The sequence below is a fragment of the Kitasatospora cheerisanensis KCTC 2395 genome, assembly GCF_000696185.1.
GTDB lineage: Bacteria > Actinomycetota > Actinomycetes > Streptomycetales > Streptomycetaceae > Kitasatospora > Kitasatospora cheerisanensis.
Map to the genome: position 1 here is coordinate 4872207 of NZ_KK853997.1, position 113009 is coordinate 4985215.

General features: G+C 72.5%; 106 protein-coding genes and 4 pseudogenes (1 of these 110 only partly in view). 60 read left to right on the forward strand and 50 right to left on the reverse strand.

Annotated features, from left to right (window positions below):
- Positions 1-3: 3 nt before the first annotated feature.
- Complete coding sequence (locus KCH_RS22190; protein WP_035865475.1) at positions 4-951, forward strand: NADP-dependent oxidoreductase; 948 nt, start codon at positions 4-6, stop codon at positions 949-951.
- Positions 952-957: 6 nt separating this feature from the next.
- Here the strand turns inward: KCH_RS22190 and KCH_RS22195 are convergent, their stop codons facing one another.
- Positions 958-1614: a TetR family transcriptional regulator gene (locus KCH_RS22195; protein WP_084223847.1), complete on the reverse strand. Its 657-nt coding sequence runs from the start codon at positions 1612-1614 to the stop codon at positions 958-960.
- The gene (locus KCH_RS22200; protein ID WP_051653342.1) at positions 1611-3155 is read right to left on the reverse strand and encodes an MFS transporter; all 1545 of its coding nucleotides are present in this window, start codon (positions 3153-3155) and stop codon (positions 1611-1613) included. Before KCH_RS22200 ends, KCH_RS22195 begins: the two co-directional genes overlap by 4 nt.
- A 216-nt stretch (positions 3156-3371) precedes the next feature.
- On the opposite strand from KCH_RS22200, the gene KCH_RS22205 reads away from it, so the two are divergent.
- Positions 3372-3644, forward strand: coding sequence for a hypothetical protein (locus KCH_RS22205; RefSeq protein ID WP_035865477.1), 273 nt, complete (start codon positions 3372-3374; stop codon positions 3642-3644).
- Between the two features lie 41 nt (positions 3645-3685).
- Here KCH_RS22205 and trhA read toward each other — a convergent pair whose 3' ends face one another.
- On the reverse strand, positions 3686-4354 hold the full coding sequence (gene trhA / locus KCH_RS22210; RefSeq protein ID WP_425268799.1) for a PAQR family membrane homeostasis protein TrhA: 669 nt from the start codon (positions 4352-4354) through the stop codon (positions 3686-3688).
- Between the two features lie 264 nt (positions 4355-4618).
- On the opposite strand from trhA, the gene KCH_RS22215 reads away from it, so the two are divergent.
- Positions 4619-6445: a phosphoenolpyruvate carboxykinase (GTP) gene (locus KCH_RS22215; RefSeq protein ID WP_035865480.1), complete on the forward strand. Its 1827-nt coding sequence runs from the start codon at positions 4619-4621 to the stop codon at positions 6443-6445.
- 109 nt (positions 6446-6554) lie between these two features.
- On the opposite strand, the gene KCH_RS22220 is transcribed toward KCH_RS22215, so the two are convergent.
- Positions 6555-7769 (reverse strand): pyridoxal phosphate-dependent aminotransferase, encoded by a 1215-nt coding sequence (locus KCH_RS22220; RefSeq protein ID WP_035865483.1) that lies wholly within the window; start codon positions 7767-7769, stop codon positions 6555-6557.
- Between the two features lie 119 nt (positions 7770-7888).
- Between KCH_RS22220 and KCH_RS22225 the strand changes: the two genes are divergently transcribed.
- Entirely contained in the window at positions 7889-8554 is a 666-nt protein-coding gene (locus tag KCH_RS22225; protein ID WP_035865484.1) for a prepilin peptidase, read from the forward strand.
- 110 nt (positions 8555-8664) lie between these two features.
- On the opposite strand, the gene KCH_RS22230 is transcribed toward KCH_RS22225, so the two are convergent.
- Complete coding sequence (locus KCH_RS22230; protein WP_035865486.1) at positions 8665-10275, reverse strand: chitinase; 1611 nt, start codon at positions 10273-10275, stop codon at positions 8665-8667.
- A 336-nt stretch (positions 10276-10611) separates the two neighbouring features.
- Here KCH_RS22230 and KCH_RS22235 point away from each other — a divergent pair, with 336 nt between their 5' ends.
- The 4 genes from KCH_RS22235 (at position 10612) to KCH_RS22250 (ending at position 15882) form a co-directional block, all read left to right on the forward strand.
- The gene (locus KCH_RS22235; RefSeq protein ID WP_051653343.1) at positions 10612-11406 is read left to right on the forward strand and encodes an isoprenyl transferase; all 795 of its coding nucleotides are present in this window, start codon (positions 10612-10614) and stop codon (positions 11404-11406) included.
- A gap of 214 nt (positions 11407-11620) precedes the next feature.
- Positions 11621-12952, forward strand: coding sequence for an RNA 5'-3' helicase PhoH2 (phoH2, locus tag KCH_RS22240; protein ID WP_035865489.1), 1332 nt, complete (start codon positions 11621-11623; stop codon positions 12950-12952).
- A 407-nt stretch (positions 12953-13359) separates the two neighbouring features.
- Positions 13360-14034: an aggregation-promoting factor C-terminal-like domain-containing protein gene (locus KCH_RS22245; protein ID WP_035865491.1), complete on the forward strand. Its 675-nt coding sequence runs from the start codon at positions 13360-13362 to the stop codon at positions 14032-14034.
- 402 nt (positions 14035-14436) lie between these two features.
- Complete coding sequence (locus tag KCH_RS22250) at positions 14437-15882, forward strand: AI-2E family transporter (protein WP_051653344.1); 1446 nt, start codon at positions 14437-14439, stop codon at positions 15880-15882.
- A 164-nt stretch (positions 15883-16046) separates the two neighbouring features.
- Here KCH_RS22250 and KCH_RS22255 read toward each other — a convergent pair whose 3' ends face one another.
- Both KCH_RS22255 and KCH_RS22260 read right to left on the reverse strand, forming a co-directional pair.
- Positions 16047-16580 carry an alkyl hydroperoxide reductase gene (locus KCH_RS22255; RefSeq protein ID WP_035865493.1) on the reverse strand — a complete coding sequence of 178 codons (534 nt, stop codon included), beginning with the start codon at positions 16578-16580 and terminating at the stop codon, positions 16047-16049.
- A gap of 5 nt (positions 16581-16585) precedes the next feature.
- A complete protein-coding gene (locus tag KCH_RS22260; RefSeq protein WP_035865496.1) occupies positions 16586-17137 on the reverse strand; it encodes a peroxiredoxin in 552 nt (183 codons plus the stop codon).
- Positions 17138-17303: 166 nt separating this feature from the next.
- On the opposite strand from KCH_RS22260, the gene KCH_RS22265 reads away from it, so the two are divergent.
- The 4 genes and pseudogenes from KCH_RS22265 (at position 17304) to KCH_RS22275 (ending at position 20646) form a co-directional block, all read left to right on the forward strand.
- The gene (locus KCH_RS22265; protein WP_035865499.1) at positions 17304-18278 is read left to right on the forward strand and encodes a LysR substrate-binding domain-containing protein; all 975 of its coding nucleotides are present in this window, start codon (positions 17304-17306) and stop codon (positions 18276-18278) included.
- Between the two features lie 780 nt (positions 18279-19058).
- Positions 19059-19106: pseudogene (locus KCH_RS44795) on the forward strand (hypothetical protein); the annotation flags it as partial.
- A gap of 161 nt (positions 19107-19267) precedes the next feature.
- Positions 19268-19924, forward strand: a complete 657-nt coding sequence (locus KCH_RS22270) for an AAA family ATPase (RefSeq protein ID WP_051653345.1) — start codon at positions 19268-19270, stop codon at positions 19922-19924.
- A complete protein-coding gene (locus tag KCH_RS22275) occupies positions 19921-20646 on the forward strand; it encodes an HNH endonuclease (protein ID WP_279635899.1) in 726 nt (241 codons plus the stop codon). Before KCH_RS22270 ends, KCH_RS22275 begins: the two co-directional genes overlap by 4 nt.
- Before the next feature lie 99 nt (positions 20647-20745).
- On the opposite strand, the gene KCH_RS22280 is transcribed toward KCH_RS22275, so the two are convergent.
- The 3 genes from KCH_RS22280 to KCH_RS22290 all read right to left on the reverse strand — a co-directional run bounded on the left by KCH_RS22280 (position 20746) and on the right by KCH_RS22290 (position 26656).
- Positions 20746-22464, reverse strand: a complete 1719-nt coding sequence (locus KCH_RS22280; protein WP_084223851.1) for an ATP-binding SpoIIE family protein phosphatase — start codon at positions 22462-22464, stop codon at positions 20746-20748.
- A 54-nt stretch (positions 22465-22518) separates the two neighbouring features.
- Positions 22519-23256, reverse strand: coding sequence for a class I SAM-dependent methyltransferase (locus tag KCH_RS22285; protein ID WP_035865501.1), 738 nt, complete (start codon positions 23254-23256; stop codon positions 22519-22521).
- 427 nt (positions 23257-23683) lie between these two features.
- Entirely contained in the window at positions 23684-26656 is a 2973-nt protein-coding gene (locus KCH_RS22290) for an AfsR/SARP family transcriptional regulator (RefSeq protein WP_167574097.1), read from the reverse strand.
- A 208-nt stretch (positions 26657-26864) separates the two neighbouring features.
- Between KCH_RS22290 and KCH_RS22295 the strand changes: the two genes are divergently transcribed.
- Entirely contained in the window at positions 26865-27065 is a 201-nt protein-coding gene (locus tag KCH_RS22295; protein WP_035865504.1) for a hypothetical protein, read from the forward strand.
- 66 nt (positions 27066-27131) lie between these two features.
- Here the strand turns inward: KCH_RS22295 and KCH_RS22300 are convergent, their stop codons facing one another.
- Positions 27132-28793 (reverse strand): fumarate hydratase, encoded by a 1662-nt coding sequence (locus KCH_RS22300; RefSeq protein WP_035865507.1) that lies wholly within the window; start codon positions 28791-28793, stop codon positions 27132-27134.
- 198 nt (positions 28794-28991) lie between these two features.
- Here KCH_RS22300 and KCH_RS22305 point away from each other — a divergent pair, with 198 nt between their 5' ends.
- Together KCH_RS22305 and KCH_RS22310 are read left to right on the forward strand one after the other, a co-directional pair.
- Positions 28992-29729 (forward strand): DUF1707 SHOCT-like domain-containing protein, encoded by a 738-nt coding sequence (locus KCH_RS22305; RefSeq protein ID WP_425268800.1) that lies wholly within the window; start codon positions 28992-28994, stop codon positions 29727-29729.
- Between the two features lie 245 nt (positions 29730-29974).
- A complete protein-coding gene (locus tag KCH_RS22310) occupies positions 29975-30328 on the forward strand; it encodes a WhiB family transcriptional regulator (protein WP_425268913.1) in 354 nt (117 codons plus the stop codon).
- Positions 30329-30413: 85 nt separating this feature from the next.
- Here the strand turns inward: KCH_RS22310 and glpX are convergent, their stop codons facing one another.
- Positions 30414-31454, reverse strand: coding sequence for a class II fructose-bisphosphatase (glpX, locus tag KCH_RS22315; RefSeq protein ID WP_035865514.1), 1041 nt, complete (start codon positions 31452-31454; stop codon positions 30414-30416).
- A gap of 183 nt (positions 31455-31637) precedes the next feature.
- Between glpX and KCH_RS22320 the strand changes: the two genes are divergently transcribed.
- Positions 31638-32165 carry a DUF4245 domain-containing protein gene (locus KCH_RS22320; RefSeq protein WP_244305401.1) on the forward strand — a complete coding sequence of 176 codons (528 nt, stop codon included), beginning with the start codon at positions 31638-31640 and terminating at the stop codon, positions 32163-32165.
- 67 nt (positions 32166-32232) lie between these two features.
- Here KCH_RS22320 and KCH_RS22325 read toward each other — a convergent pair whose 3' ends face one another.
- The gene (locus KCH_RS22325) at positions 32233-32826 is read right to left on the reverse strand and encodes a malonic semialdehyde reductase (protein WP_035865519.1); all 594 of its coding nucleotides are present in this window, start codon (positions 32824-32826) and stop codon (positions 32233-32235) included.
- A 135-nt stretch (positions 32827-32961) separates the two neighbouring features.
- Positions 32962-33192: an exodeoxyribonuclease VII small subunit gene (locus KCH_RS22330; RefSeq protein ID WP_035865522.1), complete on the reverse strand. Its 231-nt coding sequence runs from the start codon at positions 33190-33192 to the stop codon at positions 32962-32964.
- A gap of 62 nt (positions 33193-33254) precedes the next feature.
- Between KCH_RS22330 and KCH_RS22335 the strand changes: the two genes are divergently transcribed.
- On the forward strand, positions 33255-33734 hold the full coding sequence (locus tag KCH_RS22335; RefSeq protein WP_035865525.1) for a GNAT family N-acetyltransferase: 480 nt from the start codon (positions 33255-33257) through the stop codon (positions 33732-33734).
- Between the two features lie 11 nt (positions 33735-33745).
- Here the strand turns inward: KCH_RS22335 and KCH_RS22340 are convergent, their stop codons facing one another.
- The 3 genes from KCH_RS22340 to KCH_RS22350 form a co-directional block, all read right to left on the reverse strand.
- The gene (locus KCH_RS22340) at positions 33746-34312 is read right to left on the reverse strand and encodes an RNA polymerase sigma factor (protein WP_035865528.1); all 567 of its coding nucleotides are present in this window, start codon (positions 34310-34312) and stop codon (positions 33746-33748) included.
- Positions 34313-34491: 179 nt separating this feature from the next.
- Positions 34492-35706, reverse strand: coding sequence for an exodeoxyribonuclease VII large subunit (gene xseA / locus KCH_RS22345; RefSeq protein WP_035865531.1), 1215 nt, complete (start codon positions 35704-35706; stop codon positions 34492-34494).
- 64 nt (positions 35707-35770) lie between these two features.
- Entirely contained in the window at positions 35771-37105 is a 1335-nt protein-coding gene (locus tag KCH_RS22350; RefSeq protein ID WP_035865534.1) for an APC family permease, read from the reverse strand.
- Between the two features lie 75 nt (positions 37106-37180).
- Here KCH_RS22350 and KCH_RS22355 point away from each other — a divergent pair.
- Positions 37181-38154, forward strand: a pseudogene (locus KCH_RS22355) (4-hydroxy-3-methylbut-2-enyl diphosphate reductase).
- 168 nt (positions 38155-38322) lie between these two features.
- Positions 38323-39081: a polyphosphate--glucose phosphotransferase gene (gene ppgK, locus KCH_RS22360; RefSeq protein WP_035865539.1), complete on the forward strand. Its 759-nt coding sequence runs from the start codon at positions 38323-38325 to the stop codon at positions 39079-39081.
- A gap of 35 nt (positions 39082-39116) precedes the next feature.
- On the opposite strand, the gene KCH_RS22365 is transcribed toward ppgK, so the two are convergent.
- Positions 39117-39692 (reverse strand): DUF6542 domain-containing protein, encoded by a 576-nt coding sequence (locus KCH_RS22365; protein ID WP_157032157.1) that lies wholly within the window; start codon positions 39690-39692, stop codon positions 39117-39119.
- A gap of 179 nt (positions 39693-39871) precedes the next feature.
- On the opposite strand from KCH_RS22365, the gene ychF reads away from it, so the two are divergent.
- Positions 39872-40945: a redox-regulated ATPase YchF gene (ychF, locus tag KCH_RS22370; protein WP_035865543.1), complete on the forward strand. Its 1074-nt coding sequence runs from the start codon at positions 39872-39874 to the stop codon at positions 40943-40945.
- 60 nt (positions 40946-41005) lie between these two features.
- Here the strand turns inward: ychF and KCH_RS22375 are convergent, their stop codons facing one another.
- Entirely contained in the window at positions 41006-41581 is a 576-nt protein-coding gene (locus tag KCH_RS22375; protein WP_035865546.1) for a Uma2 family endonuclease, read from the reverse strand.
- A gap of 53 nt (positions 41582-41634) precedes the next feature.
- Here KCH_RS22375 and KCH_RS22380 point away from each other — a divergent pair.
- The 3 genes and pseudogenes from KCH_RS22380 (at position 41635) to KCH_RS22390 (ending at position 43953) form a co-directional block, all read left to right on the forward strand.
- A pseudogene (locus KCH_RS22380) lies at positions 41635-42214 on the forward strand (TetR/AcrR family transcriptional regulator).
- Positions 42211-43554: an MFS transporter gene (locus KCH_RS22385; RefSeq protein WP_035865549.1), complete on the forward strand. Its 1344-nt coding sequence runs from the start codon at positions 42211-42213 to the stop codon at positions 43552-43554. The pseudogene KCH_RS22380 and the gene KCH_RS22385 overlap by 4 nt, the downstream one beginning before the upstream one ends.
- A 12-nt stretch (positions 43555-43566) precedes the next feature.
- The gene (locus KCH_RS22390) at positions 43567-43953 is read left to right on the forward strand and encodes a VOC family protein (protein WP_244305402.1); all 387 of its coding nucleotides are present in this window, start codon (positions 43567-43569) and stop codon (positions 43951-43953) included.
- A gap of 24 nt (positions 43954-43977) precedes the next feature.
- On the opposite strand, the gene KCH_RS22395 is transcribed toward KCH_RS22390, so the two are convergent.
- The 3 genes and pseudogenes from KCH_RS22395 to KCH_RS22410 all read right to left on the reverse strand — a co-directional run bounded on the left by KCH_RS22395 (position 43978) and on the right by KCH_RS22410 (position 46514).
- A complete protein-coding gene (locus KCH_RS22395; protein WP_035865556.1) occupies positions 43978-44634 on the reverse strand; it encodes an HAD-IA family hydrolase in 657 nt (218 codons plus the stop codon).
- A 114-nt stretch (positions 44635-44748) separates the two neighbouring features.
- Positions 44749-45877: pseudogene (locus KCH_RS43435) on the reverse strand (dihydrofolate reductase family protein).
- 49 nt (positions 45878-45926) lie between these two features.
- A complete protein-coding gene (locus KCH_RS22410) occupies positions 45927-46514 on the reverse strand; it encodes a pyridoxamine 5'-phosphate oxidase family protein (RefSeq protein ID WP_035865563.1) in 588 nt (195 codons plus the stop codon).
- A gap of 138 nt (positions 46515-46652) precedes the next feature.
- Here KCH_RS22410 and KCH_RS22415 point away from each other — a divergent pair, with 138 nt between their 5' ends.
- The 17 genes from KCH_RS22415 (at position 46653) to KCH_RS22495 (ending at position 68534) form a co-directional block, all read left to right on the forward strand.
- On the forward strand, positions 46653-47456 hold the full coding sequence (locus tag KCH_RS22415; RefSeq protein ID WP_035865566.1) for a methyltransferase domain-containing protein: 804 nt from the start codon (positions 46653-46655) through the stop codon (positions 47454-47456).
- Positions 47457-47526: 70 nt separating this feature from the next.
- Entirely contained in the window at positions 47527-47715 is a 189-nt protein-coding gene (locus KCH_RS22420) for a hypothetical protein (protein WP_035865569.1), read from the forward strand.
- A gap of 67 nt (positions 47716-47782) precedes the next feature.
- Positions 47783-48253 (forward strand): CYTH domain-containing protein, encoded by a 471-nt coding sequence (locus KCH_RS22425; RefSeq protein ID WP_035865573.1) that lies wholly within the window; start codon positions 47783-47785, stop codon positions 48251-48253.
- A gap of 69 nt (positions 48254-48322) precedes the next feature.
- A complete protein-coding gene (locus tag KCH_RS22430; protein ID WP_035865576.1) occupies positions 48323-48724 on the forward strand; it encodes an NUDIX hydrolase in 402 nt (133 codons plus the stop codon).
- Positions 48725-49324: 600 nt separating this feature from the next.
- Complete coding sequence (locus tag KCH_RS22435; protein WP_244305403.1) at positions 49325-51766, forward strand: SpoIIE family protein phosphatase; 2442 nt, start codon at positions 49325-49327, stop codon at positions 51764-51766.
- Between the two features lie 158 nt (positions 51767-51924).
- Entirely contained in the window at positions 51925-54387 is a 2463-nt protein-coding gene (locus KCH_RS22440) for a SpoIIE family protein phosphatase (protein ID WP_244305679.1), read from the forward strand.
- A gap of 202 nt (positions 54388-54589) precedes the next feature.
- Positions 54590-56494, forward strand: coding sequence for a translational GTPase TypA (gene typA, locus KCH_RS22445; protein WP_035865579.1), 1905 nt, complete (start codon positions 54590-54592; stop codon positions 56492-56494).
- A gap of 345 nt (positions 56495-56839) precedes the next feature.
- Complete coding sequence (locus tag KCH_RS22450; RefSeq protein WP_035865583.1) at positions 56840-58468, forward strand: peptide ABC transporter substrate-binding protein; 1629 nt, start codon at positions 56840-56842, stop codon at positions 58466-58468.
- Positions 58469-58610: 142 nt separating this feature from the next.
- Positions 58611-59537 carry an ABC transporter permease gene (locus KCH_RS22455; protein WP_035865585.1) on the forward strand — a complete coding sequence of 309 codons (927 nt, stop codon included), beginning with the start codon at positions 58611-58613 and terminating at the stop codon, positions 59535-59537.
- Positions 59530-60459 (forward strand): ABC transporter permease, encoded by a 930-nt coding sequence (locus KCH_RS22460; protein WP_035865587.1) that lies wholly within the window; start codon positions 59530-59532, stop codon positions 60457-60459. The genes KCH_RS22455 and KCH_RS22460 overlap by 8 nt, the downstream gene beginning before the upstream one ends.
- A 17-nt stretch (positions 60460-60476) precedes the next feature.
- Positions 60477-61529, forward strand: coding sequence for an ABC transporter ATP-binding protein (locus KCH_RS22465; RefSeq protein WP_035865589.1), 1053 nt, complete (start codon positions 60477-60479; stop codon positions 61527-61529).
- Positions 61522-62541: an ABC transporter ATP-binding protein gene (locus KCH_RS22470; protein WP_035865592.1), complete on the forward strand. Its 1020-nt coding sequence runs from the start codon at positions 61522-61524 to the stop codon at positions 62539-62541. The genes KCH_RS22465 and KCH_RS22470 overlap by 8 nt, the downstream gene beginning before the upstream one ends.
- Before the next feature lie 206 nt (positions 62542-62747).
- Positions 62748-64373: a peptide ABC transporter substrate-binding protein gene (locus KCH_RS22475; protein ID WP_035865594.1), complete on the forward strand. Its 1626-nt coding sequence runs from the start codon at positions 62748-62750 to the stop codon at positions 64371-64373.
- A gap of 85 nt (positions 64374-64458) precedes the next feature.
- Positions 64459-65385, forward strand: a complete 927-nt coding sequence (locus tag KCH_RS22480) for an ABC transporter permease (protein ID WP_035865597.1) — start codon at positions 64459-64461, stop codon at positions 65383-65385.
- 91 nt (positions 65386-65476) lie between these two features.
- The gene (locus tag KCH_RS22485; protein WP_051654017.1) at positions 65477-66391 is read left to right on the forward strand and encodes an ABC transporter permease; all 915 of its coding nucleotides are present in this window, start codon (positions 65477-65479) and stop codon (positions 66389-66391) included.
- An 18-nt stretch (positions 66392-66409) separates the two neighbouring features.
- Entirely contained in the window at positions 66410-67462 is a 1053-nt protein-coding gene (locus KCH_RS22490; protein WP_035865602.1) for an ABC transporter ATP-binding protein, read from the forward strand.
- Positions 67452-68534, forward strand: coding sequence for an ABC transporter ATP-binding protein (locus KCH_RS22495; RefSeq protein WP_244305404.1), 1083 nt, complete (start codon positions 67452-67454; stop codon positions 68532-68534). Before KCH_RS22490 ends, KCH_RS22495 begins: the two co-directional genes overlap by 11 nt.
- A gap of 59 nt (positions 68535-68593) precedes the next feature.
- On the opposite strand, the gene KCH_RS22500 is transcribed toward KCH_RS22495, so the two are convergent.
- The 8 genes from KCH_RS22500 to KCH_RS22530 form a co-directional block, all read right to left on the reverse strand.
- A complete protein-coding gene (locus KCH_RS22500; protein WP_035865605.1) occupies positions 68594-69688 on the reverse strand; it encodes an ABC transporter ATP-binding protein in 1095 nt (364 codons plus the stop codon).
- Between the two features lie 10 nt (positions 69689-69698).
- Entirely contained in the window at positions 69699-70772 is a 1074-nt protein-coding gene (locus KCH_RS22505; RefSeq protein WP_035865608.1) for an ABC transporter ATP-binding protein, read from the reverse strand.
- Positions 70773-70836: 64 nt separating this feature from the next.
- On the reverse strand, positions 70837-71814 hold the full coding sequence (locus KCH_RS22510) for an ABC transporter permease (protein ID WP_035865610.1): 978 nt from the start codon (positions 71812-71814) through the stop codon (positions 70837-70839).
- An 81-nt stretch (positions 71815-71895) separates the two neighbouring features.
- The gene (locus KCH_RS22515) at positions 71896-73659 is read right to left on the reverse strand and encodes an ABC transporter substrate-binding protein (RefSeq protein WP_051653350.1); all 1764 of its coding nucleotides are present in this window, start codon (positions 73657-73659) and stop codon (positions 71896-71898) included.
- A 90-nt stretch (positions 73660-73749) separates the two neighbouring features.
- Entirely contained in the window at positions 73750-74793 is a 1044-nt protein-coding gene (locus KCH_RS22520; RefSeq protein ID WP_035865613.1) for an ABC transporter permease, read from the reverse strand.
- Between the two features lie 484 nt (positions 74794-75277).
- Positions 75278-76993 carry an ABC transporter family substrate-binding protein gene (locus KCH_RS22525; protein WP_035873239.1) on the reverse strand — a complete coding sequence of 572 codons (1716 nt, stop codon included), beginning with the start codon at positions 76991-76993 and terminating at the stop codon, positions 75278-75280.
- Positions 76994-77186: 193 nt separating this feature from the next.
- Complete coding sequence (locus KCH_RS37700) at positions 77187-77549, reverse strand: hypothetical protein (RefSeq protein WP_051653352.1); 363 nt, start codon at positions 77547-77549, stop codon at positions 77187-77189.
- On the reverse strand, positions 77465-78514 hold the full coding sequence (locus KCH_RS22530; protein WP_051653353.1) for a peptidoglycan binding domain-containing protein: 1050 nt from the start codon (positions 78512-78514) through the stop codon (positions 77465-77467). The genes KCH_RS37700 and KCH_RS22530 overlap by 85 nt, the downstream gene beginning before the upstream one ends.
- On the opposite strand from KCH_RS22530, the gene KCH_RS22535 reads away from it, so the two are divergent.
- The gene (locus KCH_RS22535) at positions 78506-79003 is read left to right on the forward strand and encodes a hypothetical protein (protein WP_157032158.1); all 498 of its coding nucleotides are present in this window, start codon (positions 78506-78508) and stop codon (positions 79001-79003) included. The genes KCH_RS22530 and KCH_RS22535 overlap by 9 nt on opposite strands.
- An 11-nt stretch (positions 79004-79014) precedes the next feature.
- Positions 79015-79149: a hypothetical protein gene (locus KCH_RS46140; RefSeq protein WP_279635900.1), complete on the forward strand. Its 135-nt coding sequence runs from the start codon at positions 79015-79017 to the stop codon at positions 79147-79149.
- A 591-nt stretch (positions 79150-79740) separates the two neighbouring features.
- On the opposite strand, the gene KCH_RS22540 is transcribed toward KCH_RS46140, so the two are convergent.
- The 3 genes from KCH_RS22540 to KCH_RS22550 form a co-directional block, all read right to left on the reverse strand.
- Positions 79741-80196 (reverse strand): DUF6113 family protein, encoded by a 456-nt coding sequence (locus KCH_RS22540; protein ID WP_063750175.1) that lies wholly within the window; start codon positions 80194-80196, stop codon positions 79741-79743.
- Positions 80193-81080 (reverse strand): N-acetyl-1-D-myo-inositol-2-amino-2-deoxy-alpha-D-glucopyranoside deacetylase, encoded by an 888-nt coding sequence (gene mshB / locus KCH_RS22545; RefSeq protein WP_035865618.1) that lies wholly within the window; start codon positions 81078-81080, stop codon positions 80193-80195. The genes KCH_RS22540 and mshB overlap by 4 nt, the downstream gene beginning before the upstream one ends.
- Before the next feature lie 66 nt (positions 81081-81146).
- On the reverse strand, positions 81147-81341 hold the full coding sequence (locus KCH_RS22550) for a DUF2304 family protein (protein WP_035865622.1): 195 nt from the start codon (positions 81339-81341) through the stop codon (positions 81147-81149).
- A 240-nt stretch (positions 81342-81581) separates the two neighbouring features.
- On the opposite strand from KCH_RS22550, the gene KCH_RS22555 reads away from it, so the two are divergent.
- The 5 genes from KCH_RS22555 (at position 81582) to KCH_RS22575 (ending at position 87369) form a co-directional block, all read left to right on the forward strand.
- On the forward strand, positions 81582-83699 hold the full coding sequence (locus KCH_RS22555) for a S9 family peptidase (protein ID WP_035865625.1): 2118 nt from the start codon (positions 81582-81584) through the stop codon (positions 83697-83699).
- 119 nt (positions 83700-83818) lie between these two features.
- Positions 83819-84778: an ABC transporter ATP-binding protein gene (locus KCH_RS22560; RefSeq protein WP_035865628.1), complete on the forward strand. Its 960-nt coding sequence runs from the start codon at positions 83819-83821 to the stop codon at positions 84776-84778.
- Positions 84775-85497, forward strand: a complete 723-nt coding sequence (locus KCH_RS22565; protein WP_035865630.1) for an ABC transporter permease — start codon at positions 84775-84777, stop codon at positions 85495-85497. Before KCH_RS22560 ends, KCH_RS22565 begins: the two co-directional genes overlap by 4 nt.
- Positions 85498-85505: 8 nt before the next feature.
- A complete protein-coding gene (locus KCH_RS22570) occupies positions 85506-86741 on the forward strand; it encodes a sensor histidine kinase (RefSeq protein WP_035873246.1) in 1236 nt (411 codons plus the stop codon).
- Between the two features lie 10 nt (positions 86742-86751).
- Positions 86752-87369, forward strand: a complete 618-nt coding sequence (locus KCH_RS22575; RefSeq protein ID WP_035865633.1) for a response regulator — start codon at positions 86752-86754, stop codon at positions 87367-87369.
- Positions 87370-87390: 21 nt separating this feature from the next.
- On the opposite strand, the gene KCH_RS22580 is transcribed toward KCH_RS22575, so the two are convergent.
- Together KCH_RS22580 and KCH_RS22585 are read right to left on the reverse strand one after the other, a co-directional pair.
- The gene (locus KCH_RS22580; RefSeq protein ID WP_035865636.1) at positions 87391-88260 is read right to left on the reverse strand and encodes a transglutaminase family protein; all 870 of its coding nucleotides are present in this window, start codon (positions 88258-88260) and stop codon (positions 87391-87393) included.
- Between the two features lie 50 nt (positions 88261-88310).
- A complete protein-coding gene (locus KCH_RS22585) occupies positions 88311-89327 on the reverse strand; it encodes a GNAT family N-acetyltransferase (protein WP_035865639.1) in 1017 nt (338 codons plus the stop codon).
- Positions 89328-89454: 127 nt separating this feature from the next.
- On the opposite strand from KCH_RS22585, the gene fdxA reads away from it, so the two are divergent.
- Together fdxA and dapC are read left to right on the forward strand one after the other, a co-directional pair.
- Positions 89455-89781: a ferredoxin gene (gene fdxA / locus KCH_RS22590; protein ID WP_035865642.1), complete on the forward strand. Its 327-nt coding sequence runs from the start codon at positions 89455-89457 to the stop codon at positions 89779-89781.
- 17 nt (positions 89782-89798) lie between these two features.
- Positions 89799-90944 carry a succinyldiaminopimelate transaminase gene (dapC, locus tag KCH_RS22595; protein WP_035865645.1) on the forward strand — a complete coding sequence of 382 codons (1146 nt, stop codon included), beginning with the start codon at positions 89799-89801 and terminating at the stop codon, positions 90942-90944.
- 66 nt (positions 90945-91010) lie between these two features.
- Here dapC and KCH_RS47285 read toward each other — a convergent pair whose 3' ends face one another.
- Positions 91011-91763, reverse strand: a complete 753-nt coding sequence (locus tag KCH_RS47285) for a hypothetical protein (RefSeq protein ID WP_051653354.1) — start codon at positions 91761-91763, stop codon at positions 91011-91013.
- Between the two features lie 353 nt (positions 91764-92116).
- Entirely contained in the window at positions 92117-93070 is a 954-nt protein-coding gene (locus KCH_RS22605; protein WP_035865647.1) for a VldE C-terminal domain-containing protein, read from the reverse strand.
- Positions 93071-93230: 160 nt separating this feature from the next.
- Between KCH_RS22605 and dapE the strand changes: the two genes are divergently transcribed.
- Together dapE and KCH_RS22615 are read left to right on the forward strand one after the other, a co-directional pair.
- Complete coding sequence (gene dapE, locus KCH_RS22610) at positions 93231-94304, forward strand: succinyl-diaminopimelate desuccinylase (protein ID WP_035865649.1); 1074 nt, start codon at positions 93231-93233, stop codon at positions 94302-94304.
- 79 nt (positions 94305-94383) lie between these two features.
- A complete protein-coding gene (locus KCH_RS22615) occupies positions 94384-95166 on the forward strand; it encodes an LOG family protein (RefSeq protein WP_035865652.1) in 783 nt (260 codons plus the stop codon).
- Between the two features lie 17 nt (positions 95167-95183).
- On the opposite strand, the gene folP is transcribed toward KCH_RS22615, so the two are convergent.
- Complete coding sequence (gene folP, locus KCH_RS22620; protein WP_051654020.1) at positions 95184-95996, reverse strand: dihydropteroate synthase; 813 nt, start codon at positions 95994-95996, stop codon at positions 95184-95186.
- Between the two features lie 180 nt (positions 95997-96176).
- Here folP and KCH_RS22625 point away from each other — a divergent pair, with 180 nt between their 5' ends.
- On the forward strand, positions 96177-96593 hold the full coding sequence (locus tag KCH_RS22625) for a DivIVA domain-containing protein (protein WP_035865655.1): 417 nt from the start codon (positions 96177-96179) through the stop codon (positions 96591-96593).
- Positions 96590-97156, forward strand: a complete 567-nt coding sequence (locus tag KCH_RS22630) for a DNA-3-methyladenine glycosylase I (RefSeq protein WP_035865658.1) — start codon at positions 96590-96592, stop codon at positions 97154-97156. Before KCH_RS22625 ends, KCH_RS22630 begins: the two co-directional genes overlap by 4 nt.
- 56 nt (positions 97157-97212) lie before the next feature.
- Here KCH_RS22630 and KCH_RS22635 read toward each other — a convergent pair whose 3' ends face one another.
- Positions 97213-98013: an enoyl-CoA hydratase-related protein gene (locus KCH_RS22635; RefSeq protein ID WP_035865660.1), complete on the reverse strand. Its 801-nt coding sequence runs from the start codon at positions 98011-98013 to the stop codon at positions 97213-97215.
- 292 nt (positions 98014-98305) lie between these two features.
- Here KCH_RS22635 and KCH_RS39940 point away from each other — a divergent pair, with 292 nt between their 5' ends.
- Positions 98306-98473 (forward strand): DUF3117 domain-containing protein, encoded by a 168-nt coding sequence (locus KCH_RS39940; protein WP_014137929.1) that lies wholly within the window; start codon positions 98306-98308, stop codon positions 98471-98473.
- A gap of 189 nt (positions 98474-98662) precedes the next feature.
- Here KCH_RS39940 and KCH_RS22640 read toward each other — a convergent pair whose 3' ends face one another.
- Entirely contained in the window at positions 98663-99337 is a 675-nt protein-coding gene (locus KCH_RS22640; protein ID WP_425268803.1) for an O-methyltransferase, read from the reverse strand.
- A gap of 247 nt (positions 99338-99584) precedes the next feature.
- Here KCH_RS22640 and sigE point away from each other — a divergent pair, with 247 nt between their 5' ends.
- From sigE to KCH_RS22660, 4 genes are all read left to right on the forward strand, one after another.
- Positions 99585-100292, forward strand: a complete 708-nt coding sequence (gene sigE / locus KCH_RS22645) for an RNA polymerase sigma factor SigE (protein WP_084224244.1) — start codon at positions 99585-99587, stop codon at positions 100290-100292.
- Positions 100289-101137 carry an anti-sigma factor gene (locus KCH_RS22650; protein WP_051653356.1) on the forward strand — a complete coding sequence of 283 codons (849 nt, stop codon included), beginning with the start codon at positions 100289-100291 and terminating at the stop codon, positions 101135-101137. Before sigE ends, KCH_RS22650 begins: the two co-directional genes overlap by 4 nt.
- Positions 101138-101268: 131 nt before the next feature.
- Entirely contained in the window at positions 101269-101691 is a 423-nt protein-coding gene (locus KCH_RS22655) for a sec-independent translocase (RefSeq protein WP_035865663.1), read from the forward strand.
- A 223-nt stretch (positions 101692-101914) separates the two neighbouring features.
- Positions 101915-102568 carry a hypothetical protein gene (locus tag KCH_RS22660; RefSeq protein ID WP_035865667.1) on the forward strand — a complete coding sequence of 218 codons (654 nt, stop codon included), beginning with the start codon at positions 101915-101917 and terminating at the stop codon, positions 102566-102568.
- A 66-nt stretch (positions 102569-102634) separates the two neighbouring features.
- Here the strand turns inward: KCH_RS22660 and KCH_RS22665 are convergent, their stop codons facing one another.
- The 4 genes from KCH_RS22665 to KCH_RS22680 all read right to left on the reverse strand — a co-directional run bounded on the left by KCH_RS22665 (position 102635) and on the right by KCH_RS22680 (position 106589).
- Positions 102635-103795: an Mrp/NBP35 family ATP-binding protein gene (locus tag KCH_RS22665; protein ID WP_035865669.1), complete on the reverse strand. Its 1161-nt coding sequence runs from the start codon at positions 103793-103795 to the stop codon at positions 102635-102637.
- Positions 103796-103851: 56 nt separating this feature from the next.
- Positions 103852-104484: a DUF1003 domain-containing protein gene (locus KCH_RS22670; RefSeq protein WP_084223865.1), complete on the reverse strand. Its 633-nt coding sequence runs from the start codon at positions 104482-104484 to the stop codon at positions 103852-103854.
- Positions 104474-105754 carry a magnesium transporter MgtE N-terminal domain-containing protein gene (locus KCH_RS22675; RefSeq protein ID WP_035865673.1) on the reverse strand — a complete coding sequence of 427 codons (1281 nt, stop codon included), beginning with the start codon at positions 105752-105754 and terminating at the stop codon, positions 104474-104476. Before KCH_RS22675 ends, KCH_RS22670 begins: the two co-directional genes overlap by 11 nt.
- 301 nt (positions 105755-106055) lie before the next feature.
- On the reverse strand, positions 106056-106589 hold the full coding sequence (locus KCH_RS22680) for a pyridoxamine 5'-phosphate oxidase family protein (RefSeq protein ID WP_035865675.1): 534 nt from the start codon (positions 106587-106589) through the stop codon (positions 106056-106058).
- Between the two features lie 121 nt (positions 106590-106710).
- On the opposite strand from KCH_RS22680, the gene KCH_RS22685 reads away from it, so the two are divergent.
- Positions 106711-107589 carry a DMT family transporter gene (locus KCH_RS22685; RefSeq protein WP_051653357.1) on the forward strand — a complete coding sequence of 293 codons (879 nt, stop codon included), beginning with the start codon at positions 106711-106713 and terminating at the stop codon, positions 107587-107589.
- 60 nt (positions 107590-107649) lie between these two features.
- Here the strand turns inward: KCH_RS22685 and corA are convergent, their stop codons facing one another.
- On the reverse strand, positions 107650-108765 hold the full coding sequence (gene corA / locus KCH_RS22690; RefSeq protein ID WP_035865677.1) for a magnesium/cobalt transporter CorA: 1116 nt from the start codon (positions 108763-108765) through the stop codon (positions 107650-107652).
- Between the two features lie 440 nt (positions 108766-109205).
- Between corA and KCH_RS22695 the strand changes: the two genes are divergently transcribed.
- The gene (locus tag KCH_RS22695) at positions 109206-109862 is read left to right on the forward strand and encodes a suppressor of fused domain protein (RefSeq protein ID WP_084223867.1); all 657 of its coding nucleotides are present in this window, start codon (positions 109206-109208) and stop codon (positions 109860-109862) included.
- Between the two features lie 7 nt (positions 109863-109869).
- Here KCH_RS22695 and KCH_RS22700 read toward each other — a convergent pair whose 3' ends face one another.
- The 5 genes from KCH_RS22700 to KCH_RS22715 form a co-directional block, all read right to left on the reverse strand.
- Positions 109870-110481 carry a MarC family protein gene (locus tag KCH_RS22700; RefSeq protein ID WP_035873289.1) on the reverse strand — a complete coding sequence of 204 codons (612 nt, stop codon included), beginning with the start codon at positions 110479-110481 and terminating at the stop codon, positions 109870-109872.
- Between the two features lie 62 nt (positions 110482-110543).
- Positions 110544-111392, reverse strand: coding sequence for a PHP domain-containing protein (locus tag KCH_RS22705; RefSeq protein WP_035865680.1), 849 nt, complete (start codon positions 111390-111392; stop codon positions 110544-110546).
- A 39-nt stretch (positions 111393-111431) separates the two neighbouring features.
- Positions 111432-112070, reverse strand: a complete 639-nt coding sequence (locus tag KCH_RS22710; RefSeq protein ID WP_035865683.1) for a DUF6758 family protein — start codon at positions 112068-112070, stop codon at positions 111432-111434.
- 248 nt (positions 112071-112318) lie between these two features.
- A complete protein-coding gene (locus tag KCH_RS42650) occupies positions 112319-112462 on the reverse strand; it encodes a hypothetical protein (RefSeq protein WP_167574101.1) in 144 nt (47 codons plus the stop codon).
- 428 nt (positions 112463-112890) lie between these two features.
- On the reverse strand, positions 112891-113009 hold the end of the coding sequence (locus KCH_RS22715) for an alpha/beta fold hydrolase (protein ID WP_035865685.1). The gene runs 724 nt beyond the window's last position; the window shows 119 of its 843 coding nt (coding positions 725-843); the start codon falls outside the window, past its right edge — the gene reads right to left on this strand; its stop codon occupies positions 112891-112893.

A 113009-nucleotide genomic window follows, 5' to 3' on the forward strand; every position in this document is an offset into this window, starting at 1 on the left:
GGCATGACGACGAACACGATGCGCGCGATCAGCCAGGACGTCCTCGGCGGCCCCGAGGTCCTGCGGGAGGTCGAACTCCCGCGCCCGGAGCCCGGGACGAGCGAGATCCTGGTGAAGGTCCGGGCCGCCGGCCTGAACCCCACCGACTGGAAGCACCGCGCGAGCGGCCTCTTCCTCGGCGAGCCCCCGTTCGTGCTCGGCTGGGACGTCGCGGGCACCGTCGAGGCGGTCGGCTTCGGTGTCACCCTGTTCCGGCCCGGCGACGAGGTCTTCGGCATGCTGCCCTACCCGCACGGCGTCGGCGCCCACGCCGAGTACGTCACCGGCCCCGCCCGGGCCTTCGCCGCCCGGCCCGCCGGCCTGGACACCGTGCAGGCCGGCGCGCTGCCGCTGGCCGCGCTCACCGCCTGGCAGGCCCTGGTCGACACCGCGCAGGTCGGCCCCGGCGACCGGGTGCTGGTGCACGCCGCGGCCGGCGGCGTCGGACACCTCGCCGTGCAGATCGCCAAGGCCCGCGGCGCGTACGTGATCGGCACCGCGAGCGCCGCCAAGCACGACTTCCTGCGCGGCCTCGGCGTCGACGAGCCGATCGACTACCGGACCACCGACTTCGCCGGGGCGGTGCGCGACGTCGACGTGGTGCTCGACACCGTCGGCGGCGAGTACCAGCTGCGCTCGCTGCGCACCCTGCGCCGCGGCGGCCTGCTGGTGTCGATCCTGCCCGTCCCGTACGAGGGCCTGGCCGAGGAGGCCGACCGGCTCGGCGTGCGCACCGCGATGATGCTGGTGGAGGCCGACCACGCGGGCATGGCGGCCGTCGCCGACCTCGCCGGACGCGGCCTGCTGCGCGCCGAGATCGCCGGAACCTTCCCGCTCGCGGAGGCCGCGAAGGCGCACGCCCTCGGCGACACCGGCCGCACCACCGGCAAGCTGGTGCTGCTGGTCGACTGAGCCGGGTCAGCTCCGGTCCAGCTCCTGCAGGTGCCGCAGCGCCCGGTCGAGCAGCTCCGCGAGGTCGCCCCGGGCGCCGTTGTCGGCCCAGTACAGCGAGGTCTCGGTGAGCGTCGCCGAGACCACGGCCGCGGTGATCCGCAGCTCCAGGGTGGGGGCGTCCAACCCGGCCCGTTCGGTGAGCAGTTCGAGCAGCATCCCGGTCGGCTGGTTGGTGCCGTCGAGCATCCGGGCCCGCAGCGACGGCACCGCGGCGGTCAGCCGCATCCGCTGGTACAGCTCCGCGTGCTCCTGCGCGTCGATCCGGCGGACCAGCGCGACCAGCACCTCCCGCGCGGAGGTGAGGAACGGCTCGTCCGCCGGACGCGACCGGATCGCGGCGGCCATCAGCGGGTCGTACTCGTCGCTGAGGACCAGGTCCTCCTTGGTCGGGAAGTACCGGAAGAAGGTGGACGGGGAGACCTCCGCCGCCGCCGCGATCTGGTCGACGGTGGTGGCCTCCCAGCCCTGCTCCTCGAACAGGCGGAAGGCCTCCCGGCGCAGGGCCTGACGGGTCTTCAGCTTCTTGCGCTCGCGCAGCGACAGCGGCGCTTCGATCAGCTCCTCCAACGAACCGGAGGGGTCGTCGGACGGGCGGGGCCGGGCGCTGCGCGGGGTGGTCATACCGTCGATTCTCGGGGATCACCCGTCACCGGGGCCACCGGCCGCACCGCCGGCGCCACCGGGTCGCCGCCGCCCGGCATCCGGAGCGCCACCAGCACGGCGGACACCGCCGCGAGCAGCCCGGCGGCCAGCAGCACCAGGCCCATGCCGTGCACGTACGCGCCGTGCGCCGTCGCGGCCAGGGCCGGGTCGGCCAGCCGCTCGGCGACCGCGTCGGCGGCGATCACCGAACCGCGGACCCGCTGCGCGGCGTCCGCCGGCAGCGCCGGGAGGTGCAGTCCGGAGCGGTAGCCGGCCGCCAGCAGGCTGCCGAACCCGGCGACGCCGACCGCGCCGCCGACCTGACGGAGCGTCTGCACCAGCCCGGCGCCGACCCCGGCCCGGGCCGGCGGCAGCAGGAGCAGGGCGGAGGCGGTCGCGGTGATCAGGACCAGGCCGAGCCCGATGCCGAACAGCGGCAGCCACAGCGCCGTCCACCCGTAGCCGTCGCCGACCGCGGTGCGGCTGCCGACCAGCAGCGCCAGGGCGATCAGCGCCAGCCCGGCGGTGATCACGGCGCGCGGGGAGGAGCGGTGCACCAGGCGCTCGCCGAGCCGGGCGGCGACCAGCAGGCCGCCCATCATCGGCATCAGCCGCAGTCCGCTGCCGAGCGCGTCGGTGCCCAGCACGCTCTGGAAGTAGGCCGGCAGCACGAAGAACCCGCCGAACAGGGCGATCGAGACCAGCGTGACGGCCACCGCGGACCAGCGGAACACCGGTTCGGCGAGCAGCCCCAGGTCGAGCATCGGGTGCTCCTGGCGGCGGCTGCGCAGCACCAGGCCGGTCAGTGCGGCCACCGCGCCGATCAGCGCGCCGAGCACCAGGGCGTCGCCCCAGCCGCGCTCGGCGCCCTCGATGATCCCCCAGGTCAGCGCGGCCAGACCGCCGGCCGCCAGAGCCGCGGAGGGCAGGTCGATCCGGGGCGCGGCCGGGTCGGCGGACTCGGGGAGCAGCAGCAGGCAGGCGACCGTGCCGAGCAGCACCAGCGGCACGTTGATCAGGAAGATCGAGCCCCACCAGAAGCCGCGCAGCAGCAGCCCGCCGATGATCGGCCCGAGCGGCACGCCGAGCGCCGCCATGGTGGTCAACAGGGAGGTGGCGCGGCGCTGTTCGCCGGTCGGGAAGATCGCCGGGATCACCGCCATCGACATCGGCATCACGAAGGCGGCAGCCAGGCCCATCCCGGCGCGGGCGGCGATCAGGGTGCCCGGGCCGTCGGCCAGGGTGCCGAGCACCGAGGCCACGCCGAACAGGGCGAGGCCGAGCACCAGGGTGCGGCGGCGCCCGACCCGGTCGCCGAGCAGGCCGGCCGGGAGCAGGGCGGCGGCGAACACCACCGTGTAGGCGTCGACGATCCACTGCTGCTGACCGGTGGTGGCGTTCAACTGCCGGGCCAGGTCGGGCAGCGCGACGTTCAGCACCGTGGTGTCGAAGCCGATGACGAGCACGCTGAGCGCGACCGCGATCAGCGCGATCCAGCGCCGCGGGTGCGGAGCAGGCATGACGGAACCCCCATCCGTGAGTGTCTCTCTGAAATGAGAGTAGCTCTCAAAAGATGGTGAGTGTCAACCGAAGCCCGCGCTGCGGGATCCCCACTTCTGGAATTGATGCGCTGTTGATCCCCCGTTCGCCCGCGCTGCGTGCCGAGCGTGTCACTGTAGGTGGGGAGTTCTCTGACGACCTGTCAGACGACCTGTCGGCCGGCGGGAGGTTTGCCAATGGAGTACGGAGCGACCGGGTTCTGGAGCGGCGTGGCTGGTGTGCTGGCCGCGCTGGCCGTCATAGCCGGGTACTTGATCGGCGGCGCCCGCCTGGTCTGGGTGGTCTCCGCGGTCGAAGTGCTGGCCGTGATGGGCTGGGTCGCCTACCGCTTCCGCGGCCGGGCCCACCAGCGCGCGGCAGGCGAAGGGCCCGACGGGGCGCACTGCGAGCGCTGCCGTCGGGCCCGGGAGCGACTGGAGGCGAGGGCCGCCCAGCCGGCGCGGTACTAGCGGTACCAGGGGACAGGGGAGAGGAACGGTGCTGCGGGGCGTCAGGTCGCCACGGTGTACGCCACCAGCGAGACCCCCACGTACTGCACGATGAACGCGCCCAGCGTGAAGGCGTGGAACACCTCGTGGAAGCCGAACCAGCGCGGTGACGGGTTCGGCCGCTTCAGGCCGTAGATCACTCCGCCGACGGTGTAGAGCGCGCCGCCGACGACGATCAGCGTCAGCACCGCCGCGCCGCCCTTGTGCAGGAAGTCCGGCAGGAAGAACACCGCCGCCCAGCCGAGCGCCACGTAGCACGGGGTGTACAGCCAGCGCGGGGCGCCGACCCAGAACACCCGGAACGCGATCCCGGCCAGCGCGCCGCCCCACACCAGCCACAGCAGCACCTGCTGCCGCGCGCCTTCCAGCAGCAGCATGGTGAACGGGGTGTACGTCCCGGCGATGATCAGGAAGATGTTGGCGTGGTCCAGCCGGCGCAGCACCGCCTCGCCGCGCGGCCCCCAGGTGAAGCGGTGGTACACCGCGCTCACCCCGAACAGCATCCAGGCGCTCACCGAGTAGACGACGCAGGCGACCCGCGCCGCCGTCGTCTGGGCCAGGCAGATCAACACGATTCCGGCGGCGAGGGCGGCCGGGAACATTCCGGCATGCAACCAGCCGCGCCACTTGGGCTTGACGAGCTCGAGGGCTTCCGCGGTCATGGGCAGCATCTTACGGAACCGTAGGTTACCGGCGCGTAGGAAAGTGGTGATCCTCACTTTTAGACGTTCTGGAGTGTTCGGGTGGTGTGCGACAGGGCCGGCCGGGGCATCCGCCGAGTGGTTCGGGGCCTCCGAACCAGACACTGTGGAGTAAAAATCTCGTCAATGACGCCATTCTGCCGAAGGAGGGGCGCGCGGGCGGGTCTACCGTGTAAGCACCCTCAACCCCCGCGAAGCCGTCTCCTGGCCGAGATGGTGTGAAACGGAGCGATCGTGTCGCCTCAGATCTCTGCGATCACCGAGTCCGCGCCCACCCGCCACCAGCGTCTGGTGGAGTGGGTCAACGAGATTGCCGACCTCACCCAGCCCGACCGCGTGGTGTGGTGCGACGGCTCCGAGGAGGAGTACCACCGCCTCGCCGAGCAGCTCGTCGCCCAGGGCACCTTCATCAAGCTCGACGAGACCAAGCGTCCCAACTCCTACTACGCGGCCTCCGACCCGTCCGACGTCGCCCGCGTCGAGGACCGCACCTTCATCTGCTCGGAGAAGGAGGAGGACGCCGGCCCGACCAACCACTGGAAGGCCCCCGCCGAGATGCGGGACGTCTTCTCCGGCGAGAACGGCCTGTTCCGCGGCGCCATGAAGGGCCGCACCATGTACGTGGTGCCGTTCTCCATGGGCCCGGTCGGCTCCCCGCTGGCCGCGTACGGCGTCGAGATCACCGACTCCGCCTACGTCGCCGTGTCGATGCGCGTCATGACCCGCATGGGCCAGGCCGTGCTCGACCAGCTCGGCGAGGACGGCGACTTCGTCAAGGCCGTGCACACCGTCGGCGCCCCGCTCGCCGAGGGCGAGGCCGACGTCGCCTGGCCGTGCAACACCACCAAGTACATCTCGCACTTCCCGGAGACCAAGGAGATCTGGTCCTTCGGCTCCGGCTACGGCGGCAACGCCCTGCTCGGCAAGAAGTGCTACGCGCTGCGGATCGCCTCCACCATGGCCCGCGACGAGGGCTGGCTGGCCGAGCACATGCTCATCCTCAAGCTCACCCCGCCGTCCGGCGAGGTCAAGTACGTCGCCGCCGCGTTCCCGTCCGCCTGCGGCAAGACCAACCTCGCCATGCTCCAGCCGACCGTCCCGGGCTGGAAGGTCGAGACCATCGGCGACGACATCGCCTGGATGCGCTTCGGCGCCGACGGCCGGCTCCACGCCATCAACCCCGAGGCCGGCTTCTTCGGCGTCGCCCCCGGCACCGGCGAGGACACCAACGCCAACGCCATCAAGACCCTCTGGGGCAACACCGTCTTCACCAACGTCGCGCTCACCGACGACGGCGACGTGTGGTGGGAGGGCCTCACCGAGAACCCGCCCGCGCACCTCACCGACTGGCGCGGCAACGACTGGACCCCCGAGTCCGGCACCCCCGCCGCCCACCCCAACGCGCGGTTCGCCGTCCCGGCCGCGCAGTGCCCGACCATCGCCGACGAGTGGGAGGACCCGGCGGGCGTCCCGATCTCGGCGATCCTCTTCGGCGGGCGCCGCGCCACCGCCGTCCCGCTGGTCACCGAGTCCTTCGACTGGCAGCACGGCGTCTTCCTCGGCGCGAACATCGCCTCCGAGAAGACCGCCGCCGCCGAGGGCACCGTCGGCGAGCTGCGCCGCGACCCGTTCGCCATGCTGCCGTTCTGCGGCTACAACATGGGCGACTACTTCGCGCACTGGCTGAAGGTCGGCGCCGAGGCCGACGCCTCGAAGCTCCCGAAGATCTACTACGTCAACTGGTTCCGCAAGAACGCCGACGGCAAGTTCGTCTGGCCGGGCTACGGCGAGAACAGCCGCGTCCTGAAGTGGATCGTCGAGCGCCTCGAAGGCACCGCCGAGGGCGTCGACACCCCGATCGGCATCCTCCCGAAGGTCGACGGCTTCGACCTGGACGGCCTGGACATCCCGGCCGCCGACCAGGAGCTGCTGTTCTCGGTCGACACCGAGATCTGGAAGCAGGAGGCCGCGCTGGTCCCGGCCCACCTGGAGATGTTCGGCGAGCACACGCCGAAGGCGCTGTGGGACGAGTACCAGGCGCTGGTCAAGCGACTCGGCTGAGGCCGAACCACCGGCGGATCCGCCCGAGGAGGGGCTTCTCTCCTCGGGCGGATCCCGCTTGTCCGGGCCCTTCCGCAGCGCGCCGTTCCCCGCGCCCCGCGGGGAGCGATCAGGCCTGCACGTAGCCCGACAGGAAGTCGCCGATGCGGGTGACCGCGTCCGTGATGTCTTCCGGGCGGGGGAGGGTGACGAGGCGGAAGTGGTCGGGGTCGGGCCAGTTGAAGCCGGTGCCCTGGACGATCAGGATCCGCTGGGAGCGCAGCAGGTCGAGGACCATCTGCGCGTCGTCCTTGATCTTGTAGACCTGCGGGTCGAGCCGGGGGAACGCGTACAGCGCGCCCTTCGGCTTCACGCAGGAGACGCCGGGGATCTCGTTGAGCAGCTTGAACGCGGCGTCCCGGGAGGCGAGGAGCCGCCCGCCGGGCAGGACCAGGTCGCGGACGGACTGCCGTCCGCCGAGCGCCGCGGCGACCGCGTGCTGGGCGGGCATGTTGGCGCACAGCCGCATCGAGGCGAGCACGTTGAGGCCCTCGATGTAGGAGCGGGCGCGCTGCCGGTCGCCGGAGAGCACCATCCAGCCGCTGCGGAAGCCGGCCACCCGGTAGGACTTCGACATGCCGTTGAAGGTGATGCAGAACAGGTCCGGGGCGAGGGTGGCGAGCGGGACGTGCTCCACGCCGTCGTAGAGGATCTTGTCGTAGATCTCGTCCGCGTACACCACCAGCCTGTGCTCGCGGGCGAGTTCGACGATCCCCTCCAGCACCTCGCGCGGGTAGACCGCGCCGGTGGGGTTGTTGGGGTTGATCACGACGATCGCCCGGGTGCGGTCGGTGATCTTCGCGGCGATGTCGGCGAGGTCCGGGTACCAGTCGGCCTGCTCGTCGCACCGGTAGTGGACGGCGGTGCCGCCGGCGAGCGAGACGGACGCCGTCCACAGCGGGTAGTCGGGGGCGGGGACGAGGACCTCGTCGCCGTCGTCGAGGAGGGCGGTCATGGCGAGCTGGATCAGCTCGGAGACGCCGTTGCCCAGGTAGACGTCCTCGACCGAGAGGCCGTGCAGACCGCGTTCCTCGTAGTGCATGACCACGGCGCGGCGGGCCGACAGCAGGCCCTTCGAGTCGCCGTAGCCGTGCGCGGAGGACAGGTTGCGGAGGATGTCCTGGAGGATCTCGGGCGGGGCCTCGAAACCGAAGGCGGCCGGATTGCCGGTGTTGAGCTTGAGGATGCGGTGGCCCTGCTCCTCCAGCCGCATCGCCTCGTCGAGCACCGGGCCGCGAATGTCGTAGCAGACATTGGCGAGTTTGCTGGACTGGATGACCTGCATACCCGAGTACTTTACGGCCGGGCCGGGCCGTTCCCCGCGTGGTGTTCGCCACCTGGACACGGACGGGCGAGCGGTGGTGCGGCGGTAGGGTCGCGGCGGGCCGTCAGGGGAGGTGCCGGATGTTCGGGGCAGTGCTGGGGGCGGTGCTCGGCCTGCTGGCCGGAGTGCCGCTGCGCTCGCTGGTGGTGCGGTTCGCGGTGCCGGCCGGGGAGCCGTGGCGCAGCTGCGCGGTGACGCCGATGGGCGGCTGCGTGCGCTGCGGCGAGCGGAGCGGACCGCCGCCGCTGACCGTCGAGGCGGTCGCCGCCGCGGTCGGGGCCGCGCTCGCGGCGGGCGCGCCGCCGCGGTGGCTGCCGCTGCTGGTGTGGGTCGCGCTGTTCGGCGTGGTGCTCGGCTTCGTGGACGGCGCGGTGAAGCGCCTGCCGGACGCGCTGACCCTGCCGCTGCTGGCCGGGACGGTCCTGCTGCTCCCGCTCGCCGACCACCGCCCCGCGGTGTGGCTGCGCTGCGCGCTGGCGGCGGGCATCCTCGGCGGGCTGTTCCTGCTGCTGGCGCTGCTCGCGCCGATGGGCCTGGGCGACGTCAAGCTCGCCCCGTCGCTCGGTGCGGTGCTGGGCCTGGCGGGCTGGCGCACGGTCTACGCCGGCGTCCTCGGCATGTGGCTGGTCGCCGCGCTGTGGGCGGTGGTGCTGCTGGTGCTGCGCCGGGCGGGCCGCCGCACCGAACTGGCCTTCGGCCCGGCGATGCTGCTGGGCACCCTGGCAGCCGTGCTGGCGACGGCCTGACGCGCCGTCAGGGCCCGGACATGGGCGGGGCCCGTCGTACCCCCAGCGGTACGACGGGCCCCTGGTTGTGCACCGACTCCACCCTCAAGGAGCGGTGCACCGGCGGAGAGTCACTGCATGCCGCGGACGAACGCCCCGACGTTGTTGGAGAAGTCGTTGCCGTTGTTGGCGTCCCAGTTGGTCGACCAGGTCATCGCGCCGCGGATGGTCGGCCACTTGGCCGGCGGGACGAAGCTGCCGCAGTGGTTGCCGGTGGCCAGGCAGTCCAGCGCGTTGTTCACCACGGTCGAGTTGACGTAGCCGCCGCCGGCCGCCTTGGTGGAGGCGGGGACGCCGATGCCGACCTGGTCGGGACGCAGACCGCCCTGGATGTGGGTGCAGACCTGCGCGGTGATGAAGTCGATGGTGCCCTGGGTGTAGACCTTGCCGTCGCAGCCGTTCATGCCACCGGAGTTGTAGAACTGGGTGTTGACGACGGTGAGGATGTCCTTGGTGGCCAGCGCCAGCTGGAAGTACGCGCCGGCGGTGGAGTACATCCCGATGGTCTCGGGGGCCATGGTCAGCACGAAGCCGGAGCCGACCTTCGCCTGCAGGGTGTGCAGGGCCTGCGACATGTAGGTGGCGTTGACGCCGTTCTCCAGGTCGACGTCGATGCCGTCGAAGCCGTACTGCTGGATCAGCTTGTACGCCGAGTCGGAGAAGGCGGTCGCGGCGGCCGAACTGGCCACCGAGATCGCGCCGTTCTGGCCGCCGATGGAGAGCACGACCTTCTTGCCGGCCGCGTGCTTGGCGGCGATGTCGGCCTTGAAGTCGGCGTCGGTGTAGCCGCCGAGCTTGGTGGCCAGCGCCGGGTCCAGGGTGAAGGAGATGCCGCCCTGGGTGGTGGTCGCGTCGGCGAAGGAGACCGCGATGATGTCGTACGCGGACTGCACGTCGCGCAGCCGCTGCACGGTCGAGCCGTTGTCGAAGTTCTGCCAGTAGCCGGTCAGCACGTGCTTCGGCAGGCCGGTGTTCGGCGTCGGGGAGCCGGACGGGCTGGGCGAGTTGGACGCCGACGGGGAGGCGCTCTGCGAGGGCGAGGCCGAGGCGGACGGCGAGGCGCTCTGCGACGGGGAGGCCGAGGCGGAGGCGGAGGCGGACGGCTTCGGCGAGGCCGAGGTGGCGGAGGCCGACGGGGTCGGGGTGGCGGTGCCGCCCGGGCCGATCAGCTGGATGTCGTCCGCGTAGTAGGTGGGCTGGCCGTACCACCCGTGCACGTACAGGGTGACGCTGGTGGTGTTGGCGCCGGTGGTGAAGGTGGTGTTCAGCTGGTTCCAGGCGCTCTGCGCCGACCAGGTGGACGGGTCGGTGCCGCCGGTGCCGCGGGCGCCCAGGTAGACGTACTGGCCCTGGACCCAACCGTTCAGCGTGTAGGCGGTGTTGGGGAGCACCGACACGGTCTGGGTGCACTCGGCGGTGTCGCCGGCGCCCGGGGTGGCGGCCAGCGCGCCGCTGCCGGAGTGGACCGGGGTGGAGACCGCGGCGGTGCTGCCGGTGCAGGTCCAGCCCGAAAGGCCGGAGTCGAAGCCGCCGTTGTTCACGAGGTTGCCGACCGCGGCGTTCGCGCCGCCGGCCGACAGGGCCAGGCCGGTGCCGGCCAGCGCCAGCGCGGTCGCGGTGGCGAGCACCGCCGGGAACTTGTTGCGGCGCCGGTGGGACGGCTGCTGCAGGGTACGGGCCATGACAGGCTCCAGTGCAGGAGAGGGGGAGGGGGTGTGGGGGAGAGCAGACGTGGCGGGGGAGGGAAGAGCCGCCGCGGTGGGGGTCGCGGCGGCTCCGCTGTGGGGGTGGGTCCGCTGTGGTGCTGACCACACGCTGGACTAGACCAATGGCAAGCGTCAAGACCCGGAATCCGGTTTAGGGACCGTTTAAGGATTCGGAGACCGTTCCGTATCCGACCCCGTGCGCGCACTGTGACAAGACCGGTACCTGCGGTTTTACCTCCGGTAATGCCGGGCGGAGTAGGCTGCCGCAGGGATTTCGCACCCGGAGCAATCAGCACGGAGGGGCCGTTCACGATGGGTCTGCGCGATGTGGTCGAGCGCACGCCGGGACTGCGCACCCTGCTGGACCGGGCCTACCGGCTGTACGGCCGGCGGGTCGAGGTGCACCTGGCCAACACCCCGCACCACATCGGGGTGATCCTGGACGGCAACCGCCGCTGGGCCAAGGCCACCGGCGGCACCACCGCGTACGGGCACCAGCGCGGCGCCGACAAGATCAGCGAGTTCCTGGGCTGGTGCGCGGAGACCGACGTCCGGGTGGTCACCCTCTGGATGCTCTCCACCGACAACCTGGCCCGCCCCGCCGAGGAGCTCGTCCCGCTGCTCGGCATCATCGAGGACGCCGTCCAGGGCCTGGTCGACGCCGGCCGCTGGAAGGTCCACCCGGTCGGCGCGCTCGACCTGCTGCCCGCCCGCACCACCGAACTCCTCAAGCAGGCCGAACAGGACACCGCGCACATCGACGGACTGACCGTCAACGTCGCCATCGGCTACGGGGGCCGGCAGGAGATCGCCGACGCCGTCCGCTCCCTGCTCCAGGAGCACGCCGACCGCGGCACCTCGATCGAGGAACTGGCCGAAATCCTCGACGTCGAGCACATCGCCGAGCACCTCTACACCAAGGGCCAGCCCGACCCCGACCTGGTGATCCGCACCTCCGGCGAGCAGCGGCTCTCCGGCTTCCTGCTGTGGCAGTCCGCGCACAGCGAGTTCTACTTCTGCGAGGCGTACTGGCCGGCCTTCCGCAAGGTCGACTTCCTGCGGGCGCTGCGCGACTACCAGCTGCGCAACCGGCGGATGGGCCGCTGACACCCGGCCGCTGCCGGCGCTGACGCCCGGTCAGGTCCCCATACCCCTGGGGCTGGTGGGAAAACGTTCACCGGTTGTGATCCCGCCGTTCGCTCCGGCGCGAATGCGGGCCTCCTCGCCTGGGAATACTCCACTCAGACCGTCCCCCCGGCCAGCGGGGCCGCGGGGACCGGTGGGCCGCGGGTGACGTCGGGTCACCCGCTCTGGAGGGCTAGTGGTCAGTACCAAGAGCCGCCGGACACCAGACCGGCGCACGTACGTCCTCGACACCAGCGTGCTCCTGGCCGACCCTCTCGCCATGACGCGCTTCGAGGAGCACGAGGTGGTCCTCCCGGTGGTCGTGGTCACCGAGTTGGAGGCCAAGCGGCACCACCCGGAGCTGGGCTACTTCGCCCGCCAGGCGCTGCGGATGCTGGACGACTTCCGCATCCGGCACGGCCGGCTCGACGAGCCGATCCCGGTCGGCGACCTCGGCGGCACGATCCGGGTCGAGCTGAACCACTCCGACCTGTCGATCCTGCCGGCCGGCTACCGGGCCGGCGGCGGCGAGGCGGACACCAGGATCCTCGCGGTCGCCCGCAACCTGCAGGCCGAGGGCTACGACGTCACCGTGGTCTCCAAGGACCTGCCGCTGCGGATCAAGGCGAGCTCGGTCGGCCTGCTGGCCGAGGAGTACCGGGCCGAGCTGGCGATCACCTCGGGCTGGACGGGCATGACCGAACTGCACGTCCCCGCCGACCAGGTGGACGAGCTGTTCGCCGGCCAGGACCACGCCCTCGGCCTCGACGGCGCCGAGCAACTCCCGGTCCACACCGGCCTGGTGCTGCACTCGGAGCGCGGCCGCGCCCTCGGCCGGGTGGCCCCCGACGGCCGGGTGAAGCTGGTCCGCGGCGACCGTGAGGCCTTCGGCCTGCGCGGCCGCAGCGCCGAGCAGCGGATCGCCCTCGACCTGCTGCTCGACCCGGAGATCGGCATCATCTCGATGGGCGGCCGGGCCGGCACCGGCAAGTCCGCGCTCGCCCTGTGCGCCGGCCTCGAAGCCGTCCTGGAGCGCCGCCAGCACCGCAAGGTGATGGTGTTCCGCCCGCTGTACGCGGTCGGCGGCCAGGAACTCGGCTACCTGCCGGGCAGCGAGGCCGAGAAGATGGGCCCCTGGGCGCAGGCGGTGTTCGACACCCTCTCCGCCGTCACCACCCAGGACGTGATCGAGGAGGTCATCTCCCGCGGCATGCTGGAGGTGCTGCCGCTCACCCACATCCGCGGGCGCTCGCTGCACGACGCCTTCGTGATCGTGGACGAGGCGCAGTCCCTGGAGCGCAACGTGCTGCTCACGGTGCTCTCCCGGATCGGCCAGAACTCCCGCGTGGTGCTCACCCACGACGTCGCCCAGCGGGACAACCTGCGGGTCGGCCGGTACGACGGCGTGGTCGCGGTGGTGGAGAAGCTGAAGGGCCATCCGCTGTTCGCGCACATCACGCTCACGCGTTCGGAGCGTTCGCCGATCGCCGCACTGGTGACCGAGATGCTGGAGGACATCCAGCCGTAGCCATAACCGGACACACCGGGGCAAAGGGGCCTGACGCATATCGTCAGGCCCCTTCGCTGTCAGCCCTGCTGACGGCCCTTCGGCCGTTCGTCCACCAAAGGCCCAGGTGGCGAAGTTTGTGAGATCCGCCACGGCACAGGGAATTGCGTAGACACCGTCGCGTGCGGCATGGTGAGGGTTCTGTCAGGCCCCGCGTACGGCAATTCCACGCCCGGCAACTCCGGTCGGCGGGCGGAAAACTGAACACCGCAAGGCCGTACGCCGCTCGATCCCACCGCCGCTCCGGGCCCGCCCGGGGGACGGCCGAGCCAGTGCCTCCCGTGACCAGAGCTCGACGGAGGCCTAGTGACCAGGGGCAGATATGCGCCCGGACGGTCACGCGCCGGGCGACGCTGGAAGGAAACCATGTGACTCGGATCTCGGTCCGGGGAGTCGCTGTCGCCTCCGCCACCGCGGTCACCGCCGTCGGTGCTGTCGTAGGTGCGGCCTCTGGCAGTGAGGGCAAGACCGTCCAGACGGTCGACGTCGCGAGCGCCACCCTGCTCGCCGACGCGCCCACCGGTGCACAGGCCCAGAACGTCAGCGACGGCATCAGCCGTCAGGCCAACGCCCAGCAGGTCTCCGCCGACGCGGCCGCCAAGAAGGCCGCCGAAGAGGCCGCCCGGCAGAAGGCCGCGGCCGACGCCCAGGCGAAGGCCGACGCGGAGAAGGCCGCCAAGGCGGCCGAGGAGAAGCGCGCGAAGGAAGAGGCCAACCGCGCCGCCGCCCGCAGCGTGCTCGCCACGATCAGCCCCGGCTCGGTCCAGGACATGGCGCTGCAGATCGTCGGCGACGCCAACCAGTTCCAGTGCTTCAGCCAGATCGTCAAGCGCGAGAGCGGCTGGGACTACACCGCCACCAACGCCTCCTCCGGCGCCTACGGCCTGGTCCAGGCGCTGCCGGGCTCCAAGATGGCCTCGGCCGGCGCGGACTGGCGCACCAACCCCGCGACCCAGATCAAGTGGGGCCTCAACTACATGAACGACCGCTACGGCAGCCCCTGCGGCGCCTGGTCGTTCTGGCAGTCGCACCACTGGTACTAGGCCGACCGCCGGTACCGAACGCCCGTACCGAAGGGCCCCGTTCTCGCACGGCCGAGAACGGGGCCCTTCGTGCTGCCGCGAGACAGCGGCCGATGGCGGGCCGTGCCGCCCGGGCGGCGCTGACCAGTGCGCAGCGGGCGGCGACGGTCCGGTGCGGACGCGGGGGAGCGGAGCGGGTCCTGGTTACTCCGCTCCCGGCCGGTCCGCCGACAGAAGGTCTGCCAGGCCCCTTCCCCGAAGCGGCCGGGCGAAACGGGCACATTGGTGGTGATTTGCCCGGAACCTCCTGGAAGCGCTCCGTGATACCCCCGCGACCCCGGCCCCGGCGGCAGGTAGCGTTCCTCACCGACGGCCGTGCGACCCGCGGCCGCGGCAGCAGATCGACGCGGGGGAGACCGGGCAGTGACGGAAGAGACGAGCGGGGGCCGTTGGCGCGGCCTCGCCAAGATAGGGGCCGTCGCGGCGGGCCTGTTCGCCGCCGCCGAGAGACGGCGCCGGGCGGTCATCTCCGCCGAGGCACAGGCGCTCGCCACCGAACAGGCCGTCGAACTCGCCGCCGAGCGGGCCGCCCGGCGCACCGCCGAACAGACGGCCCGTCAACTCGCCGAACACGGCGCCGCACCGGCGGGCGGCCAGGCCCTCGCCGCGGCATCCCCGGAAGGAGCGGTCGTGCGGACCGACGAGACGATCCCGCCCCCGCGCGCCCCGCAGGCCGCCGAGCACCCGCTCGGCGCCGCGCCGCCCGGCCGGCCCGCCAACCCGGTGGACGCGGTGCCGTGGGCGCTGCGGGTCGCCGCCGAGTCCACCTGGCGCCTGCTGCTGCTCGGCGTCGCCCTCTACGTGGTGTTCCGGGTCATCGACACGCTGCGGCTGGTGGCGTTCGCCGCCGTCGCCGCGCTGCTGATCTCCGCCCTGCTGGAGCCCACCGTCTCCTGGCTGCGCCGGCACGGCGTCCCGCGGTCGGTGGCCGCCGCCGCGACCTTCCTGTCCGGCCTGGCCGGGATCGGGCTGGTCGGCTGGTTCGTGTTCTGGCAGGTGTCGACCAACCTGGACCGGGTCACCGTCAAGGCCCAGGACGGCGTCCGGCAGCTGCGCGACTGGCTGGTCACCGGCCCGTTCCACCTGACGCAGGATCAGCTGGACAACTTCACCAACCAGATCACCACCGCCATCGGCACCAACTCCGACCAGCTCACCTCGGCGGGCTTCACCGGCGTCAGCATCGCGGTCGAGGTCCTGACCGGCATCGCCCTCACCGCCTTCACCACGTTCTTCCTGCTCTACGACGGCGCCCGGATCTGGAGCTGGACGCTGCGCGGCCTGCCCCGGCACTCCCGGTACGCGATGGCCGGCGCCGGGCCCAAGGCCTGGGCCACGCTGACCGCGTACGTCCGCGGCACCGTCACCGTCGCCTTCATCGACGCGCTGTGCATCGGCATCGGACTCGAACTGCTCGGCGTGCCGATGGCGATGCCGCTCGCGGTGATCATCTTCCTGGGCGCCTTCGTGCCGCTGGTCGGCGCGCTGGTCACCGGCACCATCGCGGTGCTGATCGCGCTGGTCACCGTCGGACCGTTCAAGGCGCTGATGGCGCTGGTCGTGCTGGTCGCCGTCCAGCAGTTGGAGGGCCACATCCTGCAGCCGCTGATCCTCGGCCGGGCGGTGCGGGTCCACCCGCTGGCCGTGGTGCTCGGCGTCGCCGCCGGCTCCATCATCGGCGGCATCGCCGGCGCGATCGTCGCCGTCCCGCTGATCGCGGTGACCAACACCGTCACCGGCCACCTGCGGCAACGCAACGCGGCCGGGCAGGAAGTCTTCCAGGCGCTGGAGGCCGCCAAGCAGAAGTAGCGCGCCCGGACGGGGAGTCCGGGCCTCGGACGGGAAGTTCGGGCCGCGGGCGGGGAGTTCGGGGCGCGGACGGGAAGTTCGGGCCTCGAACGGCGAGTTCGGGGCGCGGACGGCGAAAGGCCCGCCGGGGGTTCCCGGCGGGCCTTTTCGTCTGTCGCGTGCGCCTACTGCGGCAGCTGGGCTTCCGCGTCCAGCACCGAGGCGACGGCCTGGACGGTGGCGGCGATCTTCACGGAGGCCTGGATGACCTCGCGCTCGACGCCGGCCTTGCGCAGCACGCCCTCGTGCGAGTCGAGGCACTGGCCGCAGCCGTTGATCGCGGAGACCGCGAAGCACCACAGCTCGAAGTCGACCTTGTCGACGCCCGGGTTGCCGATGATGTTCATCCGCAGACCGGCGCGCATCGTCCCGTACTCCTTGTCGGAGAGCAGGTGCAGCGTCCGGTAGTAGACGTTGTTCATCGCCATGATCGCGGCGGCGCCCTTGGCGGCCTGGTAGGCCTCCGCGGACAGGTGCGACTTGGCCTCGGGCTCCAGCTCGCGCAGCACGGCCGAGGAACCGGTGGCCATCGCGCAGGCCAGCACGGTGCCCCAGAGCTGCTGCTCGGGCAGGTCCGAGTTGCCGATGACCGAGCCCAGGTTGAGCTTCAGGTCCTTGGCGTAGTCCGGCAGGGCGGCCTTGAGTTCGTCGAGAGCCATCGGGATCAGCCGGCCAGCAGGGCCTGGGCGTCGAGGGTGTCCTCGCCCTTGTTCCAGTTGCACGGGCACAGCTCGTCGGTCTGCAGGGCGTCCAGCACCCGCAGGACCTCCTTGGGGTTACGGCCGACGGAGCCGGCGGTCACCATGACGAACTGGATCTCGTTGTTCGGGTCGACGATGAACACCGCACGCTGGGCGGTGCCGTCGGCGCCCTCGACGCCGCAGGCGCGCATCAGGTCGTGCTTGATGTCGGCCAGCATCGGGAAGGGCAGGTCGCGCAGGTCCTTGTGGTCCTTGCGCCAGGCGTGGTGCACGTACTCCGAGTCGCCGGAGACGCCGAGGATCTGGGCGTCACGGTCGGCGAACTCCTCGTTCAGCTTGCCGAACGCGGCGATCTCGGTCGGACACACGAAGGTGAAGTCCATCGGCCAGAAGAACACGACCTTCCACTTGCCCTCGTAGGTCTTGTGGTTGATCTCGGCGAAGGCGTTCGCGGCGTCGAGGTCCACGCAGGCGTTGAGTTCGAACTCGGGGAACTTGTCACCGATCGTCAGCACGTCGCTTCTCCAGGGTTTGGGATGAGGGTTGTCCGGATTGCGGACATTCCCAGCGTCGCACAGGCGCTACTGATCAGTGAAATCGGATCTGGTGCGCGCTGCGATAGGCAAACCCGATCAGTACGGCACACTGGAAGGAGCACCCCACCAGGCAGGAAGCGCGGACGTGAAGCACCCTACGCAACGCACCCCCACCCTCTCCCAACTGCGGGCCTTCACCGCCGTCGCCGAACACCTGCACTTCCGCGAGGCCGCCGCCGCGATCGGCACCAGCCAGCCCGCGCTGTCCGGCGCGATCGCCGCCCTCGAAGAGACCCTCGACGCACAACTCGTCGAACGCACCACCCGCCGCGTCATGATCACCCCGCTCGGCGAGCGGGTCGCCGAACACGCCCGCCGGGTACTGGCCGAACTGCACGCCCTCACCGAGGAGGTCGAAGCCGCCCGCCGGCCCTTCACCGGGCCGCTGCACCTCGGCGTCATCCCGACCGTCGCACCGTACCTGCTGCCCACCGTGCTCCGGCTCGTCCGCGACTCCTACCCCGAGCTCGAACTGCACGTCCACGAGGAGCGCACCCCCTCCCTGCTCGAAGGCCTGGCCGCCGGACGGCTCGACCTGCTGCTGCTCGCGCTGCCCGCCGGCGGCAGCACGCCGGTGGCCGAAATCCCGCTGTTCGACGAGGACTTCGTGCTGATAGTGCAACCCGAACACGAACTCGCCGGCCGCCGGGACGTGCCGCGGGACGTCCTGCTCGACCTCGACGTCCTGCTGCTCGAAGAAGGCCACTGCCTGCGCGACCAGGCCATCGACATCTGCCGAGAGGTCGGCGCCGACGCGAGCGGCGGCAGTACCCGCGCCGCCGGACTCTCCACCCTCGTCCAGCTCGTCGCCGGCGGCCTCGGCGTCACCCTGCTCCCCGCCACCGCACTCGACGTCGAAGCCGGCCGCACCGACCGCCTCGCCGCCGTCCGCTTCGCCGCCCCCACCCCCGGCCGCCGGATCGGCCTCGCCCACCGCCCGGGCTCCGGCCGCACCCCCGAGTACGAGCGCTTCGCGGCGGCCCTCCGCGACGCCCTCCGGGGGCTGCCGGTCCGCATCACCCCGCCCGCCCACCCACCCGCGACCCCACCCCAGACCTGACCCCAAGCCCCATACGCAGCAGACCGCTCACCGTCTGCCGGCCGAGCCACGGGCGGGGGCGAGGCGCGGCCCCGCGTAGCGGGTTGCTCTCGTGTTCGCGGTCGGCGCGGTGTGGCAGGTGTCGGCGTTCGGCTTCGCCGTTCCCGCCGCACTCGGCCCCGCGCAGCGGATTTTCTTCGGCCCCTGTTTCGGCGGTGGGTGGGCGGGCACGGGGCAGCGGAGCGCGCGCTGCGACCGCTGCCAGCCTTCGGCTTCGCCGTTCGTGCCGCGCAGCGGGTTGTTCCCGCGTCCGGCGGTCGGGGTGCGCGCTGTGGTGGGCGTCGGGGTTCCCGCCGTGCTCGGCCCGCGCAGCGGGTTGTTCCCGCGTCCGGCGGTCGGGGGACGCGCTGTGGTGGGCGTTGGCGTTTCCGCCATGCTCGGCCCGCGCAGCGGGTTGTTCTTGCGTTCCCCTTCTGCGGCGGGGTCACGGGTGGGTGGGCGGGCGCGGGTGTTCGGCTTCGCCGTTCCTCCCGCCGTCGGGCCCGCGCAGCGGGTTGTTCTTGCGTTCCCGCTCCGCGGCGGGGCCACGGGTGGGTGGGCGGGCGCGGATGTTCGTCCTCCCGCCGTGAGGTCCGCGCAGCGGGTTGTTTCCGGGTTCCCGCTCCGCGGCGGGGTCACGGGTGGGTGGGCGGGCGAGGGGCGGGGAACACCTACTCGTGGCGGGAACGAGCCAGGGGGTGGCCGGTGTACGTGTCGCGGATCAGGGTGTCCGGCGTGAAGTGCTTCGTCGGCGCGCGAGAGGTGGACCTGACGATCCCTCAGGGCCCAGGCTGGACGGTACTGGCGGGGCCGAACGGGAGCGGAAAGAGCACGCTGCTGCGCGCTCTGGGGGCGGCTCTCGGTGCGCTGCCGGGCGGCCCGGCCTCGCGGTGGGGCGACGGCTGGGTGGAGGCGTCGCCCGCGCCGCGCTGGCGGGTCGGGGAGGGCGGGGCGAGCCGCGGGCCAGGTTCGTGGAGCACGCCGAGGGCCCGCACGTCCCGCTGCACGCCGAGCTGGTGGCCGAGGTGCTGCCGTCCGGCTGGCGGGTCGGCGACGCCCGGCGCCAGTACGTCACGAACGGCACGCTGGAGCTGCCTCTCGACGAACTCGGCGACGGCACTGCCGCGTTGGCCCGGCTGGTGAGCGCTCTCGCGCAGGACCCGCACCCGGGCCCGGTGCTGATCGACGACGTGGACCGCCACCTGCACCCGGTCTGGCAGCAGCGCATCGGCCTCTGGCTGACCGAGCACTTCCCGCACACCCAGTTCCTGGTCGCCACCCACAGCCCGTACGTCTGCCAGGCCGCCGACCCGGGCGCGCTGATCCGCCTCCCGGGCCCGGACGAGGCCGGCCGGCCCCACCGGCTGGACGAGGAGTTGCGGCAGCGGGTGCTGTACGGCTCGGGGGAGGACACCGTGCTGTCGGAGCTGTTCGGCCTGCCGAGCGCCTACTCGCCGACCGCCGAGGCCGAACGGCGGCTGCTGGTAAGGCTGGAGCGCAAGATGTACGCGGGCCGGGCCACCGACGCGGAGCTCGCCGAGTACCGGGAGCTGGGGGCGAAGCTCAACAGCTCGCTGACCGCCCGGGTCGACGAGGTCACCGCGCGGCTGCTCGGCCGGGGCGAGTGATCCCGCTCCAGCGGCCCGCCCTCCAGGCGCGGCTGGCCGCCGAACTCGACCGCGCCACCGCCGGGATCCGGGCGGCCGGCCCCAGCACCGCGTCCGGGCGCGCCGCCTGGCGCAAGGCCGTCCGTCCGAAGGCCCAACTGCGGCTGCTGCTGCGGCAGATGGCACCCGGGCTGGAGCGCTGCATGTACTGCGGGGACAACCTCGGCACCGACATCGACCACTTCGAACCGATCGCCCAGGCCCCGCTGCGGACCTTCGACTGGCAGAACCACCTGCTGGCCTGCGCGCACTGCAACAGCAACCGCAAGCGCGACCGCTTCCCCCGCGACCCGGCCACCGGCGACGGCCTGCTGGTCGACCCGTGCCGCGAGGACCCGGCCGACCACCTGCGGCTCTACCTGGACTCCGGCGCGTACGACCCGCTGACCGTCCGCGGCGAGGCCACCATCGAGGTGTTCGGCCTCAACGACCGGCCCGAACTGGTGCGCGGCCGGCGGCTGATGTTCGCGGTGGTCAAGGCGCTGCTGCTGACCTGGCGGGCCGCCGGCCCCGCGGAGGCCGAGGAGTACGCGGCCGCGCTGCGCGAGATCCACCACGCCGACGTGCTGCGCACCGTCCTCGGACTGCGCCGCAGCCGCCCGCTGGCCCTCGCCGTGCTCGGACCCGAGGTGCTCGACGCCCTGGACCAACTCCTCGCCACCGACCGGAGGTTCACCGCCTGACGGGCACTCTGGACCCAGGCGGACCCTCCGAGTCCGACGGGCGCTCCGGATCCGGCGTGCGCGCCGAATCCGACGGCGCACTCGGAAGCCGACGGGCACTCAGAGCCGCTGCTCGAACCAGACCACCTTGCCGCCGCCCAGCCGGGTCGCACCCCAGCGGTCCGCGCACCGGGCGACTATCTGCAGGCCGCGCCCGCGCTCCTCGTCCGGTCCGGCCCGGCGCGTGCGCGGCAGCGCCGGCGAGTCGTCGCCGACCTCGCAGCGCAGCAGCGAGGTGCGCACCAGACGGAGCGTCACCGGCCGGGTGGCGTGCCGGATCGCGTTGGTGACCAGCTCGCTGACCATCAGCTCGCAGTTCTCCCGCAGGTGGTCCAGGCCCCAGGTGTGCAGCGCGTGCCCGGCCAGCCGGCGGGCCCGGCCCGGGGTCTCGTGCCGCGGCTGGAGGTCCCAGTAGGCGACGTCGTCCGCCGGGATGCCGTCGAACGCGGCTGCCAGCAGCGCGATGTCGTCGGCCCGGTCGCCCGGCGGCAGGATCCGCAGCGCCTCCTGGCACAGCTGCTCGGGCGTGAGCCGGTGCGCGCCCTCCAGCCGGGCCCGCAGCAGCTCCAGGCCGGTGCCCAGCGGGCGGCGGCGGGTCTCCACCAGTCCGTCGGTGAACAGCAGCAGCGCCGAACCGGGCGGCGCGGGGAACTCCACCGAGGAGAAGTCCACCCCGCCGACGCCGATCGGCGCGCCCGAGGGCAGGTCCAGCAGCTCGCTGGAGCCGTCCGGGCCGACCAGCACCGGCGGCACGTGGCCGGCGTTCGCTATCACCACCCGGCCCCCGATCGGGTCGTACACCGCGTACACGCAGGTCGCCAAGTGGTGCTCGCGGCCCAGGCGTTGGGCCTGCTCGTCGAGGTGGTACAGCACCTCGTGCGGCGGCAGGTCCAGGCCCGCCAGGGTCTGTGCGGAGGTGCGCAGCTGGCCCATCACCGCGGCCGAGGTCAGCGAGTGGCCCATCACGTCGCCGGCGATCAGCGCCACCCGGTTGCCCGGCAGCGGGATCGAGTCGTACCAGTCGCCGCCCACCTGCGCGCCGCGCTCACCCGGCAGGTAGCGGTGCGCCAGCCGCACCCCGTGCGGCTGCGGCAGGTGCGCGGGCAGCATCGACCGCTGCAACTCGTCGGCGATCTCCCACTCGCGGGTGTAGCGCAGCGCGGTGTCCACCGCCAGGCCCGCATGGGTCGCCAGGTGCGCGGCCGTCGCGGTGTCCGCCGGGTCGAAGGAGACCGGCGACCCGTCCGGCCCCGGCCGCCGGATCAGCAGCAGCATGCCCAGCGCCGCCTGCCGCCCGTGCAGCGGCAGCGCCAGCAGCACCGTCCCCGCGGGCAGCCGGCCCAGCGCCCGGGCGCCGAGCAGTTCCGCGGCCAGGCCGCCGCGCCGCTCGTCCAGCACGGTCGGACCGTGCGGGGCGCGCCGCTCCAGGGCGCGCTCCAGCACGCTGCCGGGCAGCACCGGACGCAGCCCGCCCCGGCGGCCCAGCCGGGTGCCGCAGGTGTGGCGCACCCGCAGGGCCTGCGGCCGACCCAGTTCGCGCTCCACGTCCGGCACCGGGTCGCGCACCAACACCACCAGCGCGTCGGCGAGTTCGGGCACCAGCACGCGGCCCAGGTTGCGCAGCGTGGCCGTCAGGTCGAGCGCGCTGTTGATCCGCCGGGCCGCACCGTCCAGGTACGCCAGGCGCTCGGCCAGCCGGAGCCGCCCGTCCGGCGGCGGATGCCGCTGGACGGGGACGGCGGGCTGCTGCCCCGCCAGAGGCTCCAGGTGGTCGCGCACGGGCTGCCCGATTCTGTGCAGATGTGGAAGTCGGAGACGGAGACTGACGCCCGGTCAGTCGGTGCGCCGACAGCGCAGGTACAGCTGGGTCTCCGGCGGCAGCGCCGAACCCGCCGGGGCGTACGTGTGGCTGTCCACCGCCTCCACCGCGAACCCGGAGCGCTCCACCAGCCCGACCAGCTCCTCGCGCGGATACCCGCTGACCCGGATCTCCCGGTCCAGGAACGGCAGCGGGGTGTCGTCCAGCTCCGCCTCGACCATGCCCAGCGCCAGCAGGCCGCCCGGACGCAGCAGTTCGCGGATCCGACCGAGCGCCACGGCGATCTCCGGACGCGGCAGCATCAGCAGCGAGAAGAACGCCGCCGCGCCGTCCAGCGCGCCCGCCCCGGCCGGGCCCAACTCCGGTACGCCCCAGTGCTTCTCGGCGCCGACGGTGGCGAGGTCGACCACGTCCAGCCGGTGGAACTCGGCCTCCGGCACCGCCGCGCGGGCCTGCGCGAGCATGCCCTCCGACAGGTCCACGCCGATCACCCGCAGCCCGCCGTCCACCAGCTGACGCGCCGTCGGCTCGCCGGCCCCGCAGCCCACGTCCAGCACCCGGGCGCCGGCCGGCAACTGCTCCACCAGCCAACCCGCGCAGGCCAGCTGCCCCGACCTGGCCGGAAACACCTCCTGGTAGCGGGCGCCCATCGCGTCGAACGCGGCAGCCTGGTCCGCCCGTTCGGCCCGGCGGCCCTCCCCCGCGGACGCCCCGGCGGCGTCGGCGGGGACAACAATCTGTTCGTCCGTCACGATGATCTGGGCACCTCTCCCGCGCGCGTCCTGCCACACCCGTAGTGGTCCGCACACCACTCCCGACCCTGGCCTACGAGAATAAACGCGATCACCGCACCGTGGAGTCCGTTTCCGGCCAACTCGTTCCCCGTTGGGGGAATATCGCCCGCCAGGGGAAGCACACCGGTGCCCGCCGAGGCGCACGCCACCACCCCACGCGCCGCACAACGCGCCCGCACCACGCCCCTGACCAGGCACGACACCCGATCAACGCGGCCGGCGCAGACGTTTATCGAACGTCAATTGCCGCCTGGCAGAGTCTTCCTCAGCGCCGGGGAAGCGTCAAAGCGTTCCCGCAGCCGGGGGGCTGCGGGGACGCCGACGCCCCGGGGGGACAGGCCTTCGCCAGGGGGGACCAGGGGGGAACCACGGGGGAAGCGAAGGCCTACGGCGCAGGGGGAGGGGAAGGCTCGGTGTGCCGCGAGTCGATGAGGTCCTGCACGGGCTGGGCCTCGGGCACACCGAGCCGCGTGAACACCGTCAGCGCCTCCTGAAGACACGCCAACCCGCGCGACGGCTGCCCCAGTTCGAGCAGCGCCTCACCGAGAGCCGCGTTCGCCATCCCTTGGCAGTACGCCGCCTCGATCTCCTGAGCGATCGACAACGACTCCTCCGCCGCCTCCGCCGCACCGGCGAACTGCCCGTCCGCGAGCAGACATGCCGCGAGCCGGGCGAGCGAGTAGCCCTCCCAGATCGGGTGCTGCTGCGTGCGGTACAGCTGGTGCGCCTCGCGGAGATGCACCGCCGCCTCACCGGGCTCACCGGTCGACCGCAGCACCACCCCGAGCTGGTACAGGGTGTCGGCCAGACACGGCACGTTGCCGGAGGAACGGGCGGCAGTCACCGCAGCGCGTGCGGACTCCACGGCCTCCTCGTGCCGGTCCAGACCGACATACGCGCGGGCCATGTTGGCGAGCAGCCGCGCCTCACTGATCGGCGCACCCAACTGCCGGCTCATCGCGTGGGCCTGCTGGTAGAACGGCAGTGCCTCGGCCGATCGGCCCGCCATCGTCAGGACGATGGCCAGCGCGTTCGCCGTGGCCAGTCGCAGCATGGTGGCCCGGTCCGCCGGCTGGAGCGCGAGGCTCGCCGCCAGGGCCTCCTCCGCCTCCGCGAGTTCGGCGGCCACCTGGTGCATGTGGCCGAGCGCGTAGTGCACCCGGGCGAGGGCCGCGGCGTGGTTGCGGGCCGCCGGATTGGCCGCCGCGGCGTGCAGCACGCTGCGGATGCGCGACGCGAGCGAAGGGTCCTCGACCACGCTGGTCATGCTCTGCAGGATGTCCACGGACGGCTGGACGAGGTCCAGCGGCGCACTCGCGGCCGCCTCGACCGCACCCAGCACGACTGCGACTTCGGACCGGAGCCACTCGCGGGCCGTTACGGTGTCGGAGAACGTCAGCCCCGACGACTGCGCGACGTGCAGCGGCTCCACCGAGATGTCATCGGGTTCGAGCACCTGCTCGGCGTTCCGCATGGTGGCGTGGAGAAGGTCCAACAGCCGCAGCAGCGCCGCCTCCTGATCGTCCGAATCGGCGGTCTTGGCGTTCTGCAACTGGGCGTAGAGCCGGAGCAGGTCGTGGTAGCGGTACCGGCCGGGAGTGAAGCACTCCAGCATGTTCGCCTCGACCAGCGCCTCGGCCAGGTCCTCCGCCTCCTGCTCGGGGATGCCGAGCAACGCCGTGACGGCGGCCAGCGGCAGGTCCGGTGAGTCGACCAGGGCGAGCAGCCGGAATGCCCGGGCTTCCTCGGGCTGGAGCTGGGCGTAACCGAGCCCCAGGGTGGTTTCCACGGCGAGGTTGCCGAGCTGGAGTTCCTGGAGCCGGTTGCGCTGGTCCGCTAACCGGCGCGCGAGATCGGAAACGCTCCACCGCGGTCGGCTGGCCAGCCGCGCGGCCGCGATACGGACCGCCAGGGGCAGGAAACCGCAGGACGTCACCACCTGGAGCGCGGCCTCGGGTTCGGCGGCGACCCGCTCGATGCCGACGATCGCGGAGAACAGCGCCAGCGCCTCGTCCGGGGTCAGCTCCTCGATGTCCACGAGGTGCGCGCCGGGGATCTCCGCCAGCCGCGAACGGCTGGTCACCATCACGGCGTTGCCGGAGACGCCCGGAATCAGCGGCCGCAACTGCTGGGCGTCGCGGGCGTTGTCGAGCAGGATCAGCATGCGCTTGTCCGCCAGCAACGACCGGTACAGCGCCGCACGTTGGTCCAGCGAGTCGGGGGCCTCGGGCGATCCGAGCGCGTGCAGGAAGTCACCGAGGACAACGGCCGGATCGGCCGGGGACGCGCCGGCGCCGCGCAGGTCCACGTAGAGCTGCCCGTCCGGGAAGTCCGGACGCAGCGAATGCGCCACGTGCACCGCGAGGGTGGTCTTGCCGACACCGCCGATGCCGGCCAGCGAGGTGACCACCACGGCTTGGCCGGAACCCGCCCTCAGCACGTCCCGCAGCTCGTTGACGACCTTGCTGCGACCGCTGAAGTCCGATACGTCGGCCGGTAGTTGAGCAGGCGGGACGAAGGCGGACGGCTCCTCCGCAGCGGCCCTGGCCGGTGCGGCGAGTACCGCCATCAGCTCCGGGTCGCCGGCCAGGATCCGCGCGTGCATCGCGGACAGGCCGGTGCCGGGCTCCACGCCCAGCTCGTCGATCAGCAGCTTCCGGGTGTCGGCGTACACACCCAGCGACTCGGCCTGCCGGCCGCTCCGGTACAGCGCCAGCATCAGCAGCTCGCGCAGCCGCTCCCGCAGCGGGTGGGCCGTGGACAGCGAGTTGAGCTCGGAGACCACATCGGCGTGCAGGCCGATCTCGAGCGCCATCGCACAGCGCTCCTCGGCCACCGTCAGCCGGCGCTCGGTCAGCCGGTTGCGCTGGGACTCGGCGTACGGACCCGGAACTCCCGGAAGCGGACGCCCGCTCCACAGATCGAGCGCCGAGACCAGACCGTCGTGCGCGGAACGGAACGCGCCGTCGGCGCGCGCGTTCGCGGCCTCCGCGACCCGCTGCTCGAAGACCGTCAGGTCCATGGCTTCGGTCGGGATCCGCAGTGCGTAGCCGTCACTCACCGAGACCAGCACCTCGGCGGGCTTCCGGACCTCGCGGTTCGGTTCCAGCACCGAGCGCAGCCGGGAGATGTAGGTGCGCAGTGCGGCGACCGCCTGCGGCGGAGTGCGGTCGCCCCAGATGCCGTCGACCAGATCGTCGGTGGTCACCGGGCGGCCCTCACCGAGCAACAGGGCGACCAGGACCGCCTGTTGCTGAGGCGATCCGAGTGCGAGCGGTGCATCACCGCGCCATGCCTGGACAGGGCCGAGCACTTGGAAGCGCAACGCCTCTGCGGAGCGCGTGCCCTGAAGCTCCATGTCCTCCCCTGTGGCCGATGAACCGTCTGTTTCCCACACTGACGCCGGTCGTGTGGGGGCGTCAGCATATGAGGGTGTGAGCAAACGTCTACCAAGCGGATGCGCGGTGCGACGTTTATGAGACATTTAGCGGCCCCTACGATACTGGCCACACGCCCGGGGACAGTCGTCCGGGTGATTCACCCTTAGCTGAAAGGCGGCCCACCCCATGGCCGACGAGACCCTCACGTCCGCACCCGCGGCCGAGCACACCGCTGCCCCCGCCGACCCGAACTCGATCGAGCACGCTCTCGAGGTGCTGGCCGAGCAGCCGGTCGCGGCTCCGGTCGAGGAGCAGATCGAGAAGCCGGTCAAGCCGAAGGACGACGAGACCTTCGAGCCCCTCGGCACCGTCATCAACTGCCCGTGAACCACAACCACACTCGCAGAACGAGCCCCGACCCTCACCGGCCGGGGCTCGTCCCGTTTCAGCGGGTCACTGCGCCGAGCGCACCCGCAGGCTGGTGATCAGCGGGCCGTCGGTGACCTCGGCGAAGAAGTCGTTGCCCTTGTCGTCGACGACGATGAACGCCGGGAAGTCCTCGACCTCGATGCGCCAGACGGCCTCCATGCCGAGCTCGGGGTACTCGAGGACCTCGACCTTCTTGATGCAGTCCTGGGCGAGGCGCGCGGCGGGGCCGCCGATCGAGCCGAGGTAGAAGCCGCCGTGCTCGTTGCAGGCCTTGGTGACCTGCTTGGAGCGGTTGCCCTTGGCGAGCATCACCATGGAGCCGCCCGCGGCCTGGAACTGGTCGACGTAGGAGTCCATCCGGCCGGCGGTGGTGGGGCCGAAGGAGCCGGAGGCGTAGCCCTCGGGGGTCTTCGCGGGGCCCGCGTAGTAGACCGGGTGGTCCTTCATGTACTGCGGCATGCCCTCGCCGGCGTCCAGCCGCTCCTTGATCTTGGCGTGCGCGATGTCGCGGGCGACGACGAGCGTGCCGGAGAGCGAGAGCCGGGTCTTCACCGGGTACTTGGAGAGCTGCTCGCGGATCGCGGACATCGGCTGGTCGAGGTCGACCCGGACCACGTCGCCGTCGAGGTGGGCGTCGGTGGTCTCCGGCAGGTACTTCGCCGGCTCGGTCTCCAGCTGCTCCAGGAACACGCCCTCGGCGGTGATCTTGCCGAGCGCCTGGCGGTCGGCCGAGCAGGAGACGGCCATCGCGACGGGCAGCGAGGCGCCGTGCCGGGGGAGGCGGATGACGCGGACGTCGTGGCAGAAGTACTTGCCGCCGAACTGGGCGCCGATGCCGATCTTCTGGGTGAGCTCGAAGACCTTCTGCTCCAGCTCCAGGTCGCGGAAGCCGTGGCCGGTCTTCGCGTCGCCGCCGGTGGGCAGGTTGTCCAGGTAGTGCGCGGAGGCGTACTTCGCGGTCTTCAGGGCGAACTCGGCGCTGGTGCCGCCGACCACGATCGCCAGGTGGTACGGCGGGCAGGCCGCGGTGCCGAGCGAGCGGATCTTCTGCTCCAGGAAGGAGAGCATCGACGACTCGTTGAGGATCGCCTTGGTCTCCTGGTACAGGTACGACTTGTTCGCCGAGCCGCCGCCCTTGGCCATGAACAGGAACTTGTAGGCGTCCCCGTCGGTGGCGTACAGCTCGATCTGGGCCGGCAGGTTGTTGCCGGTGTTCTTCTCGTCCCACATGGTCACGGGGGCCATCTGGGAGTAGCGCAGGTTCAGCTTGGTGTACGCGTCGTACACGCCGCGGGCGATCGCCGACTCGTCCTGACCGGACGTCAGGACGTTCTGGCCGCGCTTGCCCATCACGATCGCGGTGCCGGTGTCCTGGCACATCGGGAGGATGCCGCCGGCCGAGATGTTGACGTTCTTCAGCAGGTCCAGCGCCACGAAGCGGTCGTTCGGGCTGGCCTCCGGGTCGTCCAGGATGCGGCGCAGCTGGGCCAGGTGGGCCGGGCGCAGGTAGTGCGAGATGTCGTGCATCGCCTCGGCGGTGAGCAGCCGCAGGGCCTCCGGCTCGACCTGCAGGAAGGTGCGGCCGCCGGCCTCGAAGGTGGAGACGCCCTCGGAGGTGAGCTTGCGGTACGGGGTGGTGTCCGCACCGAGCGGGAGCAGGTCGCGGTAGGCGAACTCTGAAGCCATGGGGGAGATCCTTCAGTTCTTTCGGCGTCGTCGACGAGGCACCCTCCAGGTTAGGCGCACGGCGCGCGGCCCCGGCGCTCAGGTCGGCCTGCGTGACAGGGGTCACGTGCGGACCGGGCCGGACCGCCCGCCCGCGCGGCCACGCGCTTTGCGTCGAACCGCCGTTCGGTTCACGGGGCGGCTCGCTAGGCTTGTGACGTGGACAACTCTCCCGCGCAGCAGCCGCAGGGCCAGCCGCCCGCCCCGATGCAGAAGAAGGAGCCCGCGACGGCTCCCGCCCCCACCGACCTGGCCGCCGAGCTCCGGGCCGCCGACGCCGACCGCGAACGCGTCGCCGACCTGCTGCGCGACGCCTACGCGGAGGGCCGCCTCACCGCCGACGAGCACGCCGAACGGATCGAGGCCGCCTACAACGCCCGCACCTTCGGCGAGTTGGAGCCGCTCACCCGCGACCTGCCGAGCCACCCGGGCGCGATCCGGCACAACCTGACCAAGGCCCCGCTGGACGCCCCGGCGCCCGCGCCGGCGCCGCAGCCGCAGCTGCCGCCGGCCCGGGCCGAGGCGCCCACCATGCTCGCGGTGTTCGGCGGCGCGGCCCGCAAGGGCCGTTGGCGGGTCGGCTCGCACCTGAAGGCCGTCGCGGTGTTCGGCGGCATCGAGATCGACCTGACCGACGCGGTGTTCGAGTCGCCGGAGGTCGTCATCGAGGTGTACGCGGTGTTCGGCGGCGTCGAGATCCGGGTGCCGGAGAACGTCAGCCTGCAGGGCGGCGGGGCGGGCATCTTCGGCGGCTTCGAGGTTCGTGAGCAGACCGCCCCGGACCCGTACGCCCCGGTGGTGCGCCTCAAGGGCGCGGCGGTGTTCGGCGGTTGCGAGGCCAAGCCGAAGCGCGGCAAGAAGCTCAAGGAGTGGGTCCGCAAGCAGCTCGAGGGCTGACCTGCGGCGATCCGACGGATCGTCAACTCGCCTGGCGGCACTCGTCGTTGTTCCGAGTGCACTGGGTAGTCGATTGCGTGCGGTGTGCATGAATCCGCGGGCGGCGGGGTAGTTCCAATCGCACATCGTTCCTGTACGGCTGTGACCCCGCGGGTCGGCGACGGTGCCACGGCGAGGGAGCACGGGGCAGTCGGGCAGGAGGCGACCGATCCCCGAGCCGTTGAGCCTGGTCAGGAGTAACCGTGCTGCATCCGATCGAGTCCACCGCCGCCGCCCGCCGCCCCGCGGTCCAGCCGGATCCGGACGACAACCCCTGGCACACCTCGGCCGCCTGCCGCAGCGACGAGGCCGGGCTGTTCTTCGCTCCGTCCAAGGAGCCGACGGCCGCCCGGCTCTCCCGCGAGGAGCACGCCAAGCGCGTCTGCGCCCGCTGCCCGGTGCTGCTGGAGTGCCGCGAGCACGCGCTGGCCCAGCCCGAGCCGTACGGCGTGTGGGGCGGGCTGACGGCCGCCGAGCGCCGGGTGGTGCTCGCCCGCCGGCGCCGCCGGGACGCGGAGCTGCTGGACGCCAGGCGCCTGACGGAGCGGATAGCGGGCTGAGGCCGACGCGCGTTCGGGGGCACTGGGGTCACCCCAGCGCCCCCGAACGCGCGTGTCCGGCCCCGGCGGGCCCGGACCGACCGGCTCAGTTGGCCCGGTCGAAGTCGATCGCGCTGTAGGCCCGCAGCTTCGACAGCTTGTGGGTGGAGTCGATCCGGCGGATCGTCCCGCTCTTGGAGCGCATCACCAGCGAGGAGGTGGTGGCGGTCTCCGAGCGGTAGTGGACGCCGCGGAGCAGCTCGCCGTCGGTGATGCCGGTGGCGACGAAGAACACGTTCTCGCCGCTGACCAGGTCGTCGGTGTGCAGCACCCGGTCCAGGTCGTGCCCGGCGTCCAGCGCCTTCTGGCGCTCCGCGTCGTCCTTGGGCCACAGCCGGCCCTGGATGACGCCGCCCATGCACTTCATCGCGCAGGCCGCGATGATGCCCTCGGGGGTGCCGCCGACGCCCATCAGCAGGTCGACGCCGGTGCCCTCGCGGGCCGCCATGATCGCGCCGGCCACGTCGCCGTCGGAGATGAACTTGATCCGGGCGCCGGCCTCGCGGATCTCCCGGACCAGGTCGTTGTGGCGGGGCCGGTCCAGGACGACGACGGTGACGTCCTCGACGGAGGTGCCCTTGGCCTTGGCGACGCGGCGGATGTTGACGGCCGCGGGGGCGGTGATGTCGACGAAGTCGGCGGCCTCCGGACCGCAGACCAGCTTGTCCATGTAGAAGACCGCGCTGGGGTCGAACATGGTGCCGCGGTCGGCGACCGCGAGGACCGCGACGGCGTTGTTCATGCCCTTGGCGGTCAGCGTGGTGCCGTCCACCGGGTCGACCGCGACGTCGCACTCGGCGCCGGTGCCGTCGCCGACCCGCTCGCCGTTGTAGAGCATCGGGGCTTCGTCCTTCTCGCCCTCGCCGATCACGACGACGCCGTTCATCGACACGGTGGAGACGAGCGTGCGCATCGCCTTCACGGCCGCGCCGTCGGCGCCGTTCTTGTCGCCCCGGCCGACCCACCGGCCGGCCGCCATCGCGGCGGCCTCGGTGACCCGGACCAGTTCGAGGGCCAGGTTGCGGTCGGGGGCTTCCGGCGCGACCTCCAGGGCGCTGGGAAGGTGGTGCGGGTACTGCGTGGTCATCGTCGTTACCTCTCTGTACGCGACGGCCAGTCAGCGTCGGGCCACGAAGGGTCACCAGCGCTGCGATGAGGGTTGCTGCGATCGTATCGGCAGGTGGGACGGGTGTCTGTGGCGCACTCCTCGCGCACGGCGGCGGGCCTCCCGGTGCACCGACGTTCCGTAAGCGCCGCCTACCATGGGCGGGTGGCAGGCAACAGCAGCAAGAGGGGCCGTCAGACGGTACGGGACATGGTCCTGTCGATGGCGGCGGTCGGCGTAGTGGTCACCGTGGCGTACTTCAGCATCCCGAGCGCGGACGGCAACAGCGGCGTGCACCCGGTGCCGTACCAGGCGGAACTGGCGTCGGCGAAGCGCGCCGCCCCGTACCCGCTGCTCGGCCCGCAGACGCTGCCGGCCGGCTGGCAGGCCACCTCGGTGACCTACAGCGCGAACGACAAGGGCCACGCCGTGTGGCACCTGGGCTTCAGCACCGCCTCCGGCCAGTACGCGGCGATCGAGCAGAGCGACGGCAAGGCCGACGAGGTGGTCGCCAGGAACGTGCCCGGCGGCAAGCCGGACGGCAGCTCCACGGTGGCCGGCCAGGACTGGCAGCGGGTGCAGGGCGAGCGCTACCGGGCGCTGACCCGCCCGGCCGGCAGCACCGGCACCACGGTGCTCACCGGCACCGCCTCGTACGAGGAGCTCGCGCAGCTCGCCGAGTCGCTGAAGTAGCACGCGGACACGCGGAAGGCCCCCGCCGGGCACGGCGGGGGCCTTCGCGTCGGTCGCGTCCGGAGACTCAGACGGTGGTGACGACCTGGTCGTAGGCGAGGCGCGGGCCGCGCGGGAACCAGGCCTCCTCGCCGGGCTTGCCGATGTTGACGACGGCCAGCACCGAGTGGTCGCCCTCGCCGAAGAACTCCTTGTCGATGCCCTCGGCGTCGAAGCCGGTCATCGGGCCGGCGGCCAGGCCGGCGGCGCGCACGCCGATGATGAAGTACGCGGCCTGCAGGGCGCCGTTCAGGGTGGCGGAGGACTCGCGGACCTGGCGCTCGCTGAAGAACATGTCCTTGGCCTGCGGGAAGTGCGGCAGCTGCGACGGGAGCTCCTCGTGGAACTCGTTGTCGGCGGCCAGGATCGCGACCAGCGGCGCGGTGGAGGTCTTGGCCTTGTTGCCGTCCGCCATGTGCTTGACCAGGCGGGCGCGGCCCTCCTCGGAGCGGACCAGGACGATGCGCAGCGGCTGCTGGTTGAAGGCGGTCGGGCCGAACTTGACCAGCTCGTAGATCGCCTGGATCTGCTCGTCGCTGACCGGCTCGTCCGTGAAGGTGTTGGCGGTGCGGGCCTCGCGGAAGAGCAGGTCCTGGGCGGCGGCGTCGAGGGCCAGGGTCATGACGTTGTCCTACCTCAAAGCTGGGGGGGCGGTTCCGGGAGTGCGGCGGGCGCCGCACAGACCGGTCCAACTTCGATGAAAGTTAAACCATTCCCGGGCGGGGATGTGATCCGCACCACACTGCGGCCCCGCGGCTCACCCGGCGGCGGACTCCTCCGCCGCCAGCGCCGCGTCCAGCCGGGCTCGGGCGCCGTCCAGCCAGCGCTGGCACACCTTCGCCAGCTGCTCGCCGCGCTCCCACAGCGCCAGCGACTCCTCCAGCGTCGTCCCGCCGGTCTCCAGCCGCCGGACCACCTCCAGCAGCTCGTCCCGCGCCTGCTCGTACCCGAGCACCTGCTCGGCACCCGCACCCTGCTGATCAGCCATGCCGCCCAGGGTAGGCGCTCGGCCCGACAAAACCCCTTGCGCCCCGTCCTACGCTGCCGGGCATGAGCACCCCACGCCCGGCCCGGCCCGAGGACGCCGCCGAACTGGTCCGCCTGCGCACCCTGATGTTCGAGTCCATGCAGGGCGAACAGCGCCCCGGCCCCTGGCAGCACACCGCCCGGGAGCTGGTGGCCCGTCAGCTCGCCGAGCCCGAGCGCCGCCTGCAGGCCTACGTGATCGACGACCCCGACCGCCCCGGACGGCTGGCCAGCTGCGCCGTCGGCACCCTGGAGCAGCGGCTGCCCGCCCCCGGGCACCCCGACGGCCTGTTCGGCTTCGTCTTCAACATCTGCACCGACCCCGACCACCGCGGCCGCGGCCACGCCCGGGCCTGCACCGAGGCGCTGGTCGCCTGGTTCGACGCGCACCGCGCCACCCGGATCGACCTGCACGCCACCGAGGGCGGCGAGAGCCTCTACCGCAGCCTCGGCTTCCACGAGCACTCCACCGCGCTCTCCCGTCAGCGGCTGCTCGCCGACTGAGCGGCCGTCACCTACCGGGCCGGCCGGGTCAGCGAGCGGCGCAGGCTCAGCCGGGCCCGGTAGGTGAGCGTCTTCACCGCGCCCACCCGCAGCCCGGTCCGGTCGGCGATCTCCGGCGAGCTCAGCCCGTCCCAGTACCGCAGCCGCACCACCGCCCGCTGACGCTCGGTCAGCCCGGCCAGCGCCGCGCACACCCGGGCCGCCTCCGCCGCCGCGATCACCGACTCCTCCACCCGCACCCCCGAGTCCCGGTCGGCGACCGCCGCCACCGCCGACTCGCTGCGGGTGGAGCGGCGCTTCTCGTGGTCCAGCAGCACGTGCCGGGCGATCGTGAACAGCCACGCGCCGAGGTCCGTGCCGGTCCACCGGAAGCCCCCGATGCCCGCCATCGCGCGGACGAAGGTGTCCTGCGCCAGGTCCTCGGACAGCGGACGGCTCCCGGTCCGGCGGAGCAGGTACGCCAGCACCGCGCCGTGGTACTGCCGGTACAGCGCCGCCCAGGCCTCGGCGTCCCCCCGTTTCGCGGCCTCGATCAGCGCGGGCGCCGCCACCGGTCGCCGCGGCGGGAATTCCTCCATGCGAACCTCCGGGAAAGCTCAGGGAAAGCTCCGGAAATGGGAAGGTCCGTCACCCTAGGACCCGGTTCGCACCCCTGCAAGCGATTCGCGGAAAAGCTCCGCGAACACCCCGGAACTCCCGTTCCGGAGGGGGCTCGCGGGCCTTCGCGCGAGCCGCCCCGGACGCCCCCGGCGGGCCGTCAGCCCTGCTCCGCCACCCGCACGCCGAACGCGCCGCCCGCCACCCGGGCCCGCAGCGCCTCGCCGTCCGCGAGCAGCGCCGGATCCGTCACCACCGCGCCGTCCGCGCGCTGCAGCACCGCGTAGCCGCGCTCCAGCGTCGCCAGCGGCGACAGCGCCACCACCCGGGCCAGCGCGTGCCCCAGATCGGTCTGCGCGTGGTCCAGCCGGTGCCCCAGCACCCGGCGGGCCCGCTCCACCAGCGCCGTTACCTCCGCGCCGCGCGCCGCCACCGCCTCGGTCGGCGCCGCCAGCGCCGGCCGACTGCGCACCGACGCCAGGCCCGCCTCCTCGCGGTCCACCCGGTGCAGCACGTACCGCCGCGCCCGGTCCCGCAACTGCCGCACCCGGGCCAGCTCCTCGCCCACGTCCGGCACCACCCGCTTCGCCGCGTCGGTCGGCGTGGAGGCCCGCAGATCCGCGACGAAGTCCAGCAGCGGCTGGTCCGGCTCGTGGCCGATCGCGCTCACCACCGGCGTCCGGGCCGCCGCCACCGTCCGCACCAGCTCCTCGTCGGAGAACGGCAGCAGGTCCTCCACGCTGCCGCCGCCGCGGGCCACCACGATCACCTCCACGTCCGGATGCGCGTCCAACTCCCGTACCGCCGCGCACACCTGACCCACCGCCTGCGGGCCCTGCACCAGCACGTTCCGCACCTCGAAGCGGACCGCCGGCCAGCGCCGCCGGGCGTTCTCCAGCACGTCCCGCTCGGCGGCCGAACCGCGGCCGGTCACCAGGCCCACGCAGCCCGGCAGGAACGGCAGCGGCTTCTTCCGGGCGTCCTCGAACAGGCCCTCGGCGAACAGCTTCCGCTTCAACTGCTCCAGCCGCGCCAGCAGTTCACCCAGCCCGACGAGCCGGATCTCGGAGGCCCGCAGCGAGAGCGTGCCGCGCGCCGCGTACCACTCCGGCTTCGCCAGCACGATCACCCGCGAGCCCTCCTGCACCGCGTCCGCGACCTGCTCGAACACCGACCGGAAGCAGGTCACCGTCAGCGAGACGTCCCGGTCCGGGTCGCGCAGCGTCAGGAACACCATCCCCGCCCCCGGCCGCCGGGACAGCTGCGCGATCTGCCCCTCCACCCACACCTCGCCCAGCCGATCGACCCACCCGCCGATCAGCGCCGAGACCTTCCCCACCGGCAGGGGTGCTTCCGGACTGCTCGCATTCGCCATCCCCCGAGGCTATGCGAACCACGGACGGGAACCCCGGCGGCGCGGAACCCCCCCGGCCGCCGCGCTACCGCCGTCGCCCGACGAGCAGCACCAGCATCCCCGCCGCGAACCAGACCGCGCCCACCACCAGCGCCGTGTGCGAGGCCTCCACCAGCACCGCGACGATCACCGCGATGCCGAGCAGCGGCACCACGCCGTGGCGCAGCCAGTCGCGCGAGCCGCCGCGCACCACGTACCAGCCGACCACCGAGCAGTGCAGCAGCACGAACGCGGTGAGCGCGCCGACGTTGACCACCGAGGTCAGCTGGTCGAGCCCGTCGTCCCTGCTGGCCGCCCAGACCGCGGCGACCAGCGTGATGACGGCCGCGGCCAGCAGCGCCCGCCGCGGCACCGCGGAGCGGAGGTCGACCACGCCCAGCACCCGGGGCAGCCGGCCCTCCCGCCCCATCGCGAACACCAGCCGCCCGGCCGCGGCCTGCCCGGCCAGCGCGGCGAACGCGGCGCCGATCGCCTTCGACGCGGCGATCAGCACGTGCAGCCAGTGCCCGACCCCGGCCTCGACGGTGTCGTAGAACGCCGACCCCTGCGCGGCCGGGTCGGCGGCCAGCTGATCGGGCGTCATGGGCTCCAGCACGGCCGCCAGGTAGGTCTGCGCGACGAACAGCAGGCCGGCCGCGAACAGGCACCACAGCACGGCCCGGGCGACCGCTGCGGACGCGCCCACCGCCTCCTCGACGAAGGACGCGATCGCGTCGAAGCCGAGGAAGGACAGCACCGCGACCGACACCGCCGACAGCACCGCCGTCAATGAGAACTCGCCGACTCCCCCGAACGGGGAGCCCCAGTCGCGGGCCGCCCCGTGCTGCGCCAGCACCACCACCGCGGCGACCACGAACACCGCCAGCACCACGATCTCCATGGCCAGCACCGCGAAGCCGACCACGGCGGCCGTCCGCACCCCGCTCAGGTTGAGCGCCGTGGTCAGCAGCACCGCGAGCGTCGTCCACACCCAGCGGGACACGTCCGGAACCAGCGAGTTCAGCGCGATCCCGGAGAACAGGTACGCGACGGCCGGGATCAGCAGGTAGTCCAGCATCGCCATCCACCCGGCGACGAACCCCGGCCCCTCGCCGAGCCCGGCCCGGGCGTACGCGAACACCGAGCCGGCCCGCGGCACCGCGCGCACCATCTCGGCGTACGACACGGCCGTGAACCCCATCGCCACCGTGGCCACCAGGTACACGGCCGCCACCGCGCCGTGGCTCTTCGCGTCCAGCACCCCGAACACGCCGACCGGCGCCATCGGGGCGATGAACAGCAGCCCGTACACCATCAGATCGCGCACCCCGAGAGTGCGCCGCAGCTCCGTGTCCTGCGCCTGTGCGTTCACCCTTGCCATTCCACCCCGCGCCCCGCCCGCGGCACGGCGGCGACGCGCGTCCGAGCCCGCCCGACTCGCCCGTACGATGGAGCCATGTCCACCAGTGCTCAGCGCCGTGTCCTGCTCGCCGCCCCCGTGGCTACTGCGCGGGTGTCGACCGCGCCGTGATCGCCGTGGAGAAGGCCCTGGAGCAGTACGGGGCGCCCATCTACGTCCGCAAGCAGATCGTCCACAACAAGTACGTCGTGCAGACCCTGGAGAAGCAGGGCGCGATCTTCGTCGACGAGACGGAGGAGGTGCCCGAGGGCGCGATCGTGGTGTTCTCCGCGCACGGTGTCGCCCCGTCGGTCCACGACGAGGCCGAGGCCGGCAAGCTCGCCACCATCGACGCGACCTGCCCGCTGGTCACCAAGGTGCACAAGGAGGCCCGCCGGTTCGCCGACGAGGACTACGACATCCTGCTGATCGGCCACGAGGGCCACGAGGAGGTCGTCGGCACGATGGGCGAGGCCCCCGACCGGATCCACCTGGTGGACGGCGCCGAGGACGTCGCCAACGTGAAGGTCCGCGACGAGTCCAAGCTGGTCTGGCTCTCCCAGACCACCCTCTCCGTGGACGAGACCATGGAGACCGTCGGCGCCCTCAAGGAGCGCTTCCCGCTGCTGGTCTCCCCGCCCAGCGACGACATCTGCTACGCCACCCAGAACCGCCAGGTCGCCGTCAAGCAGCTCGCCCCCGAGGCCGACCTGCTGATCGTGGTCGGCTCCAAGAACTCCTCCAACTCGGTCCGCCTGGTCGAGGTCGGCCTGGAGTACGGCGCCAAGGCCGCCCACCTGGTCGACTTCGCCGAGGAGATCGACCCGGCCTGGCTGGAGGGCGTGCGGACGGTCGGCCTGACCAGCGGCGCGTCCGTGCCGGAGATCCTGGTCGACGGCGTGCTGCAGCTGCTCGCCGCGCACGGCTTCGAGGACGTGCAGATCGTCAAGACCGCCGAGGAGCACCTGACCTTCTCGCTCCCCAAGGAGCTCCGCCGCGACCTGCGCGCCGAGGCCGCCGGCAAGGTCTGAGCCCCCGTCGACTCCGCCGACGCCCGGATTCCTCCTCCCGAGGGGTCCGGGCGTCGCCCGTGCGGGCGGGGACCGTCCGGGAACGGCTGCGCCCGCCCCCGCGCCCCCGTACGTTGGTGCGAGAGCCGGCCGGCAGCGGACGCCCCGGCGCTACGGAAGGCGACGGCAGTGACGACGGTCTTCGGCGTGGACATCGGCGGTTCGGGCATCAAGGGCGCACCGGTCGACCTGGACAGGGGCGTGCTCGCGCAGGAGCGGCACAAGGTCCTCACCCCGCACCCGTCCGGGCCCGACGCGGTGATCGACGCCGTCTGCGAGGTCGTCCGGCACTTCGAGCACCGAGGCCCGGTCGGCCTGACCTTCCCCGGCGTGGTCGTCGACGGGCACACCCGCACCGCCGCCAACGTCGACAAGGGCTGGATCGGCCTGGACGCCGCCACCCGGTTCAGCGAGGCGCTCGGCATGCCCGCCACCGTGGTCAACGACGCCGACGCGGCCGGCCTCGCCGAAGTCACCCACGGCGCCGGGCGCGGCCGCTCCGGCGTGGTCCTGCTGCTCACCTTCGGCACCGGCATCGGCAGCGCGCTGTTCTCCGACGGCGTGCTCGTCCCCAACACCGAACTCGGCCACCTCGAACTGCGCGGCAAGGACGCCGAACGGCGCGCCTCCTCCGCCGCCAAGGAACGCCACGACCTCAGCTGGCCGCAGTGGGCCGGACGGGTCGACGAGTACCTCGACCTGGTCGAGATGCTGTTCTCCCCGCAACTGGTGATCGTCGGCGGCGGCGTCAGCCGCAAGCACGAGAAGTTCCTGCCGCTGCTCAAGGACCGCCGCGCTGAGGTGGTGCCCGCCGAACTCCGCAACGACGCGGGCATCGTCGGCGCGGCGATGGCCGCCGGACGGCAGCCGCTGACGGCCGGCCGCTGAGCCGCCGCTGCCGCCGGGGGCTCCGGGCCGCGGGGCTAACGGGCGCGGTGGCGGCGGCGCTGGGCGACGTAACGCGCGGTGACGATCGCGGCGGCCAGGCCGGTGCCGGTGAACAGCCAGGCCGCGCGCAGCGCCAGCCCGCCGGCCAGCGCCACCACCTGGCCGGTGACGCCGTGCGCGGCGTCGGGCTGCAGCAGCACCAGTGCCGCCGCGAACGCGATCGGCCCGCAGATCGGCGCGGCCGGCAGGTCCGGGTACCGCACCCGCACGGCCAGCTGGAAGCACACCACCAGATAGCCGAGCCCGAACAGCACCCCGAGCCCCCCGAACACCAGCCGGTCCACGGCCGCGAACGCCAGCGTCCCGGCGACCGCGACCACCCCGGTGCCGACCGCCGTCAGCCGGGCCGGCGGGCCGCCGGCCCGCTGCCGACGGGCCGTCAGCAGCCGGTGCAGCACCTGCAGGGCGGGTGGCCCGGTCCGGCCGCCGGAGGCCGACCGCAACCTGGATTCGGGGGGCCCGCTCTGCCCCGGAACGGCGGCCTCGGCGGCGCCGCGCCCCGGCGCTCGTCTCCTCGGCCCTGGCGGCTGGGTACGGATGCTCTGCTCCACCCGACCAACGTACGGTCCGATCATCGACACCCTGTGTAATGGCCGCCGAGCAATTGGTCCGTGTCCGTTCGCTGCGCGCCCCACCGCGCTGCCTCGGGCCCCCGCACGCCCCGTAGACTGGGGGATCGGCCCGTACCGGGCCACCTCGACGCCCTCCAAGCCACGGGACACCACTCTCCATGTCGCTCACGATCGGAATCGTCGGCCTGCCGAACGTCGGCAAGTCGACCCTTTTCAACGCCCTGACCAAGAACGACGTGCTGGCGGCCAACTACCCGTTCGCCACCATCGAGCCCAACGTGGGCGTCGTCGGTGTCCCCGACCCGCGGCTGGACAAGCTCGCCGAGATCTTCGGCTCGCAGCGCATCCTCCCCGCCACCGTCGACTTCGTGGACATCGCCGGCATCGTCCGCGGCGCCAGCGAGGGCGAGGGCCTGGGCAACAAGTTCCTCGCCAACATCCGCGAGGCCAACGCGATCTGCCAGGTCGTCCGCGCCTTCACCGACCCCGACGTGGTCCACGTGGACGGCAAGGTGTCGCCCAAGGACGACATCGACACCATCCACACCGAGCTGATCCTCGCCGACCTGCAGACCATCGAGAAGGCGCTGCCCCGGCTCCAGAAGGAAGCCCGGCTCAAGAAGGACACCGCCCCCGTCCTGGCCGCCGCCGAGGCCGCGCAGGCCATCCTCGAAACCGGCAAGACCCTGTTCGAGGCGGGCTTCGACACCACCCTCGTCCGCGACCTCCACCTGATGACCGCGAAGCCGTTCCTCTACGTCTTCAACGTCGACGAGGACGCCCTCTCCGACGAGGACTTCAAGAACGCCCAGCGCGCCCTGGTCGCCCCCGCCGAGGCCATCTTCCTCAACGCGAAGATCGAGTCCGAGCTCATCGAGCTCGAGGACGACGAGGCCCTCGAACTCCTCCAGTCCATGGGCCAGGACGAGCCCGGCCTCGCCACCCTCGCCCGGGTCGGCTTCGCCACCCTCGGCCTGCAGACCTACCTCACCGCCGGCCCCAAGGAAGCCCGGGCCTGGACCATCAAGCAGGGCGCCACCGCCCCCGAGGCCGCCGGAGTCATCCACACCGACTTCCAGAAGGGCTTCATCAAGGCCGAGGTCACCTCCTTCGAGGACCTCGTCGCCACCGGCTCCATCGCCGAGGCCCGCGCCAAGGGCAAGGCCCGCATCGAGGGCAAGGACTACGTCATGCAGGACGGCGACGTGGTGGAGTTCCGCTTCAACGTCTGACGCCTCCCGCGACACCCGAAGGGACCGGCCCGCCAGGGCCGGTCCCTTCGTCGTGGGCGGTCAGAGGCCGGCGACGAGCTGTTCGAGATCCAGGTCGATCTCGAACGGCACCGGACGCCGGAGGGTGCCCCGGAAGATGCCGACCGGGACGTAGCTCCGCGTCGGCCCGTCGAGTTCGTAGACGTGCACGACCGGGTGGCCGTCCTCGTCCTCGATGCGCCAGTAGTGCGGGATCCCGGCCTCGGCGTACTTGCGGAGCTTGACGGTGCGGTCGCGGTGGGCGGACTCGGGGGAGACGACCTCGACCGCCAGCGTGACCTCTTCGGCGGCGAGCCAGGTGCGGTCGCGGTCTATCGGTGCGTCGGTCACCAGCAGGTCCGGCTCGGGCCGGTTCCGGGAGTCGAGCTTGACGGTCATCTCCCTGCCGACCTTGAAGCCCTCCGGGCACTGGCCCATGAGTGCGACGGTGAGCATGGTGACGAGGTGGCCGTGCCACCAACGCTGCGGCGACATCATGAAGACGAGCGCTCCGTCGATCAGTTCGGTGTGCCGGGGCGCCTCGGGGAGGCGGTCGAGATCCTCCGCGAACCAGCCCTCCGCGCGCGGCGGGCGCATCCAGTCGGGCAGTGAGGTCATGCCCTCAGGGTAGTGGGTAGACACTGTCTGCTCGCTGCTGGTAGACAGTGTCTATGAGTGATGAGCAGACGTCCCTGCGCGAGCGCCTGGTGGATGCCGGGGTGGAGTTGGTGCTGGCGGAGGGGTCGGGGCGGTGGGGCTGCGGGAGATCGCCCGGCGGGCGGGGGTGTCGCACGGGGCGCCGCGGCGGTACTTCCCGACGCACCGGGAGCTGCTGTCGGCGGTGGCGCGGCGCGGGTTCGAGGAGCTGGCGCGGCGGTTCGCAGGGGTGCGGGCGGAGGGGCCCGGGCGCGGCTGGAGGGGGCGGCGCGGGAGTACCTGGCGTTCGCGGCCGAGCGGCGCGGCATGTACGAGCTGATGTTCCGTCACGACCTGCTGAGCAGCGACGGGTCGGAGCCGGACGGCCCCCGGCTGCGGGAGTCGACGGGGCCGCTGTTCGGGGGGATGGCCCGGCTGGTCGGGGAGTGCACGGGGGACGCGGAGCGGGCCCCCGTGGTGGCGGCCGCGCTGTGGGCGAACCTGCACGGCCTGGCGCAGTTGCAGGGCTGGGGGAGCGTCGGGCTGATGCTCGGCGAGGGCCGGGAGGACGCGCTGCTGGAGGCCGTCCTGACGGCGCACCTGGGGGCGCGGTGAGCCGCCTCGCGCTCCCGGTGAGCGCTGCGGCCGCCATGCTGGTGGCCCTGGACGGCACGGTGCTGCTGATCGCCCAGCCCGCGATGCGGCGCGAACTCGGGGCAGGCGCGGCCGCGTTGCAGTGGACCAGCACCGGCTACCTGGTCGCGGTGGCGGCCCTGCTGGTGGTGGCCGGACGGCTCGGCGACCGCTACGGGCACCGGCCGACGCTGCTGGCGGGCGTGCTGGGCTTCGGTGCGGCCTCGGCGGGCATCGCGGCCGCCCCCACGGTCGGCTGGGTGATCGCGCTGCGGGTCGCCCAGGGCGCGTTCGGGGCGCTGCTGCAGCCGGGGACGCTGGCGCTGCTGAGGCTGTGCTGCCCGCCGGAGCGGCTCGGCCGGGCGATCGCGGTGCGGACGGGCGCGATCGCGCTCGCGGCGGCCGCGGGCCCGCTGCTCGGCGGCGTGCTGGTGGCGCAGTTCGGCTGGCGGTCGGTGTTCTGGATCAACGCGCCGGTCGCCGTGCTGATCGCGGCGATGACCCTGGCGCTGCGTCCGCCCGAGGTCGAACGCGGCCGGCAGCGGCTCGACCTGGCGGGCGCGGCGCTGCTCGCGACGGCGCTCGCCGTGCTGGTGCACGCCCTCGCCGAGGTGCCCGGCTGGGGCTGGACCGCTCCCGGCACGCTCGCCGAACTCGCCGCCGCGGCAGCCCTGCTGGCCCTGCTGGCCGGCCACGAGCGGCGCACCGCCGAGCCGGTGGTGCCGCGCCCGGTGGCCCGGTCGCGTCCGGTGATCGGCTCGCTGGTGCTGCTACTGACCTCCTCCGCCGGGCTGTTCGGCGCCCTGTTCAGCACCACCTTCCGACTCCAGGACGCGCTGCGGCTCGGCCCGTTGGCCACCGCGCTGCGGATGCTGCCGCTGACCGCGCTGATGGTGCTGGGCGCCCCGGCCGCCGCCCGGGCACTGCGCCGGTACGGGCCGCGCCGCACCGCGCTCGCCGGGGCGCTGCTGCTGGTGGCGGGCATCGCCGCCCTGGCCGGCCCGGGCGCCGGCGGCGGCGCGACCGCCGCGACGGCGGTGGCCTCGGCGCTGATGGGCGCGGGTTTCGCGGTGGTGATGGTGACGGCCACCGGCAGCGTGGTCGGCGACGCCCCGCCGGGCTGTGCGGGCGCGGTCGGCGGCCTGAAGCAGACCGCGATGAACGTCGGCCCGACGCTGGGCATCGCGGCCGCCTCCGGTGCGGGCCCGCACGGCGCGCTGCCGGTGCTGGCGGTGCTCGCCGCCGTCGGGCTGCTCCCGGCCGCCGCGCTGCCGGTCGGCCGACACGCGCCGCGCCGCGAACCCGTGGCCGCCGGCGCGTGACAGGCTGGCCGGGTGGCGGAGGATGAGGTGACGGCGGCCCGGCGCCCGGTCGGCGCGCTGAGTTCGACGGTGCTGGACTGTCCGGACCCGGAGCGGCTGGCGGCGTTCTACCGACTGCTGACGGGCTGGCAGGTGACGTACCGCAGCGAGGCGTACGTGTTCATCGGGGACGGTCCGGTGCGGATCGGCTTCCAGCGGGTCGGCGGTTTCCGCCCGCCGGAGTGGCCGTCCGACGGGGCCCGTGCGCACCTGGTCTTCACGGTGCCCGAACTGGAGCCCGCCGTCGCCGAGTTGCTGGCGGCCGGGGCGAGCAGGCCGGAGCAGCAGGCGGGCGGCGAGCGCCGGGTGACGCTGCTGGACCCGGACGGCCATCCGTTCTGCCTCGCCCTGCCCGAGTGACGCCCGGCCGAACGGCCGTGCGGGTCAGGGCAGTCGGACGACCAGGCCGCCGTCCGGGTTCGCGGTGACGGTGACGCCGGTGAGGTCGGCCACGTGGTGGTCGGGCCGGTGGGCGGCGGCGCGCGGGCCGATGCCGAGCACCGGCATGCCGGCGGCGCGGGCGGCGGCGATGCCGGCCTCGGAATCCTCCAGGACGAGGCACTCGGCAGGGGCGACGCCGAGTTCGGCGGCGGCCTTGAGGAAGCCCTCGGGGTCGGGCTTGCTGGCGCCGACCTGCTCGGCGGTGACCATCAGCGGCGGCAGCGGGACGCCGGCCGCGGCCATCCGGACCCGGGCGAGGCGCTCGTCGGCGGAGGTGACCAGGGCGTGCGGCAGTCCGGCCAGTGACTCCACCAGCCGCCGGGCGCCCGGGACTTCGACCACGCCGTCGGTGTCGGCGGTCTCCTCGGCGAGCATCTGCCGGTTCTCCGCGTGGTTCTGCTCCATCGGGCGGTCGGGCAGCAGCAGTGCCATGGAGAGGTGGCCCTGGCGGCCGTGGACGGTCCGCATCACCGTGTCGCCGTCGAGCCCGTTGCGGTCGGCCCAGGCGCGCCAGCAGCGTTCGACCACGGCGTCGGAGTTGACCAGGGTGCCGTCCATGTCGAGCAGGACGGCGCGGACCGGCGGGGTGAGGACGGGCATCGGGGCTCCTCGGGGGCCTCGGGCGAGTGTTTGTTCCACAATCGTACAAAACCCGTGGCGCCCGGGGCGGGCCTCACCCCGGACGGCGCGGGCCTCACCCGGCACGTGCGGGCCTCACCCCAGCAGGTGCGCGTTCACGGCCCGGGCCTCCTCGGCCAGCTCCGGCAGCTCCACCACCTCGATGCCGGCCGCGGTGAGCAGCGCGGTGCCCTGGCAGGCCTCGACGAACAGCGAGGGCTCCCGCCAGGCCACCACCACCCGCGGCACCCCGGCCGCCACGATCAGCTCGGCGCACGGGTGCGGCCGGGACGCGCGCCGCCCGCACGGTTCGAGGGTGCTGTAGACGGTGGCGGTGCGCAGTCGCGGATCGCCGACCGGGAGCTTGCCGAGCGCGGCCTCCTCGGCGTGGTTGACCGCGTCGACCTCCCGGCTGAAGCCCTCGGCGAGCACCTCGCCGTCCGCGCCGACGATCACCGCGCCCACCGAGAACGCCGTCCGGGACGGCGGGCAGTGCCGGGACAGTTCGATCGCGCGGCGCAGCCATTCCTGGTCAGTGGTCATCGGAGGACTCCTTCGGGGCGTACCGCAGCAGGACGACGTCCCCCACGGTACGGGCCTCCAGCAGGCGCATCCGGCGGGCCGGCCCGCCGGGGTAGGCGGCGGGGCCGAGGAAGCGCGGTGCGGCGGGCTGGCCGACCAGCAGCGGGGCGACGGCGAGTTGGAGTTCGTCGGCGAGGCCCTCGGCGAGGAACTGGGTGTGCACGCCGCCGCCGCCCTCGACCATCAGCCGGCGCACCCCGCGCGCGCCCAGGTCGTCCAGCACGGCGCCCAGCGGGACGGCCGCGCCGAGGCCCGCCACCTCGGTGCCGGGCGCCCCGGCCAGGGCCGCGCGCAGCGCGGGCGCGGCGGCGTCGGTGGTGTAGGCGAGCTTGGCGCCGCCGGTGTGCCAGAAGCGCAGCGCGGGGGAGAGCGCGCCGCTCGCGCTGAGGGTGACCTTCAGCGGGTGGGCGGGCAGTCCGGCGGCCTCCCGTTCGGCGCGCCGGGCGGGCGAGTTGACGAGCAGTCGGGGGTTGTCGGCGCGCAGCGTGCCGCCGCCGACCAGGATCGCGTCGCTGGCGGCGCGCAGGGCGTCGACCCGGTCGAAGTCCTCGGCGTTGGAGAGCAGCAGCCGGTCGGGGGAGGCGTCGTCGAGGTGGCCGTCGATCGACACCGCGGCGCTCAGCAGGACGTAGGGGCGGGGCACGGGGCGGGCTCCATGGTCGGCGGTCGGGCCACCCACCGTACGCCGTCGCTCAGGCGGGGGTGCGCGGCGGCAGCGGGAGCGGCAGCGAGGGCAGGCCGTCGATGCTGACGGCGACGTGGTCCTTGCCCGCGCAGTAGTCGCCGAAGTTCTCCTCGCCCTTGCGGGCGAAGTACTGCCGGTGCAGCTCCCGGTCGGAGCGGTAGTCCATGAACGGGACGGCGAACCCGCAGGAGTCGCTGATCCGCTCGGCCCGCACCAGGACGATCGCGCGCAGCCCGACGCCGTCGGCGGCGGGGTCGAAGCGGCCGAGCAGCCCGGCGAACCGGGGGTCGTCGCGGAACACCGGCTCGCCCCGGCCGTGCACCCGCAGCACGGTCGGCGGGCCCTCGAAGGCGCACCACATCAGGGTGATCCGGCCGTTCTCCCGCAGGTGGGCGATGGTCTCGGCGTGCGAACCGCCGAAGTCCAGGTAGGCGAGGGTGAGTTCGTCGAGGACGGCGAGGGTGCCGGAGCGGCCCTTGGGGGAGAGGTTGACGTGGCCGTCGCCGGACAGCGGGGCGGTGGCCACGAAGAACACGGGCTGCCTGTCGATGAACGCGCGCAGCCGGTCGTCGATGCGTTCGTAGGACTTTCCCATGTGGACGATTCTGCGCCCGGCGGCCTCCCGCGGGCGAGGCCATTTCACAGTCGTCTCACCATGCGATACGGAATTGTCCGATTCTTGGAACGCGTTCCTATCCTGGAGGGGTCGTCTTCGAGGGAGAGGGGAACCGCCGTGGCCGGCTACACCCACGGGCACCACGCCGCCGTCCTGCGCTCGCACCGCACCCGCACCGCCGCCAACTCCGCGGCCTACCTGCTGCCCGAACTGCGCGCGGGCCAGCGGCTGTTGGACATCGGCTGCGGGCCCGGCACGATCACCGCGGACCTGGCCGACCGGCTCGGCCCGACCGGCCGGGTCGTCGGCGTCGACCCGTCGGAGGAGGTGCTCGTCCAGGCCGCCGCGCTGGCCGCCGGGCGCGGGCCGGACCGGCTGACCTTCGAGGCCGCCGACGTGTACCGGCTGCCGTACGCCGACGCCTCGTTCGACGTGGTGCACGCCCACCAGGTGCTCCAGCACCTGGCCGACCCGGTCGCCGCACTGCGCGAGATGCGCCGGGTCACCGCCCCCGGCGGGGTGATCGCGGTCCGCGACGCCGACTACGCGGCCATGACCTGGTACCCCGAACTGCCGGAACTGGACGAGTGGCTGGCGCTCTACCGGCGGACCGCCCGAAGCTCCGGCGGCGAGCCCGACGCCGGCCGCCGCCTGCTGGCCTGGGCGCACGCCGCCAGCCTGACCGACGCCCGGCCGTCCTCCAGCACCTGGACGTACGCCACCGGGCCCGAACGCGCCTGGTGGTCGGAGAGCTGGGCCGAGCGGACGGAGCGCTCCAACACCGCCGCCACCGCCCTGGCCGAGGGTCTCGCCACCCCCGCGGACCTGGCCCGGATCGCCGCCGGCTGGCTGCGCTGGGCCACCCATCCGGACGCCTGGTTCGCCGTCCTGCACGGTGAACTCCTGGTGCGCGTAAGCTAGTTGGGAATCACCGGCCCGAGGCTCGGTCCGGCCCGACCCCCACCGGGCCGGACCGCTACGGTGGGGCGCCATGGGAACCCCCGACCGCCCGGCCGCCACCCACCGCGTCATGCGCCAGGACGACAACGGCAACCGCTTCCTGGTCGCCCGCGGCCTGACCCGCCCCGCCGCCGAGGCGATGGCCGCCGAGTTCGAGGCCCGCGGCCACAAGCAGCTCTACTGGACCGAACCCGACGAGGCCGGACCGGCCGCGCAGTAGCCGCCGCGGGCCCGCCGCCGCGTAGCGTGGCGGAAGCAGGGGCGGCCACCAGCGAGGAGGACATCCGTTGGCACTGGAGATCGAGCGCAAGTTCCTGGTCCCGGACGGCGAAAGCGTCCCCGACGGGCGGGAGTTCGAGGTCCGGCAGGGCTACCTGGTGCTCGGCCCGGACGGCGCCGAGGCCCGGGTGCGGGACCAGGACGGCGCGTGCTCGCTGACCGTCAAGCGCGGCGCCGGCCTGGTCCGCGGCGAGTGGGAGACCCCGCTCGCCGCCGAGCAGTTCGAGGCGCTGTGGCCCGCCACCGAGCACGCCCGGGTCGCCAAGACCCGCCGGGTGGTCCCGCTCGGCCGGCACGAGGCCGTGGTCGACACCTTCCACGGCCGGCTGGCCGGACTGCGCACCGTCGAGGTCGAGTTCGCCGACCGGGAGGACGCCGCCGCCTTCACCCCGCCGCCCTGGTTCGGCCCCGAGGTCACCGACCGCGCCGACCTGAAGAACCAGCACCTCGCCACCGCCGCCGGGCCGCCCCGCCCCTGACGTAGGGTCGGGAGCCGGCGGGCCCCGGCACGGCGCCCGCGCGGCGAGCACGAGGGCGGCAGGACGGCGATGGCAGAGCTGATCGACACGGTGGCGTGGGTCCGACTGGAGGGCGGCCGGATCCTGTGCGCGCGCCCCCGCGGCAAGGACGCGTTCTACATCCCCGGCGGCAAGCGCGAGGGCGACGAGACCGACCTGCAGACCCTCGTCCGGGAGATCGCCGAGGAGCTCACCGTCGCCATCCGCCCCGACACCGTCGCCCACGTCGGCACCTACCACGCCGACGTGCCGGGCCACCCGGCCGGCGCCACCGTCCGGATGGCCTGCTACCTCGCCGACTACACCGGCACCCTCGCCGCCAGCAGCGAGATCGAGGACGTCGAGTGGTTCGGCTACGCCGACCGCGACCGCGTCCCCCCGGTCGACCAGCTGCTCTTCGACGACCTGCACCGCGACGGCCACCTGCGCTGACGGCCCGCGCACCGTCGCCGCGCCGAAACTCGAACACCCCCTTCCTGCCCGTTCTGTACGCCAATCGGACAGACGACCCCTATGCCGGGATAGCTGCGCCTTTCCCTGGGTATGGCAGTGTTCGGCAGCATTCGTCACGATCGGTAGCCGGGCACGGCGCAGCGTGGCGACGGCCCGCGCCCCGGCGGCCCGCCGGTGGCGCGTTCCAGCGACGGCCGGAGGCCCCGTAGGTGGCGAAGCCGGGTGACGGCGGGGGAGAGCACGAGGCGTCCGGCCTGCCCTCGCGCGGTTCGCGGCGGCCGAGCGGCCCCGCGCTGCCCATAGGCGGCGGCCGGTCCGGCCGGGCGGCTGCCCGCGCCCGCCTGCGCAGGCGACCCGGGCCGAGCAGCCCCGGCCGTCCCGGCCGCGGAGCCCGGCAGCGCGCCCACCGCCGGCCCGGCCGCCACGCAGCCGCCCGCCGGCGGGCCGCTGCGCACCTCCCGCGGCCGCCCCGCCCGGGCGTTCCCCGGCACGGCCGGCCCGCACCCGGGCGCGCGCTCCGACGCCGGGCCCACCGCGCTGCACCCCGGCCGCCGCACCGAGGGCGGCAGCCTGCTGGACGTGGTGCGGGTGGCGATCGTCATCCTGGACACCGCGGGCCGGGTGGTGCTGTGGAGCCCCGCCGCCGAGGAGATGCTCGGCTGGCCCAGCGAGGTGCTGGTCGGCCGGGCCATCGAGGACCTGACCGCCGACCCGGAGGATGCCCGGCGGGCCGGGGCGGCGATCCAGGAGACCCTGCGGCGCGGCTCCTGGCACGGCTTCACCGCCATCAGCGACCGGGACGGCGTCCCGGTCGAGGTCGAGGCCCGGCTGTCGCTGCTGGTCGACGGCGACGGCTCGCCGTACGTGCAGGCCGCGCTCACCGAGGCCGCCGCGCTGCGCGCCGTCGAGCGCGACCTCGCCGTCCGCGACGCGCTGTTCGAGCAGTCCCCGCTCGGCATCGCCGTGCTGGACACCGAACTGCGGTACACCGCCGTCAACCGGACGCTGGCCGAGATGAACGGCCTGCCCGCCGAGGCGCACATCGGCCGCACCACCGGCGAGACCCTGCCGGAGCGCTCCGCCGACGAGATCACCGCCCTGCAGCGCCAGGTGCTGGCCACCGGCGAGCCCGTCATCGACGTCACGCTGGCCGCGCCGCACACCGGCCGGGCCGGCTACCGGTCGATCTCGTTCAGCCGGATGACCGACCGGTCCGGCCGGGTGCTCGGCATCTCCGGCACCGCGATGGACGTCACCGAGCGCTACCGGGCGGTGGCCAAGGTCGAGGGCGCCCGGCGGCGGCTGTCGCTGCTCAACGAGTTCGGCTCCCGGGTCGGCGACCTGCTGGACGCCTCGATGATCGCCCAGGAGCTGGCCGGCGCGGTGGTCCCGCGGCTGGCCGACTACGCCGCGGTGATCCTGCTGCAGGCCGTCGCGCACGGTGACGACCTGCCCCGGCACGGCCACGACCGGCACACCTCGCTGCTGCAGCTCGGCGTCGCCGCCGTCCAGGACGGCCCGGCGGTGGAGGCCATGCTCCGGCACGGCGCCCGGATCACCTTCGAGGACGGCTCGGTGTTCGGCCGGGTGCTGCGCAGCGGCGTCCCCGCCCTGCTCACCGGCGCCGAGCTGGACGCGCTGTCCTTCCCCGACGACCCCAAGGTGGAGGCCGCCCGCGAGCTCGGCATCCACTCCCGGCTGGTGGTGCCGCTGCGGGCCCGCGGCATCGTGATCGGCCTGCTGGTGGTCAGCCGGGCCGGCTACCGCGAGGGCTTCGACCGCGACGACCTGGCCTTCACCGTCGAACTCGCCGACCGGGCCGGCAGCTCGCTCGACAACGCCCGCCTGTACGCCCGCGAGCGGACGGCCGCGCTCACCCTGCAGCGCACCCTGCTGCCGCAGCAGGTCCCGCAGCCGGCCGGCGTCGAGGTGGCCTACCGGTACGTGCCGGGCTCCAGCGGCACCGAGGTCGGCGGCGACTGGTTCGACGTCATCCCGCTGCCCGGCGACCGCACCGCGCTGGTGGTCGGCGACGTGATGGGCCACGGCCTGCGGGCCGCCGCCACGATGGGCCGGCTGCGCACCGCGGTCCGGGTGCTGGCCGCCCTCGACCTGGCGCCCGAGGTGGTCCTGCGGCACGTCCACGAGCTCGCCGACGACCTCGCCCAGGGCCCCGACGAGGCCCTGCTCGCCACCTGCGTCTACGCGGTGTTCGACCCCGCGCGGCGCAGCCTGACCGTCACCAAGGCCGGCCACATCCCGCCGGTCCTGGTGGTGCCCGGCGCCGACGCCGAGCCGGCCCGCTCCGGCGGTCCGCTGCCCGGCGGCGCCGGCCAAGTGCTCGACCTGCCCTCCGGCGCGCCGCTCGGCGTCGGCGGAGTGCCGTTCGAGTCGATCGAGATGGAGATCCCGGACGGCAGCCTGCTCGCCCTGTGCACGGACGGGCTGGTCGAGTCGCGGGACAAGGATCTGGACGTGGGACTGGGGAGGTTGGTCAGCGTGCTCGAACAGCCGTACGCCTCGATCCAACAGGCGTGCGAGGCCGTCCTCGACACCATGGAACAGGGCCGCGAGCCCGACGACGTGGCACTCCTGCTGGCCCGGCTCGGCCAGGGCAGGGACGACGCGCCCACCGCCGGCTGGACCCTGCCGGCCGAGCCCACCGCGGTGTCCCGGGCCCGCCGCCTGGTCCGGCACACGCTCGCCGACTGGGGCGTCGAGGCCCTCACCGACACCGCGGAGCTGCTGGTCAGCGAGCTGGTCACGAACGCCGTCCGGTACGCCAGCGCCCCGATCGGGGTCCGGCTCACCCTCGGCGAGGTGCTGCTGGTGGAGATCTCCGACCCGCTGCCCGACCCGCCCCGGGAGCGGCACGCGAGCGCCGGCGACGAGGGCGGGCGCGGCCTCGAACTGGTCCGCCGGCTCGCGCTGCGCTGGGGCACCCGGGCCGAGGGGCTGGGCAAGGTCGTCTGGTTCGAACTGGCAGACTCGGACGTTCAACCACCCGAGTCGATGTTGTGACGTTGAAGGGCGTGTGCGCTCGCGCCCCGATGATGAATACTCGGACATCGAATACTCGGTCTTCTCGACACCGGATGGGCGCGCGGGTTGGAGGGGTCGGTCCGTTGAACAGCTTCCCGGCACGGAACACGACGCACGGAAGCAGCGGCCATGCCGCGCTGCCGGAGCAGCCGGGTGCCCCGACGGTGCCTGCCACCCTCCCGGACGGCTGGGAACAGGGCTCCTCGGGCACCATCTACGACTACATCCGCGTCGCCACCTTCGCGATCGGCCCCGACGGGCGGATCGCGCAGTGGAGCGACCGGGCCGCCCAGTTCTTCGGCGTGCCCGCCGCCGAGGCGGTCGGCGCCGACCCGATCACCGCGTTCATACCGCGCGAGCTGTGGCAGCGCGGCCGGGCCCGGCTGGAGCGCATCCTGTCCGGCGAGGAGTGGGTCGGCACCGCCCCCTACCGGGACCTGTCCGGCGCGGAGAGCCTCGCCGAGGTCTACGCGATGCCCGACAGCGCCGACGGCTCCGCCACCTGCCTGGCCGTCGACCTCGGCCGGCTGCGCGCCATCGAGACCGACCTGGCCGCCTCCGAGGCCGTAATCGGCCAGACCCCCACCGGGTTCTTCCTGTTCGACACCGACCTGAAGCTGCAGCGCGTCAACGCCGCCTTCGCCACCGGCCTCGGCCGCACCCCCGCCGCCCTCCAGGGCCTCGCCCCCGGCGACGTGTTCCGGCCCTCGGACGCGGACCGGCTGCTGCTCGCCCTGCGCAAGGTCCTCACCGGCCAGGAGCCGGTCCTCGACCTGCGGATCTCCGGCCCCGCCCGCCCCGGCCACGGCCCGGCCGGCCGCGACGACGACCAGCGCACCTGGGCGGTGTCGCTGTACCGCCTCACCGCCGCCGGCGGCCGCCCGATAGGCGTGGCCGGCCAGGTCCAGGACGTCACCAGCCGGCACATCGCCGAACGCGAGGCCGCCGGGGTCCGCCGCAGCCTCGCGCTGCTCAACGAGGCGTCCACGCACATCGGCTCCACCCTCGACCTGGAGACCACCGCCAAGGAACTGCTCGACGTGATCGTCCCGCAGTTCTGCGACGTCGCCACCGTCGACCTGTACACCGCCCTGCTCACCGGCGACTCCTCGCTCACCGCCAACCCCGAGAACGGCGAACTGCGCCGGGTCGCGGTCTCCAGCGTGGTCGGCAACGCCCCCTCGGTGCTCGGCAGCGAGCGCGGCGGCGTCCGGGTCGCCGAGGCCGGCGGCACGCTCTGCTACCCGCCGCGCTCCCCGCACGCCCGCGCGCTGCGCACCGGCCGCAGCGTCGTCCCGCAGCCCGGGCCCGACCCGCTGCTGCGCTCCACCCTGGTGGTGCCGCTGGTCGCCCGCGACCAGGTGCTCGGCCTGGTGCAGCTGTCCCGGGCGATCGGCAGCGAGCCGTTCGACGCCCGCGAGGTGGCGATCGCCGAGGAGCTGGTCGCCCGCGCCGCCGTCTGCGTCGACAACGCGCGGCTGTACCGCCGCGAGCACGAGCGGGCGCTGATCCTGCAGCGCAGCCTGCTGCCCCCGGGCAACCCGGCGGCGTCCGGCCTGGAGATCGCCCGCCGCTACCTGCCCAGCAACAACAACACCGAGGTCGGCGGCGACTGGTTCGACGTCATCCCGCTGCCCGGCAGCCGCACCGCCCTGGTGATCGGCGACGTGATGGGCCGCGGCCTGCGCGCCGCCGTCGCGATGGGCCAGCTGCGCACCGCCGTCCGCACCCTCGCGATGCTCGACCTGGATCCGGAGGAGGTGCTCTCCGCCCTCGACGAGATCGCCCGCGGCCTCGGCAACGACGACGCCGAACCGGACCGCGCCGGCGCCGAGGTCTACCTCGCCACCTGCGTGTACGCGGTGTACGACGCGGTCAAGCAGCGCTGCACCTTCGCCAACGCCGGCCACCTGCCGCCGGTGCTGCTCGCCCCCGGCGAGCGCGCCCGGATGCTCGACGTGCCGCCCGGCCTGCCGCTCGGCGTCGGCGGCGAGCCGTTCGAGGAGGTCACCGTCGACCTGCCCGAGGGCGCCGTCCTCGGCCTGTACACCGACGGCCTGGTGGAGTCCCGCAAGCACCAGCTGGACGAGGGCCTGAAGGCGTTCCGCACCGCCCTCACCAACGGCTCCGACCGCCTGGAGGAGCTCTGCGACCAGGTGCTGGACGAGCTCAACCCGCACCACGGCGAGGACGACATCGCGCTGCTGATGGCCAAGGTCCACGCCCTGCCCGCCGGCTCGGTCGGCGACTGGCGGCTGCCGCCCGAGCCGACCTCGGTCGCCCGGGCCCGCGAGGCCGCCTGCGGCTGGCTGCTGGAGCGCGGCCTGGACGAACTGGTCGACACCTCCGAGCTGCTGGTGAGCGAACTCGTCACGAACGCCCTGCGGCACGGCCGCGGCGAGATCCGGCTGCGCCTGCTGCGCGACCGCACCATGGTCTGCGAGGTCTGGGACGACGCCTACGCCCAACCGCGCCAGCGCCGCGCCCAGGAGACCGACGAGGGCGGCCGCGGCCTGCAGCTCGTCTCCCTGCTGGCCGAGCGCTGGGGCAGCCGCCGCACCCCCAAGGGCAAGATCGTCTGGTTCGAGCTGTCGCTGTAGCCCCGGATGCCCCGGTTCGTACCGGGAGCAGTCCCGGGCGACTGTGATCCAAACCTCCTCGGGCTGCCCGTTTCTGCTCCATTGCGGGCTTCCCCGTACGATGGGGAGAAGCCGAGGCATGTGCCGTGCCCGGTGGGTGGACCGGTGAATGCTGACGCGGGCCGGGCACCGTGACCCACGATTCCGGGAGAATCAGCGCCGCATGCCCACGCGCAACGACATCCGCAACGTCGCCATCGTCGCCCACGTCGACCACGGCAAGACCACTCTGGTCGACGCCATGCTCAAGCAGGCCGGTGCCTTCGCGGCCCACCAGCAGCTCGACGACCGCATGATGGACTCGAACGACCTGGAGCGCGAGAAGGGCATCACCATTCTCGCGAAGAACACGGCGGTCAAGTACCACCCCAAGGACGGCGGCGCGCCGATCACCATCAACATCATCGACACCCCGGGCCACGCCGACTTCGGTGGCGAGGTCGAGCGCGGTCTGTCGATGGTGGACGCGGTGGTGCTGCTGGTCGACGCCTCCGAGGGCCCGCTGCCGCAGACCCGCTTCGTGCTGCGCAAGGCGCTCTCCGCCCGCCTGCCCGTCATCCTGTGCATCAACAAGACCGACCGTCCGGACGCCCGGATCGACGAGGTCATCAACGAGACCTACGACCTGTTCCTCGACCTGGACGCGGACGAGGACCAGATCGAGTTCCCGATCGTCTACGCGTGCGCCCGTGACGGCGTCGCCTCGCTGACGAAGCCGGAGAACGGCACCGTGCCGGCCGACTCCACCAACCTGGAGCCGTTCTTCTCCACCATCCTGGAGCACGTCCCGGCGCCGACCTTCGACGAGGGCGCCCCGCTGCAGGCCCACGTCACCAACCTGGACGCCGACAACTTCCTCGGCCGCATCGCGCTGCTCCGCGTCGAGCAGGGCGAGCTGCGCAAGGGCCAGACGGTGGCCTGGATCAAGCGCGACGGCTCGATCCAGAACGTCCGCATCTCCGAGCTGCTGATGACCGAGGCGCTCACCCGCAAGCCGGCCGAGGTGGCCGGCCCCGGCGACATCTGCGCCGTCGCGGGCATCTCCGAGATCATGATCGGGGAGACCCTCGCCGACACCGAGAACCCGGTGGCGCTGCCGCTGATCACCGTCGACGAGCCGGCGATCTCGATGACCATCGGCACCAACACCTCGCCGCTGGTCGGCAAGGGCGGCTCCGGCAAGGGCGCGGACGCCAAGTCCTCCGGCAAGGTCGACCGCAAGGTCACCGCCCGCCAGGTGAAGGACCGCCTGGACCGCGAGCTGATCGGCAACGTCTCGCTGCGCGTCCTGGACACCGAGCGTCCGGACGCCTGGGAGGTGCAGGGCCGCGGTGAGCTGGCGCTGGCCATCCTGATCGAGACCATGCGCCGGGAAGGCTTCGAGCTGACCGTCGGCAAGCCGCAGGTCGTCACCCGCGAGATCAACGGCAAGACCCACGAGCCGGTCGAGCGCCTCACGGTGGACGTCCCCGAGGAGCACATGGGCGCCGTCACCCAGCTCATGGGCATCCGCAAGGGCCGGATGGACAACATGTCCAACCACGGTTCGGGCTGGGTCCGGATGGAGTTCGTGGTGCCGTCCCGCGGCCTGATCGGCTTCCGGACCGAGTTCCTCACCAACACCCGCGGCACCGGCATCGCGCACTCGATCCACGAGGGCTACGAGCCCTGGTTCGGCACCCTGACGACCCGTAACAACGGTTCGCTGGTCGCCGACCGCGCCGGTGTGGTCACCGCCTTCGCGATGACCAACCTGCAGGAGCGCGGCGTGCTGTTCACCGACCCCGGCACCGAGGTGTACGAGGGCATGATCGTCGGCGAGAACTCCCGCTCCGACGACATGGACGTGAACATCACCAAGGAGAAGAAGCTCACCAACATGCGGTCCTCGACCGCCGACGTGGCCGAGTCGATCGTCCCGCCGCGCAAGCTCTCGCTGGAGCAGAGCCTCGAGTTCTGCCGCGAGGACGAGTGCATCGAGGTGACCCCGGAGACCGTGCGCATCCGCAAGGTCGTGCTGGACGCCAAGGAGCGCGGCCGCACCGCCTCGCGCGCCAAGAAGGGCTGACGCCCGCCCGTTTCGGCCGACCGGCCGGTGTCCTTCGGGACGCCGGCCGGTCGTGTTTTTGGTGACGCTCCGTCATGAAGGCCCGGCCGACGGCTGTTCGGTAATCGGACATCACGGATCGTCATCCGCGACAACTGTCCGTTTCGCCCCTGTCTGGCTATGTCTGGAATGTCCGAATATCAGGATTCATGCCCCGTTCATGTGACCAAATTGAAATCCGGATTGGTCAATTCCGTACCCGTGGGTGACCGATAGTGGGTGCAGTCGAGCTCGGGTCGAGGCTTCAGCGCAGGGGTGCGCGCCAGGCCGCGAGCGATCTGCAACACGATTTCAGGAGGCACACCCATGCGCGGTGCCAGCCAGGCCAAGTGGGTTGTCGCAGCCGTCGCGGTCGCCCTCGCCGCCACTGCTTGCGGCAGCAGCTCGTCGGACGGCGCTTCGAGCGGTCCGGTCAACGCCCAGGGCACGTTCAGCTACCAGAGCTCCGAGCCGCAGAACCCGCTCCAGCCGGCCAACGCCATGGAGGTCGGCGGCGGCCGCGTCATCAAGACCCTGTTCAAGGGCCTGGTGGACTACGACCCCAGCACCGGCAAGCTGCGCAACCAGGTCGCCGACAAGATCGAGACCACCGACGCGCAGAACTACACCGTGACCCTGAAGTCCGGCTGGACCTTCCACGACGGCACCCCGGTGACCGCGCAGTCCTTCGTGGACGCCTGGAACTGGTCCGCCAACGTCAAGAACAACCAGATCAACTCCGACTGGTTCTCCGACATCCAGGGCTACGACGCGGTCCACCCGGACAAGGGCGACCCGACCGCCGAGACCATGACCGGCCTGAAGGTCGTCGACGACACCCACTTCACCATCGCGCTGACCGGCCCGGTCTCGTACTTCGAGTACAAGCTCGGCTACACCGCCTTCTCGCCGCTGCCGAAGGTGTTCTTCACCGACCCGGCGAAGTACGGCCAGTCGCCGATCGGCAACGGCCCCTACAAGTTCGTGTCGTGGGAGCACAACAAGGCGATCACCGTCTCCGCGTACGACAAGTACGAGGGCCTGGACAAGCCGAAGAACTCCGGCATCGTCTTCAAGAACTACTCGCAGGCCGAGGCCGCCTACAAGGACCTGGTCTCCGACAACCTGGACGTGCTGGACCAGGTCGACCCGAGCGACCTCGCCTCCTACAAGAACGACCTGGGCGACCGCGCCGTCGACCAGGCCCAGGGCGCCATCCAGTCGATCTCCTTCTCGCTCTACCAGGACTCCTGGAAGGGCCAGGACAAGGCCAAGGTCCGCCAGGGCCTGTCGATGGCGATCGACCGCGACACCATCACCAAGACGGTGCTCCAGGGTTCCCGCCAGCCCGCCAACTCCTGGGTCGCCCCGGGCGCCATGGGCTACAAGGACAACACCTGCGGCGAGGCCTGCACCTTCAACCCCGAGAAGGCCAAGCAGCTGATCACCGAGGGCGGCGGCGTCCCCGGCAACAAGATCACCGTCCTGTACAACGCGGACGGCGGCCACAAGGAGTGGGTGGACGCGGTCTGCAACTCCATCCGCCAGGCCACCGGCGTCGAGTGCGTCGGCGACCCGAAGCCGGACTTCAAGTCGGCCCGTGACCTGATCAAGAACAAGAAGGTCGACGGCCTGATGCGGACCGGCTGGGTGCAGGACTACCCGCTGAACGCCAACTTCCTGCGCGACGTGTACGGCACCGGCGCCGCGGCCAACGACGCCGGCTACTCCAGCGCCGAGTTCGACCGCCTGGCCGGCGAGGCGGACAAGGCCACCACCGTGGAGAAGACCGCCGAGCTGTACCAGCAGGCCGAGGCCCAGCTGGCCAAGGACATGCCGGCCATCCCGCTCTGGTACTACAAGACCACCGCCGGTTACTCGAAGAACGTGCAGAACGTGAAGTACGACTCGTTCGGCGACCCGGTCTTCACCCAGGTCGAGGTCAAGCAGAAGTAACCGAGCCGGCACCGCACGGCTCGAACCGACGCGGCCGGTGCCCGTACCCCGCCCCACCGGGCGGACCGGCACCGGCCGTTGTCACGCCGAGAGAACTCTGACCCGGTTCGACGACCCGTCAGAGCAGTTAATTGGAGGCACGATGGGGCGCTTTGTCGCGAGGCGACTGCTCCAGATGATCCCGGTGTTCCTGGGCACGGTCACGATCATTTTCTTCATGACCCGCATGCTGCCCGGCGACCCGGCGGCGGCGATGTGGGGCGACAAGGCCGCCGACCCGGCCCAGCTGGCCGCGTTCAAGCACCGGATGGGACTCGACGTCTCCATCGGGCGGCAGTACCTGAACTACATGGGGGACCTGCTCACCGGAAACTTCGGTGAGACCATGGCCGGCCGCAAGGTCATCGACGTGATCGGCGAAGCGCTGCCGGTCACCGTCCGACTGGCCCTGCTGGCCTTCGTCTTCGAACTGGTCGTCGGCGTGACGATCGGCCTGTTCTCCGGCCTGCGCCGCGGCAAGGCCTTCGACAAGTCCGCACTGGTCCTCACCCTGCTGCTGATCTCCATCCCGGTGCCGGTGCTCGGCTTCATCTTCCAGAACGTCTTCGCGATCCAGCTCAAGTGGATCACCCCGACCGTTCAGGACTCGATGAACCTGGGGCAGCTGATCCTGCCCGCCGTCGTGCTCGGCTCGATATCCCTCGCGTACGTCGCCCGGCTGACCCGCACCTCCATCGCGGAGAACCTGAAGGCCGACTACATGCGCACCGCGGTCGCCAAGGGCCTGCCCCGCCGCAAGGTCATCGGCACCCACCTGCTGCGCAACTCGATGATCCCGGTGGTGACCTTCCTGGGCACCGACCTCGGCGCCCTGATGGGCGGCGCGATCGTCACCGAGGGCATCTTCAACGTCAAGGGCGTCGGCAACGCGCTGTACCACGCCATCAACCTCAACGAGGGCGCGACCGTCTCCGGTTTCGTCGTCGTGCTGGTGCTGGTGTACCTGGCCGCCAGCCTGATCGTCGACCTGCTCTACGCGGTCCTGGACCCGAGGATCCGGTATGCCTGACCTGATCGAGAAGAACGCCCCCGCGCAGGCCGTCGCCTCCGCCGAGCCGAAGCCGGAGAAGCCCCGCAGCCTCGGCCTGGACGCCTGGCACGACCTGCGCAAGCGCCCGGTCTTCATCATCTCGGCGGCGCTGATCGTGCTGCTGATCGCGTTCGCGATCGCCCCCAGCCTGTTCACCTCGGTGGACCCGCGGGCCGGCGACCTGCGCCTGCACTACCTGACCAAGCCGAACTACCTGCACTTCTTCCAGGCGGACTGGTTCGGCTACGACGGCCAGGGCCGCTCGATCTACGCCCGGATGATCTACGGCGCCCGCGCGTCCGTGGTGGTCGGCATCTGCGTCACCGCCGGCGTGACCGTCCTCGGCGGCCTGGCCGGCATGATCGCCGGCTACTACGGCGGCTGGGTCGACACGATCATCTCCCGCGTCACCGACATGTTCTTCGGCATCCCGCTGCTGCTCGGCGCGCTGGTCGTGCTGAACGCCTTCACCACCCGCACCGTCTGGTCGGTGGTCTTCGCCCTGGTCGCCCTCGGCTGGACCCAGATGACCCGCGTGATGCGCGGCTCGGTGATCACCGTCAAGCAGGCCGACTACGTGACCGCGGCCCGGGCGCTCGGCGCCGGAACCGCCCGGATCATGTTCAAGCACATCCTGCCGAACGCGATCGCCCCGGTGATCGTCGTCGCCACCATCGCGCTCGGCGGCTACATCGCCACCGAGGCCACGCTGAGCTTCCTCGGCATCGGCCTGCAGGACCCGACCATCTCCTGGGGCATCGACATCAACTCGGCCCAGAAGGTCATCCGTACCGCGCCGTTCGCGCTGTTCTTCCCGGCGGGCATGCTCAGCGTCACCGTGCTGGCGTTCATCATGCTCGGCGACGCGGTGCGCGACGCCCTCGACCCGAAGCTGCGCTGAGAGAGGCGGCCCGCACCATGACCACCGCACTTGAGAAGACCACTGCCGCGAAGGACCGCCTGGTCCCCGGCACCCCGCTGCTCGAAGTCCGCGACCTGCACGTGGAGTTCAAGACCCGCGACGGCGTCGCCAAGGCCGTCAACGGCGTGAACTACTCGGTCGCGGCCGGCGAGACCCTCGCCGTCCTCGGCGAGTCCGGCTCCGGCAAGTCCGTCACCGCCCAGACCATCATGGGCATCCTGGACATGCCGCCAGGCCGGGTCACCGCCGGCGAGATCCTGTTCCGCGGCCAGGACATGCTGAAGATGTCCAACGAGCAGCGCCGGAAGATCCGCGGCCGCAAGATCGCGATGATCTTCCAGGACGCGCTGTCCTCGCTCAACCCGGTGCTCTCCGTCGGCTACCAGCTCGGCGAGATGTTCCGCGTGCACGAGGGCGCCTCCCGCAAGGAGGCGAAGGCCAAGGCGATCGAGCTGATGGACCGGGTGCGCATCCCGGCCGCGGCGCAGCGGGTGAACGACTTCCCGCACCAGTTCTCCGGCGGCATGCGGCAGCGCATCATGATCGCGATGGCGCTGGCCCTGGAGCCGGACCTGATCATCGCGGACGAGCCGACCACGGCGTTGGACGTCACCGTGCAGGCGCAGGTGATGGACCTGCTGGCGGAGCTGCAGGCCGAGTACCACATGGGCCTGATCCTGATCACCCACGACCTCGGCGTGGTCGCCGACGTCGCCGACAAGATCGCCGTGATGTACGCGGGCCGGATCGTCGAGACCGCGCCGGTCCACGAGCTCTACGCCCGCCCCGCCCACCCCTACACCAAGGGCCTGCTCCGATCGATCCCGCGACTGGACCAGAAGGGCGAGGAGCTCTACGCGATCAAGGGCCTGCCGCCCAACCTCTACAAGGTCCCGGCCGGCTGCGCGTTCAACCCGCGCTGCGACGTCGCCACCGACCTGTGCCGCACCGAGATCCCCGCCCTGCACCAGGTCACCGACCGCGACGGGGCGGAGCTCGCAGGCCGCAAGAGCGCCTGCCACCTCTGGAAGGAGACCCTCCATGGCTGAGCCCATCCTGGAGGTCCGCGACCTGGTCAAGCACTACCCGCTCACCCAGGGCATCCTCTTCAAGAAGCAGGTCGGCGCGGTCAAGGCCGTCGACGGCGTCTCCTTCACCCTGGACAAGGGCGAGACGCTCGGCATCGTGGGCGAGTCCGGCTGCGGCAAGTCGACGCTGGCCAAGGTCCTGATGAACCTGGAGCGGGCGACCGCCGGCCAGGTCCTCTACAAGGGCGAGGACATCTCCCGGCTGTCCGGCCCCGCGCTGAAGGCCGTCCGCCGCAACATCCAGATGGTGTTCCAGGACCCGTACACCTCGCTGAACCCGCGGATGACGGTCGGCGACATCATCGGCGAGCCGTTCGAGATCCACCCCGAGGTGGCGCCCAAGGGCGACCGCCGCAGGGCGGTGCAGGACCTGCTTGACGTGGTCGGCCTGAACCCCGAGTACATCAACCGGTACCCGCACCAGTTCTCCGGCGGCCAGCGCCAGCGCATCGGCATCGCCCGCGGCCTGGCGCTCAAGCCGGAGATCATCATCTGCGACGAGCCGGTCTCCGCGCTCGACGTGTCGGTGCAGGCCCAGGTGATCAACCTGCTGGAGAAGCTCCAGACGGAGTTCGAGCTCTCCTACATGTTCATCGCCCACGACCTGTCGATCGTCCGGCACATCTCCGACCGGGTCGGCGTGATGTACCTCGGCAAGCTGGTCGAGATCGGCACCGACGCCGAGATCTACGACCACGCCACGCACCCCTACACCCAGGCGCTGCTGTCGGCCGTCCCGGTTCCGGACCCGACCGGCCGCGAGGGCCGCGAGCGGATCATCCTCTCCGGCGACATCCCCTCCCCGGCGAACCCGCCGTCCGGCTGCCGCTTCCGCACCCGCTGCTGGAAGGCGGAGGAGCGCTGCTCCACCGAGGTCCCGCTGCTGGCGGTGCCGGAGGTCCTCTCCGGCGGGGCCCGGCACGACTCGGCCTGCCACTTCGCCGCCGAGCGCGAGGTCGCCGCGGCGAGCTGACGGTCAGCACCCACCGGGGCGCGGGGAGCCGCGCGCGGCGGAACGCATCGTTCCGCCGGGCGCAGCTCCCCGCGCCCCTTGGTGTGCGCGGCCCGGTTCGCGCCGTTCCGTGCTGTCGCCCGTCCGGCCCTACTTCGGTCGCGCCGCCGCTTCGCGGCACTTCTCATGAGGTGAGATGCGTCATAAACCCCTGAGGAGGAAGCTCCATGCCTGCAGGCACCCGTGTGCGCTGGGCCGTTGTCAGTGCGACGTCCGTGGCCCTGGTGGCCACGGGTTGCGGCGGTAACGGCGGCGGCTCCGGTGGTGGTTCGTCGGACACCAGCAAGACCTTCACCTACCAGAGCAGCGAGCCGCAGAACCCGTTGCAGCCGGCCAACGCCAACGAGGTCGGCGGCGGACGCATCGTGCAGAACCTGTTCAAGGGCCTGGCGGACTACGACCCGTCGAGCGGCAAGCTCCGGATGCAGGCCGCGGACAAGATCGACACCAGCGACGCGCAGACCTACAACGTGACGCTGAAGTCGGGCTGGACGTTCCACGACGGCACGGCGGTGACCTCGAAGAGCTTCGTCGACGCCTGGAACTGGGCGGCGAGCACCAAGAACAACCAGATCAACAGCTCCTGGTTCGCGGACATCGAGGGCTACGCCGACGTCCACCCGGCGAGCGGCAACCCGACCAAGGACACCATGTCGGGCCTGACCGTCCAGGACGACACCCACTTCACGATCAAGCTGTCCAACAAGGTCTCGTACTTCCCGTACAAGCTGGGCTACGTGGCCTTCTCGCCGCTGCCGGAGGGCTTCTTCAAGGACCCGGCAGGCTACGGGCAGAAGCCGGTCGGCAACGGGCCGTACGAGTTCGTGAGCTGGGACCACAACTCGCAGGTGGTCACCAAGACCTTCGCCAACTACCAGGGCGTGGACAAGCCGAAGAACGGCGGCGTGGTGTTCAAGATGTACACCACCGCCGAGGCGGCCTACGCGGACCTGCAGTCGAACAACCTGGACGTGATGGACCAGGTGCCGCCGTCGGCGCTGGCGAACTACAAGAACGACCTGGGCGACCGGGCGATCGACGCCCCGCAGGGCGGCATCCAGAACGTCGGCTTCACGCTGTACCAGGCGGACTGGCAGGGCCAGGACAAGGCGAAGGTCCGGCAGGGCCTGTCGATGGCGATCGACCGGGACACCATCACCAAGACGGTGCTGCAGGGCTCGCGCAAGCCGGCCACGGCCTGGGTCGCCGAGGGCGTGGAGGGCTACAAGTCGGGGACCTGCGGGGACTTCTGCACGTACAACGCGGACAAGGCGAAGCAGCTGATCCAGGAGGGCGGCGGCGTCCCCGGGAACTCCATCAAGATCACCTACAACGCGGACGGCGGCCACAAGGAGTGGGTGGACGCGGTCTGCAACTCGATCCGGCAGGCGACCGGGGTGAACTGCGCCGGTGACCCGAAGACCGACTTCAAGACCGCCCGCGCGGCGATCACCGGCCACCAGATCAACGGCCTGTTCCGCACCGGCTGGGTGCAGGACTACCCGCTGAACGCCAACTTCCTGGCGGACGTCTACCGCACCGGCGCGGCCTCGAACGACACCGGCTACTCCAGCCCGGAGTTCGACAAGCTCGCCAACGAGGCCGACCAGGCCTCCTCGATCCAGGACACCGCGACCGGCTACCAGAAGGCCGAGGAGCAGCTGGCGATCGACATGCCGGCCATCCCGCTCTGGTACTACCGGACCAACTCCGGCTTCTCCACCAAGGTGCAGAACGTCACGTTCGACTCCTTCGGCAACCCGGCCTGGACCCAGGTCGAGGTCAAGGGCTGACCCACCCGACGCCGGCCCCGTCCTCCCCGCACGGAGGGCGGGGCTCCGGCACTACGTCAGTCACCCTTCGGAGGGAGGGCTCCCCATGGGCCACTACGTCCTACGGCGCGTGCTCCAGATGATCCCGGTGTTCCTCGGGGCCACGCTGCTGATCTTCCTGATGGTGTACAGCCTGCCGGGCGACCCGATCGCCGCGATGTTCGGTGACAAGGCCGCCGACCCGGCGACCGTCGCCAACCTGCGGCACCAGTACTACCTCGACCAGCCGCTGTGGAAGCAGTACCTGCACTACATGAACAACATCTTCCACCTGGACTTCGGCACCAGCTTCACCGGCCGCCCGGTGTCCGAGATCATGGCGGACGCCTTCCCGGTCACCATCCGGCTCGCCCTGGTCGCCTTCTTCTTCGAGATCGTGATCGGCCTGCCGCTGGGCCTGATCGCCGGCCTGAAGCGGGGCAGCGTCGCCGACACCGTGGTGCTGCTGCTGACCCTGGTCGTCATCTCGATCCCGGTGTTCGTGCTCGGCTACATCGCGCAGACGGTGTTCGCGATCAACCTGGGCTGGGTGACGGCCACCGTGCAGGACTCCCGGGACATCAGCCAGCTGATCCTGCCCGGCCTGGTGCTGGCCTCCCTGTCGCTGGCGTACGTCGCCCGGCTGACCCGCACCTCGATCGGCGAGAACCTGCGCGCCGACTACATGCGCACCGCGGTGGCCAAGGGACTGCCTCGGCGCACCGTGATCGGGCGGCACCTGCTGCGCAACTCGCTGATCCCGGTGGTGACCTTCCTGGGCACCGACCTGGGCGCGCTGATGGGCGGCGCGATCGTCACCGAGGGCATCTTCAACATCGCCGGCGTCGGCAACGTCCTGTACAAGGCGATCAACCAGAAGGAAGGCCCGACGGTGGTCGGCATCGTCACCGTGCTGGTGCTGGTCTACCTGGTCGCCAGCCTGGTCGTCGACCTGCTGTACGCCGTCCTGGACCCGAGGATCCGCTATGCCTGACCGCAACGACGCGATTCCCGACGACCACGATCCGCTGCGGAACATCCAGCCCACCGACAGCGACCACCTGGACTACGTGGGGCAGCAGGGCATGGCGGTGGAGCAGGAAACGCTGATCGAGCCGGACCCGGTCAAGCGGGAGCAGGCCCGCAGCCTGTGGGGCGACGCCTGGCGGGACCTGCGGCGGCGGCCGATCTTCCTGATCTCCGCGGTGCTGATCCTGCTGCTGGTCCTGATCGCGATCTTCCCGGGGCTGTTCACCAGCACCGACCCGCGGGCGGCCGACCTGACCAACAACTACCTGCGCCGGCCGGACTGGAGCGACTTCTTCGGGGCCGGCTGGTTCGGCTACGACGGCCAGGGCCGGTCGATCTACGCCCGGGTGATCTACGGGGCGCGGGCCTCGATCACGGTCGGCATCTGCGTCACCCTCGCGGTGACCCTGCTGGGCGGGCTGGCCGGCATGACCGCCGGGTACTTCGGCGGCTGGATCGACGCGGTGATCTCCCGGATCACCGACATCTTCTTCGGCATCCCGCTGCTGCTCGGCGCCCTGGTGCTGCTGAACGCCTTCGCCACCCGCAACGTGTGGTCGGTGGTCATCGCGCTGGCCTTCCTCGGCTGGACGCAGCTGGCCCGCGTGATGCGCGGCTCGGTGATCACCGTCAAGCAGTCGGACTACGTGGTGGCCGGGCGGGCACTGGGCGCCGGGACGGGGCGGCTGATGTTCCGGCACATCCTGCCGAACGCGATCGCCCCGGTGATCGTGGTCGCCACCATCGCGCTCGGCGGCTACATCACGGCGGAGGCCACGCTGAGCTTCCTCGGCATCGGCCTGCAGGACCCGACGATCTCCTGGGGCGTGGACATCTCCTCCGCGCAGAAGGTGATCCGGCAGGCGCCGTTCGCGCTGTTCTTCCCGGCCGCGGCGCTCTCCATCACCGTGTTGGCCTTCATCATGCTGGGCGACGCGGTGCGCGACGCCCTCGACCCGAAGCTGCGCTGACCGAGGGGAGCCAAGCACATGAGCACCGTCGCCCACCAGGCCCGACCGGCCCGCGAGGAGCCGTACACCGGACCGCTGCTGGACGTGCGGAACCTGCACGTGGAGTTCCGGACCCGGGACGGCGTGGTCCGGGCCGTCAACGGCGTCGACTACAGCGTCAGCGCGGGGGAGACCCTCGCCGTGCTGGGCGAGTCCGGCTCCGGCAAGTCCGTCACCGCGCAGGCCGTGATGGGCATCCTGGACATGCCGCCGGCCGCCATCCCCCAGGGCGAGATCCTGTTCCGCGGCCGGGACATGCTGAAGATGTCCAAGGAGGAGCGCCGGAAGATCCGCGGGCAGAAGATCGCGATGATCTTCCAGGACGCGCTGTCCTCGCTCAACCCGGTGCTGTCGGTGGGCCACCAGCTCGGCGAGATGTACCGGGCGCACCGCGGCAGCAACCGCAAGGAGGCGAAGGCCAAGGCGATCGAGCTGATGGACCGGGTGCGCATCCCGGCCGCCGCGGAGCGGGTGAACGACTATCCGCACCAGTTCTCCGGCGGCATGCGGCAGCGCATCATGATCGCGATGGCGCTGGCCCTGGAGCCGGACCTGATCATCGCGGACGAGCCGACCACGGCGCTGGACGTCACCGTGCAGGCGCAGGTGATGGACCTGCTGGCGGAGCTGCAGGCCGAGTACCACATGGGTCTGATCCTGATCACCCACGACCTCGGCGTGGTCGCCGACGTCGCGGACAAGATCGCCGTGATGTACGCGGGCCGGATCGTCGAGACCGCGCCGGTCCACGAGCTCTACGCCCGCCCCGCCCACCCCTACACCCGCGGTCTGCTGGACTCCATCCCCCGCCTCGACCAGAAGGGCCAGGAGCTCTACGCGATCAAGGGCCTGCCGCCGAACCTGCTGCGGATCCCGCCCGGGTGCGCGTTCAACCCGCGCTGTCCGCGGGCGCAGGAGATCTGCCGGCAGGAAGTGCCGCCGCTGGCGCAGGTGACCGAGGACGACGGGACGCCGCTGGCCGGCCGGGGCAGTGCGTGCTTCTTCTGGAAGGAGACCCTCCATGACGATTGACGGTGCCACCCCGCTCGGGGCGACCACCCCGGAGGAGGTCGCGTTCGCCCAGGAGGTGCCGCGCGGCGAGCCCATCCTGGAGGTGCGCAAGCTGGTCAAGCACTTCCCGCTGACCAAGGGCATCCTCTTCAAGAAGCAGGTCGGCGCGGTCAAGGCCGTCGACGGCGTGTCCTTCGACCTGATGCAGGGCGAGACGCTCGGCATCGTCGGCGAGTCCGGCTGCGGCAAGTCGACGCTGGCCAAGGTCCTGATGAACCTGGAGCCGGCCACCTCCGGGTCGGTGAAGTACAAGGGCGAGGAGATCTCCAAGCTCACCGGCAGCGCGCTGAAGGCCGTCCGCCGCAACATCCAGATGGTGTTCCAGGACCCGTACACCTCGCTGAACCCGCGGATGACGGTCGGCGACATCATCGGCGAGCCGTTCGAGATCCACCCCGAGGTGGCGCCCAAGGGCGACCGCCGCAAGGCGGTGCAGGACCTGCTCGACGTGGTGGGTCTCAACCCCGAGTACATCAACCGGTACCCGCACCAGTTCTCCGGCGGCCAGCGCCAGCGCATCGGCATCGCCCGCGGCCTGGCGCTCAAGCCGGAGATCATCATCTGCGACGAGCCGGTCTCCGCGCTCGACGTGTCGGTGCAGGCCCAGGTGATCAACCTGCTGGAGAAGCTCCAGGGCGAGTTCAACCTGTCGTACATGTTCATCGCGCACGACCTGTCGATCGTCCGGCACATCTCCGACCGGGTCGGCGTGATGTACCTCGGGCGGATGGTCGAGATCGGCAGCGACCTGGAGATCTACGACCACGCCACCCACCCGTACACGCAGGCGCTGCTGTCCGCCGTCCCGGTGCCCGACCCGACCGCGCGGGAGTCCCGGGACCGGATCGTGCTGGTCGGCGACGTGCCCTCGCCGGCCAACCCGCCCTCCGGCTGCCGGTTCCGCACCCGCTGCTGGAAGGCCCAGGAGAAGTGCGAACGGGAGGACCCGGCGCTGACCGTCCGGGACTGGCTGGAGGGCCGGGCCCGGCACGACTCGGCCTGCCACTTCGCCGCCGAACGGGAGAACGGCTGACGGCACGCGAAAGGGGCCCCCACCGAACGGTGGGGGCCCCTCGCACGCGTGACGCGGAATCAGACCTCGGCGCGCTGCTCCGGAACGGCGGCGGTCGAGCCCTCCTCCGGGCTGCGCTTGATGTCCCCTTCGGGGAAGTGACATGCCGTCAGGTGCCCGTCCAGGCTGCCGGACAGCTGGATCAGCGGCGGCTCCTCCACGGAGCACTTCTCCTGCGCCTTCCAGCAACGGGTGCGGAAGCGGCAGCCCGACGGCGGGTTGAGCGGCGACGGGACGTCACCGATCAGCCGGATCCGCTCGCGGTTGTCGTCCGGGTCGGCCTCCGGCACGGCGGACAGCAGCGCGTGGGTGTACGGGTGACGGGGCGCCTCGTACAGCGACTTGCGGTCGGCGATCTCGACGATCTTGCCGAGGTACATCACCGCGACGCGCTGCGAGAAGTGCCGCACCACCGACAGGTCGTGGGCGATGAACAGGAAGGCGATGCCCAGCTCGCGCTGCAGCTCCTGGAGCAGGTTGACGACCTGCGCCTGGATCGACACGTCCAGCGCCGAGACCGGCTCGTCCGCGACGATCAGCTTCGGGTTCAGCGACAGCGCGCGGGCCACGCCGATGCGCTGGCGCTGGCCGCCGGAGAACTCGTGCGGGAAGCGGTTGTAGTGCTCCGGGTTGAGACCGACGGTCTCCAGCAGCTCCTGCACCCGGCGCTGGATGCCGCCCTTGGGGTTGATCCCGTTGATCTCCATCGGTGCGCCGATGATCGAGCCGACGGTGTGCCGCGGGTTCAGCGAGGAGTACGGGTCCTGGAAGATCATCTGGATCTCGGACCGGATCGGCGCCAGTTCCTTGCGGTTGGCGTGCGTGATGTCCTGGCCGTTGTAGCGGATCTCGCCGGCCGTCGGCTCCAGCAGACGGGTCACCAGGCGGCCCAGGGTCGACTTGCCGCAGCCGGACTCGCCGACCAGGCCGACCGACTCGCCCTGGAAGACGTCCAGGCTCACGCCGTCCACCGCGTGCACCGCGCCGACCTGCCGCTTGAACAGGAAGCCGTCGAGCACCGGGAAGTGCTTCTGCACGCCCTTGATCGACAGCAGCGCGTCACCGGAGCCGGTGGCGGCGCCGCCCGGCTTCTCGAGGGTCAGTTCGTTGCTCATGGTGTCCCTCTCAGCCGAGCCGCGGCTTGATCTGGTCGATGAAGATGTCCTGTCGCTGCGCCGCGCTCAGGTGGCAGGCGGCGGCGTGCCCGGTGGCCGGGGCCAGCGGCGGACGCTCCGTGGTGCAGCCCCCGCCGATCACCTGCTCGCGGTGGTCGCACCGCGGGTTGAACGGGCAGCCGGTCGGCAGGTTGATCAGGCTCGGCGGGGTGCCGCGCACCGGCCGCAGCGGCACGCTCACGTCACCGGTCAGGCTCGGCATCGAGGACAGCAGGCCCCAGGTGTACGGGTGCTGAGGGGCCTTCAGCACCTCGCGGACGGTGCCGCGCTCCACGGCCCGGCCCGCGTACATCACCATGATCTGCTGCGCGGTGCGCGCCACCACGCCCAGGTCGTGGGTGATCAGGATGATCGCGGTGCCCATCTCCTGCTGGAGGTCCTTCAGCAGGTCGAGGATCTGGGCCTGGACGGTGACGTCCAGCGCGGTGGTCGGCTCGTCGGCGATCACCAGCTTCGGGTCGCAGACCAGCGCCATGGCGATCATGGCGCGCTGGCGCATGCCGCCGGAGAACTGGTGCGGGTAGTCGTCGACCCGGGTGGTGGGCTGCGGGATGCCGACCCGGGTCAGCATCTCGATCGCCCGGTCCCGGGACTCCTTCTTGGAGGCGCCGGTGTGCTTCCGGAAGGTCTCGCCGATCTGCTTGCCGATCGTGTGGTACGGCGACAGCGCGGTCAGCGGGTCCTGGAAGATCATCGACATGGTCTTGCCGCGGAGCTTCTCCAGCTCGCGGTTGGACGCGCCGACCAGCTCCTGACCGTCCAGCTTGATCGAGCCGGTGATCTCGGTCCGGTCCGGGTTGTGCAGGCCCAGGACGGCCAGGTTGGTCACCGACTTGCCGGAGCCGGACTCACCGACGATGCCGAGCGTGCTGCCCGGAGCCACGTCGAAGGAGAGGTTGTCCACGGCCCGGACCACGCCGTCCTCGGTGCTGAAGCGGACCGAGAGGTCGCGGACTGAGAGGAAGGGCTGGTCGCCGCCGCTGCCGGCGGACGAGGCCTCCTCGGGCTTGGCCTGGGTGGTCATGGACTGGGCTCCTCGGTGCGGTACGTGAGGTCGGGACTGCTGGGTCGGCCTGGGGTGCGGCCGGTCAGGCCAGGCGGATGCGCGGGTCGATCAGGGCGTAGGCGGCGTCGACGATGATGTTGAAGAACACGATCAGCGTGGCGGCCACCACCGTGACGCCGACCAGCAGCGAGAGGTCGGAGTCACGGAACGAGTGGATCGCCAGCTCGCCGAGGCCGTGCAGGCTGAAGGTGGTCTCGGTGATGATCGCGCCGCCGAGCAGGACGCCCAGGTCGATGCCGAAGACGGTGACGATGGTGCCCATCGCACCGCGCCAGGCGTAGCGCATGAAGACCGAGGTGCCCGACATGCCCTTGGCGCGTGCCGTCCGCACGTAGTCCTCGGACAGCTGCTCGACCATCGAGGAACGGGTCATGCGGGTGTAGTTGGCGGTCCAGATCAGCGACAGGACGATCCACGGGACCAGCAGGCCGGTGAACCAGCCGACCGGGTCCTCGGTGATCGGCACGTAGTTGGGCAGGTCCAGCAGGTCGGTGCTGTAGCACAGTGCCACCAGGGCGAGCGGACCGGCCACGTAGATCTGCATCGAGGAGACGACCAGCGAGGCCGAGCTGGCGATCTTGTCGAGCGCCTTGCCCTGCTTGTGGGCGGCCAGCATGCCGGTGCCGATGCCGAAGAGCAGGAAGATCACCGCAGAGCCGATGGTCAGCGACAGGGTGGTCGGGAAGCGGTCCGCCAGGATGCTGCCGACGAGCTCCTTCTTGTCGAAGGAGTAGCCGAAGCACGGGGCGGAGCAGTTGACGCCGTTGTAGCTGTTGCCGGTGAAGATGGCACTCAGCCAGTCCCAGTACTGGACCGGCCAGGACTTGTCGAAGCCCATGTCGTGCTTGATCAGGGCGAGGTTCTCGGGCGAGCAGGTCTTGCCGCAGTAGAGCCGCGCCGGGTCCGCCGGGATCGCGAAGAACAGCGCATAGGTGACCATCGAGACGATCACCAGGATAACGAGAGCGCCGAGTGATCGGCGGACGAGGAATCGGAGCATCGGACGGGCTCTCCTGATCGGGGAGGGGCACCGGCAGATCGTGCCGGTGCCCCACCGTGAGCTACTGCTCGGTGATGACTACTACTTGACGTAGATGTTGAGCGGCGACTGCAGGCCGGCCAGGGTGTCGAACTTGACGCCGCCGAGGCCCGAGCCGTACAGGCTCAGCGAACGCTGGTAGACGTCCGGGATCGAGTACGCCTTGTCCTGCAGCTTCTTGTCGATCGCGGCCCACGCCTTGCCCTGCGCGACCGGGTCGGCGATCTTGACGGCGGCGTCCATGGCCGCGTTGATCTCCGGGTCGTTCACGTGGGCGTAGTTCTGGCCGCCGTCGGCGATGGCGCGACCGTCCCACACCGGCTGCAGCGAGGTGTAACCGGTCGGCCAGTCGGCGCCCCAGCCGCCCCAGTACAGGTCGAACTCGTTGTTGACCTGCTGGATGGCGTCGTAGTAGGTCTTCGAGTCCAGCGGGTGCGGCACGAACTTGAAGCCGGCGGCCTCGAGGTTGGTGCGGATGGCCTCGGTGACCTTCTGCTGGACCGGGGTGTTGTTGTACGCGTACACGATGGTCGTGTTGAGCGCGTTCGCGTCCGTCAGCAGCTTCTTGGCGGCCTCGGTGTCACCCTGCGGCTTCTTCAGCACGTCGAACGGGTCGTAGGACTCGTAGCCGAGCACGGTCGGGCTCATGTACGAGGTCGCGTAGTCACCGTACGAGGTGCCGCCCTGCAGCTGGCGGGTCTGCTGGTGCGGGAACGCCTTGACCAGCGCCTCGCGGACCTTCTGGTCCTTGATGCGGGTGTTGTTGATGTAGTAGTAGTCCACGTACGGGGTCAGGCCCTCGAGCGTGCGGGACTTCAGCTTCTCGTCGGCCTTGACCTTGTCGATGTAGGTCGTGTGGACCTGGTTGTGGAACGAGAAGGCGTTCTTGTCGTCGCCGTTGTCCGCCATGAAGCGCTCGGTGGACTGCTGCGCCTGGACACCGAACGTCATGTGCCACTTGTCCGGGTAGGCGTTCCGGATCGGGTCGGTCGCGCCGTCCCAGTTCGGGTTCCGCTCCAGGTCCAGGCTGCGGTCGTTGACGTGCTCGGTGATCTGGTACGGGCCCGAGGAGAACGGCTTCTTGTCGTACTCCTCCTTGGTGTCGTGGGCCTTCGACACGACGCCGTAGCCGGTCATCGCCAGGGTGAAGTTGGCGTCCGGGTGGGCGTCCTGGAACGCGATGACGACGGTCTTGTCGTCCGGGGTGGTGATCGCGTCGAGGCCCTTGCCGTCGTACGGACCGGCGTACGCCTCGCGGTACTTGTCACCCGAGATCCAGGACTGGATGTAGGTCGGGCCGCCCTTGACGAACGAGGCGTAGGTGCGCTCGATCGAGTACTTGATGTCGGCCGAGGTGATCGGGGTGCCGTCCTGCCACTTCACGCCGTCCTTCAGCGTGAACTTCCAGGTCTTGCCGCCGTCCGTGGTGGAACCGGTGTCGGTGGCCAGGTCGCCGACCAGCTTCTGCGAGCCGTCCGCGGCGGTCTTGTAACCCGTCAGCTGACGGGTGAACAGGAGCGAGACCTCGGCGTTGTAGTTCATGTAGACCATGGCCGGGTCGAGGTGCGAGAAGTCGTCGCGGTCGATCATGTTGACCGTGCCGCCCTTCTTCGCGCCGGGCTCGGCGATGGCCGGGCCCTTCGAGTCTTCGGCGGTGCCGACCGAGATGGTGGTGGCGGTGACCGGAGCCTTCGAGGCACCCGTCTTCGCGCTCTCGTTCGAGTGGCCGCTGGAGCACGCCGTGGTGACGGTCAGGGCCCCGGCGACCATGATGGCGGCGGCGAGCCGCGACTTGCGAGAACTCATCTTCATCCTGCCTGGGGTAGGTGTAGTGACTAACTGCAGTGGGGTGCCCGGGGCCTGGCTTTCCCATCCCCCCGGAGTCTTGAGGGCCTGCTAGCGGTTGGCCTTGGGGTCGAACGCGTCCCGGACCGAGTCGCCGAGCAGGTTGAACGCGAGAACGAAGATCACCATGGCGATGCCCGGGAAGAGCAGGAAGGTGACGTCGGTCCGCAGGTAGTCGGCCGCGCCCGCGATCATGCGGCCCCAGTCGGGGACGGGCTCGCTGACACCCACGCCGAGGTAGGAGAGGCCGGCTTCGGCAGTGACGAACGCCGGGAGCGCGAGGGTGGCCTGCACCAGGATCGGGGTCCACAGGTTGGGCAGGATCTCCTTGAAGATGATCCGCATCGGGCCCGCGCCGGTGACCTTGGCGGCCTCGATGAACTCCCGCTCGCGCAGGGCCAGCGCGGTACCGCGCAGGATGCGGGCGAGGCCCATCCAGCCGAGCAGCGAGAGCACGATGGTCACCGCGACGAACGGCAGCCACTCGGGGATCTTCTCGCCCGGCGTCACCAGCAGGCTGGTCACCACCGGCATGGTGGCGATCAGGAAGATCTGCGAGGGGAACGACATGAGCACGTCGATGACCCGGCCGATGAAGAAGTCGGCCTTGCCGCCGAGGTAGCCGGCCGCGATGCCGAGCGCGACACCGATCACGGTGGTCAGCAGCGAGGTGGCGACGGCGATGATCAGCGAGGTGCGGATGCCGTAGACCAGCTGCATCATCACGTCACGGCCGAGGCCCGGCTCCAGGCCGAACCAGAAGTCGCCGCTCATGCCGCCGTTGGGGGCCACCGGAAGTCCGGAGTCGGTCAGCAGCGTCGGGTCGTTCTGGCCGTAGTGGGTCTGCGGGTCCTTGCCGTAGATCATCGAGATGACCGGAGCGAGGATCGCCACCAGCACGAAGAACAGCACCACGCAGGCGCTCACCACGCCGGTGCGGTCGCGGAGGAAGCGGCGCCACATCAGCTTCCCGGGAGAGAGGCCGCGGAAGCCGGGATCGGCGGGCGCGTCGGCCGAGGCGTTGTCCGCGAGGTCCGACGTGGACCCGGGACGGGAGGTGTCCCCGTCCGTCGTGGCCCCAGTAGGCGTCGTCATGGTGCTAAAGCTCCCGACCGTGGTCCGTGCAGAAGCAAGGAGTAAGAACTTGGATGAATGGACTCTTGCAAGTCGTTTATCGAACGTCAAGAGTTCCTCAGTTGTCGAGCGCCCATTTCCTGCTTCGTGCTGGAATGTCAACCACTTTGTAGTTCCTGAACTCTTGACAGCGCTCGACCGAGACGGTCAAAACCGGACAAACGCGTGCAAGGCTCGTTCACCTGTCCGTAACGATGCACGGTCAGGTCCGCTATCAGGACGGCGAGTTCGGGAGGCCGGCCGCACGACGCGCGTAGACAGCGTGTCCGTTTTGGCGCTCTTCGGCGGAATTGGGATCGACAATTGAGTGTCCGATTATCGGACACCTGCGTTTTCGGGCATGGCGGAGCGAATTCACGGGTAGGGGTCACCCAATTCGGGCGGCAGGCTCGCCGCCGGGCGTCTGGCAATTTCCCGCCAATGGCGAGACTTCGCCGCCCGGGTGTTACTTCAGCAGCCCGATGTTCTCGTAGACGAGGTCGCCGAGCCCGGCCGCGCCGATGTTGGCGAGGTCCTTGCGCACCCCGTAGATGGCCGGCCGCTGGTACAGCGGAACCAGGCCGGCCACCTCCCACGCCTCGGCGTCCGCCCGGTTGAGCGCCGCCGTCTCGTCCTCGACGGTGTCCGCCTTGGCGGCCTCCGCCATCGCCTTGTCGAGCGCCTTGCTGCCGACCTGGGACCAGTTGGCGCCGGAGTCCTGCTGGAAGGTGCTGATCGAGTTGGAGACCGGGAAGGGGGTGCCCATCAGGGCGAACGCGGTCAGGTCGAAGTCGTGCTTGTTCACGTGGCCGTCGAAGAACTCGCCGGCCGGCACGGTCTGCACCGTGACCTTCACCCCGATCTGCCCCAGCATCCGGGTGACCAGCGCGCTCTCGTTGGCGGCCAGGTTGTTGTCGGCCGGCGCCACGAACCGCAGCGCCAGCTCCTTGCCGTCCTTGGTGCGGACGCCCGAGGGCCCGAGCTTCCAGCCCAGCGAGTCGAGGGACGCCTTCGCGGCGTCGGGGTCGAAGCGGCTCAGGCCGTTCGAGTTGTCCTGGTAGCCGTGCTGGGACGGCACCAGGAAGTGGTTGTTCATCGGCACGTACGGCCAGTCCAGGCCGGTCAGGTCGGTCCGGGTGATCTCCGCCCGGTCGATCGCCTGGATCAGCGCCTGACGGACCTTCGGATCGGTGAGCAGCGGGCTGCGGCCGTTCAGCACCAGGTGCCGCAGGTTCGGCCCGCCGGCCCGGCGCGCCTCCGCTCCCGCGGTCGACCTGATGATCCGGTAGCCCTCGGTGTTGGGGCCGTTGTTGTAGTAGTCGACCTCGCCGTTCGCGAAGGCCTGCGGCATCCGGCCGGTGTCGTACGCCTTGAAGACGATCCGGTCCAGCATCGGCCGGTCGCCCCACCAGCCCGGGTCGGCGACCACCGTGACGGTGCGGGCCGCCGGGTCCATCCGCTCCACCTTGAACGGCCCGGCGGTGACCGGGAACCCGCTCTTGAAGGAGGTGTTGAACAGCTCCGGGGTGGCGACGTACTTCGCGGGCAGCAGCGGGGCGTTGCCGGCGTTGTTGAACATCGCCTGCCACTCCGAGTACGGCTCCCGGAAGGTCATCACGGCCTGGTGGTCGTCCTGGCCGCGGACCACGCTCTCCACCTGGTCGAAGCCGTTGCTGGAGGCGGTCCTGAAGGCCGGGTCCTGGCCGTTCAGCGCCCGCCAGTCGGCCTCCAGGTCGCGCCAGGTGATCGGGGTGCCGTCCGACCAGTGGGCCTTCGGGTTGAGCGTCCACACCACGGTCTGCTTGCCCTGCCGCAGCTCGCTCGTCACGTCGGACAGGTAGGCCGGGTTGGGGGTCTGCACGCCGCCCGCGTCGGAGCGCCAGAAGGTCGGCAGCAGCGCCTTGACGACGTCGATGGTGGAGGCCTCGGAGCCGTCCGCCTGCACCGGGTTCCACTGGCCGGAGTACTGGTCGATCGCCCAGTTCAGGGTGCCGCCCTGACGGAGTGCCGTACGGGGCTTCGCGTTCAGCGCCTGCTGGGTCATCCGCGGGGCGTCGCCGCCCGCCGCGGAGCCGCCGGCCGGCTGCTCGGTGGAGGCGCAGGAGCACAGGGCGAAGGACAGTGCCGCCACCGAGGCGATCACGGCGAGCGGGTGGCGACTTCTCTGTACGGGTCTCGGCACGCGGCACATCTTGCGTACCGGCGAGACGGCTTGTCGACCTGCGGCCGATCAAGTCTTGATAACGCGGCGCGGCCCCCGGCGGCACCGCCCGGTTCGTCCCGTTCTGCGACGCCATTGGCGAGGATCCGCCAGCACGCCGAAGGCCGGGGCGCCGGCAGCGGCGCCCCGGCCCGGGCCGGGTGTTGACGGAGGATCAGGCCGGGAACTTGAAGACCCGCTCGCGGCCCGTCTTGGCGACGGTCTGGCCGATCGCGTCCGCCACGTCCTGGGCGGTGATCGGCGAGGACTGGCCGCCCTTGGTGGTCTTCACCTTGTCGAAGGTGGGGCCGATGAACGTCGCCAGGACGTTCAGGTCCCACTTCAGGACGATCTGGCCGGAGGCGTCCGGGGCCAGCACCAGCGCCCGCGCCGCCGTCTTCGCACCGAAGTTGAACTGCTTGCCGCCCGCGAGGACGGTGATGTTGCCCGCCATCACCTGCTTGCCGAGGCCGTCCGCCGCGGCCTGCAGCGCGTCCTGGCCGACCTTCGGCCGGGCGTCGGCCAGCGGCAGCGCCACCTCGGCGTCCGGCTTGCCGGCCGCGCGGTCCCGGTAGGACTGCTCGACCTTGTCGGCGGCCGACGCCGAGTCCAGCCCTGCCCGGCCTTGCCCGGCACGACCTCCGGGGCGCCCGCCTCGGTGAAGCGGACGTAGCCCTCCTGGAGGCCCTGCCCGGACTTCGCGGCCAGGTCGTCCAGCGCGGCCTTCAGCTTCGCCTTGTCGATCCGCACCTGCGGCTCGACGGCCTTGCCGCTGCCGGTCAGCGAGGAGAGCACCTCGACCGGGTTGTAGCTGTGCTTGGTCAGCGCGTCCACGGTCGCCGTGGTGTCGAAGCTCAGGCCCGCGCTGGCCGGGTCCAGGGTCACCGCCTGGTCGCCGATCTTCAGCCGCAGCGGCTGCTGCCCGGTCTTGCCGACCGAGCCGTCCAGCGCCGTCACCGCCTGGTCGCGGGAGTCGCCGCCGATGTCGGTGCCGAGCACCGTGGTGCCCTTGGGGATGTCGGACTGATTCATCATCAGGCCCGCGCCGTACGCGGCCGCGCCCAGGAACAGCACGCCGCCCGCGCCCGTCACCAGCAGCTTGCGGGCCCGCCCGCCGCCGCTGCGGGCCGCCGGCTTCGCGGCGGCGGGGGCGGCGGCCGGGGCCTCGGCGGCCCCGTCCGCGGCCGGCGCCGGGCCGGCCGGGGTCTCGCGCTTGGGCGTCGCGGCCCGCGGGCCGCCGGGGAACGGCTGCGCCTCGGGCAGGTCGGCGAACCGGCCGCCGCCGTTGCCGGCGCCGGCGGCCGGACGGGGACGGTCGGCGGCGAACGGGTCGGCCGCCGGGGCCGGGCGGGAGGCCGGCTGAGGGGCGTTCAGGAACAGTTGGGTGGTCGGCGGGTCAGCGGGTATCGAGCCGCCCGGGTGCGGCTCCTCGCCGGTGATCGGGTCGAAGCCGCCGATCTGGGTGTCCTCCGGCTCCGCGTCCGGGCCGCCGCCGTGCGCCACCGGCGCGCCGCCGAACGGGTCCCGGCCGCCCTGGAACGGGGCGCCCTGCCCGCCCGGCAGGCCGCCGTGCCCCGGCCGGGGCGCGCCCGGCGCGGGCTGCTCGGCCGCGAACGGGTCCTGCGCCGGGGCCTCGCCCTGCGGGTGCCCCGCGAACGGGTCCTGACCGGGCGCCGGCTGCTGCTGGGCGACCGGCTGCCGGTACTGCCGGTGCTGCTCGGCCGCGTACGGGTCCTGACCCGCCGTCGGCTGCTGCCCGCCGGGCGCCGGGCGGCGCTGCTGCGGCGGCCGGGGCTGCTGCTGCGCCTGCTGCTGGTGCTGCTCGGCGACGAAGGGGTCGGCCGGGGCGAACGGCGAGGCGGGGGCGCCGGACGGCCGCGGCGCGGCCTGCGGGGCACCGGACGGGCCGCCCGCGACCGGAGCGGCCGGGCCGCCTGCGGGCCCGCGGCGGGGCCGCCGCGGGCTCCTGACGGCCCTTCTGGCGGGGCTTGAACCACTCGCCGGTGGACTCCGACTCGGAGGGCTTCGGCGCGGCGGGCTCCTGCCACTCCGGCGGCAGGTTCGGCGGGGTGGCCGAGGTGCGGCCGGTGCCGGAGTCCATCACGCCGAGCACCGGGTCGCCGCCCCCGCCGCGGTGACGCGGACCGGCCGGCTCGGCGGGCTTCTCGTCCTTGACCTTGCTCTGCACCACGACCGGCGGGATCGGCCGGGAGCCGGGGATGTTGATCCGGACCCGGGTGGTCAGCGTGGTCTCCGTCTTCGGCACCTCGGCCTCGTCGGCGCGCGGGCCGGGAGCGGTCCGTGCGGCGGCCGGGTCCGGGCCAAGCCCACCGGGCAGGCCGGTGCCGTACGGCGGGGTGCCCGACGGGTACGCGTCAGGGCCGCCGCGGCGGGGCTGCGGGTGGGCGTTGTCAGATTCGCGGCTGCTCAATGCTGCTCTGCTCCGGGTTCGCGGCCGGGCCGGCTGGGCCGTCCGCTGCGTATGGGGCGGGGTGGGCTGCCGTACGACGGAGTCGGCGTGCGGCGGGCCGATCGGCCCCTGGGACATCAGCTGTTTCACATGTCGGCTGCGGCAACGCCCCCGTCACGCGAGTGGTGCCGAAGGTACCGTCCTGCCCGGTCGGACCGGACGGTGGGGTGGGCCCGCCGAGGCACCACCATACCGACTGCGCCTCCGGCCCGTCCGACGACCGGGGGATCCCAATGGTCCGAATCCCCCCGGTATGGCACTACCGCCCGCCGCCCTTGACGGTCCGTCGGGGCTCCGGCGCCGGTACGCCGAACAGGAACCCGGTGCGGGTCGGGAGAGTCGCGCACACCACGCCGAGCACCGAGCCGCCGAACAGGTAGGCGTAGGCCGTCCCGGTCGCCGACAGCACCAAGTCGCCCTCCGGACGGGGCGCCAGCAGCACCGCGAGGACCAGGAACCAGCCGGCCAGCGGGGCGCCCGCGCCCAGCTTGGTGCCGGTCGCCCGCAGGCCGCCGTAGAACAGGCCGCCGCAGGCCAGCAGGGCGATCAGCACGCCCAGCGGGGCCCACAGGGTCTGCACGAAAGCTCCGCACACCGAGACCGCCGCGCCCAGCAGGAACAGCAGCACGTACGCGGCGATCCGCAGGCCGCGCGGCGGCATCGGCTCGGCGAGGCGGTCCTCGCGGGTGCCGAGGAAGGGGTGCAGGAACTTCACCGGGCCACCCCGGCGAACAGGTCGGTCTCCGGGCCGTCCGGGCCGGGCGTGCCGCGGACCAGCTGGTAGTACTCGGAGGCGATCAGCGGCTGGCCCAGCTCGTTGCTGAGCGCGAAGTGGTTCCCGTCGACCACGATCTGGGTGGCGTGGGCCCGCATCGCGGCGGCCTTCGCCCCGACGTACGCCGCGTTGTCGAGCGCCGTGGTGACGACCTCGTCGTCCACCACGCCGGGGATCTGGTCGACCGGCGCGACACCCTTGAACGGGGCGTCGGCCGCGGTCCGGCGCAGCCCGGCCTCGATCACCGAGCGCGGCATCCGGTTGTAGTAGACCTTGGCGATCCGCCATGCCGGGCCCAGCTCCGGGCGGAACGCCGGGTCGGCGGCCAGCTCGTGGCCGCGCAGCGCCACCCGGTGCGCCTGGATGTGGTCGGGGTGGCCGTAGCCGCCCTGCTCGTCGTAGGTGACCAGCACCTGCGGGCGGACCTCGCGGATCACCGCGACCAGGTGGCCGGCCGCCTCGTCCACGTCGGCCTGCCAGAAGCAGGCGGGGTTCTCGTTGTCCGGGACGCCCATCATCCCGGAGTCCCGGTAGCGGCCCGCGCCGCCCAGGAAACGGTGGTCGGTGACCCCCAGCTCGCGCATCGCGGCGGCCAGTTCGTTGATCCGGTGGGCGCCGAGGGTGTCGTCCCAGCCCTGCGCCAGGTGCGCCAGCTCCGGCGGGATCACCTCGCCGCCCTCGCCGAGGGTGCAGGTCACCAGCGTGACCCGGACGCCCTCGGCAGCGTAACGCGCCATGGTGGAGCCGTTGTTGATCGACTCGTCGTCGGGATGGGCGTGCACCAGCAGCAGTCCGCGCGCGTCGGCCGGAGGTACGGAGGTCATGCCCGGCAGCTTACGGCCTGCCCGGGAGCGACTCCCGGACAGGCCGTGACGGGGCGCGGCGGGCGGTCAGAGCTTCAGTTCGTTGATCATCCCGGCCAGGTTGGCCGTCACCTGTTGGATCGACGGCGCGATCGAGCTGGACGCCAGCAGGAAGCCGAGCAGGGCGCACACCAGTGCGTGGCTCAGCTTCAGGCTCGACCGGCGGACCAGTACGCAGACCACGACCAGCATGAACACAACGGCGGAGACGGACAGAGCCATGACGGGTCACCCTTTCCCGGGTGCGCCGCACCCGAGGGGGCGGCGAGCGGAACGATGGGTCCACTGATACCCGATCGGTGACCTCCGGATGACGTACCGTGACCCCGCCGGGGGTGTCGCGGCGCCCCGCCGGGGTACTGCGCCGCCGGTCAGGGGCGGTCCGAACGGCGGTACGCCGCAGTTCGGGCGGGCTGCGCCGAACGAGTGAGCGACCGTCGGCCAGGCCGTAGGGTCGGCGGCATGACCACCGAGAAGCCGCACGACACCTTCCCCCGGCAGTACGCGCGCACCAACCGGTTCACCACCGGCGCGCCCCGGTCGTTCACCGTCACGCCGGACGGCGCCCGGGTGCTGTTCCTGCGCTCCAGGGGCGCGGGCGCGCCCGCCAACCTGCTGTGGAGCCTCGACGTCGCGAGCGGCGCCGAGACCGTCCTCGCCGACCCGGCGGTGCTCCTCGGCGGCGGCGCCGAGGAACTGTCCGACGCCGAGAAGGCCCGCCGCGAGCGCAGCCGGGAGACCTCCGCCGGGATCGTCGGCTACGCGCTGGACGCGGCCGGGCGGACCGCCGTGTTCGCGCTCTCCGGACGCCTGTTCGCGGTCACCGTGGACACCGGCGAGGCACGCGAACTGCCCGCCGCCGCACCGCTGTTGGACCCGCGCCCGAGCCCCGACGGCAGCCAGGTCGCGTACGCCACCCCGGCCGGCGAGCTGCGGGTGACCGCCGTCGACGGCAGCGGCGACCGGCTGCTGGCCGGCCCGGACGGCGAAGGCGTCAGCTGGGGGCAGGCCGAGTTCATCGCCCAGGAGGAGATGGGCCGCGACCGCGGCTACTGGTGGGCCCCCGACAGCAGCGCGCTGCTCGCCGCCCGGGTCGACGACACGCCGGTGCGCCGCTGGTGGATCGCCGACCCCGCCAACCCCGGCCGCCCGCCGGTCGAGATCGCTTACCCGGCGGCCGGCACCCCCAACGCCGAGGTCGGCCTGTGGCGGCTCGGCCTCGACGGCACCCGCACCGAGATCCGCTGGGACCGCGCCGCCCACCCCTACCTGGCCCGGGTGCACTGGTCGGCCGGCGGGCCGCCGCTGCTCCAGGTGCAGGCCCGCGACCAGCGCGAACAGCTGGTGCTCGAAGCCGACCCGGCGACCGGCGACACCACCGTGCTGCTCACCGAGCGGGACCAGGACTGGCTGGAGCTGTTCGGCGGCGTCCCGGTGCGGCGCGCCGACGGGCAGCTGGTCCGGATCGCCGACGTGGACGGCGCCCGGGTCCTGATGGTCGGTGAACAGGCCGTCACCGGACCCGAGTTGCACGTCCGCTCGGTGCTCGGCCTGGACGGCGGCGAGGTGCTGTTCGCCGCCTCCTGCGGCGCCGCCGAGTTCGAACGCCGCCCGGCCGGCTGGCTCGGCGTCTTCGCGTACGGCCCGGACGGCGTGCGGGAGCTCGGCGACGGCGCGCTCGGCGCCGTGCGTGGCGGCGCCACCACCGTGCTCACCACCGCCGACCCGGGCCGGCCCGGCACCACCGTCACCGTGCTGCGGGACGGCGCCGAGCCGCTGGTGATCGCCTCGCACGCGGACACCCCGCTGATCACCGCCCGCCCGGTGTTCCGGTTCGCCGGCGAGCGGCGGATCCCCTGCGCGGTGCTGCTGCCCACCGGCTACGACCCGGACACCGACGGGCAGTTGCCCGTCCTGATGGACCCGTACGGTGGCCCGCACGGGCAGCGGGTGGTGCAGGCGCACAACCCGCACCTGACCTCGCAGTGGTTCGCCGACCAGGGCTTCGCGGTGATCGTCGCCGACGGGCGCGGCACCCCCGGGCACAGCCCCGCCTGGGAGAAGTCCATCAACCGGCGCACCGCCGAGATCACCGTCGCCGACCAGGTCGACGCGCTGCACGCGCTCGCCGGGGAGTTCCCGCTCGACCTGTCCCGGGTCGCCATCCGCGGCTGGTCCTACGGCGGCTACCTGGCCGCCGCCGCGGTGCTCCGCGAGCCCGAGGTCTTCCACGCCGCGGTGGTCGGCGCGCCCGTCACCGAGCACGACCTCTACGACACCCACTACACCGAGCGCTACTACGGCGACCCGGCCGAGGAACCCGAGGTGTACGAGGCCAACTCGGTGGTGGCGCTGGCGCCTTCGCTGCGCCGGCCGATGATGATCGTGCACGGCCTCGCCGACGACAACGTGGTGGTCGCGCACAGCCTGCGGCTGTCCACCGCGCTGCTCGCCGCCGGCCGGCCGCACACCGTGCTGCCGCTGTCCGGGGTCACCCACATGACGCCGCAGGAGGACGTCGCCGAGAACCTGCTGCTGCTCCAGGTCCGCTTCCTGAAGGACGCCCTGGGCATGGCGTAACCGGTGCACCCGTGACATCCGTCATGCGGACGTCACGACGGCGCACACTGCCGCCGACACCCCCGTTCCGAGGAGTCTTGAGGAGTCGCAGAGAACGACTTCGAAGGGACTGAGGGCAGATGGGAACGGGAACGGGGGAGGTCGCGGCCTTCCGGAACGTCAGCAAGAGCTACGGCCGGGTGAAAGCGGTGAACGGACTCGACCTGGTCCTGCGACCGGGCGAGACCGTCGCCCTGCTCGGCCCGAACGGCGCGGGCAAGTCCAGCAGCCTCGACCTGCTGCTCGGCCTGCGCGAACCCGACAGCGGCACCGTCGAACTGTTCGGCGGCACCCCGCGCGAGGCGATCACCGCCGGCCGGGTCGGCGCGATGCTGCAGAGCGGCGGACTGATGAGCGACGTCAAGGTCCGCGAACTGGTCACCCTCGCCTGCAAGGTGCACCCCAAGGGGCACGCCCCCGAGGAGGTGCTGACGACCGCCGGGATCACCGAGATCGCCGACCGCCGGGTCGACAAGCTCTCCGGCGGCCAGGAGCAGCGCGTCCGGTTCGCCCTCGCGGTGGCCGGCGCCAACGACCTGATCGTCCTGGACGAGCCCACCACCGGCATGGACGTCTCGGTCCGCCGGCAGTTCTGGGCCGCCATGCGCGCCCAGGCCGACGCCGGCCGCACCGTCCTGTTCGCCACCCACTACCTGGAAGAGGCGGACTCCATCGCCGACCGGGTCCTGGTCCTGCACAAGGGCCGGCTGATCGCCGACGGCTCCTCCGCCGAGATCAAGGCCAGGGCCGGCGCCCGCCGGATCGGCTTCGAACTGCACCCCTCCGACGGCCGCGCACCCGACGAGGCCCTGCTGCGGAGCCTGCCCGGCACCGTCGGACTCGACGTCAGCACCCGCACCGACGGCGTGCACACCGTCCGGATCCGCTCCACCGACGCCGACGCGGGCGTCGCCGCGCTCTACAAGGCCGGCCTCTACCCGCGCGGGCTGGAGGTCACCAGCCTCGGCCTGGAACAGGCCTTCCTGACCATCACCGGCGAGCAGGACCGCACCGAGAGCGAAGAGGAGAGCGCGCGATGACCACCCTGATCCAGCTGGAGATCCTGCGCACCCTGCGCAACAAGCGGTACCTGATGTTCACCGTCCTCTACCCGGCCCTGCTGTACGTGTTCTTCATCAGCGCCTACGGCAGCGGCGGCACGGTGGCCGGCGGCGTCTCCGTCAAGTCGTACTTCATGGTCTCGATGGCCACCTTCGGCGCGGTCGGCGCCGTCCTCACCGGCTCCGCGCAGCGCATCTCGCTGGAACGCAAGAGCGGCTGGACCCGCCAGTTGCGGCTCACCGCCCTGCCCGGCCGGGCCTACACCCTCGGCAAGATCGCCGCCTGCGCCGTCACCACCCTGCCCGCCATCGCCGTGGTCTTCGTGATCGGCGCGATCGAGGGCGTCGACCTCACCGCCGTCCAGTGGCTCGGCCTGGCCGCCGCCCTGTGGCTCGGCAGCTTCGTGTTCGCCGCGCTCGGCGTCGCCCTCGGCTACGCCGCCCAGCCGGACGCCGTCCAGCCCGTCGTGATGATCGTCTACATGCTGATGGCGCTGTTCGGCGGCACCTGGTTCCCGGTCAGCGACTCGCTGAAGACCTACGCCCGGTTCAACCCCGTCTACGACTACAACCAGCTGGCCTCGTTCATCCACGGCCAGGGCGTGGCCGGCGCCGCGATCGCCGCCCTCGCCGCCTTCCTCGCGGTCTTCACCGCCGCCGCGGCCCACCTGTACCGCAAGGACGCCCAGCAGGCATGATGACCCGCATGCAGAGCACCGGCCCGGCCCGCCGCCCCGACCAGCAGCACGGGGAGGACGGGCCGGACGGCCGCTGGACCACCTACCCGGGCGCGCCCGTCGACACCCGCCGGCAGCTGATGGTCAAGCTGATGTGGACGTCCGTCTGGGCGTTCTACCTGCTCTACCCCGTCCAGGACCTGACGACCGGTCAGCACGACACCGCCGGCACCGTCACCGGAGCCGTGCTGCTGGTCGTCTTCCTCGCCGCCTACCTGTCGCTGGTGGTGATCCGCAACAGCCGCGGCATCGCCCGGTCCCGGCAGTACGTGTCGTTCGCGCTGCTCGCCGGCATCGCCGTCGGCACCTCGATCGGCCTCGGCGACGCCTGGCTCACCCTGTTCACCTACACCTCGGTCTGCGCCGCCATCATCCTGCCCGGCCGCACCGCGCTGATCGGGGTCACCGCCACCACCGGCGTCCTCGCCGTGGTCGGACTCACCACCGGCGCCGACCACTCCACCCTGGTCGCCATCGGACTGCCCTGCCTGCTGGCCGGCTTCGCCATGTACGGCATGCAGCGCCTGGTCACCACCATGCGGGAACTGCGCGAGGCCCGGACCGCCGTCGCCCACCTCGCCGCCTCCGAGGAACGGCTGCGCCTCGCCCGCGACCTGCACGACCTGCTCGGACACTCGCTCTCCCTGATCGCCATCAAGAGCGAACTCGCCGGCCGCTTCATGGACGCCGAGAAGGCCGCCGAGGCCCGCGCCCAGGTCGCCGACATCGAACAGGTCGCCCGGCAGTCCCTCACCGACGTCCGGGAGGCCGTCAGCGGCTTCCGCCGCCCCACCCTCCAGGTCGAACTCGCCGCCGCCCGCACCGCCCTGGCGGCCAGTCAGATCCACCTCGACGCCGACCCCCGGCTCGCCGAGGACCGCCCCGGCCTCGGCGCCGAGGAGGCCGGCGCGCTCGCCTGGGCGCTGCGCGAAGCCGTCACCAACGTGGTCCGGCACGGCGTCGGCGCCACCCGGTGCACCGTCCACCTCGACGAGACCTGGGAGGAGGACGGCCGGCACGCCGTCCTCGAAGTCGTCGACAACGGCCCCGGCCCCGGCAAGTCCCAGCCCGGCAACGGACTCTCCGGCCTCCGCGAACGCCTCGAACAGGTCGGCGGCCGCCTCGACGCCGGCCCCGCCAACCGCGGCAAGGGCTTCCGGCTGCGCGCCCTCGTCCCGCTGCGACCCGGCCCCACCGGGGAATAGGCTGCGCCCCGTGACGGACGGACAGGTACGGGTGCTCCTCGCCGAGGACCAGGGCATGGTGCGGGAGGCGCTCGCCGCGCTGCTCTCGCTGGAAGGCGACCTCGACGTGGTCGCGCAGGTCTCGCGCGGGGACGCCGTCGCGGCGGCGGTGGTCGAGCACGGGATCGACGTGGCGGTCCTCGACATCGAGATGCCCGGCATGACCGGCATCGACGCCTGCGCGGAGATCCGCCGGGTCCGGCCGCAGACCAAGGTCGTCATCGCCACCACCTTCGGGCGGCCCGGCTACCTGCGGCGCGCGATGGAATCCGGGGCCGACGCGTTCCTGGTCAAGGACGCGCCGGCGGCGGAACTCGCCGAGGCGATCCGGCGGGTGCTGCGCGGGGAGAAGGTCATCGACCCGACGCTCGCCGCCGCGGCGCTCTCGGAAGGCGCGAACCCGCTGACCGGACGCGAACGCGACGTGCTGGCCGCGGCGGCGGACGGCTCGGTCAACGCCGACATCGCGGCCCGGCTGCACCTCTCCGAGGGGACGGTGCGGAACTACCTGTCGATGGCGATCCAGAAGACGGCGGCGAGGAACCGCGCCGAAGCGGTGCGGGTCGCCCGCGAGAAGGGCTGGCTGTAGCGGACCGCGCCCGCCTGCCGCTCAGTTGAGGCGGTGGCGCGCCGACCTGGCTTCGGCGCGGACGCGCTTCGCACTGTCCGGGTCGAAGGCGTCGAGGATCTCCGCGTAGGCGTCCATCTCGGCGGCGCCGCCCAGGAAGTCTCCGGTCTTGACGAGCAACTCGGCCCGTTCGAGGCGGAGTTGGGCGGGGTGGCGGGGGAGGAGCAGGGCGAGCTCGGTGGCCCACAGCTGGGTGCGGGCGTGCTCGGGGCGTTCGGCGGCCCAGTGGCGGATGTTGCCGAGGACGCGCAGCACGGTGTCCAGCGGCTGGGCGGGGGTGAGGAGTTCGGGCGAGTAGCGGTGCCCGGACGCGGCGAGCAGGCGCTCGACGTCCGGGACGTCGAGCAGGCGGCCGCCGTGGAAGGGGTCCGCGAGGACGTACTCGTCGCCGGGGTCGGGGCCGCCGACCGCGACGATGAAGTGGCCGGGCAGGGCGATGCCGTGGACGGTGAGGCCGGCCCGGGCGGCGACCGCGGACCAGACCAGGGAGAGCATGATCGGCAGGCCGCGGCGGCGCCGGAGCACCTCCGGGAGCAGGGAGGACTCCAGCCGGCGGTAGTCGGACTGGCGGCCGTGGAAGCGCTCCCGGCCGCCGAGCACGGCCGCGAGGAGCGCAGCGGTCTCCTCGGGGCCGCGCGGGCGGCGTTCGGCGACGGCCTGCCGGATGGCGGCCGCGTGCCGGTCCAGCGCCGTCTGACAGGCGGTCAGGACGGCGTCGAGGTCGGGCGGTTCGGCGCTGTCGCCGGGGTCGCCGAGGGTGTGCTCGGCGGCGGCGAGCAGGCACAGCAGCACGGGGTCGGGGCGTTCGGCCCGGGCTTCGGCTCGGAAGCGGGTTCTGCTCTGCTCGGTCACTGCGGCCTTCGGTTCAGCAGCGGTCGTGGCGCGTCTTCAGGTGGTGCACGCTACCGCTGGGGGAGGCGGGCGTAGTGGTAAGTGTGACTGGTCGTGAAGCCGCGGTGGTCGTAGAGCGCCTGCGCGCCGTGGTTCTCGGCCTCGACCTGCAGGTAGGCGGCGGTGGCGCCCTCCTCGGCGGCGCGGGCGGCGAGCACCGCCATCACCGCGGTGGCGAGGCCGCGGCGGCGGGCCGCCGGGGCGACCTCGATCGCGCCGAGCCCGGCCCAGTCGCCGTCCACCGTCATCCGGCCGATCGCCAGCGGTGCGCCGCCCGGGCCGGGCACGTGGGCGAACCAGACCGAGGGGCCGCCGTGCAGCACGGCGCGGGCGGCGGCCTCCAGGGCGGGGTCGTCGCCGACCCGGCGGTAGAGCGAGAGCCAGTCGCGGTCGGCGGTGCGGGACAGCCGGACCTGCCGCCAACTGTCCGGCGCGGCCGCCCGGGTCAGCCCGCCGAGCCGGGCGGTGCGCACCACGGTCGGGGCCAACGCGGCTCCCAGGCCGGCGAGTTCGGCGGTCAGTCCGGGCGGGGAGACGCCCTCGGTCACCTCGACGTGGGCGGGCAGGCCGCGGGCCGCGTACCAGTCGCGGACCCGGTCGAGGGCCTCGGCGGTCGACACGCCCGGGTCGCCGAGCGCCTGCACGGAGTTGGCGCGGCGGGTGAATCCGGCGGAGGCGCGCAGCACCCACTCGCCGAGGGCCTCCTGCTCGACGGCGGGCCAGCCGCGGGCGGCGGTGCGCTGGAGCTCGGCCGGGGTGGTCGCCGGCATCGGGACGCGGCGGGCCGGGAACGGCGGAACGGGCTTGCCGGCGACCAGCAGTTCGGCCGCGAAACGCACCGGCGCACCGGCCCGGGACTCGACCGTCAACCCGCCGCCGTCCCACGCAGTGAGCACGCCGATCACATCGCGGAACACCGGCCGGCCGTCCGCCACGCCGTCAACACGCCGTACGGAGACGCGTCTTCCCACGTCAGACGGGTCTATCCGGACCTCCGGACGGGCCTCCAGCGGGACTCCGCCGACCATCAACCACACCTCCTGTGCATTTGCGTCCCCCGACCCGCGATACTAGGTGCGGGCATCGACGACGCCGCGCGCACCGCGCGACCGAGTAAACAGTAGGGCGGGAGCCCTTCCGAGGAGGAACGACAGCGTGACCTACGTCATCGCGCAGCCTTGTGTCGACGTGAAGGACAAGGCGTGCATCGAGGAGTGCCCCGTCGACTGCATCTACGAGGGCCCGCGTTCCCTCTACATCCACCCGGATGAGTGCGTCGACTGCGGTGCGTGCGAGCCGGTCTGCCCGGTCGAGGCGATCTTCTACGAGGACGACACTCCGGAGGAGTGGAAGGACTACTACAAGGCGAACGTCGAGTTCTTCGACGACCTGGGCTCGCCCGGCGGCGCCTCCAAGCTCGGCCTGATCGAGCGCGACCACCCGTTCATCGCGGCCCTGCCCCCGCAGAACGCCGACCACTGATCGGTGGCATCCACGCTGTGAGCACCAACGACAGCACGCACGCGCCGTTCCCGGGACACCCGGGGGCGGCGCGCCGCGTATCCGACCGTCTTCCGGTCTTCCCCTGGGACAAGCTGGAACCGTACAAGCGCACCGCCGAGGGCCACCCGGACGGGCTGTGCGACTTCTCCGTGGGCACCCCCGTCGACCCCGTCCCGGAGCTGATCCAGCAGGCCCTGGCCGCGCACACCGACACGCCCGGCTACCCGACCGTGTGGGGCCCGCTCGCCCTGCGCGAGTCGATCGCCGGCTGGCTGAACCGCCGGGTCGGCGCCGAGATCGGCCCCGAGGCGGTGCTCCCCACCGTCGGCTCCAAGGAACTGGTGGCGTGGCTGCCCGGGCAGCTCGGCCTCGGCCCCGGCGACCAGGTCGCCTACCCGAAGCTCGCCTACCCCACCTACGAGGTCGGCGCGCTGCTCTGCGGCGCCGAGCCGGTCGCCTACGGGGACCTCGACGAGCTGGACGGCAGCAGGGTCCGGCTGCTCTGGCTGAACTCGCCGTCCAACCCGACCGGACGGGTGCTGGGCGCGGACGAGCTGCGCCGCGCCGTCGAGTGGGCCCGGGAGCACCGGGTGCTGCTGGTCAGCGACGAGTGCTACCTCGAACTCGGCTGGGAGGCCGAGCCGGTGTCGGTGCTGCACCCGTCGGTGTGCGGCGGCACGCACGAGGGGCTGCTCGCCGTCCACTCGCTCTCCAAGCGCTCCAACCTCGCCGGGTACCGGGCCTCGTTCGTGGCCGGTGACGCGGTGGTGGTCCGCGAGCTGCTGGAGATCCGCAAGCACGGCGGCATGATCGTGCCGGCGCCGGTGCAGGCGGCCACCGCGGTGGCGCTCGCCGACGACGCGCACGTCGCCGAGCAGCGGGCGCGGTACGCGCAGCGGCGGGCCGCGCTGCGGGCCGCGCTGGAGGCGTACGGGTTCCGGATCGAGCACTCCGAGGCGAGCCTGTACCTGTGGGCGACCCAGGACAAGCCGTGCTGGGAGACCGTGGCCGAACTCGCCGAGCTGGGCATCCTGGTGGCCCCCGGCGACTTCTACGGCCCGGCCGGCGACCGGTTCGTGCGGGTGGCGTTCACCGCCACCGACGAGCGGGTGGCCGCCGCCGTGGAGCGGCTCAAGCGCTGACGCCGCGTCAGGCGCACGGAGGGGCGGAGCCGGCCGGCTCCGCCCCTCCGTGCGTGCTCGCGGTGATCAGCCGATCGGCAGGCCGCCGCCGCCCAGGCCGCCCAGCAGGCCGCCCAGCGGGCCGAGCGCGCCGGTCAGGCCGCTCAGCGGGCTGTTGCCGGCGCCGCCCAGCGAGGGCATCGAGCCCAGGCGGTTGGCGGACTCGTGCTCGGCCAGGCCGGCCAGGGTGCCCGCGACGGGCAGGTCCTTGACGGCGCTCGCGACCGGCAGCGACTGCACGGCGCCGGTGACCGGGGCGAGCTTCTCGGCCGCGGGCAGGCCCTGCGCCAGCTTGCCGACGGGCAGCTTGCCGACGGTCTTCAGCGGGGTGGCGGTGGCCTTCTGGGCGGCCGGGAGGACCTTGTCGGTGACCGTGGGGCCGACCTTCTGCTCGACCGTGGGGACGACCTTCTCGGACAGCGGGCCGACCGCGTCGGTCAGCTGGGCCGCCTTGGCGGCCGGGCCGAGGTGGCCCAGCGCCTCGTCGGTGGAGGGCAGGCTGTGCGCGAGGGTGTTGCCGGCCGCGTCGGCGGCCGCCGGGCCGCCCGCCGCCAGGGTCGCGGCACCGGTGGTGCCGACCATCTGGCCGAGCTCGTGGGTCGCTCCCTGCACCGTGTCGCCCGAGTTGGGGACGGCGGCCAGCTTGGTCACGCCGGCGCCCAGGTCGGTCTGCGGGACCACCTCGGTGGCGGAGGCGGCGCCCGCGGCCGCGAGCGGCGTCGCGGTGGCGGCGACGAGCAGCGCGGCCTGGGCGATCCGGCGCGTGAGGGGGAGGGACATGGTGCTCCTAAGAGGTGAGGTCTACGGTCCGCCGGGCGGACGGCCGGTACAGGCTGTCCGGGCCGCCCCGCGGGCGACGTGTATGACCGCAAGAGCACCGGGAAGGTTTCGGCCGGTCAAGGTCAAGGGTTCGTAAAGATCGGACGATCGGGTTACGGACATCCGGGGCGGACCGCCCGCCGCGGGCCCGCTGAAGAACCGTCACTTCCCTTGCCCGGAAAGGCGAACGGCGGACCGCCGACACCTCGGCGTGTCGGCCGTCCGCCAGGGGCGTCGCCGTCAGCGGGAGTTGACCCGAATCACCCGGTGGGCCGTCACCCGCGCATCAGTGCGTCAACGCACCGACGGCGCCGTCACTTCTTCTTCGGCGGGGCGCCCAGCGTCACCAGCACCCGGTCGGCCGGAGCGCCCGCCAGCGGCTTCCAGCCGTCGTTCGGCCGGTCCACCCGCCACACCTTGCCCGCGTACGCGACCTGCCCGATGCCCAGGTCCGCCGCGCGCGCCACCGACCACTGGGCCAGCGCCCAGCCGGTCTGCTGGGTGCCGCCCGCGCCCGCGGTGCTCGCGGTCGGCTGCGGGGTGAACGCCAGCACCTCGCGCGGGTCCTTGGCGGGCTTCTCGGCGGGCGCCACCGCGACCGCCTTGCCGAACTCCCGGCGCACCCGCTCCGAGGCGGTGGCGGCCGGCGGGGCCGCCGCGTCCGGCTCCGGCAGCTCGTGCACCACGCAGTTCAGCGCGGCCGCCTCACGGCCCATCAGCACCGTCGCCAGCAGCGTCGCGTTGTTCTCGTGCTTGGCGTACGCCTGCGGGTAGCCGCTGCGCTGCACCTGCTGGGCGGCGTCGGTCAGCGGCATCTGCGCGTAGCCGTTCACCTTCACCAGCGCGTCCAGGAACTTGTTGGTCGAGTAGACCGGGTCCATGATCTGGTCGATCGAGCCCCAGCCCTGCGAGGGGCGCTGCTGGAACAGGCCCACCGAGTCCCGGTCGCCTCCCTCCAGGTTGCGCAGCTTCGACTCCTGGATCGCCGTCGCCAGCGCGATCGTCACCGCCCGCTCCGGCAGGCCGCGGGACATCGCCACCGCCGTGATGGTCGCCGCGTTCGCCGCCGCGCCCAGCTCCAGCGTGCCCGAGCCCGCCGCGGTGGCGACCTTGCAGCCCTCGTCCGGCACCGTGATCCGGTCCCGGTTCAGCCACACCACCAGGCCGCCGACCACCGACAGCGCCAGCAGGCCGACCAGGATCCGCCGCCACGGCCGCCGACGGCGCTCGGTCGCGCCACCCCCCGCGTACTCGGCGCCAGTAGCCACGGTCGCCCCTCTCCCTCGTCGTCCGGTCGTGTCCTGTCGCGGCGGTCCGAATCGGGTCCGCGCCGTTCGCGGACACCGTAACCGCTCGGACGGCCGTACGGGTCCGCGCGGTTGCGCGCCCGCCGGACCGGCCGTCCGGGCGCTCGGTAGGGTGGCCGCCATGAGCAGCCCGAACTCGCCCCTCGACCTGACCCTCGACGGCGGCACGCTGACCGCCCGCCTCGTCGACTTCCCGTCCGTCAGCGGCGAGGAGACCGCCCTCGCCGACGCGGTCGAGGCCGCGCTCCGGGCCCACCCGCACCTCACCGTCGACCGGTTCGGCAACAACGTGGTCGCCCGCACCCACTTCGGCCTGCCCGAGCGGGTGGTGCTGGCCGGGCACCTGGACACCGTCCCGATCGCCGACAACGTGCCCTCGCACGTCGAGGGCGACCTGCTCTACGGCTGCGGCACGTCCGACATGAAGTCCGGTGTCGCGGTCCAACTCCGGCTCGCCGCCACGGTGGTGGAGCCGAACCACGACATCACCTACGTCTTCTACGACTGCGAGGAGGTGGAGGCCGACCGCAACGGCCTCGGCCACCTCTTCGCCACCCACCCCGACTGGCTGGCCGGTGACTTCGCCGTGCTGATGGAGCCCAGCGGCGCCGTCGTCGAGGGCGGCTGCCAGGGCAGCCTGCGCGCCGACATCACGCTCACCGGCGTGCGCGCCCACGCGGCGCGCAGCTGGCTCGGCGACAACGCCATCCACAAGGCGGCCGAGGTGCTGCGCCGGCTCGCCGAGTACGAGCCGCGACGGGTCGTCATCGACGGCCTGGAGTACCGCGAGGGCCTGAACGCCACCCGGATCGACGGCGGCGTGGCCGGCAACGTCATCCCCGACGAGTGCCGGATCCACGTCGCCTTCCGGTTCGCCCCCGACCGCAGCCTGGAGCAGGCCGAGGCCCACCTGCGGGAGGTCTTCGACGGCTACCAGCTGGACGTCGTCGACGCCTCGCCCGCCGCGCTGCCCGGCCTCTCGCAGCCCGCCGCGCAGGCCTTCCTGGCCGCCGTCGGCGGCGAGCCGCGCGCCAAGTTCGGCTGGACCGACGTCGCCCGGTTCTCCGCGCACGGCGTGCCCGCCGTCAACTACGGCCCCGGCGACCCGAACCTGGCGCACAAGCGCGAGGAGCACTGCTCGCTGAGCGCGATCGCCGAGGTCGAGGAGCGGCTGCGGAACTGGCTCACCAAGTAGCCGCCCGCACCGTTGCCGGTCCTGCGGCCGTTTTCCGTTGTTCCCCGGAAAGTTGCCTTGTCAGGCGTAGGGTTTCGTCATGACAGCCAACGGAGAAGAACACGTCCGCAGGACCAAGAAGCCGTGGCCCGAGAAGCGCAAGGGCCCGGTGCTGCTCCGGCGGGACCAGGTCGAGACGGAGACCACGGACCAGCGGCTGCTGGACACCACCGGGCCGACCGACTGGTTGCACACCGACCCGTGGCGGGTGCTGCGGATCACCTCCGAGTTCGTCGAAGGCTTCGGCGCGCTCGCCAAGCTCCCCACCGCGATCAGCGTGTTCGGCTCGGCCCGGACGAAGCCGGGCACGCCCGAGTACCAGGCCGGCGTGGAGATCGGCCGGGCCCTCGCCGAGGCCGGCTACGCGGTGATCACCGGCGGCGGCCCCGGTGCGATGGAGGCCGCCAACAAGGGCGCCACCGAGGCCGGCGGGCTGAGCGTCGGCCTCGGCATCGAGCTGCCCTTCGAGCAGGGCCTGAACGAGTACGTCGACCTGGGCCTGAACTTCCGGTACTTCTTCGTCCGCAAGACGATGTTCGTGAAGTACGCCCAGGGCTTCGTGGTGCTCCCCGGCGGCCTCGGCACCCTGGACGAGCTGTTCGAGGCGCTCACCCTGGTGCAGACGAAGAAGGTCACCCGCTTCCCGGTGATCCTGTTCGGCAGCGCCTACTGGGGCGGCCTGGTGGAGTGGCTGAAGTCCACCCTGGTCGCCGAGGGCAAGGCCAACCCGCAGGACCTCGACCTGTTCCACGTCACCGACGACGTCGCCGACGTGCTCAAGGTCCTGGAAGAGGCCCGCAAGCCGCAGGGCACCCAGGCGTAACGGCCACTGACGGGCAGTCAGGCGAGCCCCCGGCGGGCGACCGCCGGGGGCCGGGTGCCGAGGATCGACGCCACCATGTCCAGCACCTGCCGGGTCTCCGCGACCTGGTGCACCCGGTACACCTGCGCGCCCAGCCAGGCCGACACGGCGGTGGTGGCCAGCGTGCCCAGCAGGCGCTCGTCCACCGGCTTGTCGAGGGTCTCGCCGACGAAGTCCTTGTTCGACAGCGACACCAGCACCGGGAACCCGGTCGCCGTCATCTCCGGCAGCCGGCGGGTCGCCTCCAGCGAGTGCCGGGTGTTCTTCCCGAAGTCGTGGCCCGGGTCGATGATCAACCCGTCGCGGCGCACCCCGAGTTCGAGCGCCCGCTCGGCCAGGCCGACGGTGACCGCCAGGATGTCCGCCATCACGTCCTGGTAGCCCACCCGGTGCGGACGGGTGCGCGGCTCCGCGCCGCCCGCGTGCGTGCACACCAGGCCCGCGCCGTACCGGGCGGCGACCTCGGCGAGCTTCGGGTCGAAACCGCCCCAGGCGTCGTTCAGCAGGTCCGCGCCCACCTCGCAGACCGCCTCGCCGACCTCGTGCCGCCAGGTGTCCACGCTGATCACCACGTCCGGGTGACGCTTGCGCAGCTCCGCCACGAACGGCACCGTGCGGCGCAACTCCTCCTCGACGGTGACCTCTTCGCCCGGACCGGCCTTCACCCCGCCGATGTCCAGGATCGCCGCGCCCTCCGCGACCGCCCGGTCCGCCGCCTCGAACGCGGCCCGGTCGGCGAAGGTCGCGCCCCGGTCGAAGAAGGAATCCGGGGTGCGATTGACGATTGCCATGATGATCAGCTCGTTCGGGCCGAACTCACGCGGGCCGAGTCGCAGTGCCACCGGTGTCTCCTCCTCAGCGCTCCCGGGTGCAATGATGGGCCCCGGCCTGTACGGGACCATGATCCCACCTGATCCCGCCCGTGGGCCGAAGCCGACCGGGAACTGCCGGGGACTGACGGAGGACAGCTCGTGTTCTGGGTGATCGTGGGTGCGATGGCCGTGGTGGTCGGCGGTGCCGCACTGGTGGCGCTGGGTGGCGGCGGATCCCTTCCGGAGGCGGAACACGACCGCCTCACCGCACGCCTCCCGCAGGACCGGCCGCTGAGCCGGACCGACGTCGACGACCTGCGCCTGCCGATGGCGCTGCGCGGCTACCGGATGGACGAGGTCGACGACGTCCTCGACCGCCTCGGCGCCGAACTCGCGCTCCGCGACGCGCGGATCGCCGAGCTGGAGGCGGTCGGCGCGGTGCGCGGCTCGGTGGAGGCCTCCGGCGCCGCGTCCGGCGAGCCGCTGCCCGGCCTGGAGTCGTTCACGGCCGTGCTGGAGAAGCAGCCCGCCGAGCCCGAGGGTTCGGAGGACACCGAGAAGAGCGACCGCTCGTGACGGGTGCCGTGCTCGGCGCCGACGGCCTGCTGCGCTGCGGCTGGGGCGACTCGGCGGACGACTACCGGACCTACCACGACACCGAGTGGGGCCGGCCGGTCCACGGCGACCAGGCCCTGTTCGAGCGGATCTCGCTGGAGGCCTTCCAGTCCGGCCTGTCCTGGATCACCATCCTGCGGCGGCGCGAGGGCTTCCGGGCGGCGTTCCGGGACTTCACGATCGCCGAGGTCGCGGAGTTCGGCGAGGCCGACGTGGAACGGCTGATGGCCGACACCGGGATCATCCGCAACCGCGCGAAGATCCTCGCCACCATCGCCAACGCCCGGGCCGCCCGCGAACTCGACGGCGAACTCGACGCGTTGATCTGGAGCCACGCCGGCGACCCGGACCGGCCGGCCCCGCTCGCGCTCTCCGACGTGCCCGCAGTGACGCCCGGATCGACGGCGCTGGCACGGGAGTTGAAGAAGAACGGGTTCCGCTTCGTGGGGCCGACCACGGCGTACGCGCTGATGCAGGCCTGCGGACTGGTGAACGACCACCTGGCGGACTGTCACGCGCGGTAGCCGGCCGCCCGGACGACCGTTCCCCGCGCCCCGTCCGGGGCGCGGGGAGCCGGGCGCTACTTGCCCACGAAGGCCGGCTTCTGCTTGGCGACGAAGGCGTTGACCGCGATGGCGTGGTCCTCGCTGTTGCCGGCCATGGTCTGCAACTCCTCCTCCTTGTCCAGGAGTTCGGTCAGCGAGTGGGAGGCGGCGAAGGCCAGCGACTCCTTGATCGCGCCGTAGGCGACGGTCGGGCCGTTGGCCAGCGTGAGCGCGAACTCGTGCGCGGTGGCGGCGAGTTCGGCAGCCGGGACGACCCGGGTGGCGAGGCCCAGGGCGAGCGCCTCCTCGGCCCGGACGGTGCGCGGCAGCATCAGCAGCTCGGTGGCGCGCGCGTGGCCGACCAGCCGGGGGAGCGTCCAGGAGGCGCCGGAGTCGGTGGTGAGCGCGACGCCGGCGAACGAGGTGTTGAAGCCGGCGCTGTCGGCGACGATCCGGAAATCGCAGGCGAAGGCGAGCGAGGCGCCGGCCCCGGCCGCGACGCCGTTCACGGCGGCGACGGTCGGCTTGCGCATCCCGGCGAGGGCCCGGACCAGCGGGTTGTAGTGCTCGGCGACGGTGCGCAGCGCGCTCTCGCCGGTCTCCTGCTGGTGGCGGAGCAGGCCGAGGTGCTCCTTGAGGTCCTGCCCGACGCAGAAGGCCTTCTCGCCGGCGCCGGTGAGCAGCACGGCCCGGACGTCGGGGTCGGCCGCGGCGGTGACCACGGCGTCCCGCAGGGCGACCTTGGTGGCGACGTCGAGGGCGTTCATGGCGTCGGCGCGGTCGATGGTGAGGACGGCGAGGGCGCCGTCGCGGTGGTAGCGCACGGTGTCGGACATCGGTGAGGGCTCCCGGGTCGCGGTGGGCTGTCGTGGCCACAGCATGCCGGAGTGCGGCCGGGCGGGGGAGTGTGAGGTGGCGCACCACCGGAGGGCGTGTCGGAGTGCGGAGGGATGCGGCTTTCGGCAGGTAATCGGCGCTCTGGTGCGGGTTCGGGCGGCTTGGCGCAGAGAGTGATGTTGGTCATCGAGCGGTCGCATGCGGGATAATGGCTTCCGATCAATGCGTTCGATACCGGCGGTGGACGGACTGCCGGTGCGTACCTGAACGGTTGCAGGAAGGGGAACGAGCATGGCGGCCATGAAGCCGCGGACGGGTGACGGCCCGCTGGAGGTAACCAAGGAGGGGCGGGGCATCATCATGCGAGTTCCGCTCGAAGGGGGCGGCCGCCTGGTGGTGGAGCTGACGCCGGACGAGGCGGATGCTCTGGGCGAGGCCCTGAAGAAGGCCTGCGGCTGACACCCACTGCCACTCGCACGCCCGGGCGCTCCGGGCGTGTTCGACGGGCCCGGTCCCCCGGTGCGGGGAGCGGGCCCGTTCCGCGTGTCCGGGGCGCTGTTCCGGGCGCCGCGCCGGGCGTGTCGCGCCGGCGTTCCGGGCCGGGCGCCGGGCGCCGGATGCCGGGCGTGTCGCGTCGGCCGTGCCGGATCAGCGCTTCACGGCACAGAGCAGGCCGTCGCTGACCGGGAGCAGGGCGGGCAGCAGGGTGTCGCTCTCGCGGATGTCGGCGACCAGGTCGCGCACGGCGCGGGTCTGCGGGTCGTCGAGCTCGGGCTCGGCGAGCCGGCCCTCCTGGAAGACGCCCTCGAAGCAGACCACGCCGCGCGGCCGGAGCAGCCGCAGCGCCTCGGTGAGGTGGAAGCCGGAGTCGGCCGGGTCGCCGTCGCAGAACACCAGGTCGTACTGGCCGTCGGCGAGCCGGGGCAGCACGTCGCGGGCCCGGCCGGGGATGAAGCGGGCGCGGTTGGCGGCGAACCCGGCGGCCAGGTACGCCTCGCGGGCGTACTGCTGGCGGACCGGCTCGGAGTCGACGGTGGTGAGCACGCCGTCGGGCCGCATGCCGCGCAGCAGGTACACGCCGGACACGCCGGTGCCGGTGCCGATCTCGACCACCGCCTTGGCGTCGAGCGCGGCGGCCAGCAGGCGCAGGGCCGCGCCGCCGCTGGGTCCGATCGCGCGTATGCCGGTGCGGGCCGACTGGGCCCGGGCGTAGGTCAGCACCGCGTCCTCGCCGACGTAGGTGTCGGCGAGGGCCACTCGCTGGGGCCCGAACTCGGTGATGGCTGCCTCTTCCGGAGCGCCGGTGCCGACGGAAGTCGACAAATTCCAGCGACAGACTACTGGCCGTCCGGGAACCGCGTTCGACGGCTGGCCGTTGAGTTGTCGTGGGTGGCCGGACCGCCCTCGGCGGCCGCTGTTCGACCGCTCTTATCCGGGCTTGACGTGTGAGGTGGATATGGTGGTGGCTCTGCTGGGCAGAAGAGCCGACCGAGGAGGTGTGGCCGAGGGCGACGTCCCTGTGCAGCGGCACCCCCGCGGCACCACGTCGGCCCGTACGCCGAAGCCCGTGATGAACCAGTCTGTGCATTCCCCCCTGGACAAGTCGACCGCAGCCGACGACTCGGTGGCCGAGGCCGCCGGCACGCTCGCGTCCTTCAACGAGGGGCCGGACGCGCAGAACTGGACGCCGCCCAGCTGGGAGGAGATCGTCGAGGCGCACAGCGCCCGCGTCTACCGCCTCGCCTACCGGCTGACGGGCAATCAGCACGACGCCGAGGACCTCACGCAGGAGGTCTTCGTCCGGGTGTTCCGCTCGCTGTCCACGTACACCCCCGGCACCTTCGAGGGCTGGCTGCACCGGATCACCACCAACCTGTTCCTGGACATGGTGCGCCGCCGCCAGCGGATCCGCTTCGACGCCCTCGCCGAGGACGCCGCGGAGCGGCTCGCCAGCCGCGAGCCCAGCCCCGCCCAGCACTTCAGCGACACTCACTTCGACGCGGACGTCCAGCAGGCGCTGGACACCCTCGCCCCGGAGTTCCGCGCCGCCGTGGTGCTGTGCGACATCGAGGGCCTCTCCTACGAGGAGATCGCCGCCACCCTCGGCGTGAAGCTCGGCACCGTCCGCAGCCGGATCCACCGCGGCCGCTCGCACCTGCGGGCCGCACTCAAGCACCGGGCGCCGAACGCCGCCGCGGGCCGCTCGCGCCGGGGCGGCTCCGCCGAACCCGTGCCGGTCGGCGCCGAACCGGTCGGAAGCGACCGGAGGGGGTCATGAGCGATCACGCCCCCGAGCGCCCGGACGCCACCGGCCGGTCGCGCTGGGCGCCGCTGCGCCGTGCCGAGCAGGGCCCGGCCGCCGAACTGCGGCCCGTGACGGTCCGTCCGGTCGAGCCGGCGGTCGAGGAGCACCACCTCGGCGACCGCCTCACCGCCTACCTGGACGGCGAACTCGGCCACGACGCCCGCGAGCGGGTGCAGGCCCACCTGGCGACCTGCCCGGACTGCCTGGCCGAGGCGGAGGGCTCCCGCGCGGTCAAGCGGACGCTCAGCGACGCCGCCATGCCCGGCCCGTCCGCGGCGCTGATGGCCCGGCTGATGGCCGTGGCCGCGCTGCCCGAGGACGAATCGGGCCCTGACGGGCCGTCGGGGGCCGTGTTCGGCGGAAGCCGGCTCACCGGCGGCTCCTTCGGCCGGGGCGCCGGCTTCGGCGGCGGCGCGCTCGGCGCCGATGCCCCGATACCCGGGATCGACCCGCGGGCCGGCCTGTTCGGCTCCCGCCCGTCCGCCGCGCCGCGCCGCGACCCGGCCGCGATGCCGCGTCCGCTGGCCGCGCTCGGCGAACTGCCCGCTCCCCGCCCGGCTCCGGCCCGCGGGCGCCGGCTGGTGTTCGCCGCCGCCGGCGCGTTCTCGGTCGCCGCGGTCACCCTCGGCGGGGTCGGCGGCCTCAGCGCGCAGAGCGGCCCCAACCGGCAGCCCAGCAGCGTCACCCCGGTCGGCGGGGCGATCGTCCCGGTGAACGCGCAGCAGCAGGTCGACGTCCGGGACTACCCGATGCGGGCCCGGATGCAGGCCACCCCGCAGCCGTCGCCCACCGGTGACCCGCGCCAGCTCCTGCGCTAGCCTGCCTTCACCGGCACGCCGTCGATGCCGGTCACCCGGGTGGTCTTTACCACGGATTCACCCGCCGGAGACCGGGGAACGGCCGCCCGCGTTTACCCTTGGTTCAGCGTTGTCGGGTGCTGGGAGTTCAGGTGTTCGGAGACATAGGCGGGCTGGAGGTCGTGACGATCGTCGTCATGGCCATCGTGATCTTCGGCCCGGACAAGCTCCCGAAGCTGATCCAGGACACCATGGCCTTCGTCCGCAAGATCCGCTCCTTCGCGGACAGCGCGAAGGAGGACATCCGCAGCGAACTCGGGCCGGAGTTCCAGAACTTCGACTTCGAGGACCTCAACCCGAAGACCTTCGTCCGCAAGCAGCTGCTCGGCGACGGCGAGGACCCGCTCGGGCTGAAGGACCTCAAGGACAGCGTGGACCTCAAGTCCGCGCTGAACGGCGGCCCGACGCCGACGCCGACCGCCTCGGTCGACTTCTCCAAGCCGGCCGCCCCGGCGAACGCGGGCCCGGCCCTCGCCGCCGGCGAGCGTCCCCCGTTCGACCCGGACGCCACCTGAGCGACGGGCCCCGCCCGACCCGGACGCCCCGCCCCCGGCAGGCGGGGCGTCGCCGTTCCCGCCGCTATCGTGTGCACTACCTCCCCGGTTCCCCCACCGGACGGCGGGCCACTGTGCGCTCCGTCACGCCAGGCCGTGTCCGGCCCGGTTTCCCGGACGGAGGGGCCGCGGTGCGCCACCATGGAGCCCGCCCGTGGCAGGAGCAACGCCGAGGAGGCCCGCAGTGGACGCCACGCAAACGACCGCAGACCCCGCCGCCGCGCGCCGGCCCGCCGACCCCCTCGCCGCCTACCGCGCCGCCGACTTCCCCTGGTACGGCCTGGACGAGGGCTGGACCGGCCGCCGCTGGCTCGGCCAGATCGGCACCGGACAGAACCCGCGCGCCACTGCGGCCGACACCCCCGACTACGGCACCCTCGGCCACGGCGACGAACCCGCCCGCGGACCCGAGCCCCGGGACACCCGGCGCTTCGCGATGGTGGTCACCGTCGCCCGCCGCGAGGTCCGCCGCAGCGCCGACAACACCGGCACCCTGGAAGCCACCTCCGCGTCCTCCGCGGCCTGGCTGGCCGGCGCCGGACTGCTCGCCGCGACCTGGCCGGGCACCCTCGACCGCACCCTCCGCCAGCACTGGCTCGACCAGCAGTCCGCGCTCGCCTGGGACCTCGCCGACGACCTCGAAGGCCCCGCCTGGTCCTCCCTCACCCTCCCCGTCAACGGCCTCCCGCAGCCCTTCCGCTACCGCGAGTCCGAATACGGCTGGGTCCTCGCCGGCGAGGCCCCCGGCGTCCTCATCGGCGCCTACGGCCGCTCCGTCTCCGCCTACGGCATCGGCTTCACCACCGTCCCCGACCTCGACGCCTACAACGGCCGCTGACGGCCGCACCACGCCGAACGGCCCCGGGCGGGAGCGCCCGGGGCCGTTCGCGGTGCTGAGGGACCGTCAGAACTTGTTCTTCGGGGTCAGGCCCAGGGAGAGGCCCGAGAGGCCGCGCTGGCGGCCGGAGAGCTTGCCGGCGATGGTGCGGAGCGCGGCGCCGGCGGGGGAGTCGGGGTTGGAGAGGACGACCGGGCGGCCGTCGTCGCCGCCCTCGCGGAGGCGGACGTCGATCGGGATGGAGCCGAGGACCGGGACGGTCGCGCCGACCGTGCGGGTCAGGGCGTCCGCGACGGTCTGACCGCCGCCGGTGCCGAAGACGTCGATCATCTCGTCGCAGTGCGGGCACGGCATGCCCGACATGTTCTCGATGACGCCGACGATCTTCTGGTGGGTCTGCAGCGCGATCGTGCCGGCCCGCTCGGCGACCTCGGCGGCGGCCATCTGCGGGGTGGTGACGATCAGGATCTCGGCGTTCGGGACGAGCTGCGCGACCGAGATCGCGATGTCGCCGGTGCCGGGCGGCAGGTCGAGCAGCAGGACGTCCAGGTCGCCCCAGTACACGTCGGCCAGGAACTGCTGGAGCGCGCGGTGCAGCATCGGGCCGCGCCACACCACCGGCGCGTTGCCCGGGGTGAACATGCCGATCGAGATGACCTTCACGCCGTGCGCGGCCGGCGGCATGATCATGTCCTGCACCTGGGTCGGCCGGCCCTCGACGCCCAGCATGCGCGGCACGCTGTGGCCGTAGATGTCGGCGTCCACCACGGCGACCTTCAAGCCGTCCGCGGCCAGCGCCGCCGCCAGGTTGACCGTCACCGAGGACTTGCCGACGCCGCCCTTGCCGGACGCCACCGCGTACACCCGGGTCAGGGTGCCCGGCTTGGCGAACGGGATCTCCCGCTCGGGCGCGCCGCCGCGCAGCAGCTGCGACAGCTCGCGGCGCTGCTCCTCGCTCATCACGTCGAGCTCGACGGAGACGGCGGTGACACCGGGAACGGCGGACACCGCGTCGGTGACCCGCTGGGTGATCGTCTCGCGCATCGGACAGCCGGAGACGGTGAGGTACACCGCGACCTTCACCGCGCCGCCGTCGCCGATCTCGACGGACTTCACCATGCCGATCTCGGTGATCGGACGGTTGATCTCCGGGTCGTGGACGGTCGCCAGGGCTTCCCGGACGGACTGCTCCGTCACCCCGGCCGCCACCTCTGTCTCGTTGGCCATGTGTTGATGGTACGGCGCTGCGCCCCGCCCCCGACTCGCCGGTAGCGTGCCGCGGGTCACAACGTGTCGGCGGGCTCCCGCCGTTCGTCGATCTCCTTGAGCAGCGACTGCAGTTCGGAGCGGATGAAGTCCCGGGTCGCGACCTCCCCGAGCCCCTGCCGGAGGGACGCGACCTCGCGGGTCAGGTACTCGGTGTCGGCGATGTTGCGGTCGCTGCGGGCCCGGTCCTGCTCCATGTTGACGCGGTCGCGGTCGTCCTGGCGGTTCTGCGCGAGCAGGATCAGCGGGGCCGCGTACGAGGCTTGGAGGGAGAGCATCAGGGTGAGGAAGATGAACGGGTAGTCGTCGAAGCGGACGGACGCCGGCAGCAGGGTGTTCCACACCACCCAGGCGATGATCACCACCGTCATCCAGACGATGAACCGGCCGGTGCCCAGGAACCGGGCGATCCGCTCCGACAGCTTGCCGAACGCCTCCGGATCCCAGGCCGGCAGGTGGATCAGGCCCGGGCGGCCGGTGCGCGGCTGGTCGAGCCGCGAACGGGACGGCGCCCCGGACTGGCCGGGACGCTCCTCGCGGCGGCCGCGCTGCTCACGCGTCCGCAGTTCGCGCAGTTCGCGGAGCTGACGCAGCTCGCCCTGGATCCGCTGGCCGGACGAGTCGCGCTGCCGCTTGCGGTCACTGTCCATGCGTCACCTCGCCGGCCGGGAGGTCGTGCGCCGAGCCCTCGCGCCAGTCGTCCGGCAGCAGGTGGTCCAGCACGTCGTCCACGGTGACCGCGCCCAGCAGGTGGTCGTCGTCGTCGACCACGGGCGCCGCCACCAGGTTGTAGGTGGCCAGGTAGGAGGTGATCAGCGGCAGCGGGGTGTCCGGCGGCAGCGGGTCCAGGTCGTCGTCCACCATCGAGCCGACCAGGGTGTAAGGGGGTTCGCGCAGCAGCCGCTGGAAGTGCACGGTGCCCAGGTAGGTGCCGGTCGGGGTCTCGTTCGGCGGGCGGCACACGTACACCTGCGCGGCCAGCGCCGGCTTGGTGTCGGAGATCCGCACCCGGGCGAGCGCCTCGGCGACCGACGCGTCCGGCTCCAGGACGATCGGCTCGGTGGTCATCAGGCCGCCCGCGGTGTCCTCCTCGTACGACAGCAGGCGCCGCATCTCCTCCGCCTCGGCGGGCTCCATCAGGCGCAGCAGCCGCTCGGCGTCCTCGGTGGGCAGCTCGGAGAGCAGGTCGGCGGCGTCGTCCGGGTCCATGGTCTCCAGGATGTCGGCGGCCCGTTCCTCCTTCAGCTTGCCGATGATCTCCACCTGGTCGTCCTCGGGCAGCTCCTCCAGCACGTCCGCGAGCCGGTCGTCGTCCAGGGCCGCGGCGACCTCCGCCCGGCGCTTCGCCGACAGGTGGTGCATGACGTTCGCCAGGTCGGCGGCGCGCAGCTGGTCGAAGGTGGCCAGCAGGCTGGCCGCGCCCTGGCCCTCCTCGGCGAGCGAGAAGCCGGTGACGGCCGTCCAGTCGAGCAGCAGCTGCTCGCCCTTCGCCTTGCGCAGCCGGGACGGGCGGCCGACCTGGACGAAGACCTTGTCGATCTCCCACTCGCGCAGCCGGGTCTGCACCATCGCGACGTCCAGCACGGTCACCTCGTCCGCGGTCTTGGTGCGGGTGACCGTGCGGTCGAGCAGCTCGGCCAGCACCAGGGTCTCCGACGGGCGCTGCTCGAACCGGCGCATGTTCAGCAGGCCGGTGGAGAGCACCTGTCCGGACTCCAGGCTGGTCACCCGGGTCATCGGCAGGAAGATCCGGCGGCGGCCGATCACCTCCACCACCAGCCCGAGAACCCTGGGCGGGCTGCCGCCCAGCCGCAACGAGACCACGACGTCGCGGACCCGGCCGACCTGGTCGCCGTTCGGGTCGAAGACCGCGACCCCGGAGAGATGGGAGATGAACACGCGGCTGCCTGGGCCGGCCATGCGAGGTCCTCCCGGGGGGAAAGGGATATAACCACCCAAATCTAGCCGGGGAGAGGTCGCGGTCGGACGCACCGCGCGGGCGCGGCGGGGCGGCGGGTTCTTCCGGGGGCCGCGCGTTCTCCCTCAGCCCCAGCGGGTCGGGAGGCGCCCCCGCGTGCCCCTGGCGCTCAGCCTCTGCGCCTCTTCTTGAAGAGCGGCTTGGTGAGGCCGGCCGACGGGTCGGCGGGTGGTGGCCGGGGAGGGGTCGCGGTCGGACGCACCGCGCGGGCGCGGCGGGTTGTCGGGGGTGTGCCCCTGGCGTTCAGCCTCTGCGCTTCTTCTTGAAGAGCAGCTTGGGGAGGCCGGCCGGGACGGGGCGGCGGGTGGTGGCCGGGGTGGGGAGCGGGGCGGCGGCGAGCGAGTCGGTGGGGTGGGGAGCGGGGTCGCCGGCCGGTTCGAGGCGGAGGATGCGGGACTCGCGGGCCCAGCGGTCGCCGATGGTGTCGGTGTCGGGGGCGTTGAGGCGCTTGCCCTTGAGCTCGTCGACGGCGCCGTCCCAGGCGGGGGTGCCGGGGGTGACGGCGGTGACGGTGGCGGGGAAGGCGACCAGGCGGCCGCCCTTGTCCTTGCTGCGGAGGGTGAGGGTCGCGGTGGTGCCGGCGGCGAGGCCGTGCAGGGGCTGCTCGGCGCCGTCGCCGACGACGACCACGGCGCCGTCGTGCCAGGCGTGCCAGAGCGGGCGGGCGGGCGACTGTCCGGCGGGCCGGACCCAGAGCAGGCCGGACTTCTTGGCGGCCTCTTCCACCAGGGCCCGGTCGAGGAAGTCTGCCGCGCTACCAGTCGTCGTACGCTCCATGCCGGACAGCGTACGGCCTGGCTGTCCGGCGGCGGTCCCGTCCCCCGGGACGACAGTGCCATGGTGTGCGGACAGCCCTTACCGTGTACCCGGTCAGCAGTCCTGAGCCCGAGGAGAGGCCGTGTCCGCCGCCCCCACCACCGCCCCCGCCGCCGCGACCGCGGCGGTCGAGGAACGGCGGCAGTTGCCGCGCACCGATCTGCTGCTGCTGGCGGTGTCGATCGCGGGCATCTCGCTGTCCGCGCCGCTGATCAGCGCGACGGCCGCGCCGGCGCTGGCGATCGCGTTCTGGCGCAACAGCATGTCGGTGGCGGTGCTCGGCCCGTACGCGCTGTGGCGGCACCGGGCCGAGCTGCGCGGGATCTCGCGGCGGTCGCTGGTCCTGGCGATGGCGGCGGGCGTGCTGCTGGCGCTGCACTTCGCGCTGTGGATGCCGAGCCTGCGAATGACCTCGGTGGCGTCCGCGACGGCGCTGGTGACGACCACTCCGCTGTGGGCGATCGTGCTGATGCGGCTGTTCGGGGTGCGCGCGCCGCGACTGGTGTGGCTGGGCGTGGGGTTGGCGTTCGCGGGTGTGCTGGTGCTGACCGGCGTGGACCTGTCGATGTCGCCGCGGGCGCTGCTCGGGGACGGGCTGGCGCTGGCGGCCGGCGCTGCCGCGGCCGGGTACATGCTGCTGGGCGCGGAGGTGCGGCGCACCGTGTCGACCACCGCGTACACGCTGGTCTGCTACGCGACGTGCGCGGTGGCGCTGCTGGCGGCGTGCCTGCTGACGGGCACCCGGCTGGCGGGCTGGCCGGCCGGGGCGTGGTGGCAGATCTTCCTGCTGATGGTGTCGGCGCAGCTGCTCGGGCACTCGCTGAGCAACCGGGTGGTGCGCACGCTGGGCCCGTCGATCACCTCGACCGCGATCCTGCTGGAGACGCCGGGGGCGGCGCTGATCGCGGCGGTGTGGCTGGGCCAGTGGCCCCGGCCGCCGCCTACCCGGCGGTCGGGGTGATCCTGCTGGGCCTGGTGCTGGTGGCCCGGGCGGAGCGCCGCTGACGCCCCGCCGCGGCCCCTACAGCCAGCCGTTGCGGCGGAAGCCCCGGTACATGCCGACGCAGATCAGGGCGATCACGCCGAGCACGGTCGGGTAGCCGTACGTCCACCGGAGCTCCGGCATGTGTTCGAAGTTCATGCCGTACACGCCGGTGATCATGGTGGGGACGGCGAAGATGGCCGCCCACGCGGTGATCTTGCGCATGTCCTCGTTCTGGGCGACGGAGACCTGCGCCAGGTTGGCCTGGAGGAGCGAGTTGAGCAGTTCGTCGAAGCCCTGCACCTGCTCGCTGACCCGGGCGAGGTGGTCGGCGACGTCGCGGAAGTACTTCTGCATCTCCGGGTCGACCAGCCGGGCGACCGGCTCGGACAGCTGAAGCATCGGGCGCAGCAGCGGGGTGACGGCGCGCTTGAACTCCAGCACCTCGCGCTTGAGCTGGTAGACCCGGCCGACGTCGGCGCCGCTGCCGCCGCGGTTGGCGAACACGCCGTACTCGATCTCGTCGACGTCGGTCTGGAGGCGCTCGGCGACCAGCAGGTAGTTGTCCACCACGTGGTCGGCGATGGCGTGCAGGACGGCCGCGGGGCCCTTGGCGAGCAGGCCGGTGCCTTCGGCGTCGGCCTCCAGCCGGAGCCGGAGGGCGCGCAGCGAGGAGTGCGCGCCGTGCCGGACGGTGATCACGAAGTCCGGTCCGGCGAACACCATCAGCTCGCCGGTCTCGACCACCTCGCTGGTCGGGGTGAGCTGCTCGTGCTCGATGTAGCGGACGGTCTTGAAGACCGCGAAGAGCATGTTGTCGTACCGCTCGACCTTGGGGCGCTGGTGCGCGTGCACCGCGTCCTCCACGGCCAGCGGGTGGAGGCCGAAGCGCTGCGCGATGCCCTCGAACTCGGCCTCGGTGGGCTCGTGCAGGCCGATCCAGCTGAACGAGCCGGGTCCGCTCTGGTGCGCGGCCTTGACCTGGCGGGCGGCCTCCCGCGGGCTGCACGTCTCGCCGATGCGCTTGCCCTGCTGGTAGACGGCGCAGTCCACCACCGCGGACGGGGTGGCGCCGGGGTTCAGTCCGAGATCGCCGCCGTCCCGGCGGCGGGGCTGGCGGACGACGGCGGCGCGCAGGTTGTTGATCATCGACATGGCGCGGACTCCCTTGGGCCGGACCGGCGCGCACCCCTGGGCAGGCAGGGACGGCACGACGGCGGAAAACACCGGTGGACACGCCGGGGCCGACGGTGCGTCAGAAAGCCGTTCGCTGGGCGGGTTTCGACGGCTCGACCCCGGGGAAGGTGCTCTCTCGGCCGGACGCCACGCTGCGCACGGGCCCGGGTCAGCCGTGCGAGCGGCGGATCGGGGTGGGCCGGAGAGAGCTGCCGGTACTGCATGGTCGACTGCTGTCCATCGTGACCACCTCCTCCACGCCGGGGCCCGCGCGGGGGCCGTCGCGGCCCTGGTTCGTATTCACAAGGCCGACCGCTCACATTAACAGCTCTTCCCCGTGCCGGGCCCCGGAGTTCGCCGTCGGGCGGGTAAAGGTCGCGCCAAGGCTTGCCCGCCGCCGCGCGCGCTAAGGTCGCGGCATGGCGCACGACTTCCCGCTCTTCGGCGACTTCTCCGATCCCGACGCCGCCCCCGGCCACGGTGCCGGCCCGACCCGGCAGGCCGTCCTGGCCGCCGTCGAGGCCCGGCTGACCAGCACCTTCGGCGAGCCCTCCGGCCGGGCCGCGGTCACCTTCGTCGGCGCGGACCGGATCGAGGTGCTGCGCTTCGGCCCCGACGCCGAGGGCCTGGTCCGGTACGCGACGCTCGGCATGTCGGCGGCCCCGATGGCCGACCCGTCCACGCCGGTCGCCGACCCGGTGCGCGGCCCGCGCGCCGAACTGGTGCTCACCGTGCGCGGCGGGCGCGACGAGGTGCACCGCGCGCTGGTGGTGTTCGCCGCCAGCCCGCAGGTGGAGGGCCTGGTGGTGGCCCCGGGCGGCTCGCTCGACCTGGGCTCGCCGCTGTGGACCGGCGCCCCGTTCACCTCGGTGCTGGCCGCCGAGCCCGGCGGCCTGGTCGAGGACCTCGAACTCCCGGCGCCCGCCGAGGCGGTGCGCTTCCTGCCGCTGCTGCCGATGACGCCCAACGAGGCCGCGTTCAAGCGCGTCCAGGGCGCGGCCGCGCTGGAGGAGCGCTGGCTGCAGCACGGCACCGACCTGCGCGACCCGAACCGCCGCGGCGTCCCGCTGGACTGACCGCCCGTCAGGCCGGGTGGGCGTCGATGAAGCCGAACACCCCGCTGGCCACCAGTTGCACCGCGATCGCCGACAGCAGCAGGCCGGACAGCCGGGTGATCAGCACCACGCCGCCCTCCTTGATCACCCGGATGATCACCAGCGAGAACCGCATGGTCAGCCAGAGCACCGCGTGCATCGCCACGATCGCCGACCACACCGCCACGTACTGCGCGGAGCCGTGGGCCTGCTGCACGCCGAGGATCACCGCGACGATCGCGCCCGGCCCGGCCAGCAGCGGGGTGCCCAGCGGGACGAGGGCGACGTTGACGTCCTTGGTCTGGGTGGGCTCCTCGATCCGGCCGGTCAGCAGGTCCAGCGCGATCAGCAGCAGCAGGATCCCGCCGGAGATCTGCAGCGCCGGGATCGTCACGTGCAGGTAGCCGAGGATCTGCTGCCCGAACAGCCCGAAGCAGGTGATCACCCCGAGCGCCACCAGCGCGGCCTGCCAGGCCATCCGCCGCTGCACCCGGTGCGCCCGGCCGGAGGTGAGGGCCAGGAAGATCGGGATGGTGCCCGGCGGATCCATGATCACGAACAGCGTGACGAACAGCGATCCGAAGACCTTGCCGTCGATCACACCGCCCATACCGGGCATTCTGCGCGTTCCGGACGCCGGTGCGCGGTGGGCGCGCCGGGGCGTCACCCGGTGATCGGCTTCGCCCCCGTCGCCTGCGCCACCAGCGCCTCGTACACCGCCGGATCGGTGGTGAACTCGCCCAGCCGGACGGTCTTGCGGCTGCCGTGGTAGTCGCTGGAGCCCGTCACCAGCAGCCCCAACTCGTCCGCCAGGCCGCGCAGTCGGGCCCGGGTGGGCTCGTCGTGGTCGGTGTGGTCGACCTCCAGGCCGGCCAGCCCGGCGGCCGCCAGGTCGGCGATCACCTGGTCCGACACCGTCCGGCCGCGCTTGTCCGCCCCCGGGTGCGCGAACACCGGTACGCCGCCCGCCGCCCGCACCAGCCGGACCGCCACTGCCGGGTCGGTCTCGTGCTTGCGGACGTCCGCCCGGCCGCCGTTGGCCAGCCACTCGCGGGTGAACGCGTCCGAGACGGTCGCCACCACGCCGGCCTCCACCAGCGCGGACGCGATGTGCGGCCGGCCCACCGAGCCGTCCCCGGCGATCCGCTGCACCTGCTCCCAGCTGATCGGCGCGCCCAGCTCCCGGCAGCGCTCCACGATCGCCCGCCCGCGCCGGAACCGGTCGGTGCGGACCAGCTCCCGTTCGGCCGCGAACTCCGACTCCGCCGGGTCGAACAGGTACGCCAGCAGGTGCATGCTGATCCCGCCCACCTGGCAGGACAGTTCGGCGCCCGGCACCAGGGTCAGGCCCGTCCCGGCCAGCGCGGCCGTCGCCGCGCCGTACCCCGCGACGGTGTCGTGGTCGGTCAGCGCCACCACGTCCAGCCCCGCGGCCACCGCGTTGGCGACCAGTTCGGCGGGGGAGTCGGTGCCGTCCGAGGCATTGCTGTGGGCGTGCAGATCGATACGCATGCCGCCCAGGATAGGGAGCCGCCCGGGGGCGGGAGCGGGTCAGCCGAGAAGTCGCGGGGTGAGCGCCCCGCAGGGCAGCAGGCCGAGTTCGGCGCCCGCGTCCCGCAGGTCGGTGAGCACCAGCTCGTCGTGCATCAGCAGCGCCGACTGCTCGGGCCAGGCGATCGCCCACAGCCACAGGCCGCGCGCCTCGCCGACGTACACCGCCCGGTCGTCCGGCGCGCCCGGCACGTGGAACATCGGGGTCGGCCGGCCCGCCGCCATCAGCTTGGCGTCGGCCGGCTTGTACAGCGCCACCGAGTCGCCCGGGTCCGGCCCGTCCAGCCCCGCGTAGCGGGCGCCCAGGCCGATGCCCAACTCCTCGGCCACCAGCACCAGTTCGCCGAACCCGCCGAGCGGGGCCGGCCCCGAGCAGGCGACGGCGGTGGCGCGGGCCCCCGACAGGTCGTCACCGGCGTGCGCGATCCCGGTGAACAGCCAGCCGACCGGCAGCGGCCAGGGCATCCAGACCGGCACCTGGGAGCGGTTCACGGCGACGTTCAACGCCTCGACGCTGGGCGGCAGCACCGGCTGCATCGGGTGCACCGCACCGTGGCGGTCGCACTGCCAGGTGTCGGAGAAGAGGCCGGGGGCGCGGACCCGACCGGCGCACCTCGGACAGCTCGGCTCGCCCCTCATAAGCGACAACGGTCCTCCCTCCGGAGTGCTGCGTCAAGGACGATCACCCGTAAGTGGTGCGTCGCGAGCCGCCCCGGCGACGACCCGGGTCCGGCAGGGTAGATGTCCCGGGCGGCGCGGCGTCAAACCCCCGCAGGTCGCGGCCCCCGAACACACTGACGCCCCGTCGTCCCAGGGGTCTCCTGCGGTGACGGGGCGTCAGCCGGGTATCGGAACGTCGGACGGCTCGGCGGCTCGTCCGCGTTCGGTCACACGGCCTTGCACGGCCGGATGTAAAGACGTTCGCCGGTTTGCGCGGCGGTCTTCAGGTACTCGGAGACGGTCTCCGCATCGGCGATCAGCCGATCGGTCTCCGCTCCGGCGTGATCCAGTCGAAGGATCTCGAAACGCATGGGCCTCTCCCTTCCCGTCCTCGGGCTACGAGGCGGACTCGGCCGGCGGTCGGCCATCAGGCGATGGCCCGCCGACGCTGGCTGGGTCGGACGTCCGGCAGGTGCAGTCACCCGTCGCTCCCCCCACTCTCAAGCAGGACTTCTTCAGCGGCACTCACGGTGCGGCACCGGAGCGAGGCGACGATGCCTCGTTGACTCACTGTGCCGCGACGCTGCTACCCGGCGGTTGCCCGCCGGTAAATCCGTCATTTCGACGGCCGGAGGAGGGTGCGGCCGTCGTAGGGTTCTGATTCCGGACTGAGTCAAATATTACCCGAGCTAACGATCCTTGTCGCGCGAAAACCGGGGCCGACTTCTGATCAACCGTCAGGAAGCCTGCGAGTGGCCCGGATCCGCCGGGAAAACGACCTGCCCCGCGCCGCGCCGCGCTACGCCGACCAGAACGCGGCCAGCGCCGCCGCCGTCTCCGCCGGACGCTCCGCGTTCGGCGAATGGCCCGCGCCCGCCACCACCGTCCGCAGCGCGCCCAGCCGCTCCGCCATCAGCG

Coding starts and splice junctions, on each gene's coding strand:
- trhA (WP_425268799.1), bottom strand. CDS start 4,354: ATGCTGCCCATGACCGCGGAAGCCCTCGAGCTCGTCAAGCCCAAGTGG.
- KCH_RS22200 (WP_051653342.1), bottom strand. CDS start 3,155: ATGCCTGCTCCGCACCCGCGGCGCTGGATCGCGCTGATCGCGGTCGCG.
- KCH_RS22550 (WP_035865622.1), bottom strand. CDS start 81,341: ATGGCTCTGTCCGTCTCCGCCGTTGTGTTCATGCTGGTCGTGGTCTGC.
- KCH_RS22505 (WP_035865608.1), bottom strand. CDS start 70,772: ATGACCACCCAGGCCAAGCCCGAGGAGGCCTCGTCCGCCGGCAGCGGC.
- KCH_RS22635 (WP_035865660.1), bottom strand. CDS start 98,013: ATGTCCGACACCGTGCGCTACCACCGCGACGGCGCCCTCGCCGTCCTC.
- KCH_RS22510 (WP_035865610.1), bottom strand. CDS start 71,814: ATGCTCCGATTCCTCGTCCGCCGATCACTCGGCGCTCTCGTTATCCTG.
- KCH_RS22350 (WP_035865534.1), bottom strand. CDS start 37,105: ATGGCAAGGGTGAACGCACAGGCGCAGGACACGGAGCTGCGGCGCACT.
- KCH_RS22475 (WP_035865594.1), top strand. CDS start 62,748: ATGCCTGCAGGCACCCGTGTGCGCTGGGCCGTTGTCAGTGCGACGTCC.
- KCH_RS22670 (WP_084223865.1), bottom strand. CDS start 104,484: ATGGACAGTGACCGCAAGCGGCAGCGCGACTCGTCCGGCCAGCGGATC.
- KCH_RS22555 (WP_035865625.1), top strand. CDS start 81,582: ATGACCACCGAGAAGCCGCACGACACCTTCCCCCGGCAGTACGCGCGC.
- KCH_RS22710 (WP_035865683.1), bottom strand. CDS start 112,070: ATGAGGGGCGAGCCGAGCTGTCCGAGGTGCGCCGGTCGGGTCCGCGCC.
- KCH_RS22515 (WP_051653350.1), bottom strand. CDS start 73,659: ATGAGTTCTCGCAAGTCGCGGCTCGCCGCCGCCATCATGGTCGCCGGG.
- KCH_RS22560 (WP_035865628.1), top strand. CDS start 83,819: ATGGGAACGGGAACGGGGGAGGTCGCGGCCTTCCGGAACGTCAGCAAG.
- KCH_RS22680 (WP_035865675.1), bottom strand. CDS start 106,589: ATGGAGCGTACGACGACTGGTAGCGCGGCAGACTTCCTCGACCGGGCC.
- KCH_RS22520 (WP_035865613.1), bottom strand. CDS start 74,793: ATGACGACGCCTACTGGGGCCACGACGGACGGGGACACCTCCCGTCCC.
- KCH_RS22705 (WP_035865680.1), bottom strand. CDS start 111,392: ATGCGTATCGATCTGCACGCCCACAGCAATGCCTCGGACGGCACCGAC.
- KCH_RS22665 (WP_035865669.1), bottom strand. CDS start 103,795: ATGGCCAACGAGACAGAGGTGGCGGCCGGGGTGACGGAGCAGTCCGTC.
- KCH_RS22295 (WP_035865504.1), top strand. CDS start 26,865: ATGGCCGACGAGACCCTCACGTCCGCACCCGCGGCCGAGCACACCGCT.
- KCH_RS22695 (WP_084223867.1), top strand. CDS start 109,206: ATGGCGCACGACTTCCCGCTCTTCGGCGACTTCTCCGATCCCGACGCC.
- KCH_RS22565 (WP_035865630.1), top strand. CDS start 84,775: ATGACCACCCTGATCCAGCTGGAGATCCTGCGCACCCTGCGCAACAAG.
- KCH_RS22675 (WP_035865673.1), bottom strand. CDS start 105,754: ATGGCCGGCCCAGGCAGCCGCGTGTTCATCTCCCATCTCTCCGGGGTC.
- KCH_RS22650 (WP_051653356.1), top strand. CDS start 100,289: ATGAGCGATCACGCCCCCGAGCGCCCGGACGCCACCGGCCGGTCGCGC.
- sigE (WP_084224244.1), top strand. CDS start 99,585: ATGAACCAGTCTGTGCATTCCCCCCTGGACAAGTCGACCGCAGCCGAC.
- KCH_RS42650 (WP_167574101.1), bottom strand. CDS start 112,462: ATGCGTTTCGAGATCCTTCGACTGGATCACGCCGGAGCGGAGACCGAT.
- KCH_RS22420 (WP_035865569.1), top strand. CDS start 47,527: ATGGGAACCCCCGACCGCCCGGCCGCCACCCACCGCGTCATGCGCCAG.
- KCH_RS22465 (WP_035865589.1), top strand. CDS start 60,477: ATGACCACCGCACTTGAGAAGACCACTGCCGCGAAGGACCGCCTGGTC.
- KCH_RS22570 (WP_035873246.1), top strand. CDS start 85,506: ATGCAGAGCACCGGCCCGGCCCGCCGCCCCGACCAGCAGCACGGGGAG.
- KCH_RS22230 (WP_035865486.1), bottom strand. CDS start 10,275: ATGGCCCGTACCCTGCAGCAGCCGTCCCACCGGCGCCGCAACAAGTTC.
- KCH_RS22220 (WP_035865483.1), bottom strand. CDS start 7,769: ATGCAGGTCATCCAGTCCAGCAAACTCGCCAATGTCTGCTACGACATT.
- mshB (WP_035865618.1), bottom strand. CDS start 81,080: ATGACCTCCGTACCTCCGGCCGACGCGCGCGGACTGCTGCTGGTGCAC.
- KCH_RS22195 (WP_084223847.1), bottom strand. CDS start 1,614: ATGACCACCCCGCGCAGCGCCCGGCCCCGCCCGTCCGACGACCCCTCC.
- ychF (WP_035865543.1), top strand. CDS start 39,872: ATGTCGCTCACGATCGGAATCGTCGGCCTGCCGAACGTCGGCAAGTCG.
- KCH_RS22205 (WP_035865477.1), top strand. CDS start 3,372: ATGGAGTACGGAGCGACCGGGTTCTGGAGCGGCGTGGCTGGTGTGCTG.
- KCH_RS39940 (WP_014137929.1), top strand. CDS start 98,306: ATGGCGGCCATGAAGCCGCGGACGGGTGACGGCCCGCTGGAGGTAACC.
- glpX (WP_035865514.1), bottom strand. CDS start 31,454: ATGACCACGCAGTACCCGCACCACCTTCCCAGCGCCCTGGAGGTCGCG.
- KCH_RS22485 (WP_051654017.1), top strand. CDS start 65,477: ATGGCGGTGGAGCAGGAAACGCTGATCGAGCCGGACCCGGTCAAGCGG.
- typA (WP_035865579.1), top strand. CDS start 54,590: ATGCCCACGCGCAACGACATCCGCAACGTCGCCATCGTCGCCCACGTC.
- KCH_RS22460 (WP_035865587.1), top strand. CDS start 59,530: ATGCCTGACCTGATCGAGAAGAACGCCCCCGCGCAGGCCGTCGCCTCC.
- KCH_RS22235 (WP_051653343.1), top strand. CDS start 10,612: ATGGGTCTGCGCGATGTGGTCGAGCGCACGCCGGGACTGCGCACCCTG.
- KCH_RS22325 (WP_035865519.1), bottom strand. CDS start 32,826: ATGACCCTGGCCCTCGACGCCGCCGCCCAGGACCTGCTCTTCCGCGAG.
- KCH_RS22500 (WP_035865605.1), bottom strand. CDS start 69,688: ATGAGCAACGAACTGACCCTCGAGAAGCCGGGCGGCGCCGCCACCGGC.
- corA (WP_035865677.1), bottom strand. CDS start 108,765: ATGTCGATGATCAACAACCTGCGCGCCGCCGTCGTCCGCCAGCCCCGC.
- KCH_RS47285 (WP_051653354.1), bottom strand. CDS start 91,763: ATGTCCCTCCCCCTCACGCGCCGGATCGCCCAGGCCGCGCTGCTCGTC.
- KCH_RS22395 (WP_035865556.1), bottom strand. CDS start 44,634: ATGCCCGTCCTCACCCCGCCGGTCCGCGCCGTCCTGCTCGACATGGAC.
- dapE (WP_035865649.1), top strand. CDS start 93,231: ATGAGCAGCCCGAACTCGCCCCTCGACCTGACCCTCGACGGCGGCACG.
- KCH_RS22340 (WP_035865528.1), bottom strand. CDS start 34,312: ATGGAGGAATTCCCGCCGCGGCGACCGGTGGCGGCGCCCGCGCTGATC.
- KCH_RS22330 (WP_035865522.1), bottom strand. CDS start 33,192: ATGGCTGATCAGCAGGGTGCGGGTGCCGAGCAGGTGCTCGGGTACGAG.
- KCH_RS22300 (WP_035865507.1), bottom strand. CDS start 28,793: ATGGCTTCAGAGTTCGCCTACCGCGACCTGCTCCCGCTCGGTGCGGAC.
- KCH_RS22490 (WP_035865602.1), top strand. CDS start 66,410: ATGAGCACCGTCGCCCACCAGGCCCGACCGGCCCGCGAGGAGCCGTAC.
- KCH_RS22190 (WP_035865475.1), top strand. CDS start 4: ATGACGACGAACACGATGCGCGCGATCAGCCAGGACGTCCTCGGCGGC.
- KCH_RS22585 (WP_035865639.1), bottom strand. CDS start 89,327: ATGGTCGGCGGAGTCCCGCTGGAGGCCCGTCCGGAGGTCCGGATAGAC.
- KCH_RS22615 (WP_035865652.1), top strand. CDS start 94,384: ATGACAGCCAACGGAGAAGAACACGTCCGCAGGACCAAGAAGCCGTGG.
- KCH_RS22375 (WP_035865546.1), bottom strand. CDS start 41,581: ATGACCTCACTGCCCGACTGGATGCGCCCGCCGCGCGCGGAGGGCTGG.
- KCH_RS22335 (WP_035865525.1), top strand. CDS start 33,255: ATGAGCACCCCACGCCCGGCCCGGCCCGAGGACGCCGCCGAACTGGTC.
- KCH_RS22455 (WP_035865585.1), top strand. CDS start 58,611: ATGGGGCGCTTTGTCGCGAGGCGACTGCTCCAGATGATCCCGGTGTTC.
- KCH_RS22225 (WP_035865484.1), top strand. CDS start 7,889: ATGTTCGGGGCAGTGCTGGGGGCGGTGCTCGGCCTGCTGGCCGGAGTG.
- KCH_RS22450 (WP_035865583.1), top strand. CDS start 56,840: ATGCGCGGTGCCAGCCAGGCCAAGTGGGTTGTCGCAGCCGTCGCGGTC.
- KCH_RS22410 (WP_035865563.1), bottom strand. CDS start 46,514: ATGGGAAAGTCCTACGAACGCATCGACGACCGGCTGCGCGCGTTCATC.
- KCH_RS22470 (WP_035865592.1), top strand. CDS start 61,522: ATGGCTGAGCCCATCCTGGAGGTCCGCGACCTGGTCAAGCACTACCCG.
- KCH_RS22255 (WP_035865493.1), bottom strand. CDS start 16,580: ATGGCTCTCGACGAACTCAAGGCCGCCCTGCCGGACTACGCCAAGGAC.
- KCH_RS22290 (WP_167574097.1), bottom strand. CDS start 26,656: ATGGAGCTTCAGGGCACGCGCTCCGCAGAGGCGTTGCGCTTCCAAGTG.
- folP (WP_051654020.1), bottom strand. CDS start 95,996: ATGGCAATCGTCAATCGCACCCCGGATTCCTTCTTCGACCGGGGCGCG.
- KCH_RS22430 (WP_035865576.1), top strand. CDS start 48,323: ATGGCAGAGCTGATCGACACGGTGGCGTGGGTCCGACTGGAGGGCGGC.
- xseA (WP_035865531.1), bottom strand. CDS start 35,706: ATGGCGAATGCGAGCAGTCCGGAAGCACCCCTGCCGGTGGGGAAGGTC.
- KCH_RS22495 (WP_244305404.1), top strand. CDS start 67,452: ATGACGATTGACGGTGCCACCCCGCTCGGGGCGACCACCCCGGAGGAG.
- KCH_RS22480 (WP_035865597.1), top strand. CDS start 64,459: ATGGGCCACTACGTCCTACGGCGCGTGCTCCAGATGATCCCGGTGTTC.